Below are 115,343 nucleotides of genomic sequence, written 5' to 3'. Positions count from 1 at the left end.
AATACATAAAAAGATAAATATATGAAAAAGATAACAGTTTTAGGTTTGAGTACTTTACTTGTATTGACAAGTTTTTTTACAAGTTGCGATTCAGTTAAGAATGCAAATAATACTCAAAAAGGTGCAGGAATAGGTGTTGCTGCAGGTGCTCTTATCGGGGGTATTCTTGGAAACAATTTAGGACGTGGTGGAAACGCTGCTTTAGGTGCTGCTATTGGTGCTGCTGTAGGTGGTGGAACTGGTGCTCTTATTGGAAACAAAATGGACAAACAAGCTCGTGAAATTGATCAGGCTTTACCAGGTGCTACTGTAGAAAGAGTAGGAGAGGGTATTCATTTAACTTTAAATGAAAATTCTGTTCGTTTTGATACTAATAAATCAACATTAACAACTCAGGCAAAAGCAAATTTAGATAAATTAGTTCCTGTATTTAATGAGTACGGAGATACTGATATTCAAATTTTTGGTTATACAGATAATACTGGTAAACCAGAATACAACTTAACACTTTCAGGACAAAGAGCTGCTTCTGTGCAAGCATATTTAGTTTCAAAAGGATTAAAATCTACTCGTTTCAAAACTTCAGGTTTAGGAATTGCTGATCCAATTGCTACAAATGATTCTCCAGAAGGAAGAGCGCAAAACCGTCGTGTTGAATTTGCTATTACTGCAAATGACAAAATGGTAAACGATGCAAAAGCTGGTAAATAAGGCATTGCTTCTTAGCGAATAAATTAAAAGCTGTTTCTTTTGAAGCAGCTTTTTTTTGTAGATAATTTAATAACTTTCTCTAAGTTATTTTTATCAAAGCAACTATCTTTGTATCCTCAATTTTTCAATGCCAACTAATGCTTCAAGTTCAAGATATTTCTTTTTCGTATACCGAAAAACCTGTTATAAAAAATGTTTCTTTTACCATAAATAAAGGCGAAAATATAGCTATTATTGGCGAAAGCGGCTGCGGAAAAAGTACATTACTTAAATTAATGTACGGTTTATACGATTTAAATGGAGGTACTATTTCTTATAATGAAAAACCTGTTTTAGGGCCTAAATACAATTTGGTTCCCGGAATGCCTTATATGAAATATCTGGCTCAGGATTTTGATCTGTCTCCTTTTGAAACCGTTGCCGAAAATGTCGGGAAGTTTCTTTCGAATGGTTTTGCTAACATGAAAAAACTTCGTGTTCAGGAATTACTGGAAATGGTCGAAATGGAACAATTCTCGAATGTAAAAGCAAAATTATTAAGTGGTGGACAACAGCAAAGAGTAGCTTTAGTAAGAGTTTTGGCTTTAGAGCCAGAAGTAATTTTGCTAGACGAACCTTTTAGCCAAATAGATGCTTTTCGTAAAAATGCTTTGCGTCGAAATTTATTTAGATATTTAAAACAAAAAGGGATTACTTGCATTATAGCAACACATGATAGCACGGATGCTTTGTCGTTTGCAGATGAAGTAATTGTAATGCGTAATGGAGAAGTTCTTGCTAAAGATAATCCAACAAAAATATACGAAGATCCTGAGACGAAATATGTGGCTTCACTGTTTGGTGAAGTAAATGAAATTGCTACTCATTTATTGCTTCCTTACGAAGATGAAACACATAAGACGCTGGTATATCCACATCAATTTAAAATGGTTCCAGAATCTAACTTATTAGTAAAAATTAGAAGAACCTATTTTAGAGGAAATCATTATTTGATAGAAACGGTTCATAAAAGACAGTTAATCTTTTTTGAAAGTGAAATTGATTTACCTGTTGAACAGGAAATATTTTTAAGTTTAAATTATCTGTAAATTAGATAATTCTTTTTGATACTACAAAATAGCAACCCCTACAGGTTTTTTAAAATCTGTAGGGGTTTGTTTTAATAAATAGTCTAATGAAAAATTTAGTTTTTTAAATATTTCTCTAAAAACTGATCTTGTTCCCAAAGTTAGTGCAAGATGTTTATTGGATTATATAAGTACGTAACTATTTTGATAGTTTGGATTTAATGTGATGATTAAAAGAACTACTATATTGTTTACTTTATCCATTGTGTATTTCTCTTTTGCGTTTTAATTACCATCACACTTGCCTTAAAAATGATTAATAAGATCCCTCATACATCACTGAACCTTTATAAATGCGTACACTATCAACTTCTACAGGTTCATGATTTAAAAAAAGTTCTAGTTTTTGATTGTCTTTACTTATTTTTACTTCAAACTCCTGTTTGTCCTCTGTTTTAAAATTTTTAAATTTTTCGAATATCACTTTTTCATTTAGAAAAATATTCCCCCGAAAACGCTCATCAGGACTAGTTTCCCAGTCGAGTTCAAGGATTTGTGGTAAAGCATGATTGGTATAACTTGTCACGGGTAGTGGAGGCATAAAAATGATATCCTGTTCGCCATTGTAGTTGGTAAAACAATATTGAAACAAACGTAAAGCGGCGTTTTCGTTTTCCATTTTTACCCTAAAGGTGTAACGCTTGCGGTACATATCCCATTTTTCGGAAGAGGTATTGGGTAAAAAATCCCTTTCTTTTACTTCTTCACGGTTCATAGACCATCCCTTAAAAAGTCTTTGTTCGAGTTCTTTATCGTCAGGAATTACCTGAGCCTGATAACGCCCGAGTTCAATTCTCATAACTCGATATTCTTTCCAAACCACCACCATACCTTGTGGCGCAAAACCGAATATCAAACCCGAAAATTTTTCGTTTCTATAATCATTATAGCGATAGGTAGTATCTACTGCTTTTTTCATTTCCTCTACAGAGAAATCAACTTTAAGATGGTAAAACTTATCTTCGTAACCAGCATAATAAATTACATCAGCCCCTATAGGCGTACCATGTTGTGAAGTCCAGCTTTTTCCAGATTCTCCCCAGCGTCCCGACGAACCACCAAAGGGCAAACTGGCAGAGATTCCCTCGAGCGTTAAGATATCACCTTGTACAAATTCTACTCGATATATGTTTCTATTCTCTCCATGTCGTTGTAATGGCTGGCAGGTATAACTCTGCCATTCGTATTTATTTTTCATTTGACAACTTACGTTTAAAGTGAGTATTAATAATAAAATCGAAAGTTTATTAATTTTATCCATTGTGTATTTCTCTTTTGCGTTTTAACTAATTACCTTAAAATGCCAATTAAAAATGATATGAATTTTTATAGCTTACCGAACCTTCATAAATACGAACACTATCGACTTCTATAAGCTTGTGATTTAAAAACAATTCCAATTTCCGATTGTCTTTGCTTATTTTTACCTCAAATTCTTGTTGATCCTCGGTTTTAAATTTTTTAAATTTTTCGAATATTACTTTCTCATTGAGGAAAATATTACCTCTAAAGCTTTCTCCAGCAGCAGTTTCCCAATCAAGTTCCAGTATTTGCGGTAAGGCACGATTATCGTAACTGGTGGCGGGAAGTTGTGGCATAAAAATGATGTCTTTTTCACCATTATAATTAGTAAAGCAGTATCTAAACAAACGCAAAGCCGGGTTTTCGTTCTCCATTTTTACCCTAAAGGTGTAGCGCTTGCGGTACATATCCCATTTTTCGGAAGAGGTATTGGGTAAAAAATCTCTTTCTTTTACTTCTTGTCTGTTCATAGACCATCCCTTAAAAAGTCTTTGTTCGAGCTCTTTATCGTCAGGAATTACCTGAGCCTGATAACGCCCGAGTTCGATTCTCATAACTCCGTATTCTTTCCAGACCACAACCATGCCCTGTGGAGCAAAACCAAATATCAAGCCCGAAAACTTTTCGGTAACATAATCATTATAGCGACGGGTGGTATCTACTGCTTTTTTCATCTCCTCAACAGGGAAATCAACTTTAAGATGATAAAACTTATCTTCGTAACCCGCATAATAAATTACATCAGCCCCTATAGGCGTACCATGTTGTGAAGTCCAGCTTTTTCCAGATTCTCCCCAGCGTCCCGATGAACCACCAAAGGGTAAACTGGCAGAAGCTCCCTCGAGCGTTAAGATATCACCTTGTACAAATTCGACACCGTATGCATTTTCATTTTGGCTAACAGATAATATTGGCTGACACGCATAACTCTGCCATTCGTATTTATTTTTCATTTGACAACTGACGTTTAAAGTGAGTATTAATAATAAAATCGAAAGTTTATTAATTTTATCCATTGTGTATTTCTCTTTTGCGTTTTAATTACCATCACACTTGCCTTAAAAATGATTAATAAGATCCCTCATACATCACTGAACCTTTATAAATGCGTACACTATCAACTTCTACAGGTTCATGATTTAAAAAAAGTTCTAGTTTTTGATTGTCTTTACTTATTTTGATTTCAAATTCTTGTTTATCATCTTCTTTAAAATTTTTGAATGCCTCGAATATCACTTTTTCATTGAGGAAAATATTCCCTCGAAAGCGCTCATATCCGCTAGTTTCCCAATCAAGTTCCAGAATTTGTGGTAAAGCACGATTATCATAACTGGTAGCAGGCAGCGGCGGCATAAAAATGATGTCTTTTTCTCCGTTGTAATTTGTAAAACAGTATCTAAACAAACGTAAAGCTGGGTTTTCGTTCTCCATTTTTACCCTAAAGGTGTAGCGCTGGCGGTACATATCCCATTTAGCACAAGAGGTATTGGGTAAAAAATCTCTTTCTTTTACTTCTTCACGGTTCATAGACCATCCCTTAAAAAGTCTTTGTTCGAGCTCTTTATCGTCAGGAATTACCTGAGCCTGATAACGCCCGAGTTCGATTCTCATAACTCCGTATTCTTTCCAGACCACAACCATGCCCTGTGGGGCAAAACCAAATATTAAGCCCGAAAACTTTTCGGTGACATAATCATTATAGCGACGGGTGGTATCTACGGCTTTTTTCATCTCCTCAACAGGGAAATCAGCTTTAAGGTGGTAAAATTTATCTTCGTAACCGGCATAATAAATAACATCGGCTCCTATAGGCGTACCGTGCTGCGAGGTCCATGACGAACCAGTATATCCCCACTGTCCAGACGATCCGCCGAAGGGCAAACTGGCAGAGATTCCCTCGAGCGTTAAGATATCACCTTGTACAAATTCTACTCGATATATGTTTCTATTCTCTCCATGTCGTTGTAATGGCTGGCAGGTATAACTCTGCCATTCGTATTTATTTTTCATTTGACAACTTACGTTTAAAGTGAGTATTAATAATAAAATCGAAAGTTTATTAATTTTATCCATTGTGTATTTCTCTTTTGCGTTTTTCTATAGGTAAAATTTCTGTAAATCGGGGCTCTAGCCCAAATTTATCTGCTTTTACCGACCAATGTAAGTATTTATGGCGTAATTTTTTTAAGTCCTCAGGGTTTATATAATCGAGATAGCTTATTTGTTTCGACTCTGTAATATATTGATCAACAGTTCCCCCTCCTTTTAGAGCCTTATTTCGGTGTGTCATAACTGCCTTGCTATAATTCGTTAACTGAGTAAATACATCAGCAATAAAAGGATCCGAAATATTGGTTTTTTGTTTTTTGATGGTATCATCATAAATAATCCCAAATTGTTTTTGTTCTGAGACCATAATCATTTTATTAAGGGCTATTTTGTCGTAGGTATTTTCCAGAGTGCGGTTCCCTACCAGGTAGGCTATTTTCTTATCTTTGTTATATTCCAGTTTAAGTTCGTGATCGTTGTACCAGCCTTCGTTTACTAGTATTTTTTTGAAAGCATTAGCTTCTTGGGTGTTGGGAATAAAATTATAATCCTCATCACGGGTTCCAAAATAATAAGATTCTTTATGTACAGCAGAGCGTTCTTTATCATGTGCAAGATAAGAGCCTCCAATGTCTGAATGTACACCGGGAAATGTTAACTCCAACCCTTTAAAACCGGCACTATCGATATTGGTTAAGTCAAAATTTTCCCGATATTCATCGGCTGCTGAAATCTGGAAAATCATTTTGGCTTTTTTTATCGCCTTAAGACCTAAATCTTTTACATCATTATTATGATTGATTCCGTGTGACGAAACAGTATCGTATAAACCTACAAAATTGAAAATGACTTCCCCAATCTCAAAAATCCCCTTATTAATAAGACATCTTCCAAAATAACCTAGCTTAACTTCAAAACTTTCGGGATAAGGAGGCTTTGTTTTATCTTCATTTTTCGGGTATTTTTCTGAAATCATATCTCCAGGAAGAATAAAATTTCCTTCTTTAGAAACTTTTACAGTATAGGAAACATTGGTAATATCCAAAAAATGCCTTGCCGTAGCCGCCCCGCGGCTAAAACCAAAAACATTGATTGTTAGTGAGTCAATAGGTTTTCCGTCAGCTGCTTTTTGAACTTCTATCGCCCCCAATTCGCACCCCTTTTTTACCTTGTCTTTTATGCCTGTATTCCAGAAACCGGCACTTTGCGCAATACCTACAGGCAGCATGTCATCTGATTTCTCATCAGTGGTTCCAACTCCTTCAACATAAACTCTTAGCTGTTTAGAAGCATTAATTGCATCATAACCTCTGGCAACGTTGGTATAATCGTTCTCGTAGCTATCATCTATTTTATTCGAATTTTTCTGGTATTCCTCTTTGTTTTTTTCTCTGGCTGCGGTATTGGTTTTATTATTGGTTGTACCATCAAAGAAAAGATTCAGAGTAAGATCAAGTCTGTTGTTCATAGAGTCGTCAGGGTGTAATGGTTCATAATCATGGTACATAATACCTTCTTCTTCGCCATGCCAGTTATTCTGTTCTGCTGCAATAAAATTCACATCTCCTTTAGTTGCTCGTATATCTATATTGCCCTTAGCCGTTTTGGTTAGTGTGCTGCCTATAATTCTTGTAATTCCCATAATTATGCGTTTTTAGAAGTTTCTGCACTGTGGTTATTCACATTTTTTGCTCCTCGCACATTTATACTTTTCTCGGTGCTGTTTAAAAGTACTTCCTGAGCCATTTCTTTAATATCATCGCTTTCAGTTTCTTTTTTTCCTCCTACCCATTCGAGCATATTCCCTATAACATTTAAGATGTAATCGGTACCTACGGATAGGTTATGGTGTAAATTAATCTGGGTTTCTTTATAGCCTCCGGCACTTTCTTTAATATTCTTTCCTGCGTTCATAATAATATCTTCCCCAGCTTCAATTTCTATATTTTTTGGAGCGAGAAGTTTTATGCTTCCTTTTCCATCCATAAAATATGTGTTCCCGCTTGGGTCTTCTATTAAAATGCTGCCTTCGGCATCGTTATACACGATCATGATTCCGGAACGGGTACGCATTACTTTTAGATCATTATTGGGTGTGGCGTAGCCGCTTTTTTCTTTTGTGCTGGATATTGTTCCTGTTACTATTGGCATTTCGGCATTGCCTCCTTGAAAATATACAAATACTTTATCGCCTATTTCAGGAACCCAATGTGTTCCTCTGCCATCTCCGCCGTGTTGTTGTGTCACTGGGATATATGGAGTGGTTTCGCCTTTGGCTTCTTGCCACGGCATTTGTATGGTTATGGCACTAAGTCCGTCGGGGTCATTATTAGCCATTACTATTGCCGACTGGCTCTCGCAACGTGGTACTAAATCGGGATTAGTTTTTGGCGAGAATACGGCTCCATTAAAATTTACTGCTTTAAAATGGTTTTCGTATCCTCCGCCATCATCACACGTATGGGTAATTTGGGTTACTCTATAGCTGCTTTCTAGTTGCACATCGACGCCTGTTATTCTAACAGTATTCCCTAAGGTAACTCCTGGGACTTCGCTCGTGGCTTTTATATGCATTAGTCCACTTGTTATAGCTCGCATTTTATTCTTGGCATATTCTTCAGAAGCATTTCGTCCATTTCCTCCTACAGGATTTTGGTTAACTTGTATTATTGTTTCTTTATTAAATACGGTATTAGATTTGTTGATGAAGTTTTGATGAAATCCATCAGCTTCTTTTCTGTATGTAGCAGTATTTGTAGCAAAATGGTTGCCTTGGCGATTATCATTCTCGATGGTCTTAAACAAAGTTGGGGCTAATTTTATCTCATAGCTGAAATCTTGCATATTAACTCCATAAACCAGATTAGGTTCTGTTCCTGAACTTCCGGGACTACCAAAAACTATCGTGCGTCCTGTGTCGTAAAACCATTGCCCGTGACGCATTGCTATGCGGTTAAGGAAATTAAAATCGCTCTCGTTGTATTGAACCGTGTAAGCTAGATTGTCTTTATAATAAGGGGATACATTCATATCGATTTCATAACCCGATTTAATCTTGTTTACAATATCGCTTAGTGGCATTCTTGTAAATGAGTTTGAGTCTGGTCCATTATCTAGAATTATTGATGTACTATATCCTTTTATCAATATGGTTTCTTCCATATCTTTACTAGTAGATTTTTGCAATTTTACCTTAGTAACTATCCCATAAAACTGCATGATATAGTCCTTTGGGTTAGTTATAATCATGAGGTCATCGAGATCTGGGATCGGTTTTATCTCTATGCTTATTCTTTCGCCTATTAATTGTTGCGAAACTGGCATAACGCTTTTAAACTCATCTACCAATGTGTCTTGTCTTATTTGTAGGCTAAAAGTATGGTGGTTATGGATTTTCTGCACAATTTTTAAACCGCTGAAATTCCGGATTGTTTTTTCTCCTATTTTTATTGTGGTATGTGTTTGTAATGCCATAGTTGTAGATGGTTAAATTGTTTTATAGCTAGTTTTGGTTATTAAGAATTTTTCCAGTTATTCTCAAATAAAGTATTGCCAATTTTTACTTCGTTGGAACTAATAAGTATCTCGGTTGTCATAGGAACATTACCTTCACTACGAAAGCTTTTGCGGAAAGAAATACAGAACGCTTTCTTGAAAGTCACATTTTTCATAGTGCTCATTGCGTCTCTGCGATAAAAAATAATTTTGCCGTCTTTGTTGCTTGTGTGCGATACCATCCAATCCGAAAATAAATCGGTTTGAGTACTTTCTATAACTAGCCTTATTTGACCTCCTTTGGTTTTATTGGATGGTTTGCCATTGTTGTCGGTGTTTTGATCTAGGTTTATGTCAAATTCTAAAACATTAAATATCTCGTTGTCTAATTCTAATTTTGCTAAAAAACTCATCTGCTTGTTTTTTTTAAATTGGTTTTTACTTAATTAATGCTATACCTTTTTTGTTGTAGGTGTAATTATTATTTATGTTTTACAAAAAGTGCTTTCGTAAAGTAAGCGTGATGAGACTATTTTATTGGGAGAAATAAGTTATATAAGCGCTAGAATAAGACTTTTTTTATAAGATAAAAGCGTGAACCGAATACTTAAAAGGGGATTTAAATACGTGTGAGTTTCTGGTTTTCTAGCCCTGATGGGAACGGCATCCTTTTATGGCGGTCCCGATCCCGAAGCTTCGGGACGGGAGCCATAAAAGATATAGTGTACAGCAGGATTAGCTCCTTAATATATTAGGTATAGTATGAAACGAAAAAATCCCCTAAATGATGAGTTTAGGGGATTCTTGGTGTATTAATTGAGAAGTTTCTCAGTAATTAATTTTTCAAATATTTCTCTAAGAACTGATCTTGTTCCCAAAGCAAATGCAAGATGTTTTCTTTAGCTACATATCCATGAGATTCTTTTGGTAAAATTACCATTCTTGCAGGAGCGCCCAATCCTTTTAAAGCTTGGAAATAGCGTTCTGTTTGCAATGTAAAAGTCCCAGGGTTATTATCGGCTTCACCATGTACTAATAGTAGTGGCGTTTTCATTTTGTCGGCATGCATAAATGGTGACATTGTGTTGTAAACATCTGGAACTTCCCAGTAATTACGTTGTTCTGTTTGGAAACCAAAAGGAGTTAAGGTTCTGTTGTAAGCACCACTTCTGGCAATACCGCAAGCAAAAAGATTAGAATGTGTTAATAAGTTAGCAGTCATAAACGCTCCGTATGAATGTCCTCCTACAGCAACTTTCTTTCTGTTTATATATCCTAGTGCATCTACAGCGTCTATTGCAGCTTCGGCATCATCTACTAATTGTGTAATAAAATTATCATTAGGTTCTGTAGTTCCTTCACCAATAATCGGGAACGAAGCATCATCTAGAACTACATATCCTTTGGTTACCCAATATATAAATGAACCATAGTATGGAAACGTAAATTCATTTGGGTTTTGGCTACTTTGTCCTGCACTATTTTTATCCTTGTATTCTGCTGGATATGCCCAGATTAACAATGGTAATTTTTCTTTTTTGACTTTGTCATATCCTTCAGGTAAGTATAAAGTTCCAGATAATTCTACACCATCTTTTCTTTTGTACTTAATAACCTCTTTGCTTACATTCTTAATACTTTCAAATGGGTTTTTAAAAAAAGTAACCTGAGTTAAGCTATTTTGTTTTTTTATGTTTCTGAAATAATAATTAGGATAGTCATTTTTAGATTGAATTTGTACCAAAACTTTTCCAGTTTTAAAATCTTCAATCTCTACTATATCTTCTTTTTTATCTTTAAATGTAGAAGTATACAGACGTTTTGTTTTTAATGTTTTAAGATTAAGTTCGCTAATAAAAGGGAATTGACCATCTTTGGTAAAACCTTCACCAAGAAGAAAAGCATTGTCGTTTTCTATAGCAAGAACGTATTTATTGTATTGGTTCTTTTTGAACTCAAAAGCACCTGGATCTGCATAGATATCTTGTGAGTTTCTATCGAAGATTACTTTTGGTTTCTGAGTTGCGTCAGATGGATTGATTAAATAGGTTTTAATGTTACGTGTATCATACCATTCGTCCATAAGGATTGCAGTATTGTCATTCCCCCAAATAATTTCATTAAAACGTTGAGGTGTTTTTACCAATGCAGTTGCTTCGGTATTAAATGGAGCATTCCAAAGAAATACTTCGTCTCTAAAATCAACTTTATTTGCAGGATCTCCACCATCTAAAGCTACAACATAAGAAAGCGTTGCTGGTTTATCGTTTCTCCATGACATTTCTCTTTTTCCTTTACGAACAGCCATAAAACCTTTTGGCATAATTTCATAAAGAGGAACTTCGTTTACGGTTTTTACTTCTGTACCGTTTTTATCATAAACTACCGCTTTTGATGGAAATCTTCCTAATGGAACAATATAGGAGAATGGTTTTTGGATTGTAGTTAACATCACATAATTACCATCTGGCGAAATTCTCTCAGAAGAGTACATATCAGCATTTTTAAATAAAGTAGCTGTACCGTTAATGTTTACTTTGTAGATTTCAGATGTGATGATGTTCTCAAAATTAGCTTCATCATTTTTGTTTTTCAACATGTCTGCATAGGTTCTATTTTGCGATTTAGATCCATCGGCAGTAGAAACAATTGGACCTGTTGGTAAATCTTTTTTAGAATCTAATAATGCTGGTCTGTTTTTAGGCAACATCTTTACAAGAATTGTTTCGTTGTCGTTGAACCAGCTAAATGGAGTTCCCAGATTAGCATTTAAGTTTGCTTCGGTAAGTTTTGTAGCTTTTGCAGATGCAACATCTACAATCCAAAGTTCTACTCCGGTTTTTGTAGTATGAGTAAATAAGATTTTCTTATCATTAGGCGACCATACAATATTACTGATTTGAGGAGCTGTTGGTAAACCCGATACTTGAATTTCTTTGGTATCGCTGATTTTTCTTAATTTAAGATTTTTTACATACGTAACTGTACTCGAAATATTTGTTACAGGATTGATTCTTAAACCTGCTAAACGAAGTTCTTCCTGATTTAAATCTTCTAATGTTTTATAGGTATTTCTGTAAGTTAATAACATGAACTCTTTTTTTGTATCCATTGATACTGAAGGAGCTCTTTCGTAATCGGCTAAATCCAAAATAGATTTTGAAGGTTTCTGGTACGTCAGGTTTTCTTGAGCAAAAGCCACTAAGCCAAGATTTAAAAACAGAAATAAGGTAACTTTTAATTTCATAGTTGAAACTTTTATGATTAAAGATTGTTATGATTTGTCTAAAGTAGTCCAATCTTGTTACATTTTAATAATGAAAAGTGATTGTTATAAAAAAAAGCTTTAAATTTAATATGTTTTTCTTACAAATCAGAATATGCTTGTGAAAAGTAATTAATGGGAATAATATATAGAATTGTTAATTACTAAAAAATCACTAAATTGTGTACATGATTTTTAAAAGATGTTTAGATTTGCAGTCCAATTTTTTAACGAATAATAAAAAAATATGTATCATTCAAAAATAGCGGGATTAGGATATTATGTCCCTTCAAATGTGGTAACCAATGACGATTTGTCAAAAATAATGGATACCAACGACGAGTGGATACAAGAACGAACAGGGATTGAGGAACGCAGACACATTATAAGAGGAGAAGATACTACAACTTCGATGGGTGTAAAAGCTGCCGAAATAGCTATCCAACGTTCTGGTGTAGCAAAAGAAGATATCGATTTTGTTGTTTTTGCAACATTAAGCCCAGATTACTATTTTCCAGGTCCAGGAGTTTTGGTACAACGTGATTTAGGATTAAAAACTGTTGGGGCATTAGATGTAAGAAACCAATGTTCTGGTTTTATTTACGCTATTTCTGTAGCAGATCAATATATTAAAACAGGAATGTATAAAAATGTTTTGGTAATTGGTTCTGAGGTGCATTCTACAGGTTTGGATATGACAACCAGAGGAAGAGGGGTCTCGGTAATTTTTGGAGATGGAGCCGGAGCAGCAGTTTTGAGTAGAGAAGAAGATACTACAAAAGGAATTTTATCTACACACTTACACTCAGAAGGACAACATGCTGAAGAATTATCTCTAACAGCACCAGGAATGGGAGCACGTTGGGTAACTGATATCTTAGCAGATAATGACCCGAACGACGAAAGTTATTTCCCTTATATGAACGGACAATTTGTATTTAAAAATGCAGTAGTACGTTTTGCCGAAGTAATTAATGAAGGTTTGGTAGCTAATAATCTACAGGTTTCGGATATCGATATGTTGATACCACACCAAGCAAACTTGAGAATATCACAATTTATCCAAAAGAAATTTGGCTTGAATGATGATCAGGTATATAACAATATTCAAAAATACGGTAATACAACCGCAGCATCTATTCCGATTGCATTGACAGAAGCTTGGGAAAAAGGAAAAATCAAATCTGGAGATACAGTTGTTTTAGCTGCATTTGGTAGTGGATTTACCTGGGGAAGTGCAATTATCAAATGGTAATTTAATCTTTACATTATATTTTAAAACCTGTTCCTTTTGGAGCAGGTTTTTTTGTTTAATTTCGGATCAGGATAATTTTATAAAATTGTATTGCCAGATTAAATGTAATTGAAGTCTGTTGCAATTGTTTAAGTATAATAAGAAATGGAAAAAAGTCAATTAGAGATTGCATGTTTTAATCTTGATTCTGTCGAGATTGCTCAGGCAAATGGAGTAAACAGAATTGAGTTGTGTATAAATATGAAAGAAGGAGGGACAACTCCGGATTTAAATTTAGTTCGGGCAGCGAGAGAAAAAGCTACAATAGATTTAAATGTTATTATCCGACCTCGAGGTGGAGATTTTGTTTATACAGAAGCTGAGTTTGAGGAAATGAAAGAGAATATAATCGAATACAAAAAATGTAATGTAGATGGATTTGTATTTGGAAATCTTAATCCTGACGGAAGCCTAAATATAGATCAAAATAGAGAGTTAATTAATTTAGCAAATCCGCTACCTTGTACTTTTCATCGTGCTTTTGATGTTGTTGCAGATGTGTCTAAATCTCTCGAAGATGTAATTAATTGTGGTTTTAAAACAATCCTGACATCGGGACAAGGAAAAAATGTAGAAGAAGGAATTGATGTACTTATCGATGTTGTCCAAAAAGCAAATAACAGAATAGTAATTATGCCAGGTGGAGGACTTAGATCTACAAATATTGGATTGCTAAACGAAAAACTAGGAAATACTTTTTTCCATTCATCCGCAATTACCGACTCTGGCGAAACTGCGAGCGCAGTAGAGATTAATGCTCTAAAAGCTAAGTTGTAGTTTGCTGTAGTTAAAATAAGTATTATCTAAAAAAAAAAATGGTACGCGGATGATACGGATTTCCTAAAGGAAAGACGCTGATAAAAACAGATTTTTAAATAACATAAATAAAAAATCCGTTTTTATCAGCGTTTTCGCCTTGGCGAATCTGCGTCATCCGCGTTCCATTTTTAGACAATCTATGGAATTTAGATATATCAAAAAAGCCCAGAGTGGCATACTCTGGGCTTTCTTTACTACAAAAAATATTCAAAAAGGTTTCGACTTAAGTTTATCCTAAACGGAGACGAACGACTCAACCTGACAATAAAATTCGAATAAGTGTGATGGATTAAAACATTCCTCCGCCGCCTTTACTCGTGTTATCTTCTCTTTGTTTACGTTGCAAGTTTTTAATTTTTGCTCCACCAAAATTATAGGTTAAACCTAAATAAACTGTTTGACTTTCCCATGTAAATTCTCCTGTATGCGGGTAAGGATAATTAGAATCAAAAGCATATTTCATGGTGTCAAATACGTCATTAAAACGTACACTAATATTCATCTTGTTGTCTAATAATGTATAACGTGTACCTATGTCCATTTTGTACATTTCATGACTATTATTTTGAAGACCGTCTACACCGCCTCTGTAAAAACCGAATAATAAGAAACTGATACGTTTGTTTACTTTAAAGTTTGAGTTCATACGACCATTAAATGCAGCAACAGTAACTTTCCTTTCAATTGGATTACTCATTTTTGTTACAGGATCGTATAAAAACACAACACCTTGTTGGTTGATACTAGAAAAATCAATAGAAGGTTGGATATCCCACCACTTTGTGATTTTGTAATTTAACGAAACTTCAAAACCGTAAGAAGTATTATGATCATAGTTAGTGTAAGTCATAATTTGTTTGTTACCGCTTGGGTCAGTTTCATCAGGATATAAAATTCTGCTAATTTGGTCATTAATACTTCTGTAGAAAACACTAGTTGTAAAACTTCCTTTTTCAAGAGTTTTAGTATAATTTATTTCTACCGAATTAGTAAACTGTGGTGTTAATTCAGGATTTCCTAAAGAGGTTACTAACGGAGTAGAAAACTCACGAATAGGTTTTGTTTGTTCTAAACTCGGACGGTCTACACGACGGCTATAGCTTAATTGCAAAGTATTTTTCTCATCCAGTTTATATGTAAGATAAGCTGATGGATATAAAGTGATATAGTCATCATTAAATTTTTCAAGACCATGATTTAAATTAGCTGCTACTTTATAACTTTCAAAACGAGCTCCTAATTGGTAACTGAATTTTTTGTATTTCTGACCAAATGTTACGTAAGCTGAATAAATATTAGTGTCGTAAGTATAATTAGTAACTGGAAATTCAGCAAGCGGATTTCCGGTAATATAATCATTATTTGTTTTAGTAATCCTAGCTTCGGCACCAGCCTCAAGGGTAGTTTTCTCGTTTAAAGGATTCACATAATCAATATTAAAAGTGCTTAATTTACGAGTAGCTTTAATTTGATCATCGTAAATTACGCTTTCTACAGTATTATCCGTTTTTGTGGATTGAGTATCAAAAGCAGCATATTGTGTTCCTTCATTATCACTATAGTTTCCTTCAAAATCTAAAGTATGGCCTTCTTTTTTAAAGATATGTTTGTAGGCTAAATTATAAGTACCAATTTTGTTTGGACCTGAGTATTTTGATTTCTGAAAAATATTAGAAACATCAGAATCTGTTAGATTATTATAATCAATGTTTGTGTCTACAAATCCTTTTCCGTTTGATTTATTTTGGTTGGTATAGACAGACAATGTGTTATGATCGTCAATTAAATAATCCATTCCAATTTTATACAAGTAAGAATCATTATCGTTTAGGACATTAATATCCTGAATGATTTCCGGATCAATTCTTTTGATGAAACCACTATTGTGATAAGTTCCAAAATTCTGACCTACGTTTCCAAATAAATTTACTTTTCCAGTCTTATAATTCAAATCTAATGATTGATTGTATTTAGCTGTTTCCCCAAAAGTAATACCAGCACTATAACTTCCGTTGAAACCAGTGTTGGAGTTTTTATGCAGAATAATGTTGATGATTCCAGACATTCCTTCTGGATTATATTTAGCACTTGGGTTTGTAATCAACTCAATTTTTTTGATAGAAGTTGATGGAATTTGTTTCAGTAATTGTGCAGGGTCAATATTTGATGGTCTTCCGTCTATTAATACGCGTACATTATCGTTTCCACGAAGAGAAAGTTTTCCGTCCTGATCAACATTTACCGAAGGGATATTATTCATAATGTCTGATGCAGAAGCTCCAGCAGTTGTAAGATCCTTACCAACAGTAATTACTTTTCGGTCAATTTTTTGTTCAATAGTCGAGCGTTCACTAACAATGTTTACACCTTTAAGTTGAGTAGCTTCTTCCTCAAGAGCAACTTTAAATGTGTATTCTTTTTTTGAATCACTAAAGTATAAGTTGGTTTTGTATGGTCTAAATCCGATGTATTGTATTTCTAAGATATAATTTTTTAAAGGGATATTTTTTAAAATAAAGTCTCCTTTATCATCTGTCACACCACTTGCGATTGTTTTTCCTTCTTCTTTTACGGCAACTGTTGCATAAGAAATTGGTGAATTAGTGGCTTTTTCTAGTACTTTTCCAGAAACACTTCCAGAATTTTGAGCTTGTACCGATGTTATCACTCCAATAAGTAATAACATGATAATTTTAAGTTTCATAAGATTTGATTTAGTTAAGGTTGATTAATTGATTATTTGATTGATGATTTTGTCTTTAAAATACAAGTTGATTATTCTTGATGGAAATTTATTTAAAGACTCTATTAAGACTATTATATTAATTTTATGTTACAGGATTTGCGAAAAAAAATAGTTGAATTATTGTTTTTTCTTTGTTTTTCAGACATTTAAGGCTATTATTTGTAATGAGTCTTAATTATTTTTTAAAATATAAGAACTTCTTATCATAGATTTTAAACCTTTCACATTTTCTGTAATTGATGAATAAGCAGTATATTTGCACACTTTAAAACTAAGTTTACATGTCATTATCACAAATTCTTACGCCTTCTATACAAAAAGCAATACAAGCCTTATTTGAAGTAACCGTAGATAAAATCGAATATCAAACTACCCGAAAAGAGTTTGAAGGCGATATTACAATGGTTATTTTTCCTTTACTAAAAGTGATTAAAAGTAATCCTGTTGAGTTAGGGAATAAAATAGGGAATTATCTTGTAGAAAATCTTCCAGAGGTTGCCCGTTTTAATGTGGTTTCTGGTTTCTTAAATATTGTAATTGCCGATACCTATTATGTAAATTTCTTTAATGGTATAAAAGATGGAAAAAAATATGGTTTTGTAGAACCTAATCCTTCTGATAAAGCAATTATTGTAGAATATTCTTCGCCAAATACAAATAAGCCATTGCACTTAGGTCACGTTCGTAACAATTTGTTAGGATACTCAGTTGCCGAGATTATTAAAGCTGCAGGTAAAAAAGTATATAAAACTCAAATTATAAATGATAGAGGAATCCATATTTGTAAATCGATGCTGGCTTGGGAAAAATTTGGAAATGGAGAAACTCCTCAAAGTACAGGTTTAAAAGGTGACAAACTGGTAGGGAATTATTATGTGAAGTTTGATAAGGTTTATAAAGAGCAGATTAAGGAATTAATGCAAGCTGGTAAAACCGAAGATGAAGCTAAAAAGCAAGCGCCGATAATATTAGAAGCACAAGAAATGCTTTTAAAATGGGAAGCAGGAGATAAAGCTGTCAAAGAACTTTGGGCAAAAATGAACCAATGGGTTTATGATGGTTTTGCTATTACATATAAAAACTTAGGTGTTAATTTTGATAGTTACTACTATGAAAGCAATACTTATTTATTAGGAAAAGATGTTGTACAGATCGGTTTGGATAAAGGAATTTTTGAAAAAGATCCAGATGGTTCTGTTTGGATTGATTTAACCGATGAAGGTTTAGATCGTAAAATTGTACTTCGTTCAGATGGGACAGCAGTTTATATGACACAAGATATTGGTACAGCAATCCAGCGAGTAAAAGATCATCCAGATGTTGGAGGAATGGTTTATACTGTAGGGAATGAGCAAGATTACCATTTTAAAGTATTGTTCTTAATTCTTCAAAAATTAGGTTTTGATTGGGCTTCAAGTTTATATCATTTATCATACGGAATGGTAGATTTACCTTCTGGTAAAATGAAAAGCCGTGAAGGAACAGTTGTTGATGCCGATGATTTAATGCAGGAAATGACCGATACAGCTCAGGAAATTTCAGAAGGTTTAGGGAAATTAGATAGTTTCTCTGCCGATGAAAAAGCAAAACTATATAGTACAATAGGACTTGGTGCTCTTAAATATTATATCTTAAAAGTAGATCCTAAAAAACGTATCTTATTTAATCCAGAAGAGTCTGTAGATTTTGCTGGAAACACAGGACCGTTTATTCAGTATACTTATGCAAGGATACAATCGATTATTCGTAAAGCCGATTTTGATTTTTCTGTTACATTAACTGGAATCGAAGAGCTTCATGAAAAAGAAAAAGAATTGGTAAAACAAATCGAACTTTTCCCAGAAGTAATCCAAAATGCAGCTCATAATCATAGTCCGGCATTAATTGCTAATTATACATATGATTTGGTAAAAGAGTACAACTCATTTTATCAATCAGTACATATATTAGGAGAAGAGGATTTGACCAAAAAAATATTCAGAGTTCAATTCTCTCAAAAAGTAGGAGAGATTATAAAATCAAGTTTCAGCTTATTAGGAATAGAAGTTCCTGAAAGAATGTAAAATAAAAAAGAGCCGTTAGTATTAAACTAACGGCTCTTTTTATAACTAACTAAAAATACTTATTTTACAAATTTGTTGATGATTGCATCCGTTTCTGCTTTTGTAGCAGTAGGTTTTAAATCAAACAAAAGAGAGTAAAGTGCTTTTCTATCTACTTTAGCTTCTAGGTTTAAATCTTGATGTCTATCAAAAAGAGTTTGCCATTTATCACGAACATTTTTCCAAAGTGCGTTGTTTTCTTTCCACCATTTTTGACCAGCGATACATTTAATGTCTGCAACTTTAGTGTACACATCCATTCCTTTTTCTTGTGCTAACAAAACATCTTTTCCGCTATCATCGCGAACTAATTTGTCATTGTCTTGTTCATGATTCCATCCAGTAGCAGTAATTTCATGAATGTTTCTTCTTTTTAAAACATTATAATCATTACGTATTGTATGTTCTCTACGAGGTAGTGGAGCATCTGTAACATTTGCCCAGTAATCTTGCCCATCTACATGTACCCATGTTGAAGATCCTTCATATCTTGGACTATCATCTACCTGATATACTTTTTGACTCCATTGACCTTTTACGTCTTTTTTGTCTAATTTTTTATATTTCCAAGAAGTTCCTTTATCAAATAAATACAAGTCAGTATTCTCATACAACCAATCTTGTCTCCAGTGTTTAATAATCATATCATCACTTACTATCAATAAGTGTTGCATTACAATTTTGTTAGGGGTGTCTTCTAATAATTCTACCCATTCTAAAGCAGATTCATGTTTAGTTGGTGAAGGCTTGTAATTAATTGAATCTTTAGAATACTTAAATGTTTCAGTAAAATTAAATTTCACTTCATAACAACCACACATCGATTTTATCGATTTAATATCTTGTTGTTTTTTAGATTCCTGGCTAAATCCAAAATTTACAGATAACACCATAACGGCTGATAAACAGAGGCTTTTTGTAATCATAACTTGTTTTTTTTGATTTAAAATTTTTAGCAAATATATAAATTTTATTTAGATTGAATTAAAATAATTATATATTTGCCAAGATTATTAAGACCAATTAAAAATAATGAAAATTAAAATTATCCTATTTATTGCCCTTGTATTTTGTGAAACACTTTCTGCACAGGAAAAACAGAAAGACAGTATTCGTGCAAATGAATTATCAGAAGTTGTAGTTACTGGACAATTTGAACCACAATCTATAAAGAAGTCAGTGTTTAATGTGCGTGTAATCTCAGAGCAGGATATAAAGCAATTGGCAGCAAATAATCTTGCTGATGTTTTAAATCAGTATTTGAATATTTCTATAAGAACAAGTGGAAGTGATGGTCGTTCTACGGTTTCAATGTTTGGATTAGACTCTCAATATTTTAAAATTTTAGTAGATAATGTCCCCTTAATAAGTGATACAGGAATGGGAAACAATGTTGATTTAACCCAGGTTAATCTTGATGATGTAGAACGTATAGAGATTATCGAAGGGTCGATGGGAGTTACTCATGGAGCAAATGCAGTAACAGGAGTCCTCAATATTATTACAAAAAAGAAAGCAGCTCACAAATGGGAGATTAGTGTTACAGCTCAAGAAGAAACTGTGGCAGATGAATTTGCATTTTTTGATAAAGGACGACATATTCAATCGGCAAAAATAGCGCATAATTTTAATGAGAATTGGTTTGTTTCGATAGGAGGAAATCGAAACGATTTTGCAGGATATTTTGATGATAAAAAAGGAAAAGATTATGCTGTCGGAAACGGTTTAAGAGGTTATAGCTGGCTTCCTAAAGAACAGCTTGTAGGGAATGCTTTGATCGGTTATAAAAAAAATGATTTTAGAATTTTTTACAAATTTGATTATTATAGTGAAAATGTAGATTATTACAATCCTATTTTAATTCCCCAGGTTAATTACCCTTTTCCTGAAACATATTTTGCAAACGATAAACGTTTTATATCTAATAGATATTACAACCATTTAAATTCATATGGTAAACTTTTTTCAAAATTAAATTATAACGTTTCAGTTTCTCATCAAAAGCAAGATCGAGATATTGAAAAATTTAATTATCAGATGGAAACCCATAAAGAATGGGGAAATGATCGAAAAACATATCAATCTAACGAAGTTTTATATTCTACAGGAACTGTAAATAATTTTTTTGATGATAAAAAAGTCGATTTACAGATTGGTTATGAGATTACAAATGAAAATGGATTTTACAATTCAGCTTCTGGAAGTTTTAAGGATGACCAAAAGCAAGCAAAAGATGTTAGAGCACGTTTAGAAAACTACGATATTTTTACTGTTGCCGAAATTAATTTTACAGATAAGTTTTCTATACGTCCAGGAATTAGATATTCTTTTCAATCAAAATTTGATAGCCAATATGCAAGTTCATTAGGGTTAAGATATCTTTTTAAACGCGGGCTGGAAGCTAGGGCTTCGATAGGAAGCTCGTATAGAACTCCGAACTTCGATGAGCTTTATACCTATTTTGTAGATTCGAATCATAATGTTCAAGGTAATCAAAATTTAGTTCCCGAAACAAGTACTTCGTATGAAGTGAGTTTAAAAAGGTCTTGTCGCTTTAATTCTGGAGCACAACTTTCAAGCAATCTTGCTGTAACTTATTTAGATGTTGATGATAGAATTAGTTTAGTATTGTCTCAAGTAGTTCCAACCCAGAATTATAAATATCTGAATATCGATAAATATCAAATGTGGAATATATCTTCGACCCAACAATTTGCTTATAAAAGTTGGAATGCTAAAGTAGGGGTAGCATTGGTTGGGATTTCACAAAAAATAGACCTTGCTGCTCTAGATATTAGTTCAGACGATAATTTTTTGTATTCATTGCAACTAAATTCTAGTATTTCTTATACTCTTCCTAAATGGGGAACAATGTTTTCTGCTTATTATAAATACAATGGAAAAGAGCAACGCTATGTTGCTGCAAGTGATGGAACAAATACACAATTTTTTCTAACCGAATTAATGCCATATAGCTGGATGGATGCATCAATTAGACAATCGTTTTTCAAGAAACAATTAGATGTAACTATAGGAGCAAGAAATATTCTTGATGTTAAAAGTGTCACTTTAACGCAAGGAGGATCTTCTTCGGGAGCTCACTCAAGTGGAGGAACCGATGTATTGCTTGGGTATGGGCGTTCATATTTTCTTAAACTCACGTATAACCTTAATTTTAATTAATATAATCATGAAAAAAAATCTATTTTTAATGCTTTCTTTTGTATTACTTGCTTTCACAGCGTGTAATAGCAATGATGACAATAATAGTGATGAGCAGACACTGTCTGTTGCATTTGCCGAGCCTTCATATAACTTAACAAGCGATTTGACGCCAATTCAGATAAAATTTTCAGCTCCGACTCCTACAGCTGGATCATTGACGCTTACCTACACAACAACGGCAGCAGTTTATACTACAGATTTCACAACAGTTCCTGCAGTTGTAGAAAATAAGATAACAGTACCTTTTGTACAAAGCGCAACCTCTGTTGAGTTTACTTTTAATAGAATTAAAAAAGCAATTGGAACTGAAGTAAAAAATGTAATCTTTACTATTACAGGTTCCTCAATTAATGCTAATGTAGTAGGTAATAAAACAATGCAATTAAATTTTAACGAGACAGCTTCGTTAGGAACGGCTTTAGCTCCAGAATTTGGAGGACCTACTGAAGCGAATCAAGTTTATATTGATTTGAGTAGTGGTGCAATGACAAAAGTGGCAAGAGTTTCTTGGGATTTAGGTTTTTATTCTGGTAAAGATTTTAGAGTTGTATTAAATAATACAGTGAAGATGTCGGTTAAAAAACTTACGACTGTAAACATAGATGAAGTACAGGTTGCTGATGAAACTATGATTATTGCTCAAGGGTCAGGTTCGCCAGATCAAGTAGATGGTCCTGATGGAAATATTTTGAAAACTGCAATTGCTGAAGTTTCGGCTACAGATGGAGAAAATAAAGTGTATTTAATTAATATGGGAAGTAATCCTGGTACAACAGTTCCAGAACTTGGATCAGAAGGAATTGGGTCAGGTGCATCAAGAGGATGGAAAAAGGTTAGAATATTAAGAAGTGGGAATGATTATAAAGTTCAGTATGCAGATATTGCATCTACAACGCATCAAGAAGTAATAATTTCTAAAAATGCAGCCTATAATTTTACATTTTTCAGTTTATTGGATAAGAAAACGGTTAATGTAGAGCCACAAAAAAATCAATGGGATATTAATATCACAACATTTGTTAACGTAATCCCAGGTGGGCCATCAGGTTTAGCACCTTACCATTATCCAGATTATGTGGTTAATAATCTTAGAGGTGATGCAAAAGCATATCAAGTACTTGTTTCAGGAGCTCTAACATACGATAGCTTTACATTGGCGAATGTAGAAAGTGCTAAATTTACAGAAGATCAGAGAAACATTGGTTCAAACTGGCGAGGTACAAGTATAATGGGGCCTAATGGTCTTCCAGTTCCTCAATTTGTTTTAAGAACGGATCGTTTTTACGTTGTTAAAGACCCTGCAGGAAATGTTTATAAATTGAAATTCACTGCTGGAATGAATGAAAAAGGTGAAAGAGGATATCCGAAATTCCAATATGCATTATTAAAATAATCATATAAAAACGATTCCATTTTATGGAAATAAAAAGATTGGTAAGTTATTTCATGTGGTAGGGTTGTAACTTATCAATCTTAATAACAAGACTATGTTTAAATTCAATTTAGATAGTAACTTGGTTTTTTTTATTTTTTTTTTTTGGAAAGAGGCTGGATTTATCTAGCCTCTTTTTTATTTTTATTTAATCGTAAAAAAGGAATAATAGATTTATTGTTTATTCTATCTTTGCAAACGTTTTAATTAAATTAATAGGAAATTTGGATAATGGAGCTCTTATTGATTTTATTCTTCAAAATTTATAATTACAAGTGAATACAAAATCTTATTTTTTTCAGTCTTTTGCAATAGTAGCATTAGCATTTGTAGCTTTCATTGGTTTTAAACAAATATTACCAGATAAAATTTTTCCTGAAAGTAAAGTCGACTCCAAAAACGTACTTGTAGATAGTATGCTTTTAGAATCGTTTGAAAAAGAAGGCGTATCTAAAAAAAATGATAGCACCGATGCTGATGATGAAGCAGGGGAAAATATCGTTTTTAATGCTAATGAAGGAATCGAATTCCCTTCTGAAACTTTCGATAATTATAAAGGATATCAATACCTGATTTCTTTTTACGATAAATTATATCAATTAGAAAAACATCCTGAGGCAAAAGTAAGGATTGCGTATTATGGCGATTCTATGACCGATGGCGATTTAATTGTACAAGATGTTCGAAACAAATATCAAGAAAGATTTGGAGGTACAGGAGTTGGATTTGTTTCTATAACTTCTGAGTCAGCTGCATCAAGAGCTTCAGTAAAAGCGCTATATTCCAAAAACTGGAAAATGCAATCGTATCTTAATGTAAAGAGACCAACAAGTCCTTTTGGTGTAAACGGACACGTGTTTTTTGCAAATGATAAGTCAAATTCTACATGGGTTTCTTATGAGGCAGGTTTAAATAAATTTGCGACTAGTCTAGATAATCCAACCTTATATTACGGAAGATCATCAAAAACTGGAAAAGTGAATTTTATAATCGGAAAAGACACTATATCCAAAAGTCTTGCTCCAAATAATTTGGTCAACACTATAAAAGTAACTTCTAAAAGCATTAAAGCATTTAAAGCTAATTTTGTCCACGCAGATTCTATTCCTATTTATGGCTTCAATTTTGATAATGGTAGCGGAGTTCATGTAGATAACTTTTCGCAAAGAGGAAATTCAGGAATGCCAATTTCTATTTTTGATGCCAATGTAATGCAAAGTTTCAATGCCAATTTAAAATATGATTTAATCATTCTTCATTACGGAACCAACGTTTTAAATTATGGTACAAAAAATTATTCTTGGTATGGAAAAGGAATGACTAAAGCTGTTAATAAAATAAAAGCCTCCTTTCCAGGAGTTTCTATTTTGATTATCTCTACTGCAGATAAATCGACAAAATATGATATGCAAATGAAAACCGATTCGGCAGTTGTTCCTTTAATGAAAGCTCAAAAGCGTTACGCTTTAGAAACTGAATCTGGATTTGTTAATTTATATACGTTGATGGGTGGAGATGGTTCTATGGTAAAATGGGTAGATGAAGCACCAGCAAAAGCAAACAAAGATTATACACATTTTAATCAGCGTGGAGCCAAAGCAATTGGAGGGTTACTTTATGAGCAATTGAATCAAGGTTACGAACAATATAAAGTTTTGCGCGAAAAAAGGGAAGCGAACATAAGAAAAGGCAAAACAGTCAGGAAAACGAATACAGATTCCGTATCTGTAATAAACGATAGTGTAGATGAATAAACTTATTATTTTCTTTTGTTGTCTTCTTTTTGCGTCTAATAATAAAGCGCAAAAAACCGAGCCAATTTTAATAACTAAAAAGATGACTGACAAAATCGATACAACAACTGTTGAGCCTATATCAGGGAGTCAAATTTATAATGCAAAGGTTTTAGAGGATTTCTTTAAGAAATTAAAAAGCAATGAGAATCAAGGGAATCATAAAATAAACATTGTTCATATCGGAGATTCACACATTCAGAGTGATTTGATGACAAACGAGATTCGTAAAGATCTTCAAAAAGAATTAGGAAATGGAGGAAGAGGTTTTATTTTTCCGTATTCATTAGCAAAAACCAACGGTTCTTATAATGAACGCTTTCGTTCTAATAAAAGTTGGGAAAGTTACCGAAACATACTTCCGGAGAAAAAGTGCCCAATGGGGTTAAGCGGAATCGCACTTTGGAGAAATACGGATGGTTTTGTAATTGAGGTTAATGTAAAAGATCCAGCGTACAACTTTAATACTATAAAGATAATTACACCGCAAAACCAGCATATGTTTGATTTGGCAACTCGCATTCAAACCAATATGATTCAATCTTCGGAGAAAAAAGTAATTACACATAAAATAAAAAAAGGAGAGGCAATCTCGGTTATTGCAGATAAATACAATGTTTCAATTGCAGAAATTAAAAGAGCAAATCATTTAAAATCGAATGCAATTAGAGCGGGTAGAACTCTTAAGATTGTAACAAATGAAACACGTCCTAAAACAATCTCACAATCAGAGTATGTTCCTTTGGATATAGAATCAGATTCATTTTCTCATTATTACAATACCGAAAAAGCATTAGATAAGATCTATCTTATTCCAAATAAGGATGCTAAGAAATATGAGCTTAATGGGTTAATTCTTGAGAAGAATTCTCCAGGAGTAATTTATAGCAGTATTGGGGTAAACGGAGCTAAATTTTCGGATTATAATAAATACCCTGTTTTCTTTGAGCAAGTAAAATCGTTACATCCAGATATGATAGTGTTGTCATTAGGAACTAACGAAAGTTATGACCGATTAGAAGCTTCAGGTTACATAAAGCAACTACGCGAGTTTATAAGTAAGTTAAAAGAACAAAATATTCATGTTCCTGTACTGGTTATGACGCCACCGCCATCGCTGTTAAAAGGAAGAAAACCAAATACGTTTGTAGCCGATTATACAAAACATATTTATGAAACGGCTCAAACAGATGGTCTGGCAGTTTGGGATTTGTATAACGAATTTGGAGGAATGAGTGGTATTGGGAAATTAAAAGCTCAAGGATTAATTGGTCCAGATTGGGTACATTATTCTAAAAACGGATATGAAAAACAGGGAAGCTTGTTTTCGAAAGCATTATTAAACGAATACGATAATTTTAAATTAAAAAAATAAGTTGATAACAGTTGATAGCATTAATGATTGGTTCGTTCAAAATTTTGGTGCACTTACATTAGAACAGGTTAAGGGTTGGTTTATATATAACCCAGAAGAAAAATTATTATTCAACACAGGATTATTCTTAGGATTATTTCTGGTTTTTTATTTTGTGTATGCCTTTTTGCGCAAGACATTTTATCTAAGATTAACATATGTTATTCTATTCTCGCTTTTCTTCTATTATAAGTCAAGCGGAATATATTTCTTGTTATTACTACTTTCTTCGGTTGTAGACTATGGCTTGAGTCAGATAATATATAATGAAAGTGTAAAAAGCCGAAAGAAAATATACTTGATAATAAGTGTTATCCTAAACTTAGGATTACTTGGGTATTTTAAGTACATGAACTTTATGATAGTTACCTACAATGATATGTTTCATGGTAATTTTGAGCTTCATGATATTTTCCTTCCAGTTGGGATTTCTTTTTACACGTTTCAATCGATGAGTTATATTATCGAGATATATCGAGAAGAGATTAAACCGACAAAAAATTATATCGAATATTTATTCTTCGTTTCATTCTTCCCACAATTAGTTGCTGGACCGATTGTAAGAGCCAAGGATTTCTTACCGCAGATTTACCAAAAATTAAACCTTACAAAGGCAGACGTAAATAATGCGTTGTTTCTTATCATAGGTGGTTTAATTAAGAAAACAGTAATTTCTAATTATATCTCGGTAAACTTTGTAGATCGTGTTTTCGATTCACCGATGAGTTATACCTCATTTGAGAATTTAATGGCGTCTTATGGATATGCAATCCAAATTTATTGCGATTTCTCAGGATATTCAGATATGGCAATTGGTATTGCATTATTGCTTGGATTTAAATTGCCAGCCAACTTTAGAACACCATATAAATCGGTATCGATTACTGATTTCTGGAGAAGATGGCATATTTCATTATCAACTTGGTTAAAAGACTTTTTGTATATATCTATCGGAGGGAATAGAGAAGGAACATTCGCAGGATTTTTATTCCCGAGTTTATTCTTTTTCGGATTGTTACTTTGGGGAATCACAAATTCTGCCGAAAGTATAATCCCGTTAGTAATTGCTGTTGGAGGAATCGCTGTTTTTTGTTTGTCATTTTTGCTTTCAAACAAATTAAAGCAAACCATGGTAACTAATTTTAACCTGTTTACAACAATGCTTTTAGGAGGATTGTGGCATGGAGCGGGAGCACAGTTTATCATTTGGGGAGCATTACACGGGTTGGCATTAGCAGTTCATAAAATATTTGTAGAACTTTTCCCTTCTAAAAAAGAAAGTAACGGATTTAGTGCAATCTGGAAATTCTTCTCAATTGTACTAACATTCCATTTTGTGGTTTTCTGTTGGATATTCTTCCGTGCAAAAGATTTTGATACAGCAATACAAGTAATCAACAATATCGGACAATTAACATTCGAACCAGACCATTGGCAAACGATTGTATTAGGATATAAGAATGTGTTTTTATTAATGCTTTTTGGTTATGTATGGCACTTTTTACCAGAAGTGGTTACAGCCAAAATGAAATTAGTTTTTGATAAAACACCATTAATCGGTAAAGCAATTGTTTTAGGATTTGTGTATTGGATAGTTTACGCAACAGCAGTTGCAGGTTCACAGCCTTTTATTTACTTCCAGTTTTAGTTTTTAAGGTTCAAAGAAGCAAAGTTAAAAAGGCGCAAAGGTTTATTCTTTTGCGCTTTTTTCTTTCACGCAGATTTTGCAGATAAAGCTGATTTTTCTTCTGCTTAATGTAAAAAATAATCTGCCTAATCTGCGAGAAACAATGAAACCTTACGATTTTGCGACCGTGCAAACAAAAAAATTCGCGGACTTTGCGAAAAACTTTACGCACATTGCGGTTAATATTTATTTCCAGTTTTAAAAGAAAAGGTACAAAGAAGCAAAGTTACAAAGGCGCAAAGGTTTTATTCTTTTGCGCTTTTTTCTTTCACGTACATTTTGTAGATTTTTCTTCTACTTAATGTAAAAAAAAATCTGCCTAATCTGCGGAATCTGCGAGAAACAATGAACCTTACGATTTAGCGACCTTGCAAACAAAAAAATTCGCGGACTTTGCGAAAAACTTTGCGCACATTGCGGTTAATATTTAAAGCAAAAGATTAAAAGTTTTATAAAAATCGGCTTAAATCTTTTTTAATCTGCGTGAAACAAAAAACTTTGCTGTTTGGCTCTTGATAACTATCCGGATTGTGCGAAAAAAAAGCCTTGGGATCTTTGCGTAAAACCTTGCGAACTTTGCGGTTAAATGCAGTTAAATAAAAATTGCCTGAAATGTCTAATTAGATTATCTTTGCACTTCAAATAAAGAAAATAGTATGTTTGATAATTTAAGTGATAAGTTAGATAAAGCCTTCCATATATTAAAAGGACACGGTAAGATTACAGAAGTAAACGTTGCCGAAACCTTAAAAGAAGTTCGTCGTGCCTTACTTGATGCCGATGTTAACTTTAAAATTGCTAAAGATTTTACAACTAAAGTAAAAGAAAAAGCAATTGGACAAGACGTTTTAACTACACTTCAGCCAGGACAATTATTGGTGAAGTTAGTAAAAGACGAACTTACTGAATTAATGGGTGGTGATGTAGCAGGGATAAACTTGTCTGGTACTCCAAGCGTTATTTTAATGTCGGGATTACAAGGTTCAGGGAAAACTACATTCTCTGGTAAACTTGCTAATTATTTAAAAACAAAAAAGAATAAAAAACCACTTTTAGTAGCGTGTGATATTTACCGTCCAGCGGCGATAAACCAATTACATGTTGTAGGAGACCAAATAGGTGTTGAGGTTTACTCAGAACCAGAAAATAAAAATCCTGTAGAGATTGCACAAAATGCAATTAAACATGCTAAAGCTAATGGGTTTAATGTTGTTATTGTCGATACAGCAGGACGTTTAGCCGTAGATCAGGAAATGATGGACGAGATTGCACGTGTTCACAAAGCAATCCAGCCACAAGAAACTTTATTTGTTGTGGATGCCATGACAGGTCAGGATGCTGTAAATACTGCAAAAGCATTTAATGATATATTAAACTTCGACGGAGTTATCCTTACTAAATTAGATGGTGATACACGTGGAGGAGCTGCGATTTCTATTAAATCGGTAGTAAACAAACCAATTAAGTTTGTAGGTACAGGAGAGAAAATGGATGCAATCGATGTGTTCTATCCTATTCGTATGGCAGAGCGTATACTTGGTATGGGTGATGTTGTGTCGTTGGTAGAAAGAGCGCAAGAGCAATTTGACGAAGAAGAAGCAAGAAAAATCCAAAAGAAAATTGCTAAAAACGAGTTTGGTTTTGATGATTTCTTGTCACAAATTCAGCAAGTAAAGAAAATGGGTAATATGAAAGACTTGGTAGGAATGATACCAGGTGCTTCTAAAGCTATGAAAGATGTAGAAATCGAAGATGATGCCTTCAAGCATATTGAAGCAATCATACACTCGATGACTCCACTTGAAAGAAGCAAGCCAGCAGTTATCGATGTGAAAAGGAAAGCCAGAATCGCAAAAGGTTCGGGAACAAAAATCGAGCAAGTAAATCAGCTGATGAAGCAATTTGACCAAATGAGCAAAATGATGAAAATGATGCAAGGCCCAGGCGGAAAGAATTTAATGAAAATGATGGGAGGCATGAAAGGAATGCCAGGCGGAATGCCGAGATAATAAAAAAAATAAGTAAGGTTTAAAGTTTCAAGATAATTGAAATTTTAAACCTTAAACTTTTTAATATAAACACAACTAAATTGATTTAAGGTTTTAGAACCGAAAAAACTTTAAATCTTAAACTTTAAAAACCCTTTAAAAAAAATGCAACTACTAGACGGTAAAAAAACAGCTGAGGATATTAAAAACGAAATTGCAATAGAAGTGCAAGCAATTAAAGATGCTGGAGGAAAAGTACCTCATTTGGCAGCTGTGATTGTGGGTAACGATGGGGCTAGTTTAACTTACGTAGGTAGTAAAGTAAGATCTTGCCAACAAATAGGTTTTGATTCTACTTTGGTAAGTTTATCAGAAACAATTACAGAGGTAGAGTTATTGGCAAAAATTAAAGAACTAAACGAAGATGATAATCTAGACGGATATATTGTTCAGTTACCTTTGCCAAAACATATCAGTGAACAAAAGATTTTAATGGCAATAGATCCAGATAAAGATGTAGATGGTTTTCATCCTACTAACTTCGGAAAAATGGCTTTGGAGATGGATACTTTTATTCCAGCGACACCATTCGGGATTATGCAATTATTAGAGCGTTACAAGGTAGAAACTGCAGGGAAACACACTGTTGTTATTGGGCGTAGCCATATTGTAGGGCGACCAATGAGTATCTTAATGAGTCGTAAAGGAAATCCGGGAGATTCGACAGTGACATTAACACACAGCAGAACAAAGAATATCGAAGAATATACTAAAAATGCTGATATCATTATTACAGCTTTGGGAGTTCCAAATTACCTAAAAGCTCATATGGTAAAAGATGGCGTTGTGGTAATCGACGTAGGAATTACTAGAGTTGAAGATGCTACAAATCCAAAAGGATATGTAATTACAGGAGATGTTGATTTTGCTGAAGTAAGTAAGAAATCATCTTTTATAACACCAGTTCCTGGTGGAGTAGGACCTATGACAATTGCTATGTTGCTTAAAAATACATTATTAGCAAGGAAAATGAGAGCTGGAAAATAATATATTTCACTCATTGATATAAGTAAGCCTTAAACTTTTGTTTAAGGCTTTTTTTATGCTTTGTTTTCGGTTATATAATTTGTAAGAATTAATTTATAGTAGTGTGCCTTTTTTGATTAAAGGTAAATAAATCAGATAAACTGCAGGTTTTTAACTAGTTATTTGTTAATGATTAAAAGTTATTAAGAAAATGTTTGTTATATTTGAAATAGAAATAAAGTGTTGTTCATCCCGCATTTTTAGGCAAATATTTTATTTCTACGAACCTTATTTATTAACCATTCATAGGTCCCAAACCTATAAACTAACTAACTTTAAAAATTATGAGTACAACAAATTTAAACGTTGAAGGTAATGAAGTAATTACCATGCCTCCAGGAACCAAAATTTTTTCTGAAAATAATAATCCTGAGATAGGAAAAGTAACTTTTCCTGAAAGAAAATCTAAAGGGCTTTTGTCTCCACTTGTAGAAGCATATTATAATGCAGAGAATGATACGCTCTCTATAAATATTGTTGCCTATGTTGATTTAGATAGAAGGAATGAGGTTTTTCAATATGATATTTTCCAAAATACTTATATAGATATTGATGGAAATCCTCAATTGCAATTTTTTATAGCCTATAATATGCCTGAACAGGATGCGTGTACATTCTCTGTTCATGAGCTTAAATTTAAGGCAAATCCATATGCATTCATAGGTGATTTTTCAAAAATAAAAACAATTCAGACTTTTCTTTGGGATATAGATCCAATAGCTTCTAGAGGAACAGAAACTACTGTTCTACCTGGATAAAAATTATTGTTAAGTCTATAATAAAAGCGGGATAGATAAATAAATTTCTATAACGCTTTTATATAAATATCAATATGTAAAATATAAAGTATAAGAGTATAATGACTAAAATTAAATTATTTGCTACTTCAATATTGTTTTTTCTTTCCTTCCTTCTTTTTTCACAGGAGCGACAAGATGTTGGTAGTTTAATGGATTTAGCAATTAAAGCAAAAGTCAAAAAGTTTAAAGAGAATGTCAATTTTAATAAAGCTCAAATGTTTTTTAAACAAGGTAATTGGGATTCGACCCTTGTTTATTCTATGAAAGAAATAAGTAATACAACAAATAAGGAGCTTACAGATTATTGTCATTATTTTAGAGGGATTAGTTTTAAGGAAAAAAAATTACTTAATGAATCCAAAAAAGAGTTTAATGAAATTTCTAATGATTTTCAGTTTTTTTATAAAGTAAAAATGAAATTGGGTGAAATTGCATTAGGGCAAAATGAATTTAAAAATGCTTTGCAGTATTTTCAAGAAATAGAGAAATTTCCTAATACTGTTAGTTATGATTATAAAAGGAGCAATGTTTTACATAATATAGGATTGTGTTATTTACATCTTAAAGAATTTGATAAAGCAGAAGAGTATTTGTTTAAAGGTGCGAAATTACATGAGGTTGAAAAAGATACTTTATCCTTAATTGGATCCTATATGGATATTGCTACTTTATATTATGAACAATATAAGGACAATCAGGCAATTCCTTATTTTGAAAAGGGGTATCACCTTTCTAAAAAAGTAAAATCTTTTGCATTTAAAAAAACTGCGACATTAAATATGGCAGTAGTTGAGGAGAATAGAAAAAATTTCCCGCTTGCTCTAGCTTATCGTAAAGAATACGAGACTTGGAAAGATTCTTTAAACGATCAGAATAAAGTTTGGGCAATTGCTGATTTGGAAAAGAAATTTGCAGTAAAGCAAAAGCAAAAAGAAGTAAATATACTTGAAGCGGAGAATAAGATAAAAATAGCAGAGAGAAATAGTTTGTTGTTTTCTTCTGTCCTATTGTTAATCTTGTTTGGAACAGGGGTATATTTTTACAGGCAAAAAATAAAAAATAATAAAATTATCCTGGCTCAAAAAGAAGAGTTAGACAAATTAAATGCTACAAAAGATAAGTTATTCTCTATAGTAAGTCATGATTTACGATCTTCGGTTAATGCTTTAAAAACAAGTAATAGCAAGTTAATTGAGAGTTTAGAAACCAAGAATTACACAGAGTTAGATGTACAACTACATAACAATAGTGCAATTGCTAACGGAGCTTATAATTTGTTAGATAATTTACTCAATTGGGCTTTGTTGCAAACGAAACAAACCTATTTTTTTCAGGAATCGCTGCATTTGGCGACAATTGTACAACATGTAGAATATAATTATAAGCCATTAATGATAAATAGAAACATCAGTTTTGAAAATAGAGTTTCTACTACAGATTATGTATTTGCCGATATGGATTCACTTAAAATAATTATCCGTAATATATTAGATAATGCGATTAAGTTTACGAAAGACAATGGCAATATTTCGATTTACACCCGAGATTCAGATGATGATTTTTGTTATCTAGTTGTCGAAGATACCGGATTAGGGATGAGTGCTTCTACACAAGAAGAGCTATTGAAAAAAACAGCATTACTTTCTAAAAAGAAAAATGATGATACAATAGGAACTGGATTAGGAATGCAATTATGCAAAAGTATGATCTATAAAAATGGTGGTAGATTAGAAATTGAGAGTGAAGAAAATGTTGGAACTAAAATAATTATAGTATTACAAAAGTTTAAAAATCATGGATAATATAAATGTACTTATTATCGAAGATACTCCAGCAGAAAGCGATGCGCTTGTAAAAGTGCTTACCGCTAATAATTATAATATTGTAGGCATTGCGCCTACTTATAACGAAGCATTAACATTGTTTTATAATAATGCGATAGATGTTGTAGTTATAGATGTTTTTTTAGACGGAAAACCAGACGGAGTTACTTTTGCAGAAACAATTAATATTGTTCCTAATGGGTTAAAACCATTTGTTTTCCTGACAAGCTCCAAAGATCGTCAGATTTTTGAAAGAGCTAAACTTACTAAACCATTTAGTTTTTTATTAAAACCATTTAACGAACTAGAAATCTTGTATGCCTTAGAAATGGCAGTCGAGAAGTTTTATGGTCAGACCAATGTTTTTATTGGCGAAGAACAAGATACCGTTATAAGTGACGACTATCTTTTTATCAAAAAAAATAAAGCTTTAAAAAAAGTTAGAATTGAGGATATAGTCTATATAGAAGTTGAAGACAGATATTGCAATATAATAACAGACGTCGAAAAATTTGTAATCTTAATATCTCTTACCAAAATCATTCAGTTTTTGGACCCGGCTAAATTTAGTCAAACACACCGTAACTATATTGTAAATTTAAGCAAGATAGAAGAGATAATTGTCAATGATAATCTCGTTGTTTTAAAAGGAAACCACAAAGTTGTCCTAAGCGAGAAATACAGAGATTTCGTTAAAAAGTTTCGCGTATTGAGATAATCTTACTTTATATAATTCTCTACAACTAAAACCTCATTCATATTATATGAAGGAGTTTTTTTTGCTTATTTACTTTAGGGAAAAATCCCATACTACTTTTTTTACTTTTCATGACAATGATTTCCGTTCTCATGACATTTTCTTATTTAAAGATTTAATTGTGCTATAGTTTTACTATAGGGAATTGATTAAAGCTAGCATAATTTAATTCTCCATGACTTCTTACTTGCCTGATAATTTATCAGGCAAGTAATTCATTAAATAGAGTTTTCGTGCTCTATTTAGAAACGTGGCGTTTCCGAAAAGCCTTATGAGTAGGACCAAGAACAATTAAATTATAACATTATGTCAAGTCAAACCCAAGTCTTAGAAAACCATGAGCCTATATTAGGTGGATGGACAGATTTTCGCAAACCTACAGCTGCAGATTTATTATTATTTAAACAAGCCTTAGAAGGTTATGTTGGAGTAAAATATATCCCTACGGCAGTTGCGACACAGGTGGTAGCAGGAATAAACTATCGTTTTAGATGTACTGCGTCAATTCCGCCTTCAGAGATTGCTTATGAAGCTATAGTGAAGATTTTTAAACCACTAGTTGGTGACCCGCATGTTGTGAAAATAACAAGGATTTAATACTCAAAAAAAGTTCAGTATCAATTTTTAAAAAGAGATTTCTGAAGATTCGAAGAGTAATTAAAGTAATTTAAACTATAGAAATTATGTCAAATAATGCCCTAATAAATAATACGGAGACACTACTGGGAGGATGGACACTTTATCATACTCCAACCCCAGAAGATTTACAAATATTCAGAAAAGCAATGAATGGTTTGCTTGGAGTGAAATATAATCCAACTGCAGTTTCGACGCAGGTTGTGGCAGGAACAAATTATCGTTTTAAATGTAATGCAATAGTTGTTTCGTCTGGACTTCCTTATGAAGCTCTCGTTGAGATTTATGATCCATTGTCTGGAAATCCTGTTCTTACAGGAATAACACCGATTTAATATTTTTTTTAGAAAAGTGAAATTTTGAAATTATTTAAAAAGAAGCGAATCTGAATAGTAAATAAATAATTTTTAAAAATGTATATTAAGGTAATTGGAGTTGAATATTCAGTTATCATAAAATAACATTACTTGTTGGTAAAAAATAAGATTGTAGAAAAAGAAAAGCCTGGAATTTCGGTTCCAGGCTTTCTTTGTTATATAGATTTGTAAGTATAAGAGTTTAATAGTCTCCTCTTTTCTTAAATCGAGGATCGTCTCTTTTTATAAATTCAGTTTTTCTTCTCGGAGTTTCTATCTTAGGTAAGCTTGCTTCCTCAGTCTTACTAGAAGGTTCAATAAGCTCATTCAATTCTTTAATTTCAGCATCTGTTAAATCACGGTAGCGACCTACGGGAACATCAAGAGAAATATTAATAATACGAATACGCTTTAAGGCAGTAACTTCATAGCCTAAATATTCCGCCATTCTTCGAATCTGACGGTTTAAACCCTGAGTTAGGATAATCTTAAAGATATATTTGCTTATTTGCTCTACTTTACATTTTTTAGTTACTGTATCAAGAATAGGGACACCATTTCCCATTCGCTCAATAAAGCGATCAGTTATAGGTTTACTTACAGTTACAGTATATTCCTTTTCGTGATTATTTCTTGCGCGCAGAATTTTGTTTACAATATCACCATCATTGGTCATAAATATTAAACCTTCACTGGCTTTATCCAATCTCCCAATTGGGAAAATACGTTTAGGATAATTAATGTAATCTACAATATTGTTACGAACCTCCAGATTAGTGGTGCATTCGATTCCAGCAGGTTTATTAAAAGCTAAATAAACTGGTTTTTCGTGTTTTTCTACGATTAACTTTCCGTCTATGCGTACTTCGTCATCAGGTGAAACTTTCGTTCCCATTTCAGGTACAATTCCGTTTATGGTTACACGTCCTTCTTCGATTAGTTTATCAGCTTCACGACGAGAACAATATCCAGTTTCTCCAATGAATTTGTTGAGGCGTTTTAGATTTTCTTCCATAGTGCAAAAGTAGTCAAAAAATAGACATCTTTAATTTTAGACATCTTAGATTGTTAGACCTTTTAGACTTCTTAGATTTTAGATTTTAGATTTTAGATTTTAGATTTTTCGAAATCTTTAAAAAAAGCATTTTGCTTTTTTTTTAACCTCAGAACCTCAGAACCTCAGAACCTCAGAACCTCAGAACCTCAGAACCTCAGAACCTCAGAACCTCAGAACCTCAGAACCTCAGAACCTCAGAACCTCAGTCCCGAAGCCTCGGGATCAGAACCTTTGTTCCTTTGCAACTTTGTCCCTTTGAACCTCTTAAAAAGGACTATCCTTTGGCGTTTCTTTCCTGTCGAACATTCCGTAATCCCTTTTTACATCGGCAATTCTTAAATGATAATCTTTAAAAATTTCTTGTCGCCCTTTAGACTGTGCATTACGGTGCATTTCGAGATTTCTCCATTGTTGGATGCTTTCTTCATCTTTCCAAAATGATAAAGACAAAACTTTTCCAGGGTCATTAAAACTCTGAAATCGTTCTATAGATATAAAACCAGAGATTTTATCTAGCTCAGGGCGTAAACTTGCAGCGATGTCAAGATATTCTTGTTTTTTTTCTTCGTTAGGAATTACTTCAAAAATTACTGCTATCATGTTGTTTAATTTAAATTATTGAATCGAAATCCAGATGTTTTTAGGTAATCTGGCATTTATCATAGGTTCGTACAGAATGTTATTTTCTAGAATTGCAATTGTATTATAATTATTAAATAAATGAAATAAAGTCTCAGTTGTAAGATGAATCGAAAAGTATTTAGCCAGGCACATATGCCCTCCAATCCCAAAGGTAAGATTCTCATCATTATTGATTCTTTCGATATCAAAACTCAAAGGATTATCAAATTTTTTTTGGTCACGATTTGCAGCTGCAAGAACCAATAATAGAGTTTCATTTTTTTTAATTATAGTTTTATCTAATACAATATCCGTAATTGCAAGTCTTCTTGTATTATGAATTGGAGGGTCAAAGCGCAGGGTTTCAATAACTAATTTTTGTATCTGTGTTTTATTAATATTGTTTTTAGGTATTAGATTATGAGTATTAATAATTTGTAATAGAGAGTTACTCAAAAGACCTCTGCAAGCATCGTAACTTTGAATCAACAATCCAATTAAATTGCTTACAGATATTGTTATCGTTTCCTCCAAAGAAATAGTATGCGATTCGGATATTTTATCTAGTAAAGGCTTATAAAAACTAAGACTTGATAAGTGCTTTTTTACTATTGAATAACTGCTTTCTGAAATTTCATTAATTGCCTGAACCTGTTCTGCAGATTTATTTAGCAGCATCATTTTTACAAGAAGTTCTATTTTTTCAGAAATGAATTTGCAATCATCTTGCTCAAAGCCAAAGCTTTTTAAAATAACCAAAACAGGAAGCTTTTTGCAAACAGAATCAACCCAATCTATTTTGTTTTCGATTAAATCATTATCTAATAATTCGACAATGATTTGATTAATGTCAATTGATTTGATGTTGGCAAATAAAATCATTGCAGTTTCTTTTGCAATTGCATGTTGGGTTCCGTTTGATAATCGGGATAAATGATTGATGATTTTTAAAGCGTGCTCATTAAGTTTCTGTTCGTTATTAGGATTAATAGTTGGGATATTTACGTTGAGACTATTTAGAATTTCTGTGCAGTATTCATGAGAATAAATTGCCCAAATTTGGTTTGCCTCATCCCAAAAGACAGGATGATCATCAAGCATTGTTTTATATATAGCATACGGGTCTTTAATATCTGATTGAAAGAATAAAGTAGGTGACATAGATTATGATTTTTAACAAAGTTATTTAACTTTACACGTAGATACTTCAGTTTAGATTTAACTATGATTGCATAAAATGGAAGAACAGTTTATAAAAATCGCAACATTAATCGGTGATCCAACCCGAGCATCAATTATGTGGGCGTTGCTCGACGGAAAAGCGTTTACAGCTACAGAACTGGCAATTGTGGGGAATACATCGCCGCAAAATATAAGCATGCATTTAGGAAAGTTATTAGATGCCGATTTGCTTTGTGTAGAAAAACAAGGACGCCATAAATATTATCGATTTTCAAGTAAAGAAATTGCTTATGCTATCGAAGGGATGGCAAGTCTTATTCCGCCACAAGAAGTTTCGAGAAAAAAGAATACAGAAAAGCTTCCGCCAATAAAACATTGCAGAACATGTTATGATCATTTAGCAGGGAAAATAGGTGTGGCTTTTACGAATAGTTTATTAGAGCAAAATATAATTATTGATACTAATAATGATTTTGAAATTAGTCCCGAAGGGATAAAATGGTTTTCAGATTTTGGTATAAATGTAGATGAGGTTAGGAAACAAAGGCGTTTATTCTTGAAACCATGTCTTGATTGGAGCGAAAGAAAAAATCACATGGCAGGATCTCTAGCTACGTCATTATTGAATAAAATGATATCCAATGATTGGTTGCGAAAAACTGAAAATTCAAGAGCAATAATTATTACTGGGAAAGGGGAGAAAGAATTATACAAACAATTTAAAATAGTAGTTTAGACTTCTTAGATTGTTAGACCTTTTAGACTTCTTAGATTTTTAGTGAATTAAAAAAAAGCAGAATGCTTTTTTTAGAACCTTAGAACCTTAGAACCTTAGAACCTTAGAACCTTAGAACCTTAGAACCTTAGAACCTTAGAACCTTAGAACCTTAGAACCTTAGAACCTTAGAACCTTAGAACCTTAGAACCTTAGAAAACCTCTTTTAAGGAAACAAAAAAGCAACTACTTTTTGGTACAGCTCATCATCATGCATACCGTGGCCTAAACCATTTGTAGCTATAAATTGGCTATTTTTCCAAGTGCTGGCTATTTTTTCCCCTTCTTCAAAAGCGACTACGTTATCTTCGACATCGTGTGCAATTAATCCTTTGACTGTGAAATTTGAAGCGAATTTTTTTCCAGAGAAGTCTTCCAGTTTTAAGTTGAAACGATTTACAAAACGATTCTCTAAGAGAGGGACCATTTTTTCGTTTAGGCTTAACATGGAAATGTAATTATTGATAAGAGTTTGTAAATCTGATGGAGCACCTAGAATGACCATTTTTTGAATACTGGTTTCTGGATATAAATGCTGGTGATATACACAAGCGGCTCCGCCTATAGAATGACCAATTATAATTGTAGGCTGGTATTTTTGTACGGCTTTGTTAATGAATTCTGCGTAAAGAGGCACGTTGAATTCTTTACCGCTACTTTGTCCGTGAGCAGGTGCATCTATGGCAATAATGGTGCTTCCTGATTGTTGTAAGTGAGGGAGTGTTTTTTGCCAACGCGAAGCGTTACTTTCCCATCCGTGAACGAGTAATATTTTGGTGTCATTTCCTTCCCAAGTATAAGTCTGGAAATGATGCTCGTTATGATGGAACGTTTCAGTTTTGGTATCTTGTAATATTTCTGGTAAGTTTTCTTTGCTTAATCTTCCTTCTCTTGGTTGGCTAAAAAGGGCGTATGAAATCTGCGCAGCTTTTTCTGGACGTACATAACTTAAAAAGTTAATATATTGCCCAACGGATTTTAATGTTATGAAACGAATACCTTCTTTAAGTCCCAAAATTGTAATTTTTAATATAAAAAAAGCCCCGAACTTCGAGGCTTTATATTCTTTAGAATTTAGAAAATAATAAATCCATTTTCTCTTTTTCTTCTTCTGCTAATGCACTGTCAACTAGGATTCTTCCAGAATGCTCATCAGTGATGATTTTTTTTCTAGAGGCAATCTCTACTTGTGTTTGTGGTGGAATAGTAAAGAAAGAACCTGCAGATGCACCTCTTTCAATAGATACTACAGCCAAACCATTGCGAACACTAGTTCTGATTCTTTTGTAAGCCGCTAATAAACGGTCTTCGATTAAAACTTCGTACTCAGCTGATTTCTCAGATAAGAAGATTTCTTCTTTTTGAGTTTCGGCCATAATCGCATCCAATTCAGATTTTTTGTGTTTTAGATGAGAAGATTTAGACTCTAGCCTTTCTTTTAAACCAGAGATTACTTCTTTTTTATGCTCAATAGAAACTTTCATTTCTTTGATTTGCTTTTCAGCTAATTGAATTTCTAATTCTTGAAATTCAACTTCTTTAGTCAAAGAGTTAAATTCTCTATTGTTACGAACTGATTCTTGTTGTTTTGTGTACTTTTTGATGGCTTCTTTGTGATCATCAATAGCATTTTTTCTAGTCTTGATTTGCTCTTCAACTATTTCTAGTTCGCTTTTCAATTTTTCTGAACGTGTGCCTAAACCTGCAACTTCATCTTCTAAATCTTCCACTTCTAATGGAAGTTCTCCTCTTACGTTTCTGATTTCGTCAATTCTAGAGTCAATTAGCTGTAAATCGTAAATTGCTCTTAACTTGTCCTCAACACTTAATTCTTTCGTATTCGCCATATTCTATAAGTACTTAACTGGATTTGTATTTTCTTCTGATAAAATGATTGCAAAATTAAGGATTTTTTTCCGAAGATAATCAACAATATAATTTTTTGTATAGCGTTCGCTTTCAAAATGTCCAATATCGGCTAATAGTAATTGATTTTCGGCTTCGTAAAACTGATGGTATTTTAAATCGGCTGTCAAAAAAGCATCGGCTCCAGCCTGAATTGCATTTTTTATAGCAAAACTTCCAGATCCGCCAAGAACAGCAACTTTATGGATTTTTTTGCCTGTATAGGCAGAATGTCTAATACCATCTGCTAACATTTTTTCTTTTACAAATGGTAAAAAGTCTGTTTCGTTCATCGGAGTTTCAAATTCTCCAATCATGCCTAAACCTATGTTTTGATGTGCATTTTGTAAATCATAAATTTCATAAGCAACCTCCTCATAAATATGATTGGCAAACAATGCTTTTAGAATTTTTGATTGCAAGTGTTTTTCAAAAACAACTTCGATCTTTATTTCATTCCCAGTATGTAATTTCTCTTTTTCTCCAATAACAGGATTACTATTCTCATTTCCTTTAAAAGTAAAAAAACCTTCGGTGTTAAAACTGCAATTGTCATAATTGCCAATTTTTCCTGCTCCAGCTTCAAACAAAGCATTACGGACTTTCTCGGAATTATCAGGAACAGTATAAGTTACTAATTTCTGAATGTAATTTTGTTTCGGAATCAAAACCGTAGTATTTATCAAACCTAAAGCATCACAAAATATTTTGTTTACACCTTGTGAGTGATTGTCTAATGCGGTATGAACGGCATAAATAGCAATATCATTTTTTATGGCTTTAAGGATAGCACGTTCTACATAATTCTTCCCAGTTATCTTTTTTATCCCAGAAAATAGAATTGGATGAAAACAAACAACCAGGTTACAATTTTTGGCAATAGCTTCGTCAATTACATTTTCAAGCGCATCGTGACAAACCAAAACTCCTGTAGCTTCTGTAGATGAATCACCAACTAAAAGCCCGACATTGTCAAAATCTTCGGCGTAAGCCAAAGGAGCCATCTCTTCGAGAACTGCTAATATTTCTTTGATTTTCATTGTTACTTTTTGTTTCAAGTTTCAGGTTTCAAGTTTTGCATAGGAACTTGAAACCTGAAACAAATTAACGAAAAATATTATACTTTATTTAATTTAAAGGAGTAGGTATCTAATTTAAATTATCTAAACGATGATATGTATTTCGTATATTTGTAATTCTAAATCATAGGTCATGACTACAATAAAAATTAACGAGCAAACGAAGACAGGAAAAGCATTTATGGCGATGTTTGAAGCTTTTTTTAAAGGTGTTGAAGGTATTGAGATCGTTGAGCCAACTTATGGACAGGTTAATGAAGAACCGAGTATTTATAGTTCTGAATTTGTTGAAAAGGTTAAAAAAGCAGAAGAGAATATTAAAAAAGGCGAAACTACAACGCTGAATCCAGATGATATATGGGGAAGTTTAGGGTTGAAGTAACGAAGGTTGCAAATCAAGATATTGAAAAACATAAAAAATCAGGGAATAAGACTTCTACTAAAAACATTGCTAAAATTTTAATCGATCTTACGGAAAATCCATACGAGGGTTTTGGAAATCCTGAACAACTAAAATATGAATATACAGGATATTGGTCTAGACGCATTAATCAGAAAGATCGATTAGTTTATCGGGTTGAAGACGATATTGTAACTGTTTATGTAGTTTCAGCCATGGGACATTATTCTGATAAATAAATTATGAATTTACTTCGAAAATTACTTTTTCCATTTTCCATTTTATATGGAATCATCACTAGCATTCGGAATTTTCTTTTTGATAAAGGAGTTTTAAAATCAACATCATTTGATATTCCGATTATTGCAGTTGGTAATCTTAGCGTTGGAGGAACAGGTAAAACACCTCAAATAGAATATTTAATCCGATTATTATCAAATACATATCAGGTTGCTACGCTTAGTCGTGGGTATAAACGACAATCAGAAGGTTTTGTACTTGCTGATGAAACCTCTAATGCTGTTATATTAGGAGATGAGCCTTTTCAGTTTTTTCAAAAATTTAAAAATATTCAAGTTGCAGTAGATGCAAACCGAACAAACGGAATCCAGAAATTACTTTCGCAGCCTAAAAAGCCTCAGGTAATTTTGCTTGATGATGCATTCCAACACCGAAAAGTAAAAGCAGGGTTTTATATTTTGCTTACTTCGTATGGCGATTTATATGCTGATGATTGGATGTTGCCAACTGGAAATTTACGAGAGAGCAGGAGTGGAGCTAAAAGAGCAAATATTGTTATTGTAACCAAATGTCCTTCTGGTCTTCAGGAATCGGAGCAGCAAAATATTCGTAGAAAGCTAAAATTAGAACCATCACAAGAATTATACTTTACTTATATTGATTATGATGATTGCATTTATTCTCAAACTGGGAAATTAGCAATCGAAGAAATTAAAAACGAACCAAAATTACTTTTGGCAGGAATTGCAAAGCCAGCACCATTTTTTAAGTTTTTAAAATCTAACGGCGATGAATGTCTTACATTCCCTGATCATCATCACTTTACAGAAACGGATATTACAACGATTGCGAATAAAGCAAAAAAACATAAAATTATTACAACCGAAAAGGATTATGTTCGCTTAAAAGACACTAATATTGCGCCGCAATTATTTTATTTGCCGATAAAAAGTACTTTTATTAATTATCAAAATGATTTTGATACAACAATTTTAAATTATGTGGGAAAAAGTTCAGGAAACAGTTAGTTATATAAAATCAAAAACACAGTTCACGCCAGAATATGGAGTGATTTTAGGTTCAGGTTTAGGAGGTTTTACAAATGATATAGAAATAGAATTTACATTACCTTATAATGAAATCCCTAATTTTCCGGTATCTACAGTTCAAGGTCATAAAGGAGCTCTGGTTTTTGGAACTATTGGAGATAAAAAAGTGGTTGCGATGCAAGGTCGTTTTCACTTTTATGAGGGATATACTATGGAAGAGGTTACTTTTCCGGTTCGAGTAATGAAGTTTTTGGGAGTTACCAAGTTAATGGTTTCTAATGCTTCAGGAGGAGTAAATGCTGCTTACAAAGTGGGTTCAATCGTAATTATTAAAGATCATATTAATTTTGCACCAGAGCATCCTTTGCGTGGTAAAAATGATGACCGTTTTGGACCTCGATTTGTAAATATGAGCGAGCCTTATTCTAGAAAAATGATTATTAAAACCAAAGAAATTGCATCAAGATTGAATATTGAAATTCATGATGGTATTTATTTTGGTTTACAAGGACCAACTTTTGAAACTTTGGCTGAATATAAAATGGTTAAAATTCTTGGAGCAGATTGCGTAGGAATGTCAACTGTGCCAGAAGTTATCGTTGCACGTCATATGGATGTAGAAACTTTTGGAATCTCTGTAATTACCGATATGGGTAACGAAGAAAGTATAGATACAATCTCGCATGATGAAGTTCTTGAGGCGGCAAAAATGGCCGAGCCTAAAGTAAGAGCTTTAATAAAAAACTTGATTTTAGAGTATTAAGCGCTTACGTTAAAACATTTAGCGATAATGCTGTAAAATTCATCAGGAACAAAGGGTTTTGTTATTACGTCGTTCATCCCGAATGATAATAACATTTCCCTGTTCTCATCTAGAGAAATAGCCGTTAAAGCTATAATTGGTGTTATTTTATCAAATTCTCTAATATATTTAGTGGCAGTAGTACCATTTATTCCAGGTAAATGCACATCCATTAAAATCATATCAAATCGTTTGATTTTTAATAACTCAATAGCATCTTCTCCATTGTCGATTACCTCGCAGGTTATACCTTTATTCTCGAGCATTTTACGAGTAATCATTTGATTAATCCTGTTGTCTTCTATCAACAGAATATTTTTGTCTTTTAATTCGTAGTCGTTGTACAATTTGGTTTCTTCTTTAATAGCTAATGGTTCACTATCTATTTGGAATTTTAGTTTAAAAGTAAAGGTAGAACCTTTACCAACTTCACTTTTAAGATTGATTTCCCCACCTAGCATTTCGGTTAATTTTTTTACAATCGTGAGTCCCAAACCAGTTCCTCCATATTTTCGGTTAACTTCTATAGAGCCTTGCGAAAAACTTTCGAAAACGGTTTGTAATTTGTCTTCAGGAATTCCTATTCCAGTATCAACTATTTCAAAATAAACAGTTGCTGCTTCATCTTCTAATGAATGTAATTTTACAATCACATTAACACGTCCGTTTGCTGTAAACTTTAAGGCATTATTAATCAGGTTCATTATAATCTGAGACAATTTTGTTGGATCACCAATTAAATTGTCAGGAATACTTTTATCGATGTCTAGATTAAAATAATTTTTATTGGCAGTAGCCAATTCCTTCAAAGAGCTTTGTATGTTTATTAATAATTCTTTTAGATTAAAACTTATATTTTCGGTTTCAAGCTTATTAGAATCTATTTTATTGATTTCTAGGATTTCATTAATAAATGTAGTCAAATAATTCCCCGAAAACTTTAATGATTCTAAGTATTTTTTCTGTGATTTTTTAGGGTTATCTTCTATTAATAAATGTGTAATTCCGTTAATTGCATTAAGAGGAGTTCGTAATTCATGACTTACCGTCGATAAAAATTCAGATCTGGCTTTAGATGCTTTTTCGGCCTTATTTTTTGCAATAATTAACTCATTATTTTTTTCTCTCAAAAGCATATTATTCTGATTTCGAATAATGTTGTTTTTGTAAAGTGATAAACTCAAAAGAGATAAAATAGAGATTAAAGCAATAGCAAGAATACTTATTAATTTAGAATACTTGTATGTTTTTTTATCTTCAAGGTCTTTCTTCTCTTTCTGGATAGCTGAGTTTATTACCTCTTTAGTTTTAAATTTTTTAAAATCATCAAAATCAGATTTTGAGTTTTTTAATTTATAAATATAGTTTTTTAATTGATAATGTTCATCTAGATAAGTGTAAGCTCTGTCATAATCCTGATGGTTTTTATAATATTTGCTTATGGCTAATAAAATAGTTGCCTTCTGGTTAAGGTCATTGCTTTTTGTGGTTAAGGCTAATGCTTTTTCCAGATAATGTATAGCAGAATCATTTCTTTTTAAATGACTCTCGATAAGTCCGAGTTGATAGTAAGCGTCAGTTTTTGTTTTTAAAGTATTTTTACTATCTGGTAATTCGGTTATTTTTTTGAATGTAGAGATTGCTAAATCATATTCATGATTAGTCTTTAAAGCTATTCCTTTTTGAAGGGTTAATGCTTGGCTTGAGTCAACGATATTTAGCTGTTTGAATACCGATTTTGACTTGTCAAAATACGTTTGAGCAAGATTATGCTTTCCTCTTTCGGTATTGGTTATACCAATATAATGAAGAGCAAGCGCTTTGGTAATAGATAAAGGTTTGTCTTTTAATAAATCAACACTTTTGTTGAAGTTGATTAAAGCCTCATCATATTTTTTTTGATTGTAGTAAATTTTACCAAGCTTAAAAGTTTGGTCAGCCTGGTTTTCTATTTTGTGGTTTGTTTGGCAAAATAGAATTGATTTTTCGGTAAAAAGCTGCGCCTGACTGTATTTGTTTTCTTTAAGACTAGAGTTTGCCTGTTGGTCATAATAGACAACACTATCTGTATTCCGATTGAATTGGGAATACAAAAATGAACTGAAAAAACTGATTAGGATAAAAAGATATTTCATGTATTGTAATACTTTTTATTAGTAGTTTATACTTCCTTCGTTAGCAATATCAAATCAATTAATCTTGATGAATATCCAACTTCATTATCGTACCAACCTACAACCTTTACCATTTTATCGATTACAGATGTAAGTTGTGCATCAAATAAACACGAATTCGGATTTCCAATAATATCAACAGATACAATAGGGTCTTCGGTATAATCTAAAATTCCTTTTAAACTAGTTTTTGCTGCATTTTGAAATGCTTCATTAATCTCTTCAATAGTAACGGCACGTTTTACATTAAATGTAATATCTGTTAATGATCCATCAGGAACAGGAACGCGTATACCGCAACCACCAATTTTGTTTTGTAATTTGGGGAAAATTTTAGTTAATGCCTTTGCTGCGCCCGTTGTTGTAGGAACAATAGATTGGCTCGCACCTCTGGCTCTGCGCAAATCTTTATGGGGTTGATCGTGCAGACTTTGATCTGTTGTGAATGAATGTATTGTAGTAATGTAGGCTTGCTCAATACCACAAAGATCATCGATTATTTTAATCATAGGAGCTGCATTGTTTGTAGTGCAACTCGCATTAGAAATTATTGTTTCAGTTCCGTCCAATATTCCTTCATTTACACCCAAAACTACAGTTTTGATTGTGTCAACTTCAGAAGGTGCAGATAGAATGACTTTTTTTGCTCCGGCAATAATATGTGCATTTATTTCTTCGTGCGTTTTATATTTACCGGTAGATTCTATAACATAATCTATGTCACAGTCTTTCCAATTTAGGTTTGAAATGTTTTTCTCATGGAAAAATAAATAATGTTTTCCATCAACGATTATTCCACTTTCGTCACTGCTTACCACAAACGGTAACACACCATGAATACTGTCGTATTTAATAAGGTGAGCCATAGTTTTTGTGTCGGCAATATCATTTATGGCAACAACTTCAATTTCGGGATGATTTAAAAGTAATCGAAACAAGTTTCGACCAATTCTTCCGAAACCATTAATAGCAATTCGTATTTTTTTATTCATTTAAGATAAAATATTCAACATTTAAAACTAAAGAATATGTTTTTGCGCTTTGTAGGAAGAACGCACTAACGGACCGCTTTCGACGTGGCGAAAACCTAGTTCTAGTCCGAATTTTTCATATCTGGCAAATTGATCTGGAGTGATAAATTCTTTTACAGGTAAATGTTTTTTACTTGGTTGTAAATATTGACCAATTGTTACTACATCTACATTTGCATTGCGCAAATCGGTCATAGTTTGAAATACTTCCTCTTCGGTTTCTCCTAGTCCAAGCATGATTCCTGACTTGGTTCTGTTGATTCCTTTTTCTTTTAGATAGCGTAAAACTTCTAAGCTACGATCGTATTTGGCTTGTATACGTACTTCACGAGTTAATCGACGAACAGTTTCTACGTTATGAGAAACAACCTCGGGATTAGCTTCTACAATTCTGTCAATGTTTCTTTCGATTCCTTGAAAATCAGGAATTAATGTCTCTAAAGTCGTATTTGGATTCATACGTCGAATTGCTTTCACGGTTTCATTCCAAATAATCGAACCACCATCTTTTAAATCATCTCTATCTACACTTGTTATAACAGCGTGTTTGATATTCATGATTTTAATAGAACGTGCTACTTTTTCTGGTTCGTCCCAATCTACAGTCTCAGGTCTCCCGGTTTTTACACCACAAAAACCACAAGAACGTGTACAAACGTTACCTAAGATCATAAAAGTAGCTGTTCCTTCTCCCCAGCATTCACCCATATTTGGGCAGCTTCCAGAAGTACAAATTGTATTTAAACTATATTTATCTACTAAACCACGTAGTTCAGTATATTTTTGTCCGATTGGTAGTTTTACCTTCAACCATTTTGGTTTCCCAATTGGTAAATTATTATCTATAACGCTTTCCATATTCAGTATTCAAAGTACAAAGATAAGCATTGTTGTTTATTTGTAGATTTGTTTATGCTTTAATTTATAAAACGATAACAAAATGACTGTTAAATTCTTTTTTGCGGATTATTAATAAATTAAGATGAATGAAAGGATTTTTGATGAAAACCGCAATAAATGGTCGGGATTTCTGAAATTATAAGATATTTTTTTCTTCTAAAATTAATTGGTTTCCGAGATACGTGTATTTTAAAGATGTAGTATATTTGCTACAGTTAATTTAATAATTAAAAAGATGAAAAGAAAATCGATAGCGTTAGTTGTTTTGCTTGCAACTTTTGGTTTTACACAAGCCAATGCACAAATAAATTTGGGAGAAAAAGCTTTAGGAGCTGTTCAAAAAGGAGTTGCAGGATTTACGTTTAGCGATGCCGATGCAGCAGCTTTATCAAAAGAAGCAGTTGCAGAAATGGATGCTAAAAATCAAATTGCACCAGCTACAGATGGTTATGCAATTAGACTAAACAGATTGTTTGGAAAACATACTGCTGGAGATGGATATACATTAAATTACAAAGTGTATATGCTAAAAGAAGTAAATGCTTTTGCAACTGCAGATGGTAGCGTTCGTGTATATTCTGGCTTAATGGATATTATGGATGATAACGAATTGCTTGCAGTTATTGGGCATGAAATTGGTCACGTTGCCAATCACGATTCAAGAGATGCGATGAAAGCTGCTTACAAAAAAGAAGCTTTAATTGATGCTGCGGCTTCACAATCAGCAAAAATTTCTGCACTTACAGATACGCAATTGGTAAAAATTGGAAATGCAATGATAGATAGTAAACACAGCAGAACTCAGGAATCTGAAGCTGATTTGTTTTCTTATAACTTCATGAAAAAGAATGGCTATAATGTAAATGCCGAAGAATCTGCATTTAGAATCCTTGCTAAAATGAGCGAAGGTGCCGAAGGATCTTTCTTGGATAAAATGATGAGTTCACATCCTGATTCTAAGGAAAGAGCAGATAATGCTAAAAAAAGAGCTGAAAAAGACGGAGTATACAAACCATATGTTCAGCAAAAAATTGTTAACACTGTGCCAGTAGCAGCAAAGAAAGCGACAACTAAAAAAACAGTTAAAAAAACGACTAAAAAATAATTAAGTCTATTTTTAGAATTGAACATAAAAAAAGCAGAACCTAGGTTCTGCTTTTTTTTATTTTAATACGTGGTGTGCTAATACTTTTTGAACTTCGTATACATTTACCGATTTATTAAATTGTTTAATAATACTCGGATGCAATTCGCTCGAAACCCAAATTTTTAATTCGGCGTCAAGGTCAAAAGTTCCTGCAGTTTCAACACTAAATCTTGTGATGCTCTTGTATGAAATTGATTTGTATTCGGTTTTACTACCAGTTAATCCTTGTTTATCAACCAGAATTAATCGTTTTGTAGTAAAAATAAAAGTATCGCGAATAAGTTTAAAGCCTAATTCTATTTCTTCATTATCGGTTAAAAGTAAACCGTATTTTTTAATTAATTCATCCTGACTTACTGTACCAGCATTACCAAGCATTGCCGAGAATATTCCCATAATTTGTTATTTGTTTTGATGATTTTAAAAAAGCAATTTTCATCAGTAAAGATACATTTTTTTATAAAAACCTACTTTAGATAATTAGATAAGAATTGCTTTTTTAAAACAAAAAGGCATAAAAAAAGCAGAACCTAAATTCTGCTTTTTAATTTTATATTTATTCTGTTTTATTCAGTTTTTATTGTAATAGGTAGGTTGTATGCAGTACGAACTGGTTTAGAATCAACCATTCCTGGACTCCATTTAGTTCTTAAAGATTTTAAAACTCTAATAGCTTCTTTGCCTAAGCCGTATCCTGGATCATTTCTTACAAGGATATCGGTCATGCTTCCGTCTCTCTCAATTACAAATGATACATAAATACGAATCGTTCTTTCGCTATCTAATTCCGGACGATTAAAATTGTTACCTACATAAGTATAAAACTTATTCATCCCTCCAGGGAATTCTGGCAATTTGTCTAGAGAACCAATAGGTGTAGGTTCGTTAATAGTTGGTGCTGTTACAACTTCTGGTCCGCCACCTCCACTTTGTATGGCATTTGTTAGTATTCCGTTACTTTCGCCACCTGTTGCTTTTACCGCCACAACGTTCTCGGTAGCCTTTGCTACTTCTTGTGTAGCTTGGCTTGCTTCTACAATTGTAGGGTTTACAAGTTGGCTTTTTTCAATAGCAGTTTCAACAGGTTGAGATTTTACAGCAGGCATTTCTGCCGATTTCTCATTAATGTGAACTTCACTCACTTGTACAATTGTCGGTAAACTATCGGGGATAGTGGTTATTACATCGACTTTGCTCAGTTTAGTAATAAACATTGAAGCGCACACAATGGCTGTGGTAAAAAATAATCCCATGAAAAGTGCCTTAATTGAGTTTTTTGAACTTTCTTGGCGTAACTGGTACGCGCCATACTCTTTGTTTCTGTTTTCGAATACAAGGTCAATCCATTTGTTTTCGTAGATGCTTGATGTTGACATAATTCACGGTTTTTTAAGGTTAAGTAGTGGTTAAATCATAAGCAAAAATTGTTTTACCTAATAACGTTAATAATAAGAACTTGGTATGCGGGATTTTTATTTATTTAAGAATAAAGGTGTAGATGTTTTATCCTTTGCTTAAAGATAATAAATTATCTTTTGTTTTTAATCACTTCTGCTAATAATTTTTTAGCACGAAGTAATTTTATTTTTACATTGCTTAAAGGCTCATTTATTTTGAGTGCAATTTCTTGGTAACTCATTTCCTGAAAATAGCGTAGCTGAATTACTTCCTGATAATGTGGCTTTAATTCTTTAATGCAATGTAATAATCGGGATAAATTTTGTTCAGTGATTAATTCATCCTCTACCGACGGAGTAGTGTCGGCAATATTATAAGCTTGTTGGTTTTCCTGATCGGTGATTTCTATAAAAAGATTAGTTCTCTTTTTACGTAATAAATCTATATGTACATTCTTTGCAATAGCAATAAGCCATGTGTTGAATTGAAATTCAGAATTGTACGTTTTTATTTTATCAAAAGCTTTAGAGAAAGTTTCGATGGTAATATCTTCAGCAATGGTTTCGTTTTCGGTGCGTTTAAGCATGAAGCCATAAACTTCGTTCCAATAATGGTCCAACAAAAAAGTGAAGGCAATTTGATCTCCATTTTTTGCTTTCTCTATTTTAGAATTTATTTCCAATGTACCGGTTTTGAAAAGATATTAGTTATAAAGATATTAATTTGAGTGAATATAAGCACAATTTCTACAATAGGAAACCAAAATTTTAAATCATTTTCTTTTAATTTTCCCGCTGAGAAACCTACAACAAGCCACGCAGCAATATAACGTACCAAGAATAAGCTTAATACAATTATCCATTGAAATTGAAATGCAAGTAAAATAATGGCAAGTATAAAGAATAATAATTGTGAGCTATAAAAAACACCCAATTGAATTTTATCAAAAAACTTATAATAATTAGCTGTAGCTATATGTCTTCTTTTTTGAATAAACCAGTCTCTGTAAGTTTCCTTAGGTTTGGAATAAGTAAAACTCTCAGGAGAGTATGATAGAGTTGTGTTGTTGCTATTTGCAGCTTCATTAATAAATAAATCATCATCGCCAGAACGAACCTGAATATGTCCGATGAATCCGTTTACGTTAAAAAACTCTTCTTTTTTATAGGCTAAATTACGACCAACTCCCATATATGGGTGACCTGCTTTTGCCCAAGAAAAATATTGTAGGGCAGTAAGTAAGGTTTCGTAACGAATGATTTTATTTAGGAATGATTTTTCTATTCTTTCGTAAGCGCCATATCCTAAAACGATTGTTTTGTTCATTGTAAACTGCGAACTCATTGCAGTAATCCAATTTTTAGAAGTAGGATAACAATCAGCATCAGTAAATAATAGGTACTCTTTTTTGGCAGCTTTAATCCCTAAAGTTAGAGCATACTTTTTATTTCCCCAAAAGGCTTCGTTATTTTTTACTTTAACTAAACGTACTAAATTTGGGTATTGGCTTTCGAAAAGTTCAAAAATTTCTAAAGTTTCATCACTTGAAGCATCGTCTATTAAAACAATTTCAAAATCAGGATAATCTTGCTCTATTAAAAGCGGAATATACTTAACTGCATTTTCGGCTTCGTTTTTTGCACAGACAATAACTGAAATTGGAATTCTTTTTGGAGTGATATTCTGTGTTTTAGCAAAAGAAAATTTACTAAATATACCCAGATAGTAAGAAAGTTGTACAACAACGATAGCAATAAAAAAGTATAAAATAATTGTAAGCATCTGATTTTAATGTCTTTTAATTTTAAATCTTGCGAGTGCAAATGTAATTATGAATTCCCGATTTTCAACCCTTAATTTGTAATTACTTTCTGCATTTTTCCATTTCTTTTGCAACCGCAATAGACTGAGGGTTTTCTGTTTTTTCTAAGGCTGTGATTATGTTTTTGTAATTAACATCGTCTCTGTTTTGAGACATTTTTTTAGTAGCCTGAATTTCATCTATTTCAATCTCGAAAGCGATTATTCCGTGTGCTTGTCGCATTGTTTTTGCAGATAAATCTTCTACTCGAACAGGTTTTTCTGAACTAGCTTCATATTTGTCTACTAATTTTTTTAGCGATTCGACAGCAGCTTCGTGATTTACAATTTTTATTCTACCATAGATATGTACTGCAATATAGTTCCAGGTAGGTACATTTTCATGATCATACCATGAAGACGAAATGTAACTATGCGGACCAGAAAAAACAGCTAGAATTTGATCATTTTGTGTAAAGCCTTCTCCTTGCGGATTTAGTTTAGAGATGTGACCACATAATATTTCTTTGCCATCGGCATTGGTTTCTATTTCTAGCGGAATATGTGTTGCCCACAATTTTCCATTCGTCTGATTGATTAATATACCGAAGCTGTTTTCTTTAAGAAAAGCTCTAATTGCTTCAGGATCTTCATTTTTGAATATACTAGGTGTGTGCATATTATATTAAGTTTTTTCCAAAACAAATTGCTTCGGAGTTATTTACATATTTGCCGTAGTTTGGAATGATTTTATAACCTGATTTTTGATAGAATTGTGTTGCTTCCAGATTTTTAACCCGAGTTTCCAGGATTAATTCATCGTAACCAATCTCTTTAGCTTTCGTTTCTAAGAAAGATAAAATAGATTGACCGATTCTCTTTCGCGGATATTTAGCATACATCCGTTTTACTTCGCCTGTAGTTTCTGTAATAGGTCGTATTGCGCCACAACCTACGATTTCGTTATCGAGCTCGGCGGCAATAAATAAATATTTGGGGTTGTTATTGTTCCAATCTGTAAATGAGTTTTTCCCGTCGCTGCCAAAACGTTCCTGAAGGTTCATGCATAACTCATTAATAATAGGAGCTACATTTTTGTTATCAGGGTTTATTGTTTTGATAGATAGAGTTATACTCATATTTTTAGATTTAGATTACATTTACTTCGGCTTCTATATGTATTCCGAATTTTTCGAAAACTGTTTTTTGGATGTCTTTAGAGATTGCCAGAATTTCTTGTCCAGTAGCATTTCCGTAATTAACCAGAACCAAAGCTTGATTCTTGTGAATTCCGGCATCGCCAAAACGTTTTCCTTTAAATCCAGCTTGTTCTATAAGCCAGCCAGCAGGAACTTTAACTTCAGTTTCGGAAACATCATAATATTTCATTTCTGGGAATTTCTGATGTATCTTTTCGAAGTCTGATTTTAATAGAATAGGATTTTTAAAGAAGCTTCCGCTATTTCCTAGTTCTTTTGGGTCTGGTAATTTACTTTGTCTAATCGCAATTACGGCATTACTAACGTCTTTTAAATTAGGGTTTGTAATGTTGTTTTTGGCTAGTTCGGCAGTAATATCTCCGTACGAAGTGTTGATTTTATGATTGCGCTTCGTTAGTTTGTAAGTTACAGAAGTAATAATATATTGGTCTTTTACTTCGTGTTTAAAAATGCTTTCGCGATATCCGAAATTACATTCGGCATGAGTAAAAGTTTTTATTTCCTGAGTTTCGATATTCATTGCCTGGCAAGAAACAAACGTATCTTTTATTTCGGTTCCGTAAGCGCCAATGTTTTGTACAGGAGTAGTTCCTACATTACCAGGAATAAGCGACATGTTTTCTAATCCGCCAAAATCTTGCTCGATTGTCCAGAGCACAAAATCATGCCATGTTTCTCCAGCTTGACTTTCAACCCAAACAAAATCATCATTTTCGTCAACTATCTTTTTTCCTTTTAAATCAATATGAATTACCAAGGCATCAATATCTTTAGTTAAAAGCATATTACTTCCGCCACCTAAAATAAATTTTGCTTGGTTTTTATTTTCTTCTAAAACCTTTCTCAATTCATCAATTGAATGTACGGCAATAAATTGTTTTGCTTTGGCTTCAATGCCAAAAGTATTATGATTTTTTAAAGAAAATTGAGATAGAATTTCCATAAATGCGAAACTTTTTTGTAGAATTAATCGAGAGCTCAAAAGTAAGGATTTTAATCTATTTTGAGTTGAGTTTCTATAAAATAACAGACGATTAAATTCGTTAAAAAATAAATTGATGTTATAATATCTTGCAAAAGCTTTAGATAGCTTTTTTTGATAAAGATTTATTTTAAAGCTTCAATAAATTGTTGCATCTCTTTCATGGTGCCTATCGTGATTCTCGTCCATTTTCCATTTTCTTCATAAATTTTCGTTCCTAATATATTATGATCTTCTAATTGCTTGAAATAATCTTTTTTATAATTGGCTAAAGAGAAATAAATAAAATTTGAATAGGACGGAATACAAGTTATATTTAATTGAGTAAGCTGATCAATAGTATATTTTTTTGCTTCTTCGTTTGAGGAATATACTTGTTTAGTGAAATTCTCATCATTTAGAGATGCTATGGCAGCAGAAGCTGAGATAACGCTAACGGACATATTTGTTGATGATTTTAAATTGCCTAATTGCTCAATAGTAACAGAATGTGCAATTGCATAGCCGATACGAGCACCAGCTAATCCGTAAAGTTTTGAAAAAGTCTTGGTTATTATCAGGCTTTTGTTTTCAGTAACAAGGCTGCTTAATGATTGTTCTGTAGTAAAATTGATATAAGCCTCGTCTACAAAAACCATTGTTTTTTTGGTTGCTTCGTTAATAAAGGATACCAGTTTTTCTCTGTCACAAATTGTCCCCGTCGGATTGTTAGGATTGCAGATGTAGACCATTTTTGTGTCTGAATCAATAGCTTTTAACATCGCTGTTAAATCATGTTTTTTGTCATCAGTTAATGGAATGGTGATTTTTTTTAAGCCTAATTTATCAGAAGGAGCTATCCAGTAATCGAATGTAGTTCCAGCAATTATAAAATTACCTTTGTTTAAAGCTGCGTATTGAAGGACTAAATCTAAAATTTCGGTCGAACCTGCACCTAATAAAATATTGTTATCTGAAACGTTATTCTTTTTTGCAATAAGAGAAATTAATTCTGACCAAAGCTTCCAGTTATATCTATTACTGCTGTTTACACTTTTTGTCATTGCAGCACGAGCAAGCGGAGACGGACCGTAAGGATTTTCATTTGATCTTAATAGTATAGGAGAGTTATCTAAATTGGGTAAGATGTAATCTGATGAAGTATTTGCAAATCCATCAAATTGGCAAAAGCCTAATCCTATTGTGCCTAATCCTATTTGTTTCAGCCAGTTTCTTCTGTTATTCATCTCTTTTTAGATTAAATTAAACTATTCCATAAAACAGTATGACGTTAGGATTGAAGAAATGTTACGCGTTGAATAAAATAAGATTTTTTACCGCAAAGTGCGCAAAGATTTTTATCTCACTATATAGAAAACACAAAGTTCGCAAAGCTTGGTGTTGATCCAGCTTTGCGAACTTTGTGTTTTTGTAGAGCCATCCATATAAAAACCTTGCGTGCTTTGCGGTTACTTTTTACGCAAATCCAGTAAGTCATGATATTTATCTGCAATAAGTTTCATGTTGATTTTATAGTTTGCATTTTTTTCTACAAACTTCCTGTTTTGTATAATCGCTTTGTTTCGTGAATCAGGATTTTTATATGACCAGATTAGTTCTTCGGCAAGATTTGTATAATCATCAATCGGGATTAATTGTCCGTTTTCACGATGGTTTATCCAGCTTTGATTTCCAGGAATATCAGATACAACAGGGTAACAATTACACGCCATAGCTTCAAATAATGAGGCAGAAACCCCTTCGGTACTTGGCATGCTAATATAAAAAATGGCTTGTTGTAATAGTTTAGGAAGTTCGGTATTTGGAATTCTTCCAGTAAAGATTACTTTGTTTTTAATGTCCAATTCTATAGCTAGGTTTTTAAGATATTCTAATCTGGTTCCGTCGCCAACAATTGTCAAACGGAAATCAATGTTTTGTTTGTCTAAAATTGCAAAAGCTTTCAGGATACAATCGTGTCTGTATTCGGGTTGCAAGGAACGGGTAACAATTGCCTCAATTCTATTTGATTTGTTTTCGGATGCTTCAAAAAGTGATAAATCTATTCCTTTTGGTATGACCAAAACTTTATTCATATCCACACCAATATCTTTCATAGAGATTGTCATAACAGGTCCCCAAGCATGTATTAAATGCGCTTTTTTGAATGCGTGTTTCTGGATGATTTTTTTAAGGGGTAATAATACAGAGCCTTCAGGCCATAAATCGGTTCGGCCTTGTTGCGCAATTGCAATTGTATTTGCGCCCGATATTGCAGCAAGAAAACCATAGCTGGTCGTTCTTTCGGCAATAACCATATCTGGTTTTTCTAATCGAATGATTTTTTTTATCGTGAAAGGAGCAAAGAGATATTCGGCTATTCGTTTGAAACGATTAAGTTTAGTGTTGTTTGGAGTTTTGAGTTCCCAAGTGCAAATGTCAAAATCACCAAATTCCTGTAAGCCTTTAATCCATGTAATAGCATCGGCTCGGTAGGATTCGCCAAGAAAAAGTATTTTTCTTTTTTTCATTCAGTGATTTGTCTTTTGTTTTTTTTGCCACAGAAAAGGGAGGCTTTTAATCTGTGGCAAAAAATATCTGATTTTTTAAAATTCGTCAGTCGTTAAAGCACGATTAATGAATTCATTTAATGGTTTTAACGTAATAAGTTTCTGACTCATTTTAGCAACAAAATCTTTCTGAGTAACTTCTTTGATATCGTATTTTTGCGTAGCAGTAAAACTTTTTAATTTTAAAAACTCAATTGCAGGATGGTCTTTCTCGTATCCGCGTGGTGGGTTTTTAAGCGAATTAGTTTCGGTTACGTCAAGACTTCCGAATTCTTTCTTGAAATTTTTATCGGCAATGATAGCTTCTAAATCATCATGGAAGAATGCAATTTCTTTACGTACCTTTTTTAAATCTTCGGCTTCTGGCGAATAAAAACCTCCAGCTATAAAACTAGCGCCTTTCTCGATGTGTACATAATATCCAGCACGGTTTTGTCCTTTTACACCAGTAGAAAGCCAAACGCCAAGATGTGCTTTATAAGGAGATTTATCTTTAGAGAAACGGATATCACGATTAATTCGGAATGTACAATTCTTAACTTCCAATAACTCTAATGAAGGATCCATAGGTTTCATGGCGTCCAGGAAATCGGCAACTAGTTGGTGATAATCTTTTTTGAAGATTTCATAACGTTTTTTATTTTCCAAAAACCAATCTCTATTATTGTTGGTTTTTAAATCATCTAAAAATTGTAAACTTTCTTTGGTAAGCATATTTTTAGTTTTATTATAGTTGTTTTTTTAAATCGGCTTCACTGATAAATCCTGTATTTTTCCATTTTACTTCTTTGTTCTCATATAATAATAGAGTAGGAAGTTGGTCGATTTTCATGTCTTTTACCAAGGTTTTATTTTGGTCAACGTCGATACGAATAATAACCACTTTATCGGCTAATTCTTTTTGCATCTTCGTAAGGTACGGAGTCATTTGTTTGCAAGGACCACACCATTCAGCATAAAAATCAATCAGGACTTTTTTATCAGTATTTAATAAAGCAGCATATTCGTCGCTTGTCATTCCTGTAGCTTTGGTACTTGGTTTAGAATGTCCTTCGGCGTTCCATTTCATGATTCCGCCATCAAGCTCATATATAGTTGTAAAACCTAATTCTTGTAATTTTTGAGATGCTTTTTTGCTTCTTCCACCGCTTAAACAATAAACAAAAACAGGTTTAGATTTGTCGTAGGTTGCCGCTTTTGTAGCAAAATCATCGCCATTCCAGTTTACGTTTACTGCATTATCAATATGTTCAGATGCAAATTCATCAGGAGTTCTTACGTCTAAAATCTGTGGGTTTTCAGTGGCTTTTATTTTTTCTGCGAAAGCGGCTGGCTCAATAACTGATACATTTTTGCTAGATTGTCCGTTGCAAGATGCTAGTACGAATGTAATTATAATAAGGAATGTTTGTGGGAATTTCATAATCTTGAATTTAAATGTGTAGGCTAATTTAAGGGTTTTTTTAATTTTGGAAACAGCACAAAATCATAAATTAAATATTTTATAAGTCTGATGTGTCGATTTTACGATAGTTTCAGTTCGTTCAGGATGCGTGTCTGAAATAAAAAGTTGCCCGAAAGTATCTTTATTTACCATTTCGATAATTTTGGCAACCCGACTTTCGTCTAATTTATCAAAGATATCATCAAAAAGGAGCAGGGGTTTTACACCGCTTTGTTTTTTTAAGAATTCAAATTGAGCCAGTTTTAGTGCGATCAAGAAAGATTTTTGCTGTCCTTGTGATCCGAATTTTTTAATAGGATGATGGTCGATTTCAAATGACAAATCATCCTTATGTATTCCGACGCTTGTATAATGCAAGGCGCGGTCTTTATTAATGTTTTCTCGTAAAAGAGTTAATAGGTCTTTTTCGAACAAATGACTTTCGTAGACTAACTGAACAGTTTCTTCGGAGCCAGTTATCGCCTGATGATGTGTATTGAAAATTGGAATAAAAGCTTCGATGAATTGTTTTCTTTTATCGAAAATGGTTTTTCCGTAGCTATCCAATTGTTCATTATATATAGATAAGGTGTCGTTATCAAAAACATGATTCAATGCAAAATATTTAAGTAGGGCGTTACGCTGGCTAATTACTTTTTGGTATTGAATAAGTTGTTGCAGATAATGGGAGTCTAGTTGCGAAATCACGGTGTCCATAAATTTACGACGAGTTTCACTTCCTTCTACAATTAAGTCCCTGTCGGCAGGAGAAATTATTACTAAAGGAATAAAACCAATATGGTCTGAGAATTTATCGTAGGCTTTGCCGTTTCTTTTTAGGATTTTTTTCTGTCCTTTTTTTAAACTACAAACTATTTGTTCGTTTCGTTCATTTTTTTCTATCTCGGCATCTATTACAAAAAACTCTTCTCCGTGCTTGATGTTTTGCACTGCCAAAGGATTAAAATAGCTTTTTCCGTAGGCTAAATGATAAATAGCATCGAGTACATTGGTTTTTCCAATACCGTTTTTTCCAACAAAACAATTTATTTTTTTGTCAAATTCGAAATTGGCTTCGGAAAAGTTTTTATAGTTGAATAAAGAAATCTTTTTTAGATACATTTGTAAGTTGCTGAAATAAAGCTTTTTATTGTTTTTAGATGACAATTTTTAAGCGTGTGCAAATTATTGAAAAATATCGATATAAACCGTTTTTTGGGACGTTGAGTGTGTTTTTTTTTTGATTTTACGGCGTATAAAAGTCCATTTTTGAAGGATTTTTTTTAAAAATAAATATAAAATTGATTTTTTTCATGTAAGTTTCAATAAAAATTTTATTTTTGCCGTTCACTAAATTAATTTTAAATGGCTACTTACAATAAAAGAGGATATAAAGCACCTAAAGAAAAGGAAGTTAAAGATGAAGTTGTCAATGAAGAACAACAAGTAATTCTTGATGGAAAAAACAGTACTACTGCTGGAGTTTTTTCTAAATTAGATGAAACTGCTTCTAAGACAGAGGATTGGGTTGCTAGAAACCAGAAAATCATTATTGGATTAGTTGCTGCAATTGCTCTGGGAACTGTAGGTTATTTGGCTTACCAAAAATTTATTACTGCTCCTAAACAAGATGAAGCTGCTAATGAAATGTTTGTTGCTCAACAAAACTTTGAAAAAGCAACTAATGGTGTAGCTAGTGATTCTTTGTATAAACTATCATTAAATGGTTCTGAAGGTAAATTTGGATTTGTAAAAATCGCTGATGAGTATTCAGGAACAGATGCTGGAAATTTAGCAAACTATTATGCTGGTGTTGCATACTTAAACATTGGTAAATATGACGAGGCAATTTCTTACTTAGGTAAATTTAGCTCTAAAGATTTAATTTTAGGAGCTTTAGCTAAAGGAGCAATTGGTGATGCTTATTCTCAAAAAAATCAACAAAAAGAAGCTTTAGACTATTATGTAAAAGCTGCTGAATTAAATAAAAATGATTTTACTACGCCACGTTTCTTACTAAAAGCTGGTAAAACTGCTTTGGCTTTAGGTCAAAAAGCAGATGCTCTTAAGTATTTTACAAATGTTAAAGAGAACTTCGAGGCAACTCCAGAAGCAGCTTCTGTTGATGTTTTGATAGGTTTAGCACAATAATTAATAGTTAGATTTCCTTTTTTTAATTTTAGATTCGTAACTTACAATCTCAAATTTTAAAATCTTAAATATAAAGATGGCTACCGAAAATAAAAATTTATCCGATTACGATAAAAACACAGTCCCAAATGCGAAAGATTTTCGATTTGGGATTGTTGTTTCTGAGTGGAATGACACTATAACTGAAGGGCTTTATAATGGCGCTTTTGAAACACTTATTGAAAATCAAGTTCCTGCACAACAAATTATCCGATGGAATGTTCCTGGGAGTTTTGAGTTGATATATGGAGCAAAAAAAATGTTACAAACTCAAAATGTTGATGCTGTAATTGTAATTGGATGCGTAATCCAGGGACAAACAAAGCATTTTGATTTTGTATGCGAAGGTGTAACTCAAGGAATTAAAGATTTGAATGTTCAAACTGATATTCCAGTTATTTTTTGTGTGTTAACAGATAATAATATGCAACAATCTATTGACAGAAGTGGTGGTATTCACGGTAACAAAGGTACCGAGGCTGCTATTGCTGCAATAAAAATGGCATACATCCGTCAGCAAGCTTCTTTAAATCAGTTTCAAAATCAACAGTTGTTATCAGCTGGTGCGCTTCAAATAGAAGACAAACCATTGGAACTAGAAAAATAAAAACACATTTGTAAGAATACTTAAACCTATACTGTGTAAAAATAGTATAGGTTTTTTGTTTTTTTTATGAGTCCTCAAGTCAAAAAAACCAGCTAAAATTCATTAAATTTGTGCTTCTTGGTTTTGAAACTTTAAACCTTAACCTTTAATCTATTTTTTCTTAATGTCGAGTATTATACAATTACTTCCTGATCACGTTGCCAATCAAATTGCTGCTGGAGAAGTCGTTCAAAGACCTGCTTCGGTGGTGAAAGAGCTTTTAGAAAATGCAGTTGATGCTAAAGCAACGGATATTAAATTAATCATCAAAGATGCAGGAAAGTCATTGGTACAAGTAATCGATAATGGTTCTGGAATGAGTGTTACCGATTCGCGTTTGTGTTTTGAGCGTCATGCGACTTCTAAAATTCGTCAGGCCGAAGATTTGTTTTCATTGCATACTAAAGGATTTCGTGGAGAAGCACTAGCTTCTATCGCTGCGATTGCTCATATGGAAATGAAGACTAAACAGGATCAGGAAGAGTTAGGAACACACATTATTATTGAAGGAAGTAAATTTGTTTCGCAAGAAGTAGCCGTTTTGCCTAAAGGGACTTCATTTGCGGTTAAAAACTTATTTTTTAATATTCCTGCCCGTAGAAACTTTTTAAAGTCGGATATAGTTGAATTTCGCCATGTTATGGATGAGTTTCAGCGTGTAGCTTTGGCGCATGCCAATATTCATTTTACTTTTTATCATAACGGAAGTGAGATGTATAATTTACCTCCTTCTAGTTTTAGACAACGTATCGTTGGAATTTTTGCTGGTAAAACAAATGAAAAGTTGGTTCCGGTAAATGAAGAGACCGAAATCGTTGCTATAAAAGGATTTGTTAGTAAACCTGAGTTTGCTAAAAAGAGTAGAGGAGAACAGTTTTTCTTTGTTAATGATCGTTTTATTAAAAGTAGCTATTTGCATCATGCTGTTATGGCTGCTTATGATGGAATTTTAAAAGATGGTGCGCAACCAAGTTATTTCTTGTATTTATCTGTGCCGCCAAATACAATCGATATCAATATTCATCCGACAAAAACAGAAATTAAGTTTGATGATGAACAGGCTTTATATGCAATTTTAAGAGCGTCTATAAAACATAGTTTAGGACAATTTAATGTGGCGCCTGTTTTAGATTTTGATCGTGATGCTAATTTAGATACACCTTACCATTATAAAGATTTAGAAGGAGAAACTCCAACGATTCAGGTTAATAGTAACTTTAATCCATTTGCTAATGATACACCAAATAAACATTATGCAAATACAAATTCTGGGTCTAGTTATAGTTCAGGATCTAGTTATAGTTCTGGCGCCAGTTCATCAGGTTCTAACTCTTATTCTAGTTACAAAAAACCTGAGGCAACAGCTAGTTGGGAAAGTTTGTATGTAGGTTTAAAGCAGGATACGGAAGAAGTAGGGATGATGTCTTTTGAGAATGAAGAAGTAACTTCGTCTTTATTTAATGATGATGAGGTTGAACAAACTGTTCATAAAACATATCAAATACATAAAAAATATATTGTTTCGCCTATAAAATCCGGAATGGTGATTGTTGATCAGCAACGAGCTCACCAGCGTATTTTATACGAGCAATTTTTACATAATATGACGGTTAATCAGGCTTCAAGCCAGCAATTGTTATTTCCTTTAAATTTGTTTTATTCCTCTACGGATATGGAAATTATAAGAGAATTGCAATTATCGCTTGTAAATACTGGTTTTGTTTTTGAATCTACAACCGAAGAACATATTGTTATTTCGGGAATACCTATAAACAGTACCGAAAGTGAAGTTTCGCTGGTTATAGAACAATTGTTAAGTGATTTGCAGGATGGAATTCCAGAAAGCAGCTTTTCGCAAAATGATACGATTGCCAAATCGATGGCAAAGAGTATGGCTGTAAAAACAGGAACATACTTAACAGAAAAAGAACAAGATAATTTGGTAAATGGACTCTTTGCTTGTAAAGACCCAAATATTTCTCCATTTCAAAAACCAACTTTCATCACCATGCGTGTGGAAGATATAGATAAAAAATTTGCATTATGATGAACATGACTCCTGTTGTAAAACAATTATTGATAATTAATATTATCTTTTTCCTTGGCTCACAATTAGTGCCGGTTTCTTATGAATACTTTTCATTATACTTTCCAGAGAACTACCATTTTAAACTTTGGCAGCCTATCACGCATATGTTTATGCATGGAGGATTTATGCATATTGCATTTAATATGTTTGCATTAGTTTCTTTTGGTTCGGCATTAGAACATTTTTGGGGAGGTAAAAAGTTTATATTCTTTTATATTTCATGCGGATTAGGTGCTGCTTTACTACAATTAGGTTTTAATTATTATGAAATACAGAGTGCTTTAGAAGGAGCGTCTAGTTTAGGTTTATCAGATGCTTCATTGCACCATATAATGAATGTTAATTTTACTGATGGAACAAGTTACCGAGGAGATTTGTTTATGGATGGTATTAAGCCAATTTTAGCTGAAGCTGGAAAAATTAATCTATTAAACGAGGTCAGTTTTAAAAGTTTGTTTGATGCATCTATAATTAATCAGACCCCTATGGTTGGAGCTTCTGGAGCAATTTACGGACTTTTGGTAGCTTTTGCTTTCATGTTTCCTAATGCTGAGTTGGCTCTTATGTTTATTCCGGTGCCTATAAAAGCTAAGTATTTTGTACCAGGAATTATTGCTGTCGATTTGTTTTTAGGTTTCCAAGGAAATTCATTGTTTGGTGGTGGTGGTACAGGAATTGCTCATTTTGCTCACGTTGGTGGAGCGCTCGTAGGATATTTAATGATGTGGTATTGGAAAAAGACGCAGTTTAATAATAATCGTTGGAATTAATTTTTTAGCTTTATTATCTAAATTTTAAACACAAAAAACACATATGAATATTTTAGACGATTTAAAGTTGCAATATAAAATGGGCGGAATTGCTCAGCGAGTAATCTATTGGAATATTGCTTGTTTTTTAATTTCATTGGTGTTTTTTTATCAATTTTCAACAGGACAATTTGCTTTACCAAGTTGGTTAGCATTATCATCAGAACCATCTGATTTCTTGTTTAAACCGTGGACATTTTTAACCTATGCTTTTTTTCATGATGGATTTCTGCATTTGTTATTTAATATGTTGGTTTTAAATTTTGCAAGTTCTTTATTCTTGACTTTTTTTACCGAAAAGCAGTATTTGGGTTTATATATATTAAGTGCAATTTTTGCTGGAGTAGCATTTGCGCTTAGCTTTTATTTTTTAAATCTTAGTGCTTCAGTAGTTGGAGCTTCGGCTGCAATTATGGCGATTTTGGTTGCTACGACTACATATCAGCCATTAATGCCAGTTCGTTTGTTGCTTATCGGTAGTGTTAAGTTATGGCATATTACCCTTGTTATTTTGGTTTTGGATCTTATGCAGTTTAAATCTGGTAATATGGGAGGGCATATCTCTCATCTTGCAGGTGCTGTTTTCGGATTTCTGTTTATAAAACTATTGCAAAGTGGAGTAGATTTGAGTAAGATTGTTACTCGTGTTTTGGATTTCTTTACTAATTTATTTAAGAAATCACCATCTACGCCTTTTAAGAAAGTGCATAAAAATTACAACAATAAACCAACGCAAAGAACTACAACTTCTAAAATTGTTACCAAAGACAAAACGCAACAACAAATTGATGAAATCTTAGATAAAATTAGTCAGTCGGGTTACGATTGTTTGACAAAAGAAGAAAAAGAATTTTTGTTTAAAGCGGGAAAGTAAAATCATTAATTAAAAGAAAATGAAAAACCTTTCATGGTTTAATAAGATAATGTTTTTTCTGAATATAGTGCTCACTGTATTGACATTTAGCGCTTATGTTTTGCCATTTTTAGCACCCAAAATTTTCCCTCTTTTGTCGGTGTTTACTTTGTTTATGCCGTTGTTTTTTGTGTTCAATGGATTGTTCTTTTTCTATTGGGCAATTCAGTTTAAAAAACGAATGATTTTATCAGGATTAGTGCTCTTGATGGGGATTACTTTTATAAATAAATTCTATAAATTTTCGACTAAAGAATATGTTGAGAGTAGTAAGGATTTTACTGTAATGAGTTATAATGTACGTTTGTTTAATGTATTTAAATGGATAGATAGGGAAGATGTTCCGCTTGATATAGAAACGTTTATAAACGAAAAAAATCCGGATATTTTATGTATTCAGGAGTTCTCAAATTCTGCTAATATCGATTTAAAGGTTTATCCGCATCGGTATATATTTATGGAAGGAAATAAGATTAAAACAGGTCAGGCAATTTTTTCGAAGTTTCCTATATTGTATCAGGGTAATATTGTTTTTCCTAATTCTAATAATAATGTAATTTATGCTGATATAAAGCGTGGTAAAGATATTATTAGAGTTTATAATATGCACTTGCAGTCAATTAAGATTTCGCCTGATGTAAATGAGATTTCTGATAATATCGATGTGATGAATCAGGAAAAGTCGCAACTTATTCTTTCCAGAATTAGTAAAGCATTTAAGCAGCAGCAAGAACAAGCTGAGATATTTAGAGAAAATAAAAAAGAATGCACATATCCACTTATAATCTGTGGGGATATGAATAATAGCCCTTTTTCATACGTATATCGTAATATAAAAGGAAAACTAAAAGATAGTTTTGAAGAAGCTGGAGTAGGATTTGGAGCTACTTATAAGTTCCGCTACTATCCTGCAAGAATCGATTATATTTTTGCTGATAGTAAGATGAAAGTAAAGAAATTTGAAAGCTTTTCAGATTTTGAAAACTCAGACCATTTCCCTATTTTGGCTACTCTTTCGATGGAATAATAAATGAATTATAGCAGCTTTTGATTCTTTAAATAGTCCATAGCATATTTCCCTTCATTAAAAAGCAAATCCAATACACTTAGGTTATTTATAAAGCCATGTTTGTCATCAAAGACTTGCGTGTAGGTTTCGAATGCATTAGTATCTTTTTTCCCGTTTGCTAAGACTCTAAAATCCGAAATACTAGCATCAACCTCATGAAAGTATTCTGAGGTCTTAGTGTACTCTAATTTCATTCGTAGGCATTTAGAAACGATATCTAAAGCTTCAAAATTCAAATCCATTAAGAATTGATGTTTCTTATCGAAAAATGGACGTATATCATCTTCAAAAAACTCGAAAAAAGGAGAACTTCTATACGCAGCTTCCAGCGATTTAAAATGTTGTTTTTGCCAGTCAAATTCGTTTTCTACCTGAATCTCTTTGGTTTTCTGATGTGCATTTTTAGAGTGCTTAACAGGGATGTTTAATAATTGTAGTCCATTTGGGCTATAAATATACGTACGGTTCCTGTTGGTTTGTTTCTGGAAATTATCTTCTATCTCAAACGTAATACTTTCAGATTGTGCCATTACAGCACAATGGCTAATTGAAGGAAAGTAGGTTGGGAGTAATAATGAATTCATGTGCTATTTTTGTTTGATTGTTTAATCGTTTACTTGTTGAAAGCACAAGTAAACGATTAAACAGTTCAACGAATAAACGTGTTATGCTTTTTTCTCTTTTCTTTTTCTCCAGAAATATTCGCCAATAAAGTAGGCTGCCAAGAGAAATAAGAAATGTTTAAAGTATGATTGTGGTTGCCCTTCTCCATCTACAGTTGAGAAAACTCTGTCCCAGCGAACTTTATTTAGTCCTTTGCCGTGAGTATCCCAGCTCATCCATATAAATACAGGTTTTCCGATAACGTGATCAAAAGGTACAAATCCCCAATATCTGGCATCGATAGAGTTGTCTCTATTATCACCCATCATCCAGTAGTAATCTTGTTTAAATGTGTAAGTACTAGCAACTTTACCGTTAATTAAAATTTGATTTCCTTTTACTTCTAAATCATTACGTTCGTATTCTGATATTAGACGTTTGTAAATAGGAAGAACTTTTAGGTTAATGTTGATTGTCTTTCCTTTTTGAGGAATATAAATTGGACCAAAAAAATCATTGTTCCAGTTGTAATCTTTGTTATGAGGGAATATTTTAGGGTCTCTATCTCCTTTGTTTGCTTTTCTTAGTTCAAGACTCTCTACATAAGGATTGCTCTTGGCTTTGCTTACTGCTTCTGGAGTGGCTTGTACGTAATAAGTTTCCGTTTTAGGATCGTAACCTAAATCATCGGTTATATCATATTGTCTTAAAAGATTTGAAACTTCTTCATAAGAAGAGAACTTAACCTTAAATTTAATGTTATAAGAAAACTGAAGTCTTACTCTTTCCGTTTGCTTCATTTCTTTTCTGTTAATAAATACGAGTCCGTTTCTTATCTCTAGAGAATCTCCAGGAACTCCAACACATCTTTTAACTAAGTTGGTTTTTTTGTCAATTGGTTTGTAATAATTTCTATCTGGCGAAAAATTATTCATGTCCAAAAGCGTATCAGCAGGCTGATTAAAAACAACAATATCATTGCGTTTTATTTCTTCAAAACCAGGTAATCTTAAATAAGGTAATTGTAGCTTGTTTAAAAGTGAAGTCTTTTTTTGATTTACATCATCATTAAATAAGTAGGATTTCTTTTTTAGCCCAGGAATAGTGTCATGTACCATAGGCAAGGCTACTGTTGTCATTGGTATTCTTGCGCCATAATTTACCTTGCTTACAAATAGAAAATCACCAACTAGTAATGTTTTTTCTAGTGATGAACTTGGTATTGTAAATGGCTGGATAAAATAGGTATGAACTATAGTTGCAACAATTATTGCAAAAAGAAGCGAGCTAAGTGTATCTGCGGTTTTGTTTTCGGGTCTTAAACTTCTGTTTGCATTGTACTCTAATTTTTGAGTATAGTTTACATAATAGATGTAGAATCCAAAAGTAACAAGTCCGAGAACGGTATCTAATGTAGATTTTTTTCCAAAAGTGCGTAGGGTTTCAACCCAAACTATTGGAAACATAATCAAGTTGATAATCGGAATAAAAAGTAATAATGTCCACCAAGTTGGTCGACTGATAATTTTCATTAATACAATGGCATTGTAAATAGGGATTGCAGCTTCCCATTTTTTTCTTCCAGCTGCCTCATATAATTTCCATGTTCCTATAAAATGAACTACTTGAATTACTAAGAAGAATACAAACCATGAATAAAATGACATATCAGTTTTTTTAAGTTAAGATTATTAAACTAAGAATTTGTGATTAGATATTCTTTTTCTCTTTTCTTTTTTTCCAGAAATATTCACCGATAAAAAACGCTGCAAGAGCAAATAAGAAATATTTAAAGTACGATTGTGGCTGACCTTCACCATTTACAGTAGTGAAAACTCTGTCCCAACGAACTTTGCTCATTCCTTTACCATTTGTATCCCAGCTCATCCAGATGAACACTGGTTTTCCAACAATATGATTTTCTGGAACGTATCCCCAATAACGACTATCTTCGGAGTTGTGACGGTTGTCTCCCATCATCCAATAATAATCTTGCTTGAAAGTATATGTTGTAGCGACTTTACCGTTAATACGAATTTCTGAACCATTTACTTGTAAATCATTCCCTTCGTATTCTTTTATAATTGCTTTGTAAAATGGTAAAGATTCGGTTGTTAATGCAACTGTTTTTCCTTTTTTAGGAATATAAATTGGACCAAAATTATCGGCATTCCATTTGTCTAACTGTGGGAAAATACCTGGGTCTGATCCTTTTGCAATTTCTCTTCTTACATTAGTTATTCCAGGAACATTTCTTAATCTTGCAGCACTAGCTTCTGTTAGAGCTCTAAAATATAAAGTGTCTTTTTTTACATCATCTTTAAATCCAGCACCGTCTGTAATGTCTAATTCTCTTAGTAATACTTCAAAATCAATAGGAGTTTTCCCGTCTAAAGCTACTGCATAAGAGTATTGAGGTTTAGCTCTTTCTGGTAAAACTAAAACTTTGTTGTTAATGTAAACGATTCCGTCTTTTATCGCTAAACTATCACCTGGAACACCAACACATCTTTTTACGTAATTTGATTTTTTATCAATTGGCTTGTCGGCTCTTCTTTTAGAAGTGTCAAAAAACTTATATACGGTATCCATTGGCCAGTTAAAAACGACAATATCTGTTCGTTTTATTTGTTCATAAGCAGGAAGTCTAAAATAAGGTAATTGAGGCCATTTTAGATATGATTTTTGTTTAGTCATCGGGATAGAGTCATGTACCATTGGCAAGGCAATAGTTGTCATAGGAACTCTAGGACCATAGTTAACTTTACTTACAAATAAAAAGTCACCAATAAGTAATGATTTTTCTAATGATGAAGTAGGAATTGTGTATGGCTGAACGATGTAAGTATGAACCAAAGTAGCTACAATTATAGCAAAAAGAAGGGAGCTAACAGTATCGGCAGTTTTGCTTTCTGGAGTTAGACTTCTATTAGCATTGTAAACTAATTTTTGAGTGTAATTAACGTAATAGATGTAAAAACCTAAAGTTACAAGACCAAGAATAGTATCTAATGTAGATTTTTTTCCGAAAGTTCTTAAAGTTTCAATCCAGATTACTGGAAACATAATCAAGTTAATGATTGGAATAAAAAGCAATATTGTCCACCAAGTTGGTCGACCAATAATTTTCATTAGTACAATAGCATTATATACAGGAATTGCTGCTTCCCAACTTTTTCTTCCTGCAGCTTCATATAATTTCCAAGTTCCTATAAAGTGAATAACTTGCACTGCTAAAAAGAATACAAACCATAAATATAGTGTCATACTAATTTGTTTTAAAGTTTAAAATATAGTCTTTCGGTAAACGAATTTTTATATTTTTAAATTGTTTTTTATTTAAAATTCCAGAACATCTTTCATTGTAAAGATACCTTGCTTTCCTGCAAGCCACTCAGCAGCTATTACAGCTCCAAGAGCAAAACCTTCACGATTATGTGCTGTATGTTTTATTTCGATACTATCAATTCCAGAATTGTACGTTACAGTATGTGTACCTGGAACATCTCCAATTCTTTTGGCTTCGATATGAATTTCTGTAGGTTTGGCTTCGTCAAGAGTCCAGTTTTTGTAAGCGCTATTTTCGATTACGCCTTTGGCCAATGAAATAGCTGTACCACTTGGAGCATCTAGTTTTTGAGTATGGTGAATCTCTTCCATGTCAACTTTGTAACTATCAAATTTAGCCATTATTCTAGCTAAGTGTTCGTTAAGCTCAAAGAAGATATTTACACCCAAACTAAAATTTGAGCTAGAGATAAAACCTCCCTTTTTTTCATTGCAAAGAGCAACCATTTCGTCATAATGTTCTAACCAGCCTGTTGTTCCAGAAACTACAGGAACATTAGCGTTAAAAGCATTAGAAATGTTTGCAACTGCAGCAGATGGAACGCTAAAATCGATGGCTACATTAGCAGTCTCAAGTCCTTCATAAGTATTGAATTCGTCTTTTTTTAAGACAATTTCATGACCTCTTTCTAAAGCAATTCTTTCGATTACTTGCCCCATTTTTCCGTATCCTAAAAGCGCAATTTTCATTTGTATGTTTATTTTAAATTCAAAAATTGCAGTTTATCACTGCAATTTAAAAGTGGTAATTAAATGTTAGTCCAACGTTGGGTCTTAATGTTACATCGTCGGGGTATATTTCTGGACGTAAAGATAATCTTTCATTTACGTTAAACTGAATCAATGCAGCATCAACATTTGCATCTATTATATTTAAAACATAAAAGCCCAAGGTTACTAGGGCAGATAAATCTCGATTACGTTGATAAAATTTTTGACCTGCAATAAGTCTGCTATCGTCCAGATATTGAAGTTCGTCATTGTTGTAGCCTTCAAGTCTACGTTTGTATGCATCTCTATATTGATGGTATTTTTTATTATTATCAATATAGAAATACAAACTTGTACCTATGGCTCCGTAAACTAGAGGGATTTTCCAATATTTTTTATTGTATGCCTGTCCTAATCCTGGTAAAATAGCAGAGTAAAAAGCTGCTTTTGCAGGAGTAAGTGGGTCTATCTCAGTCGATTTTAGGGTGTCTTTTGCTACCAAGGCAGCATCTCCTTTTTTTGACTGAGCAAAAACAGCAGTACTTCCTAATAGAAAAAAGAATAGACCTATGGGAACTATTTTATTCACTACCCGTTTATTAATTTGATAATTCTGGCAAAGTCTTCTTCAGAATGGAACGGAATTGTAATTTTTCCTTTTCCGTTTCCAGCTACTTTTATGTCAACTTTTGCGCCAAAATAATTTGTAAATGTGCTTTTTTGATCTTCTTCGATGTCAAATGAAGAGGCTTTTGGTTTTCCAGCAGGTTTAGGTTTTAAACTTTCGTGGTAGTTTTTTACCAAAGCTTCTGTTTCACGTACAGATAAATTACGGCTAACAATTTTTTGGTAAATATCGGTTTGAACATCTAAATCGTCAACGTTTATAATTGCACGACCATGTCCCATACTTATAAAACCATCACGGATACCAGTTTGGATAATTGGATCTAGTTTTAAAAGACGTAAGTAGTTTGCAATTGTAGAACGTTTTTTACCAACACGGTCACTCATTTGTTCTTGAGTTAACTGGATTTCATCAATCAAACGTTGGTAAGAAAGTGCAATCTCTATCGGATCTAAATCATGACGTTGAATATTTTCAACCAATGCCATAACCAATGATTCGTTATCATTTGCAATTCTGATGTATGCAGGAACATGTGTTAAGCCGATTAATGTTGAAGCACGTAAACGACGCTCTCCAGAAATTAATTGGTATTTATTGAAGTCTAATTTTCGAACAGTTATAGGTTGAATCACACCAAGCTCCTTGATAGAAGTGGCTAGTTCACGTAATGATTCTTCGTTAAAATTGCTTCGGGGTTGAAACGGATTTATTTCGATAGCACTAATTTCAAGCTCTATAATACTTCCTACAACCTTATCAGCATTTTTATCGTCAACGGATTTTATATCATTTTCCGGATCTTTTAATAATGCAGATAATCCTCTTCCTAAGGCTTGTTTTTTAATCGCTTTTGTCATAAAAACTATTTACTGTTTTTCTTTATAATTTCTTGAGCCAAGTTTATGTAATTAACAGCTCCTTTACTTGTAGCGTCATAGTTTATAATGCTTTCGCCAAAACTAGGAGCTTCACTTAATTTTACATTTCGTTGGATAACGGTATCAAAAACCATATCGTTAAAGTGTTTTTGAACTTCTTCAACAACTTGATTTGATAAACGTAATCTAGAATCGTACATGGTTAGTAACAATCCTTCAATATCCAAGTCTGGGTTATGAATTTTTTGGATGCTTTTAATCGTGTTTAGTAATTTTCCTAAACCTTCAAGTGCAAAATATTCGCATTGAATAGGAATAACTACAGAGTCGGCCGCTGTTAAAGCATTCAAAGTTAAAAGTCCTAATGAAGGCGCACAATCGATAATGATATAATCGTACTCATCTTTAACACTTTCTAATGCTTTTTTTAGCATGTATTCTCTGTTTTCTTTATCGACCAATTCGATTTCGATAGCAACAAGGTCAATGTGAGCCGGAATCACATCTACGTTTGGAGCTGTACATTGAATAATAGCTTCTTTTGGCGTATGACTGTGTTCTAGTATTTGATAGGTACCAATTTCAACAACTTCTACATCAATACCAAGTCCTGAAGTAGCATTTGCTTGAGGGTCAGCATCTATTAGTAATACTTTTTTTTCTAAAACACCTAATGAGGCCGCAAGATTTACAGATGTTGTAGTCTTTCCAACGCCTCCTTTTTGATTAGCAATCGCAATGATTTTGCCCATTTATTTTCTGAATTTTGAACCGTAAAAATACGATTATTTATGGTTTTTGAAAATCTATTTTGTTAACATTTGTTAAAGCTTGATTAATCGTCGTTTGACAGCCTGCTGTTTTTAAAATAGGTATTATTTCTAAAGACGATTTCAATTTGTTTGTATCAGGCTTAGCTTTTTCTATTTATGTGCGATTTAAAATAATAACTTTCTTCGAGACTATTGAATATCAATTGATTGTTGGCTAATAGTCTGAAAATTAGTATTTCGGGTACAAACTAAATAATGTTGTTTAAATAAAGATTCGGATTAATTAATTACTCTTTTTTCATGTCTTTTACTAAACTCGCAGTAAAATATAAAATTGCAATTCCGCCAATTATTATACACATCCACATAAACCATGATTGTTGCCAAAAAGATTTGTTTTGAATTGTAGTATCTGTAGAAGCAATTTGTTTTATTTCGGAAATAGAAGCCTCTGGTAAATTAGCCGAAATGCTATTCTTGAAATTGGAAAGGTCATATTGAGGTTCGTTCAAATTATTGTTTCCTGTTTTGATAGTATAGTTTTCATTTGCATTTAAACTGGCAACTATTGAAACGGGGATTTGGTAAAATTTTATTTCAGCAATATTTAATGCAGGATTATCCTGATTGTCGATAGAGATATAAATTTCTTTCTCGAATATTTGTGGAACATTGAACGTGTTTTTTGTATCCGAATTTAATTCGAAATAGGTAATGTTTTCTTCATACGTTTCTGTTTTGCGTTTTACTTTTCGAGTAGCATTTTTATAAATAGTTGCATCTCGTTTGTAGAATGCTGGTTTCGAAATATCGAATGCAATTTGATCTATAATCTGTGGTGCATCAAAAACTATATGAATTTTTGTTTTCTTCTCAGATGTAAGTTGAGTTACCGAACTACTCTTTGGAACTATTTCTTGTAGCGAATTGGTTTTTACCTGATGGTTGTAATTTCCTGCCTTTAGTATATTTATTGGTAATGTTTTTTTATCATCAAAATCTATTTTCAAAAATTGATAAGAAGATAGAGGAAATGATATAGTCTTGATAACATTTGTTTTATCAGTGCTATTTAGGTCGTATAGTTTTTGTGCATTAGATAAACCAAACCATTCTTTTTGGTCGTTACTTCCTGAAATGCTATATGCTTTTACCACATCGGAGTTGGCAATAAAAAGCGAAATCTGATTGATGCTTTGCGTTGATGGATTGGCAATAATAATAGAACTGCTCTTGTTTGGAACAACAGTTTTGGACACAATGCTATATTCTTCAAAAGAATTTGAAAGTGTCTCTTTTTCATTTCGCACAACAAAGTAAGGAACTTCAATTCCTTTTGAATCAAATATCCTGAAATCACTTAAATCTTCTTTAGACGCGGAACGAATTGCTGGTGGCAAAACGATCTTGTTCAATCCAGTTGATGTTACTGCTTTTATTTTTGCAGTAGTATTATATTGTGCAAACGAAAAGTTTACGAAGAATAATAGAAATAAAAATTTATTTGGTTTCATCAGTTTCATTGGGTTTGTTTTCATCTATTACTAGTACTTTAATTTTTTGATAGACAAATGAGATTATCAAAATTAAGATACCTAATAGTATAAACGATATAATTTTTCCTGTTTCGGAAATGTTGCTAATATCGTATAAAAATAATTTTACGATTGTTAATCCTAATAATGCCAAAGCAATAATACGAATGGTTTTGGTTTGTTTTTTTATTCCTACGATAAGGAAAACAAAAGCTAAAATTCCCCAAAGGATAGGAAAACCAGTTTTGATTATTTTGGTTCTGGCCAAATCTATTGCTTCTTCGGTCAGCATCTCTCTTATATATCCTAAATCAGTTTTGTAAGTTGCATACAAGTTGCTTGCCTGAATTTGGTCTGTTGTTATTGGAGAATTCATAAATATTAATCCATGAAGCATTAGCTCAGTGCTTGCAATGTAGATTAAAATAAATGCAGCTGCCCAGATATAAATTTTATTACTCAATATTGAGAAAACAAGTTTCTTAGAATTGATTTGATATAATAGATAACCGAAATAGATAATTATTAATAAAGAAATGTAATGCAGGTAAAATGCATAAGGACTTCCAGTTCCTGAACTTATGATTTCTTCGTGTTCTCCAAAGGCGTAATTTGAGAACCAAAAAGTAAACAAGATAATATTGATAAGCGCAATTAACGTTGCACCTTGATAACCAGAATCTGTTTTCTTTCGAGTTAAATAACCAGCTACAATTGCAAAGAATAATAAATGATATACTACAGTAAATGCAGCAGCAGAATATGTGTTTTCGAAATAATAATTAGATTGATAAATCACTTCGAGTAATCCAACAAAATAACTGATGACAAGTCCTAATCCAAAAATGAATTTTCCATATTTTTCTGGATTAAAACTAAAGCCAAGCATTTCGGTATTGTTGGTTTCAGGTTTTAATAGATAAGAAACTGTAAATAAAGATGCTATTGCAACCAATCCTGTAATGAATATAGGATTGATAATTATGTTTAAAACGGCTGTGTATTCGTAGAACTTAGCCCAATCCATTATCAAACTTATTATCATTAAGGCATGAACAATTACTGAACCAAATCGATAACTGACAATTTTTGATTTTTGCGAAAGCCATAATAATAAAACTGCCTCAGCTGCCCAGAATAAAGTAATGTAGTTGCCTTTAAACTGAATTGGGATTGCTAGTGTAACAAAGGTTAATGTTAAGCCGATGAGTAAATAAACAGCTTTTTTATCCAGTCCGAATTTTTTGTATAAAAACCAAGCGTAAACTAAATTAAGTAATGCAATTATGGTTGTAAATAATCCTCTTAATTCAGGATGATAATCTGTTAGGATTGCCATTCCTGCAGCATAGAATAAGAAAGTGTTACTGGCTAAAATGACTAATTGTGGGGTAGAGAATTCTCCTTTTGTTCTTATGTTGTTAATGATATTCATTAAAATAAAAATAGAATAGAAAGCAAACCCAAATGCGAATGCACCTAGATAATGAGGTTTCTCGCTAGTTAAGTCATTAACCAACCAGCCACCGTATAATATAATGGTGAATACATAGGCAAGAATATTTACCAGATTCCACTTTTTATGATAAGCCAAAGCTAAAATTCCGATATTCAGGATAATGATATAAGTAAATAATACAACATAATTTCCTTCGCCAGTACTTACCATAAAAGGAACGGCAAATCCACCTATTAAGGAGAGCACGGCAAGTTCAATCCTATTATAAGATAAGGATATAAGTGCACTAAAAGTTGTAATTACGACCATTATACCAAATGCAACGCTCTGGCTAAATAAATGATAGCTATGAAAAGCGATTCCAATCGTAAAATAGAATATTGCAATTGCACCAGCTACGATAACCGAACTAAAAGCGGCGTAGTTTTTACGCAATTTATGAGCAACTCCCATTACCAATGCGCCAGCAAGGATTCCAATTCCTACTCGAGCAGGTTCATTTATCCAATCTTTATCAATGGCATATTTTACAAAATAGCTAATTCCTAAAACAAGAATCAGAATTCCGATTTTGTTGATTAAGTTTTCACCAATGAATTTTTCTAAATCAGGATTTTGTTCTTTAAAGTTCTCCCAGAAAGATTTCTTTGGCGGAAGCGGAACATAAGGTTTAGGAGCTTCTTTAGGCTCTACTGGCTTAGGTGTATTTTCGGAATTGTATGAAAGAGCAATTTTTTCCAACTCTTTTTCTGGAATCTTTTCTTCGACGATTTCTTCCTTGGCTATTTCAAGAGTAGGAGGTTTTATTTCCTCAGGAGTTATATTGATTTCTTCTTTCTTTATAACAGGAATTGGAGCAACAGAAATAGTTTCTGCTGGTTTCTCTATCGTTTTTTGCTGATCTAATTTTTTATTAAGAGATGAAATATTATTCTCAATTTGGTCAAATCGCTTATTAAGAGTGTTGAGTATATAGATCAGAAAAACAAATATTAGTAAAAACAGAAATGTCTCCATAAACAAATAAATAAAATATTGTAAGCGGTAAATATAATAACATTTTAATAGTGTTAAAGTATTTTGGTAGTTTTTATCTGTATAAAGTGTTTTGTGATATAAATATAAAATCTAGAATTAATTTTAAAATAAATGGCTTTCATCATTTTTTGGGTTTAGAGATTCTTTATTCACTTTTGAATGAATTACTGCTTTTGATTTTTATTACAATTGTATATATTGTAAAATAAAACCTACTTTATGATAATAATCAGCTTTATCGCTATAATGTTTTTTTAAATTCGAGGATTAATTTAATGCAACAGTTTAATGAAAATAGAATTTAAAATTTAGTAAAGACTACTTTATTAATTAAGAGGAGAAACATAAAAAGGATTAGTAATTATTTCACCTTGAGTTCTACATTGACTTTTGCAAAACTAAATCAATACTCAAATGAAAAAAGTTGTCTTAATTATGGCGGGACTTGCTTTTGTAGCCTGCAAGAAAGAATCAAGTGAACATGATTTCTCAAAAGCTCCAGTAGTCGAGAAATCTGAATTATTAACCAAAGCATCTAATTTCTTTAAATCTGTTTCAACAATAACAGGAGAAGATATTCCGCAAGAGAAAATCGATCTAGGTAAGAAATTATTCTATGATAAAGCATTGTCTAAAAACGGAACCATTAGTTGTAATTCCTGTCATAATCTTGCCACTTTTGGTGTAGATAATAAATCCCTTTCAGTAGGAGATACGAAGGAATTAGGAGGGCGTAACTCTCCTACGGTAATTTATTCATCACTTCATTCTATGCAGTTTTGGGATGGTCGAGCTAAAGATGTAGAAGAGCAAGCCAAAGGACCTTTGCTAAATCCTGTTGAACACGGAATTCCGAACGCGGAATTTTTGGAGAAAAAACTAAGAGGGATTCCAGAGTATCAAGGTCTTTTTAAGAAAGTATTCCCAAATGATAAAGAATCAATTACTTTTGATAATCTTGCTAATGCAATAGGTGCTTTTGAGCGTAAATTGATTCCTAAAAGTAAATTTGATGATTATTTAGACGGAAATGAATCAGCATTAAATGATCAGGAAAAAAAAGGACTAAATTCTTTTATAGACAATGGTTGTATAGCGTGTCATGGTGGTGTAGCTCTTGGTGGACAGATGTTCCAGAAATTCGGAGTTTATGGAGATTACGCTAAAATGACTCGTAGTAAAAAAATGGATAAAGGACTTTATGATTTAACTAAAAAAGAAGGTGATCAGTTCTTGTTTAAAGTTCCGAGTTTGAGAAACGTAGAAAAAACAGGACCTTACTTTCATGATGGTTCAGTTGCTTCGCTGAAAGAAGCTGTAAAGATGATGGGGAAATTGCAGCTGGATAAAGATATTACGGATAAAGAAGCCGATGATATGGTTGCCTTCCTGAAAACGTTGACAGCCGATGTTGATGCAAAGTATAAAGAATAAATAATTGATTTTAAACTGAACGAGGGTTCTTCAAATTTTTTGAGGAGCCCTTGTTTCATTTGAGCTAATATGACCTGCCAAGTTCCTGCTTTTCCTTCGGGACGCGATAACGGTTCTTCTTTTCTCTGTTTGTCTATATTTTATTTTAAAGTAGCAATAGTTTTTACTTTAGTTTATTCCAAAAAAAAAGTCTTTTCAAATAAATGAAAAGACTTTTGTCGGGGTGGCAGGACGACCTACCTATTCCTTAATTCGTTGATTTTATTGGTGTTCTCAAGTACTCTTCCAAAAAGGGTAGCCGAATAGGTCTCATTTATAATGACTTACCTTGTAGTCCTTTGTTTCCTTGATCAATTTAATTGCAGTCAGTCAATGTACTTTAATATATGTAAAGGTATTAAAAATGTCATTATGATACAACATTTAATAATCGTTGTCTTGAGTTATTAAGGCTGTAAATTGGATAAATTGATGCCTTGAACAGAAGTCATTAGGGAAGTATTTTAGATATGTTCGAGTCCTGTTCCCAGCTACTAAGAATGACCCATCAAAATTTTGATGGGTCATTCTTAGTAGCCCTAACGGGACAATTCTCGAACCATTTTATAGATGATTTGAAAGACTTAACTATCATTTAATGAGAAAGGGATTAATTTGCTTTATAATGAAACGAATACAGACAATTTTATTTTTTGTCAATTTTTGAGATCAGGTCCAATTTATGATGTTGATTAAAATATCTTATACCTTTTGCTGATAATTTATTATGAATTATTATCAATTTGTATTGTTATGTTGTCACATGTTAAATAACTCTTTACTCCATTACTGGTACAAACAAAATATCTTCCATTTTCCTGATAATATACTGAATCATAAATCATTGGTATTATAATTTTATTATTAAAATCAATTACTCCTGTTTTAAAAGGATCTGAAACTATTATATATTTTTTAGCTTCAATTTGTTTTATTTGAGCATATGAAACCGGAATTTTAATTGGTAAAATTTTATTTTCCGCAGCATTTAAATCAGTAATCCCGAATCTCCCATCTAAATAAACTAGCAAATAATTATTGCTTAAAATTTGAATACTGTCATATATTTCAGGGATAACTAGTGTACCTTTTTGGTTTAGTAGTCCAAATTTATTATTGATTCTAACCACTGCATAATTATAAATAATTGAAGTATTTATTTCATCGTATGCGCTTGAAATTATTGCTCCTTCTGAATTGACAAGATGTTTGCTGGAATTTTTTTCGATTATGAATAAATTTTCAATGTTTGTTTTTTCGACTTTTGGAAATAGTCCCGAAAAAATCAGCTTTCCTTTATAGTCTAAAAATCCCTGTTTTCCGTTTTTGTAAATTTTGTAAAATATCGGATTGTTGTTTTTGTCCTGAAGTAAGGAATCACACTGGACTTCAAACAAAAAATTACTCTGATCATCATATACCATCGAGCTATTGCCTTTTCTACCAATTATAGGGCCGAAAAGTGTTCGATCTTTTCTAAAACTATCAAACTCCAAAGGCATAATCGTTTTTAAAGTTGGCCCAAGAATTCCTATTTTTTGATCTTTTGAAACTATGAAATTATACGATGATCTGTATGGAGTTCTTTTTCCGTAATCTTCAATAAACCTTACATCTTTACTCGTAATTCTGTTTTCTGGTAAATATTGCGTTTCAATTTTATCATACTCAAAATTTAGCAATACATTGTTATAGCTGTCAATAATTCCATATTTATTATTGTTTTTTGCTATGTAAACAGAATCAACAGACAACATTATACTATCATAAACAAAGGGAACATGGATTTTTTCATTAACATCAATAATTCCATATTTATTTCCTTTTTTCTGAATTAAATAATAATTCCAATTTGGTAAATATTGGGTGTTCAGATTTCTGTCAATAATTTGTTCCGAGATTAAATTTCCTTTTGTACTGTATTTTTGTGCCACTACTTTTGAATCTAAAGCGGAAGTATAATTTTTCAAAATAGTATAGGCACGATCATAATCATTGTTGAATGAAAAACCGTTCACTTGTGAAATAATTTTGTTTTCATGTAAATCAAAAAATATAGTTTTTTCGTCACGAAGTATTAGAATTATAATTCCATTTCTAAAATAAAACGAATAATCTTTTTTGGCAACCTTTGTACTGGCTATTTTATTTCCTTCAATTGTTACAAAATCAATTTTATCAGTGGTTTTATCTGAATTGTCAATGCAAACCAAGATCTGTCTTAGTTCTCCCTTAGCAAACTTTTTGTTGAATATTGGTAGTTCGTCTATACTTGAAACGCTATGGATTTTATCGTAAAGATTGGCTTTAATGATAATTTTTCCATCCTCACTAACAATACCCGCTTTTTTACCATTATTATAAAATTTATAAAACTTTTCCTTGGTTGCGTAAATAGGATCATTTACATCGATCCTTTCAAAAGTATTTTTTGTTTTCTTATTGTTTTTATCAAAAAAACCGTATTTGCCGTCCTTTTCATAAAATATCACATTATTGATAATATAAGAAATATTATCTTTTGAAACGGTTGCATTTAAATTTTCATCCACAATCGTGTCAAAATAGTTATCTGTTTTACAATAAATAAGCTTACTTGTTTTGGAGTAAATTATTTTAATTTCACTGAATTTCGGCTCAATCAATTTTTGATTGTTCAAGTCATAAAATCCAATCAGGTTAATTGATTTTATTGCAACAATCTTATTATCATAAATTTCCTCAATCTTATATTTTTCTAAAAATCTTGTCGCCAGATTATTTTCAATTTTTATTAAAAAGTGATCATCCCAGTATTCATATCCTGCTTTTAATCTGAATTTTAAATTATATAGAACCACTTTTTTATCTGTTACGATTTTCTCGATAGTGAAAACTTTCTCGGTATACTTAGGAAAAACATAAATGGTTTTGTTTTGATTATCAACAATTTTAAACCAATCATCCTTATCTTTAATTAGGTAAAAACCATCTAAAAACACTTTGATTTCTTTATAAATAAGCGGAAAAACTTCTTTGCCGTCTTTGTCAAAAAGGCCAAAATATTGATTGTCTTTTACGATGTAGTATTTCGAATCAAAAGGTTCTATTGCTTTGTAATCTAGCGGAATAATCACTTTGCCGTTTTCGTCAATAGCACCCACTGCGCGATCATCATACACAACAAGAAATTGATTTGCTAATCCCTTATCAATTTCTGTATAGAATGGCTTTATAATTTCGTTGCCATTTGTGTCATCAAGGCCAAATAATTTTTGATCGTCAGGTATTTTTTCAGCATAATTAGCTAGTTTTGTTTGGGTTGTTAAAACTCTATAGGTTTTTGGGCTGCTATAACTCCAATCCGTCTGTGGATATTCTTTTTCCGTAAATCCTTTATCCGTTTTTGATTCAAAATTTACCTGAACCTTACCATCCAAAGAGAATTTTTTAATTTTATTTTTGAAACAGGTTTCAAGGTAAGGCTGCTCTTGAGTAACTGCATATTCTTTATCAAAACTTTGGCGCGTATAATCATATTTGTAATTATACTTTTGATAAACATGATCAAATTGAGGTTTTATGTTTGAGATTTTATTTTTTTCTACATAAATCCATCCCCAAAATTTTTTCTTTTTGATTAGAAATAAACGGGTTGTTATTTGGTCAATTTCATCATATTGAGCTGCAGCAATAATTTTATTAGAGATTGATTTTAACCCATATAAATTATTTTTTCTAAAAACTACGGCCTCTGAGAGATAATCGAAATCTTCTTTTATGGGATAATCATATTTTAAATTCTTCAAAACCTTGTTCTTCAGGAAATTGTAAAAATGGTTTATAGAGTCATAAACCGGTTCTGTGTCATATTTTTCTTGTGTCAGATTGTAAACACCATATTTTGAATTTTTCTTTACGATAATACATTTATCTATTTCTATGGTATTCTCTTTATCTGCTTTGTTTTGATATTGAAGAAATGAATTTATTCCTTTGCTTTTAGTAATGATTTCATCAAAATCATTCTGCGCACTAAAACGATTGGTAGTAAAACTGTAAAGCTCGGTTTTGTTATCTCTTTTTATAAAAACTCCTTTGGTATCCGATCCAAAATTTCCGTCAATGCTTTCAATTTTATCGCAGTTTTCAATTATAAACTGAGCCTTTTCAGTGTCGAATAATCCAAATTTATTTAACTCGTTCTGCGTCATGAAATATTTCTCACTTACCAGATAAACCGATTTTAAATTATTTATAAGCAGTTTTCCGTCCAAATTATATAAACTTAGGATCGAATTTCCATCATTTGAAGTCAACAATGCAAATTTATCGTACCTCGTGATTTTATAATCCCCAAAAGGAATAATTGTTTTTCCCGATAAATCAATTAGCACATTTTGATTATTTAAATTGATAATGCTGTAATTAGAATTTTTACTGGCCGTAATATCGTCATAAACCGGAGTGATTATGTATTTTTTAGCGTTACTGTTATAAATACCAAAATGTTTTAGCAGCCCGGTTTTTACCGTAATTATTTTAACAGAATCATTTATCTTAATCCCTTCTGAAAATTTGCATTCGAGGATTTCTTTGCAATGCTTTTTCCAGATGTTTACATTTGTATTTTCAAGGGTTTGTTGATCTTTAATCTGTTCTAAAGTCTGTAAGGCTTCTTGTATTTTTCCGTTATTAAAAAACAGCATCGCTTTCTCCTTTATCAAATCATGGTTTTGTGCAGGACAAAGCTGCATTATGAATACGAAGATAAATAGTATTGGGGTTTTCATTTGTAGGGTTGATTCTTTATAGGATCTTTTAAACTATCACAGGAGATTTCAAAACTGGCTATTGCATCTTTTTTCCAGTAACTAGGGACTTTTTCGCCATCAGTTTGGATACATTTTAAATTAGCATTACTTAGAGCATTAAATGATGTAATTCTTCGATTGTTTGCATTTGAGATAATTAACGAGTATAAATCGTTAAAAGAGCAATCTAAACTAGTTAAAACAGCGTTTTCTGTTAGATATAAAGTTTTTAATTTGTTATGACTGCAGGAAAACTGAGTTATAAGCGGATTTTGGGATAAGTTTAAATTTGTCAGTAGATTACTGTCGCAACGAAATTCAGTTAATTGATAATTTTGAGATATATCTAAGGCAGTTAATTGATTTAAATAACAGTCAAAGATTTTCAAAGCAATATTCTTACTTGTATCTAAAGCTAATATTTTATTTGTATTGCATTTCAAAATTTGCAAATCGATATTTTTGTTTACCTCAAAATTAGTTAATTGGTTTTCAAAACAATACAATTCGGTTAATGCTTTATTGTTGTCAACATTTAAAGAAGACAATTGGTTTGAACGACAACTCAACCAGGTCAAAGCTGTATTTTTACTCACATCCAAATTACTCAACTGATTGGAATGACAATTTAATGAAATCAGAGCGATATTTTTATTCACATCCAAAATTGGTAAACGATTTGAAGAACAATTCAAATCAATCAAAGCTATATTTTTACTTAAATCTAAAGCTGTTAATTGATTTTCTTGGCAATATATTTTTTCTAAAGCAATATTTTTACTTACATCCAATGTATTGAGTTGATTAGAATAACAACTAAACTCTCTCAAAGCTCTATTTTTACTCACATTTAACACTTTAAATTGATTTAAACCGCAATGCAAATCCTCCAGATCTTTATTTTTAGTTACATCCAAAGACGTCAATTGATTGGTATGACAAACCAGCTCCTTTAAAATCTTATTATTGTTTACATTCAAAGCTGCTAATTGATTTGAATAACACCAAAGCTTAGTCAGAGCAATATTCTGACTTACATCCAAAGTTGTCAATTTATTTTCATAACAATGTAATTCTTCCAAAGCCTTGTTTTTCCTTACGTCTAAAAAAGACAATTGATTTGAAAAACACCACAATGTAGTCAAAGCATTATTTTTACTTATATCCAGCGTTTTTAAATCATTAGATATGCAAATAAGAGTTTTTAAAGCTACGAAGTCTTGTATTCCAGTTAAATCAGATATTTTTTTATTAGAAACTTCTAAATCAGTTACATTGGCGATATTCGCAGTAGGCACTTTTCTATCTATTGTTCCTGAGTCGTACCCTTTTTCTATTAAGGCTTTCTCAAAATTAGGATCGGGTATCGCAGTGTATGGACCATCTATATTAATTGGTTTCACCTTTCCGATTGTAGTATTAAAATATATTATTTTTGATGCTTTAGAAAAATTTCCTGAAGCATCAACAGCTCTTAATTTTGCGGAATACGATTTATTGTTTTCGAATGTGAAATTGCCATTACAAATTCCATTAAAGAGTCTAGGCGTTGTATGATCTCCTGAACTGATAAAACGTTCGTTCATAAACTCAATACGAAAATAATAGGGAACCCATTCATAATCTTTTACCTTTTCAAGTTCAGAATACAAATTATCTGAAAAACTAAAACCAACTAACTCTACAGCTAGTCCAGTTCCATAATTAAAAAGCTGGTACTCTTCTCCAGATTGTTTCCAAATAGGTTTTTCTATATCTTTCTTATATTTTACGACCCATTTTTTCCATTTTATATAGCTTTCTAATTTTTTAATACCCCCCTCTAATTCTGATTTATTTTTTATTGATATACTAATGGAAATCGTATCGCCAATTATTATTCCGGATTTCGGCTTTAGAAAAAACTGCCCCATACTTCCTGAAAAATTAGTTTCAAGAATAATCAGTTTATATTTTTTACCATTTGTTGAGATAGCTGTAAATTCCAAATCTTTCAGTTGATCTTTTATTTTAAATTCCTTCTCACTAAAATCAATTAGAAAAGCAGAGTTTGAGCTAATAGCATTTCTGAGTGGATATACCTGAACTCCATTATAATTCTCACATTCAAAACAAAATGACTTTTGTATTCCAAATAAAAAAAATAATATAAAAATGAGATTCAGTTTTTTCATAATTGTTTTCTTTTCTTTATAGATGCTTTAAAAAGCAAAAAGGTTGGGAATGAATGTCTTTTTATTCTAAAAAAGCCATAAATTGATAGAAAGGCGACTCTATTTAATTCTTTTTTTTAGCTAAAAATTCACTTTACCAAATTAACAATAAAAAAAGTATTTTGATGACTTGATTTTCCTTCGTACTATAGATATTTTAAAATCGAAAAAAGTAGGGAAGATTAATTTTTTTTCTATTCTATTTTCAGGGTAATTAGAATAACTTAATAGCAGTTTAACTTAACGGGACTCGAACCAAATTCTCTTGAAAATACAGGAGTTTAAAATTTCAAGAAACTGAAACAAAATTTATCGAACCACAAAAAAAGCCAAGAAATCTAGATTTCTCAGCTTTTAATTTATACTTGTAGCCCTAACGGGACAATTTCCGAACCACTTTATTGAAGATTTGAAAAAAATAAACATCAATTGCCCGTACTTTATTGTTCAATATACACGATAACACCATTTGAAAATTGCTCCTGTTTTGCCATCGATTTGATTGTTCTGCTCACTGCCATTGTAGCTGTTTTTCTTTAATTTGTTCTGATGCAATTAATTATTTTATTTGTGGAGTTATGTGATAAATTATTTTATTTTTTGTACAATAAAATACTCCTCGATTAAAATAAATCTTGTCATACTCAAACGGAATCAATGTTTGATTTTTGGAATTTATCGCACCGTATCTTCCAGCTTTTTTAACTATATAAAAATCTTCATTTATTACGATATTAATTTCCTCATATAAAAAAGGCAGAATTTGTTTTAAGTCTTTTGTAAATAAGCCGTAAAAATTATTTTCGTCTTGAATTAATAAGTGGTCAAAATGTTCCCCTATAAAATCTCTGGATTGCTCCAGTTCTGCAAAACTTACAACAGGTGTTTTATAAAGTAAATTGTTATTTTTTACCAGATAATACTTTCCTTCTATTTCTTTAGAATAAGTAGTTTTAAGTTGATCTTCCCAGAGTCTGTAAGGATTTTTGTCTGTAATATTTCCATTATAATCTCTATAAAACAATTTACCGTTTTTGTACAAATGATACATATTATTGTTATCCAAATCAATACTATCGGCTATAGCCGAAAAGTTCTCTTCGAATGTATAGTCGTAAACACTTATAAGTGAATCTTTTTTAGCAGTTATTATAGTTCGCGAAAGTTTAAGTTCATCAAATACAGTTGGCAAAGTCGTTCTTGAATTAGCGTCAAGAAGTCCAAATTTATCTTTTTCTTTCACTTTATAGCCAGAAAATGCTGTTCTATAATCTGAATTTCTGTCCTTTATTTCAACCCAGTTTATTTCCTGATATTTTTTATCTACAATGGTTTGATTGTCTCCGTCAATTATTCCGAATAAATTATCGCTTTTACTAATAAATAATTTTCCATTATTAGACTCTAAATAATCGTATACAAACGGAATTCCGGGTTTTCCTTTTGAGTTGACTGTTCCGTATTTATCATTTCTTTTTACGATGTAATTTTCATTTGGTTTTGCATAATATTGTTTTTTTACATCTACAATAGTATCTGAAATGGGTTTACCATTATAGTCGTATTTCTCATACTTAACTTTAGCTGTTTTTTGATCGATATAGGAAATAGTATATCCAGAATCTTTATCTTCCTCAAAACGATTTGTTTTTATTTTTAACTGGTATTTTTTATTTTTTAGATCATAAACCTTCACCGAATCGGCACTTTTGATTATGATAGCATTATTGTAGTTGCTAAAGTTCCAATAGCCGTTTCGCTCAATGTCAAACTCAGCCGTTATTTCTTTTTTACTGGTAATAAGTTGTATTGTTTTGTATTCTTTTTTATCGATTGTACATACAAAAAGGTCGTTTTCGTATTTTTTTAGAAACTCATTTTCTCCAAAACTGCTGTAGTAATTCATTTTGCCAAAATGCAGTAATTGAATATCATCATAAATTCCAGACTGAAAAATTACTGTTCCATCAAAATTTATTAAGCCATTTTTTATTGTACTGCTCTTTGGATTAAATTTAAAATAACAAGAAGCTTTTTCACGATACTCTTTTGAAGGATACGGTGACATTTGCTGAAAATCACTTTCGTTTATATTTTTTAAAACAGGATATCTGAAAGGAGCTGCTTCTAGATTTATATTCATTACGCCGGTATTATTCCCTTCTCTAAAAAAGTAATTACCGTTGCTTATTACATCAAAAGGATGCTCGAGAGTTGATTCATTACCTAAACTATCAATTACAGTATCATAGTAATAATCTTTTTTAGCAAAAATCCTGTGGTTTGAATAATCATTAATAAAATAGTAATTAAAAGGGTGTTCAATAATTTTTCCATTCTTTAAATTATAGAAATATATTTTACCTGTACGTTCGTCCTTGCCAATTATATGATTAGGATTTACAAATTCAAAAGAATCACCTTCTATATTTAGTCTTTCAGCTTTATCATCTTTAATTTTTATTATACCATTTTTATAAATTTCTTCTTTTTTGCCTTGTTTATTTTTTACGTTTACCGCTGTTGAAATTTCTGTAACATACACAAAACAAGTTTTTGTTTTGGGATTATAATAATAATCAGTAACTTCTTTGATCTTAGACGGATACAGCATTTCGCCTTTAGAATTAAAAATGCTTGCCAACCCATTATTTAAGGTTGCAAAAAGCAAACCCGAATTATAATCGCCGCGCTCAATACGATCATACTTTACGGGAATAATCTCCTTGCCATTATGATCTATTAACCCAGATAATTTACCTATAGAAACTATGTAGGTGTTTTTTCTCCCATAAGCAATATTACTATATTTAGCTTCCAAAATTTCTTTATTAGAAAAATCATCCAGACCGTATTTTCCTTTCTTTTCAAAAATAACTCTGTCAAATTCATCTAACCTTTCTAAATCACTTACATTGTTGCTAAAATTGGGTTCCTCAAGATATTTATATTTTTTAAATTTTTGATTTTCAATAGTTACCAGATCTATTTTTTCGCCGTTTCTAAAATACTTGATCGTTCTTTTATTTTTATGGCAGGCAATATTGCCAAAATCACTACTCACGTATTCAATATAATCATACTCCGGCAATACCAGTTTATCTTGTTTTTCAACACCTATAAAACCCCATTTTTGGCCTTTTCTTAAAATAAAAACTCCATTAGATAGAAACCTAATTTCATCATAATCAGCTTCAGCGATAATTGTACCGCTTAAATTCATAAGCCCAAACAGATTGTTTTTCTTAAAAACGATACCTTCAGGTCTATCACTTTCAGGCGCGCAGATTTCCTCGCCATAAATAAGGTTTATCCATTTTCCATTATAAAATGTATTGCCTAATTTATTGATTGAATCATAAATGGGTTCTTTATAATAATTATTTTTTGAAACATTATAAATTCCGTACTTATCGTTCTTTTTTACAAGGGTATAATAATTAAAAAAAGAGGCTCTTTTTTCATCTAAAATAAACGGCGCATTGGCTTTACTATTTATAAGTGTTGTAATCGCATTATCAAAGTAGTTGAAATTTGAATATAAATGAATATAAGTATCAAATTTATGCGTGTCTATAATTCCTTCCGGAGTAATTTTATAGAGATAATATTGATTGTTTTTATGAAATGGCAGCCATATATTGTCATAAACAATTTCATTTTCTACTATAGCTCCGTTTGGATTAAAAAAATAATCAACATCGTCTATGATTATCTTTTTGGTTTTTATTTCAAATATCTGATATTTATTGTTTTTGTTTTTGGTGCGTATATAATTGGGATGATACATATAATTATAACCATTCAGATCTTTAAAAAGTAAATTTCCATCTAAATCAAAAACGCTTACAAGGCCGTCAAATGAAAAGCCGCTGTACTTCGTCATTGTGCCTGACAAGATATATTCTCCGTAAAATATACTGGATTGATTTCCTAGGGGGATAATAACTTTTCCCGTTTCAATATTTACAAATGCAGTCTGTTTGTTTTTATAAACATTTAAATATTTAAAATACCGTTCATTAAAAGGAATAGAATCATAAATAGGCGGAATCGTGTACGTATTCGATTTTTCATTATAAATTCCCTGCGATTTTAAAACCTTTGTTTTAACATAAACCTTGTATAAGGAATCGTTTAATTTTACTTTTTTAAAGAAACGGTGATTGATAATATCTTCCAGATTCGCTTTTTGCAGGTTGACAGTTGTATTCTCTAAAACACTTTTATCCTTAATACTATTTAAGGTTTGATATGATTTTAAAAAATCACCTTTTTTATAGTAAGCTTCGGCTTGTTCGCGCAATGCTTGTGCATTCTGCGAAAAGCCAGCTAACGGAAGCAAAATAAACAAGAAGCGTAATTTTTTTATCATATACTTTTTGAAAGAATGAATACTATATTTTTGAAACATAAAGCTTCTTAATTATTTAGAGGCTTTTAAATTAAAAAAGGTTGGGAAGATGTGATTTTTTTTAAAAAATTCTTTCAAAAATCATTTACATTGAACGGTATATTAGTCAAACAGCGTACTGGTTTCCTATTCACTGTAGCCGGTTTCCAACTGGGTATTAATTTTAAAACCCGTACGAATTCTTTTCCTGTTCCATATCCCGGATCACGACGAATTTTTATATCAGACAAACTTCCGTCTTTTTCAATTACAAAACTTGCATACACTTTTACTTTAATGTCATTTTCAATTAGATATTTGGGTACAGCATAATTTTTCTTTACAAAATCGGTAAAACCATTAATTCCTCCCGGATATTCAGGAGAATGATCAACAGCTGTAGTGCTGTAAACTTGATTTTCTGCTTGTTTTAATGCCAACTCACCAGGTGTTAGCGGCAAATTAATTCTAGTATTTCCATACTTTTTATGAAGGTCTACTACATCAAAAGCGGGATCCCAATTGCGATCAAATATTTTTCCGAGAAACCGTTTTGAAACTGTATTTGAAAACTTTACAAGCCAGAATCCATCGATATTTTTAAACAAATAAAAATTAGAACCTGGAGTTTCATCAAAACCACAACCGCTTCTATAACCTGGAAAGATAGCTAACAATTCTATTGCGTTGCTTTTGATGATTTTTATATTTTCACTATATAAGTAATTTTTATCTATTAAAAAATTATTGAAAATTCTAACAGAATTTACGTCAACTTCATTCAGTTTCTGGATTCCTCCTTTATCATCATCAATATAAAACACAACATCTTTATCTTTATAATATAAATGGCTTTTATCAATTGATGTAAATGTCCCAACATCAAAACCCGTGCGTTTGTTTCGAAAATAAATATGATTCTCCTCCTTATAAAAATTATAATCTATTTTAATTTTATTAGCATCTTTATTATTCAACACCATTTTTTGCTTTTTGCCATGATTTCGTGGAAACGTGTCGGCATCTGCACCTTTTAATTCTGTTGTATTTTTAAAAACCTTTGTTTTGGCTTCCCACCAAAGATCTAATTTTTCATTATTTCCTAAAAAAGCAAATCCTGTGGTATCGATTTTTAAAAATTCACCTTTCACAAAAATTCCGTTTTTATCAAATGCAAAACCTTCTCTGCTCAGTTCTTTTGTTCCGAAAGAAGCTGCATCAGCAATAATAATTTTATGCGTATAACAGTCCTGATAAATCACATAATCTTTATTAACAATGTAAACTGGAGTTTCAAGAAAACTACAATTTCCGTAAGATCCGTTTTCAACTTTTAAAAGAGGGTCAACGGTTGCAGGTTCAATAGTATTTTTTTGACAGCTTGTAATTAAGATAAAAGTAAAAAGCAAAATAAGTTTTTCTCTCATGGTTTTTTGTAATTTTAAATATCCAGATATTCTTTTCCTTCTAAATCCAGCCAGCCTTTTTTGCCATTAGGAAATTCAAAACGAGCAAATCCTTTTTCGAAATTCAGCAATTTTGTATATTTAGGTTTCTTATGAAAAGGATAAAGACCAAACAATCCTCTCAATTCAAATTTTAAGATATCATTGTAAATGTATTCAAAACTGTATTTATCAGGGTTTAAAAGATATTCAATCTTACCATTATTAAATTTTGCTATACTTTTATTATGATCTAAAGTTTCTACGATGTAACTATTTGCTGCCAGCAGCGTCTTAACTAAAAAATCATGATTTGAATCCGTTTCAATTTTTGTCTGTTGATCTAAAAAAGCAATATCTTTCAGACTATTGCTCGAACAAAGTATATTTTCGTAACCATAAGGAGTATATCCAGAACCCCCACTAAAATAATAAAACTTAAAATTATCTTTTTCTTTTACGATCGAAACAACAATTTGAGGAACTGTACCGCAAACATACATCGGACGTTCTTTTGGCAGCGAATCAAGTAATTTTCCGCTGCTTTCCAGCCAATAGGTTTGATTGTTTACTAAGGCGCCATATCCGTTATTGGTATGTATTATACCTCTGATTTTTGGTATATTAAGCAATTCACCATTTTTATAATGAGCTTTAAACAATTTTTCTTTTTTGCTTAAAATGAAATTTTCATAATAATAAATTGTGTCGTAAATCGGCTGCATCAGAATTTGATTTCCACTCTCCGATTTCAATCCATATTTATCATTTTTCTTGTAAAGATTTCCCTTTTTATAATTTAATCCTATTGCATTGTATGTATCAGAGATATCAGTTTTACTGATTATTTCAGGCAAAAAATATTGGCTTTCGAATTTAAAAATATATTTATTTTTAATTGGTAAAATATATCCATATGAATATCTTAATTTATTATTTTCTATAATAAAAGCGGTATATTTTTTATTGATCGTAATTGGATGTAAGCTAAAAAATGTTGCATCACCAAGTACAATATCGCCTAGTTCGCTTTTTATATAGCTCCTGATTACAACATTTTCTCTATCTATAACATTCATTTTTTTATTTCCCTCAGGAAAAGAAAACTGTTTTTTTCTCAAATCATCAATAATAGTACTGCTTTTTTCTTCTTTTAAATCAGATAATGCAATCAAATCTTCTTTTGACTTTTTATAATACGTTAAAAGGTCTTCGATAGTATTGAAAGGAGTATCTGCATTTTTTATAACCATTTTCGCTTTACCGGTCTCCGGATCATATTTAAAATTATAAAAAGTCATATATATTCTCCCATCTTCTTCTGTTATAAGTTTATCAGAATCAAATATATATTTTGCCTTTGTATCTATATTATCGATTTGCGCATTTGCCAACCAATTGAAAACTAAAAAAAATATCAAAATTAACCTGTTGTATTTCATCTCTTACCTTTAATTATCAGAATTTGTTTTCGTATTTAATTTTCTTTAAACTGGAAAAGAAAGAAAACTTAACTCATCAAATTAACAATAAAAAAAAGTATTTTGATAAGTTAATTTCCCTTTATAATTATAGATGCTTTAAAATCGAAAAAGGTTGGGAAGGAATGTTTTTTTTTTCGAACTATTTGCTCTAAGACAAAACCAAGTATAATAGATTAGATATTATAGGTGTATCGAAGACAAACTTTCAATTAGAATTTGTTCAGTTAAACTTAACGGGACTCGAACCAAATTCTCTTGAAAATACAGGAGTTTAAAATTTTAAGAAATTAAAACAAGATTTTTCGAACCATAAAAAAAGCCGAGAAATCTACATTTCTCGGCTTTTAATTTTTACTTGTAGCGGGAACGGGACTCGAACCTGTGACCTTCGGGTTATGAGCCCGAGGAGCTGCCTACTGCTCTATCCCGCGATGTGCGTTTTGTAATCTACATAAGGCTACCCTTAGTAGAGGGAAGAGGAATCGAACCATTTTAGCAATTATTTTTTTAGAAAAGTAAGCTAATATGTTGTATTTTAAGTAGAATAATAAAATCCTACGGATGCTTTATTTTAAATTTGAGACTTTATTCATTTCACTTTTTAATTTTAAATTTAACAAATTGAATCATAATTTCAAGCTGTCAAGAAAAGCTAAAATTGGTATAAGGTGTTCGATTTTACTCTCTGCGACTCCAAAAAATGAAATTAAAATTGTATCAAAAGCCTGTAAATCGTATTATTTACAGGCTTTTTTGTTTTGATACTTTTTCAAATTAATCATACAATCCTAAATCAAAGGTGTTAAATTCGGTTACCTCAAAAAAAATCAAATCTAGGGTAACCGAATTTCACGTCATATTGGTAATAACGGCTATTCAAGAGATTAGCATCTTCGCTGTACAGCACAAATAAAACATTTCGGTAACGATTGCAATGCAATGGCTGAAATTCTAATCACCCATATGAAGAATTCATCAGCAACCGTTCTGTCAATACATCACGACAAATTTATCTACCATTGAAATCGAAAAAACCTATGGAAATCGAGCAAGTTCAAGATTAAGACAGATGTTTAATTTGATATCTTTTGGTAGTGAGACCAAGGACAAAAGAACTTAGATGCAACATTGATAATTTTTCAAATAGAATGAAATAATTCCGATTTATAATCTATTTAATTTGCATTGATTTGTTATATATTAAAAAATCACAAAATATTTTGAATCAAGTTTCGTCATGGTTGAAAACAAAAATCAAAATCCTGAACAAAGGTTAAAGATATAATAGATTACCAATTAATTTATTCTAGATGAATGATTCAGGGCAAGAAAAAATTGAATCTTCAGAACCGAACGTAGCAAAAAAACATAATAATATGGCGTTACAAATTTTCTAAAAACATATTTAAAAAAAACAACTAAGTTAAACTTAAATGAAGCTTATTTTTGTACTCCTATTCAAATTTCAACTTTATCAAATGTCTCTGTCACATTATTGACGTACTATTTTCGTATGTTGATAGGTTCCATTACTTTTTATTTTTGCGATGTATATCCCCGTTGCTAAAGAAGCAATATTTAAAGTAATTTCCTGTGTTTTATCTTTAGGATTAACTGTCATCAATATTGTCCCATTTATGTCAAGAACTGTTATTTCATCTATAGGTTCGGTGTGACTAAAATGGATAAAACCATCAGATGGCGTAGGGAATACCTTTATGCCAGATTTTTGTTTAAAATCCTCAGTATCCAAAGTCTGACCACTAAACTGTACATTGCTTACCATTGTGAGATCCATTGGCGCATTATTATAGTAATTATTCATATACCTGCCACAATGTTCTAAAGTAACATCTAAAACTGTACCAGCATATGCTGTTAAATCATAGTTTAATGTTACATAAGCATCATTATAAGAGGTAGTTGGGTTTCGGCTGGAGCCTTGTTGGACTCTGTTTACCAATACTCTGAACCAAGAAGTATTTTTGCTATAGTAATATTTTTGCTTCATTGTGATTGCCAATTTCAAACTACTTACGTTTGTCGCATCAACTCTAAAAGAAATTCCTGATGTGAAAGCCTTGTTGTCATTCCATGCCTGCTTTTCTGTAGTAGTTGATCCACCAACCCAAGCTGAGCCATTTCCTTGTAGTTTTTGATAGAAGTTTAATGCATTCGAATACAAAAATTGTCTCGAAAAATCTTGTAATTCTGGAGCATAATTAGTTGTAGCGGTTGTGAAAAGCTGTTGATATGGTACTTTTACTGTAGTAGGATTAGTCGATTCTATTATTTTCTTCCATTCACAATAACTGTTTTTATACTTGTTTCTAATATATATATCATAGGATTTGGCAACTGTCAGTCCTGTAATGGTAAAAAACTTGTCTTTTGTGACCGTACCAGAGTTTGGAGCAGTCATATCGTGATCGACCCATGCCACTTCCCATTCGTCGGCAGCAGAAGTCCAATTGAGTGTTATGCTATTTTCTGTCCTTGCGACTATGATCTTTTGCGGAGGATTACAAACTGGCATTTCAATTAGTTTTACATTATCTACAAAGGCAGTATTATACGGAGAAGCTTCGGTGGTATATCTACCAAGATGTTCCATAATCAAATCAAATTTGGTTCCATTTGATTTAGATAAATCAATCGTTATGGTTTTAAATTCGTCGGAATTGTCGGTAGTTGATGTATAAACTCCAGAAATTAGTGCGTAATCTGAGTTCGTTATTGTCGCGATTCTGAATTTGGAATCTTTTGTCTGCCTCAGATCAAATTGAAGTATCGGATTTCCAGTATAATTGGTTAAATCAATGATAAAATAAGCTCTTGAAATGAACGACGGATTGTCATTCCAAGAATCGTTGGTAGTTGTTTTCCATTCCCCGGACTTTATCACATCATCTGTTCCTCTGAAAAGTATGCCGTTTTCAGAATTTGAAGCCGCAATTGGTGAAATGTAAACTCCGACAGTTTTACTTGCCGTCAGAAAATAGTCGAATGTATTATTACCGTCAAAGGTAATGGTTGTAGGAACCTTAAGATTATAGGGGTCAGTAGTAAACTGCTGAGAGTAATAATTATTAGGTGTAATGTCACAATCCGTTTTGCGGTAGAAAGTATAGCCAGTAGCGGGTTGCAGATTTTCCAACAGCACATTTTTTCCATTAACAACTTTATAGGTAGTTGGCATAGGATCTCCCAACTTTTGAATCATATAGCGGAAGGCAGGCGATATAACATTACTGGGCCAATTTGCCAATACAGATGTAGCAGTGACGATACTAAACGTACCATTATAGAATGGTTCGCATCGTTCCAAAGATCCTCCAAATTCGGTACACGCATAAGCGTTTTCATATATAGCTGCTTCACCAGACATTGTCATTCGGGTTCTTGTAGGTGGTTTGTTGTAGTTTTTAACCCCTTTGAAAGTTGTAAATTGACTGGCAGTTTTTCCAGGTTCTATTTCCTGTACATCGATCACTAGATTTTGTCGACCATCATAGTAAAAAGGTTTATCGAATGTTAAAATGACAGTATTTCCAGACCCGCTGATTCTACCATTAAAAACTTCGGTAAGTTCACTATCTGGGATATTGGGATCACCTTGAGCAAATTCTGTTTTATTGGTATAACCTATTGCTACACGCCATATAGTGGAGTTTTCAAAAGTAGAAGATGAAAATTCTAGAAAATATTTAAGTGAAGTGATAGTACCTCTAAAACGCATCTCATCAGGGTAATATATTGTTTGTGATCTTGAATATTCGGCCTGCACTGTGATAGGCTCGTAAACCATGTCAAACTTAGTTCCTACAATTACATTCGACAGTTGTTCTGCTTGAGAAAAAGTATTTGTTGAAATCAATAAGCTTATTAGAAGATAAAATGTAGTTTTCATTGTCTTATTTTTAAAGATGCTCGAATTTACAAAATAAAGTAACTGCGAGGTACTTTGAGGCCTGTTAATAACAAGGATTCTCTATTTAACGCCAATATAAGCTTTGGAAGATATTCTGACCTTATTGGTTCAATAAAGGATTTATTAAAAATTTGTCTGCATACGCTTTATAACAGTGGAACTCAAAACTCAGGGCAGATTATAGATCCCACAATGCATATGATAAGTGTTTTAGAAATGGCAGTACAGTTACTACCCTGTACCGAAGGAGAAGCGCTCGACGCTATGCATAAATATGTATGGGAATTTGATAAAAATAAAGAAACGGATAACATGTCCGGCGATAATAAAATATCAACTTAAAGTAAAAGATTATGGAAAATGATAAAATCAAATTAAATGAGTTTATAGAAAACCCAAAGCAGTATTTTGTACTTCTCAAACCAACAGTAGAAACCAGAAATGATTTGCACAATATTGAAATAAATGTAGAAGGATATAGAGACCTCTTTTGTATGATAATGGATCTGCTTAAAACAGCAAAATTTGCTCTGGACGGAATTGAAGTGAGTATGGATAGTAATATCAATACGGAAAGATATGTAGAAAGTCTGCTTAGAATAATTGAAATGCTGGTCCCATTGTAAGAAGCGGAACTACTAGACAGGCTTTACCAAATACATCTAGATGAAAGTAAAAACAACGTTTTAAATTAACTTGTTTCCATCTATAATTTTAACAAAACGGCGACTTTGGAGACGTTTTCCAGCCCCCGGCAGGGCAAGTGGTTTTGAGATGCGGAAAGTATTTCAAGCATCTCAGAACACAACTTGCTATTTTCTCTCGAAAATATTATTATCAATAGTTTTTAATTGAAAGGGCTTGATGCCCTTTTATTGTTTTGTCCGTATTTTTTAATTTCATGATTGTGTTTAGGTTAAAATCAGTTGTGGCAGGGTCATATTAGATATTGTTTTTGAAAGTCCCTGTCTATATAATTTTGCTTCCCTAAATTCCAGCGGTCTTAATGATAATTTTTTCATCGAACTCAAAATATATAAATATGTACAGTATAATTTACGTATTTATGCGCATCTGCTGATACGTATTTGTGCGCAGATGAATTTCTGTAGGGATGGTCAGATATAAAGCTGTAAATAATATTATAAGTAAGTGTACTTGTAAAACTGTAAAGGAGTATGTGTGTACATACGTTTTTATGTTTTTATAGTTTTACATAAATACTTCTCTGTATAAATAAGTAAATACAGTGCTATTTAGATATGTACAACCATAACTATTTTCAAAAGAAAACAGAAAAACCCGAAAAAAGAAAAAGAAAGCAATTTCGCAGGACGGGATGTAGGCAGGCCAAAAGGAATCGGAATAAGTCCCGAAGGGTGACTTGTGAGCATGCGAGCAAGGCATTATGCCGAAGTCTTTTTGCCAGACTAAGACAGCCCGTCATACCTTCGTTTTCTTTTTATTTCTTCGGAAAAATATAAAGTAAAAAGAATCTCGTGTTTAATAATTTAAGGAACAGGATTAAATCCAGTGATAGGGATTGTCCTTGCGGTTAAGATAGCAGTACATTTCTTCCTTTTTAAGTTCGGGAAAGAATCTTATAGCACGGTCAATGGCATAATTGGGAAGGAAATAGATTTCGTCACGAATAGTTTTGATAACTTTTTCATGTCCATAAAAATGCACGATTTTATCTATCTCATCCTGTTTTCTATGTTCTATGATACGGACAATAATAGTTTTATAGGCTTTCTCAAAGTCCATAGCATCTATATCGAAATCCCAAAAAAAAGAGAGGAACCAAATTAGGAACTCTGTTATTTTTTTTAACTACTGCCAAAATATGAAATCAATTAAAAAAAGATATTTAACCTAAACGCCCACTTTATCATATAAAGTAATGTTCTTTTTAATCAAATGTGTTTTCAATTCTTTCCATGTGCTATCTCTTAAACTGCATGCTGGTATAACTTTTTTTGAATCAAAAGTTTCTATTTTTAAAGAGATAGCAGATTTAGGAGGCTGTACAATTGATATGCTGGAAATAGAGTCAAACTCTATTTCATTTGTTTTCCAAAACCAAATAGGATTTTTTGATATTAGTTTTTTATCCGTTAAGATAAAATAATTCATTGGTAATGTGAAAATTGAAAATAAAACAAAAAAAATGGGAAAACCGACCCAGCCTGCAGCACTTCCTGCTAAAATGCCTTTTATAAAATATACGCAGACGAAAATAAAAAATAGGATAAGTATTATTGCGCTAAATGTTGAAATGAAATTTCCGGTATAAATTTTATGTTCATTATTGTTTTTCATAGACAATCGAATAGACTGATAAATTATAGTGAAAGGTAGGGTTTGAATATTTATTTCCGATGGTTTAACACTGAAACTAAATCCAGTGGTATGGCTTGTCCTTGCGGTTGAGGTAGCAGTACATTTCTTCCTTTTCGAGTTCGGGAAAAAATTTAAGGGCATCTTCAATGGCATAGTTGGGCAGAAAGGAAATCTCTTCACGGACTGCCTTAATTACTTTTTCACGACCATAAAAACGCACGATTTCGTCAATTTGATCCTGACCTCCACGCTCAACAATACGGGCAATAACCATTTTATATCCTCCATCCCAATCAATGCTGTCGAATCTAAAATCCCAGAAGAATTTAGGGTGAAGATTGGGTATTTTTCTAGTTAATTTCTCCATTGTTTTTTGAATAATGGTTAGTATCAAATATAAGCATTTTTTGCTGAATTACCTGCGAAAACCTCTCTTTTTATTGGGGTTAATTGGTAAATCCTGGCTTTCTGATTTAAATTTATATAAAGGATTTTTTACTGCCAGTTCCAGACGTTTTTTAATGTTTTTCCAGTTCTGCTCTTTTTCTTTGAGCATGTCTACACCGTCAAATGTGGTAATCTTGTCATAAGTATTCAGGCCTCTGCAAGCCCAGTATGGATTTTTATCATATTTTCTCTGATAGGCTTGCAGATAAAACTTTAGAGGTTCTTGCTCAAGCATAAAGTACATGTCGACAAAATCCTTGTATCTGGTACCGCTCTGATGGATTGCATGGAGTTTCATTGCCCCAATATCTTCATTAGAAATCATGCGGACTCCTTCTGCTGTTTCCACAGAATTCAGGAGAGGGTAATTGTGTGTAACAATATCGACTTTTATATTATCGATGAAGGTAAGAACTGTGTTATTGTAGAGTCTGCTTATCTCTTTATTTGCGTTGTAAGTGGTATGCAAATATTTGAGCATCGCCTGCGGATCAAAATCTTTTGTTGTAAAAAGATCTATGTCTACCGATAAACGGTGTCCTAATCGTAAGGCCAGCGCCGTACCGCCAACTAATATGTGGTTTTTTAAATTTTCATCTTTCATAAGCCTTTGGAGAAGTTCCCACATTTCCGAAGTAACAGTTTCTTTGCAGAGCATAATTTTATATTTTCAGAAAAATTAATTCTGAAAAAGCCCTACTCTCTTGAAGTGTCCTCTATCGGCTTTATTTGACAGAGGATGTCCAATCCTAAAGATATAAGACTGTATTTGGAATAGCTAAGACAAATACTTCCAAATACTCCCAAGTACTTCCACAGTAGGTTACCACTACTGATTATAAAATATATTGGTTTTTTAGTAACACTATTAATTAAAGTCATGAAAAATGAAGAAAAAAAGAACCCGCATAAAGGGGGCAGACCTTCCAAAATAGATCCCGCAGTCCACCGCTATTCCATCAGTCTTACTGCAGAAGAAAACGCACGTTTCCTGACTCTTTTCGAAACATCAGGGATGCATGTAATGGCACACTTTATTACAGCGTGTATTTTTCAAAAAGGGATCAAAACAATTAAAATTGATAAAGCGACTATGGATTATTATATGCGCCTTACCTCCTTTTACAGCCAGTTTAGGGCTGTCGGGGTAAATTATAATCAGGTTGTCAAGATTTTATATCAAAAATTTTCCGAAAAGAAAGCTTCGGCATATCTGTACAAACTCGAAAAGCAGACAATAGAATTAGCTGTTTTATCTAAAAAGATAATACAGCTCACAGAGGAATTTGAAGAAAAGCATATGAAAAAAGAGTCTTGATATGATAGCGAAATTCTAAGAATAGTAGATTTATACTAGTGTCGATTCATGTACAATGTATGAAACATGATTTTTTAGTGTACCCTATATAAAGAATTGATAAGATACATCCGTAAGATTTTATTAATTGCTGTTTATCAAACGAATGGCTATATACTGCCACAGCTTTAGTTTATACCATCATAAAGTGTCAGTGTGCATTTTTTGTTTTAAAGATTACGATCTTAAAAGATAAAGAGTACCAGCGAAACTATTAGTGAAATGACTTTAAGCATGCATTTTTATAGTCATTAAAATAAGTAATGATGTGTAAGTAGTAAAGATCGTGAAAATGGTCTTTTGCCGTTTGCAGCAGAAGGTGAAAGATAGCAAATAAATAAATTAATAAAAGAAGAATTATGGGAGGTAGAAATTTCGTAAAGCAACAGGCTGAAAGTCGGGATATAAGACTCGAACAAAAAGAAAACAATTTTTGCGATCAGAAACAAAAAGCTGAAAAATTAACTATTGAAGAATTAAGAAGGTTTAAAGGTTTTGAAACAGTATCAGAATCGGAGGGACAAGATATAATTGAACACCTGTTTCGGTTAGCAGTAATAGTTTATAATTTTTAAACTAAAATTATGAGTATTGAATGTATTTATTAAGTGGCTCGAAAGGTTCATAAGAAAAGATTTTGTAAAATTATTGGAAGAATGTGAATCAGAATCTCAATTTACTTAGTATTGCTTACACCGTCCATCAGTTTTTGGATATCGTCATAGCGGTAATACATAAGTCCGCCAATTTTATTGTAGGGAAGAGTGCCGTTTACTCTAAGATTTTGAAGCGTTCCAGCCGAAATACTTAGAAGTTTACGCACCTCATAACTTTTAAGCCATACGCGGGTTTCCTCGCCTTTCTTGCGAGGGTATTGTTGATATCGCTTGATTTCTTCTAGCAATTCTTTTTTAAACTTTTCAAGGTCATCTCTTGTAATAAGATCTACATTCATAATACTCAGTTTTACATTACTATGTCATCACCATAATAGTATTGGCTTCAGATCGAAACAAAATAAAAGTATAGTAGCATTAGAAAGCACAAATGTGTTCTGTTTGGCAGGCATTTGCTCTTTTTTTCTGCTAAGAAAAATCATGATCAAATCAAATTAGATTAAAGCAATAGAAAGGCAGTCTTTAATTTAGACTACCTCTATCAAAGTTCCTAAGCTTTCAATCGTCTAATAAATGAGTAGACATCCGCTGTTTAAGTTTGTGCATATCCTCGCTGAGTTTTTGTTCAACCACCTTAGCATAGATTTGAGTGGTACGGATGCTTGTGTGCCCGAGCATTTTTGATACGCTTTCAATAGGTACTCCATTGCTAAGGGTAACAGTAGTTGCAAAAGTATGCCGTGCGATATGAAAGGTGAGAATTTTTGATATTCCGCAGAGGTCAGCTATCTCTTTCAGATAGCCGTTCATACGCTGATTTGAAATTACGGGAAAAACTGTACCGTTATTAAGTGCCCTTGGATCATCTATATATTTTTCCATTAATTCTATCGCCTGTGGCAGAAGCGGTACACGTACGCCAGTATCTGTCTTTGCCCTGCTCGTAGATATCCAAAGCCCGCCGTCTATACCTGTAATAATCTTGCTTGGGGTTAGTTCAGCTAGTTCAATATACGAAAGACCAGTGTAGCAGCTATACAGAAACATATCCCGAACATTTCTCAGCCTTTCGATTGTAAATTCTTTATCTACCAGCGATGCAAGTTCTTTACCGTTCAATGATTGCCGTTCTACTTTGTCAAAATGTTTTTTGAAGCTGGCAAAAGGATCTTTAACAAGCCAATCCAGCTTGATAGCCATATTTATCATTTTTCGCAGCCTTTCGATATGCTTCATGATGCCGTTGTTATTTAGTGGCTTTTGGTGATCCTTGGGAACATAATTAAATAGATAGCGTTCAAAATCCAGAATAAATTTGTACTTAAGCTGCGAAAGGGCAATATCATTTCTGTAGAGTTTCTCCCTTAGGAATGTTTTTAAGTACCGTTGCGTGGTATGGTAATTCTTCATGGTTCCCTGAGCAAGTTTATGCATCTGCTGTTCATTATGATATTCCATCAGAACCATTAGAGTTGGAGTTGTGTTGTCCGTGCCCATTACACGGTCGCGTATAGTAGGGCCGTCTATAGCAGCATCATTCAGTAGCATCTGCTGATAGGTATTTATGATTTTTGCCTTGAACTGGTTAAGAAAAATGTTGAGTTCAGTAATTTCTTTGCGGTTTCCCTTAGCCATGCCTTTTCTTTCATCCCATTCAGCAGCCTTAACGGAACGCTTGACTGAAATCTCAGTCCGTTTTCCATTTACCGTTACTCGGGCACAGATAGGAGCCGAACCTTGCATCGTAGTTTTTTGGGTCTTTAGGTAAAAGAGGACCCCGAATGTAATTCCTGCTGTTTTCATATCTCAAAAATTTAATGTTTCAGATCAATTGCACATTAAAGGGGTCCCAAGAAAGCTGGATTTTCTTTTGAAAAACTGCATAATTTGAGAAGCACCAAATGTTAAAATTTTAGTACAACTGATTGATTTTCAAAATATTAAAATGAATTTTGGAACCTAAAGATAAAAAAAGAAAAGGGGGTAGCCGAATAGGTCCCATTTTCTTTGATATAACTTGAATATTTTGGAGTTGAATAAAAAGAAAAACCCCTTAAATCATACGATTTAAGGGGTTTTGACTGCCTTTGAAAGGCTCTTTAGTCGGGGTGGCAGGATTCGAACCTGCTGTCTTCCCGATTTTAAATCGGGACGCGATAACCATTCTCTTCTCTGTTTGTTTATATTTTAGCTTAAAGTAGAAATAGCTTTTACTTTAGTTTATTGCAAAAAAAAAAAAGTCTTTTCAAATAAATGAAAAGACTTTTGTCGGGGTAGCAGGATTCGAACCTGCTGTCTTCCCGATTTTAAATCGGGACGCGATAACGGTTCTTTTCTCTGTTTGTCGATGTTTTATTTTAAAGTAGTAATAGTTTTTACTGTAGTTTATTGCAAAAAAAAAAGTCTTTTCAAATAAATGAAAAGACTTTTGTCGGGGTGGCAGGATTCGAACCTGCGGCCTCCTGCTCCCAAAGCAGGCGCGATAACCGAGCTACGCTACACCCCGAAAGCGGCTGCAAAGATAGACATTTATTTCAGTTGTCAAAACATTTTTTGAAAATAAATTTTATTTATTTCTATATAGTTATTTAGGATTTATTTAAGGCTCTAATTTTTATAATATAGATTACATTTGCATCTCAGTAAAATTAAAATTATGTCAGATACAATCGAAAAAATTAAATGCCTAATTATAGGTTCTGGACCAGCAGGTTATACTGCGGCTATTTATGCTGCCAGAGCTAATATGAATCCAGTTTTATATCAAGGAATGCAACCTGGAGGACAATTAACAACTACAAACGAAGTTGAAAATTTCCCTGGTTATGTTGATGGAGTTACTGGACCAGAAATGATGATACAATTACAAAGCCAAGCACAACGTTTTGGTGCTGATATAAGAGATGGTTGGGCTACCAAAGTTGACTTTTCTGGAGATATCCATAAAGTTTGGATCAACGATACTATCGAATTACATTGCGAAACGGTAATTATTTCTACCGGAGCATCTGCTAAATACCTTGGATTGCCATCTGAGCAACATTATTTAAAAATGGGTGGTGGAGTTTCAGCTTGTGCTGTTTGCGACGGATTCTTTTACAGAAACCAAGAAGTTGTAATCGTAGGAGCAGGAGATTCAGCTTGCGAAGAAGCACATTACTTATCTAAACTTTGTAAAAAAGTAACGATGTTGGTAAGAAGCGAAAAATTCAGAGCTTCAAAAATTATGGAAGATCGTGTTCGTAAAACCGAAAATATCGAGATATTAATGAACCACGATACTGTAGAGGTAGTTGGAGACGAACAAGTAGTTACTGCTGTAAAAGCAAAAAATAAAACTACTGGTGAAATTTTTGACATTCCAGCAACAGGATTCTTCGTTGCAATTGGTCATAAACCAAACACAGATATCTTTAAAGATTTCTTGACTCTAGACGAGACAGGTTATATCATTAATACTCCAGGAACATCATTAACAAATGTACCAGGTGTTTTTGTAGCTGGAGATGCTGCTGATCATGTATATCGTCAGGCAATTACTGCTGCAGGTACAGGATGTATGGCCGCATTAGATGCTGAAAGATATTTGGCTTCAAAAGACTAATTAGTTCTTTACAATCTATAAAAAAAGTCCCATTCGCCGCGGCGAATGAGACTTTTTTGTTTTTATACTTATAGATAAGGTTTCGACTCCGCTCAATCTGACAATGCTATGTTATCATATATTGTCAAATTAACTTAAGACGAGATTTATTTATTTCAATCTTTTTATCAGTTTTGCTTCCTCAGAAAAACGGGTAAGTTCAATTTTAGGTGTTCCCAAAAGCTGAACTTCGGCTTTATCTCCAGCTGCAATAGTAATGGTAGTTTCTGCAAGTAAGCTACAAGTAGAATAACTCTCGGCAGTAAGATTAGCATTTTTTACAGTAAATTTATTTCCTGTTAGTACAGAGTTGTTATCCAGTCTAAAAGTTCCATTAGTAGCAGAACCTTCAATAGCTGCATTGGCTTTTTGATATAAATCACATTTAAAATCTGTTGCAACAACCAATGCTTTTAAACCAGCATTTTTACTTAATTGCACACTTCCATTTTCTGATTTTAAATTTAGTTCCGTTTTCGATTTATCATCAGCAATCAAAGCAAATTTCTTAGAATTTACATTCAAAAATAACTTCGAGTAATCTACAGAGTTAAAAGTAATATCATCAAGCTGAACTTCCTGAATGGCATTTACTACAGTCGCATTTTTTGCAATAACTTTAATTAAATCTTTAGTATAAGTTACTCTTACAATTAGCTTTTTAAAGATACTAGCATCTTTAGATGTGTAAAGACGAAGCAATTGTCCGTTTAAATCCATGCCAATAATTTCATGAAGATTATCGTCGGCTTCAATCTTTATTTCGTTTTTTTCTCCACGTTCTAAGTAAACTTCAAGATTGTCATTAACTTCAAGACTATTAAATTCGCCTACTTCTTTGGTTGCTATAGTTACTGTTTTTGAACCTTTTATCTTTTCTCTTTTTTGTGCAAAAGTTGCTGTAGTAACAACTAAAAGCAGGAGTGCTAGTGTGTAATTTTTCATTAAATTTTGTTTTTTACAAATATAAAAAAATCATCCACTTGCGGTGGATGATTAATATAATTTTAAGTACTATTTAAGTATTAGTCCTGATCGATGCTTCCGCCAGAACTAGATTTTTTTTCTATAGATTTTGGGACAGAGTTGTAATTAATATTTCCTCCGCTGCTAGCATCAGCTTTTAAACTTACTATTGGGTGTACATATACAGTAGCTCCACTAGAAGCTTGTGCTTCAATTTCGTTTGCTAGCAATCTTTTTGCACTAATATCACTTCCGCTAGATGCAGACACATTTAGTTTTAATGCTTTTCCCTCAATAACTATTGAGCTACCGCTACTTGTCTCGCAAGTAATAGCATCCGATTCTATGTTTAGACTCATGTTTCCAGAGCTTGAGGCATCCAGACTAATATCTTCGCCTCTTAAAACATTCTGACTTTTTACAGATGATCCACTCGAAGCTTTAATCTTATCAATGAAAGGCATTTTTACGATAACCCTTTTAGATTTTATATTTTTAAAAGAGTTGTAGTCAGATTTAATAACCAAAGTATTTCCTTCCACTCTTGTGGTAATTCCGTTTATCAAATTATCATCAGCTTCTACAGTAATTTCAGTTTTGTCTGATTGTTCAATTACAAGATCTATAGCATTGCTAACAGATACATTTCTAAAATCTCCCTGAACCGTTCTTTTTTCAGTAATAACTTTTCCGCTTCCTACTATCGATTTAAAATTATTCGAGTAGTTACAAGAAGCAAACAACAAAGCTGTTAAGGCAACAACTATAAACTTGGTAATCCACATAATTATCTTGATCATGACTAATTAATTTTAATTATAACTCCGTTTTTGTCTGTTGTTAAGCGTCCTGAAGTTTTCTTTCCGTTCAAGACTTCTTTTCCGTTTATTTTAACCGATACTTCATTTATAGTATCATTTGAATCGATATCTTCAATATCTTCAACATCATCAAATTCATTTTCAGAGATAGGGCAGTTCAAACATTTAACTTTAGAACTTTCTACTTTATAAATGTAATTATCAGAACTGAAATGCAAATTAAAGAAATTGTCATCAGACTCATCATAATCTTCTACCGAAGCATCTGGTTTTAGTAATTGACCTTCTGGTAAGTATAAATATATTTTTACTTCTTGGTCTCTAAATTTATTTTTAATATCAGTAAGAAGGTAATTGTCTAGTATAAGCTGGTTTCCTTTTATTTCAAATTTATAGTTTATTTTTTCAGCTCTTTCCTTAGCATCAATGTATGATTTTCCTCTTGCAGTCTTTTCTATCTGAATGTAAGCTGTTTTTTCATCAGTGTGCAATACTCGCAGGTTAACATTAGTTGAATAGATTAATTGATGGTTTGCCGAATCCTGTACAAATTCAAAATCTCTGTGATGATCAAGATCTTTAGAGAAATAATCATTGTATTTAAACTTTACAAAAAGAGTATCAGTAGTTTTAATGTTTATTGGTTGCTTTTGTACCGTTTTGTTGTCATATGAAATTTCTGTAGCTTGTTTTATTCCAATACTTATTGCTAATGCCATTGCGATAATCCATACAGCAAGAAGCGTATATTTTGCTATGTTTCCTATAGATTTCATGTTTGGCGCTAATAATTTAAATCCTAAAAGCGTCAAGAAAAAGAACGGAATTCCAACAGCAAAGAACATTAATAAACCAAACATCCAGATAGGATAATCAGTAAAGTTTCCAGCATCTACAAAGTTTTGCCAAGGGAACTCAACAAAAAGATTAGTTCCTAGAGTAAAAACCCCAATAAGTAATAAGATTAAGGTAGAGATACCCGACATGATTAAAATAATTCCTAAAAACTTAGCAAAGATTTTAAAAACAGTCATGATAAAATCACTAAAACCACTTCCTAGTCTTTCAGCACCCGATTTTACCTGGTTTCCCATTTTATCATAATCGGCATTTTTAAATTTATCCGAAAAAGACTCAATTTCCTCACGTACCTTTTTTTCGATATTCGAAATCGTAACCGGTTCACCAGTCATTTCTAGTTTTTCCGAAGTTGTTACAGCTTCGGGAGTTACAATCCATAATACGATATAAGCAAGTATTCCAGTTCCAAATCCAGCAAAAACAAATATCAAGAACATGATTTTTAACCAAACAGAATCTATTCCAAAATAGTGACCCAAACCAGTTGCTACACCACCAATCATACCTTTTTCTTTATCACGGTATAATTTTTTAGATTTACGAGTTCCAGAATTGCTAAATGATTGATGAGATGCATTAGATTCTTCCTCGATAATGTAGTCCTCAGGTTGTCCCATTACTGCAATAACCTCATCCACATCTTTTAATCCCACAACATGTTTTTCACTTTTTTGTTTCTCGGTTAATAATTCCGATACACGCATTTCAATGTCTTTAATGATTTCATCTTTACCAGAAGAGTTACCTAAAGAACGTTTTATAGCGTCAAAATAGCGCGTCAGTTTCAAGTATGCATCTTCATCTATATGAAAGAACATGCCTCCTAAGTTAATATTTACAGTTTTGTTCATGACTATTGTTTTTGATTGGTGATTAGTGTTACAGCATCCGAAAGTTCATTCCAGGTGCCATTTAGTTCGTTTAAAAATGTCTGACCTATTTCAGTTAATCCATAATATTTTCGTGGTGGTCCAGAAGTCGATTCTTCCCAGCGATAATTAAGTAAACCGTCGTTTTTTAATCTGGTTAATAATGGATAAATAGTTCCCTCTACAACCAGTAATTTTGCGTTTTTCAAAGTGTCTAATATTTCCGATGTATAAGCATCTTTTTCTTTCAGTACAGATAAGATACAAAACTCAAGAACACCTTTGCGCATCTGTGCTTTTGTGTTTTCAATGTTCATAATTTCATTTTGTTTTGTTTAGATTGACGTTTCGTTTTTTGATCGATGATTGGTGATTGATTGATGATTTTTTTTGAAGCTTTTTCCTGCTCTCCGCTATATCTTTTTCTGGCAAAAGAGCCAGAAAAAGGATGCCGCTTCTATCAGGGCTAGGCTCATATATTGTATATAACTTTTAATTTTTACAATTACTTAATAAAAGGAATCGTAAGTGGGTATTTGTATAATTCTCCGTTCGAAGCTTTTATCGAAGCATAAATAACCAAGAAGAACTCAACTACTTTAAGCATTCCAAAAATTAAGATTGCTAAAACTCCAATACTTAAGATTCCGATATTGTCCCCAAGATTAAAATTATTCATTGTAAAATCGTTGTCATTAATAATTACATCCATCGGAATGTTCTTGAAGATTACAAAAACAAAAATTGGAATAGCAATTAATGCAAGAATCAAAGTGTATAATAATAAGCTCAACTGAAAATTTAAAGCTTGTTTACCATGATGATTCACAAATTCTGACTTGTCTTTTTTACTCGACCATAATAATATCGGGAAGATATAATTCCCAAAAGGGATAAAATATTGAGTTAATGTACTCAAATGAGTAAACGTTGCCATGTTTCTTTCTGATGATGTTTCCATGATTAGTGGTGTTGATGTTTCCATGATTAAAAGTATATAGTAATTTCTTATACAAATATATGGCTAAAAGACAGTATCTTGTTTTGCATAGTACTAATTATTAACAAAATTTTAACAAAGTTGAAATTTATTTTCTATAAAAAAGGTATTGAAAACCAGTGTTAAGTATTGCTTTTATTGAGGTTTTAGGAAAAAAATAGCAATTTATTGTGCGTGCATAGTTTTTTTGTATTTTTACATAAAAATCAAAACGGTATGGCAGTTTCAGTTTCTAAACTCAATAAATTTGTATTATTCAAATTACCATCGGCCTTCATTTGTGGAGTACGAGTAAAAGAAATCAACGATAATAAATGTGTTGTAACGGTAAAACACCGTTGGATAAACCAGAATCCTTTCAATTCTATGTACTTTGCAGTACAAGCCATGGCAGCCGAACTTACAACAGGAGCATTGGTAATATCCGAAATCCAAAAAAGCGGACGCAAGATTTCAATGCTAGTGGCAAATAACAAAGGAAACTTTACCAAGAAAGCAACTGGGCGTATTACATTCGTATGTAACGACGGTCATTTAATAGCCGAAGCTATCCAAAGAACAATCGAAACAGGAGAGGGGCAAACCTTCTGGATGAAATCTATAGGAACCGATGAAAAAGGAATTCAAGTATCCGAAATGGATTTTGAGTGGAGCGTACGTGTAAAATAACGATTTAGCCATAGATAAAGAGTTACAATTGTCTATATAAGGAAAGGAAGGGAAAGGAACGCAGATGAAACGGATCTTTTAAAAGAATCATCAAACAGATTTAAAGTTTGTGAAAGAAAATCTGTTTTCATCTGCGTTTTCGCGATAGCGAATCCGTTTCATCCGCGTACTAAGCACATAAACTTATAAAAAAATGCCTCAATTACTTGAGGCATTTTTTATGGAATACAAAGAAGTATTATTTCTTAGCGCAACATTTTTTGGCATCTTTGCCAGCCATATCTTTATCACATTTTTTTCCTTCAGCTTTGCATTTAGCTTTACATTTTTCGATATCAGCTTTGCTCATTGTTTTCGAACAAGTTTCTTTTTTAGCAGTTGGTTTACCTTCTTGAGCGCTAACACCCATAGAGAATAAGGCAATAGTTAGAACAGTGATTACTTTTGTCATTTTGTTAGGTTTTTTTGAATGTTGATGATTTCATTTTTAGATAGTTCTAAAAATATAAATCAAATATAATATGATTTACTCTTTGTAAGAATAAGAGTAACGTTAATGTTTTTATAAAATCTTTTTAAGGTTCTTAGTAAAGGTTTAAAAGGTTCAGAGGAACAAAGGTTCAAAGGTTCAAAGGTTTTTTGTAGAGACGCACAGCAGTGCGTCTACATAATATAGGTTTAGACATAAACTAACCACAAACTTGTCTTTCTGAGGAACGAAAATATGAGCGATAGCGAACTGGTGAAGCAATCACCGCAAGAAACTCCAGAATCTTTGTCTAGCTACTAGTAAAGATTCTTTATTTTTCGGAATAGCAATACCCGCATATCTTTGTCAAAGTTCAAAACCAAGAGTGTAAGGAACTTTGAAAAAGCTCAAGTTTAAAGTTGGTCTGCACAATTTTGTCATTTCGAGGTACGAGAAATCTTCGCGAGAAGCTCGACAAAGATTGAACTTTCGTTACGGAGTTACTTGCTAAGATTTCTCGTGCCTCGAAATGACAAGTTTGGGGATTGTTTTGTGTAAAACTAAAGTTTCTTACACTCTTGGTTCAAAATTTTGACAAAGATTATGGAGTCTCTCATAGAATTATTTTACCATAAACTGCAATACCCTATTATGATTCAACAAATCCTCTTCAGAGTCATTATAAACTTTCTGCCAATCAAAATTTGGAATCTCTATTTTGGTTAGAGCAGTTCCGTCCCAAATTATTTCGAAGCCATTATCTTTTAGTTTTTCGGCTACTTTTTTACCCACTTCTATTGTAACCGTATCATCCGAATTATCTATTTTCTGAAAAGCAATCATCAAGTTTCTAGTATCAGGGTCAATAGCTCTTTCTAAATCCTGTCCGTGATAAAAACAATACCCATCCGATTGTACTTGTTGTTTTCTTAATTCTATTTCTACCTCAACAACTTCGTATTCGCCTTCGCTGGTGGTGTAACCTGCATTATGAAGCGCAATAATATTTGATTGGCTCAGTTCATTAAAAGCTTTTACAAGTCTTTCGGTATCAGTTGGTGATTTCCACGTTTTACTCGCTTCTAGATGTTTTTTAAATTCGGCATCAATAGTTGTATTAACCCATTTTTCTGAGACGTCATCTTCCATTTCTTCATCTTCAACTTGTTCCCAAGTCATTTCTTTAATCTCATCAATAGGAAAAAATCCCATTTTTATTTGGTTCACTAATGAATCGTATATGTATTCTTGATCTTCGGTCATGATTTTTAATTTAGAGTTTGGGATAATTTATTTTATGATGGAGCAAATTATAATTTTACTTTAAATTCTTTAGAGGCATTATATTCAGGCTCGTAAATAACAAATTCATTATCTAAGTTTGAAACTGCTGTAATTATAATGTATTCTGGATTTTTGGACATTATATTTTCAAGTTTGATATGTTTCTTAAATTCATCAAAAGTAGCATTTGGGTTTTTTGATATAAAATTATAATAAGTACTATCTATCTTTCCTGTCCAAAGAAGTGAATTTTGAGCTCTGTTTCCATCATCAGATACTATTAGGTTTTTATTTTTGTCAAATAATAGTATTTTAATATTTCCATCATATTTAAAATCATAAAGTTTTTTTAGAATAACCTTGTTGCCAATTATTTCTACGACTTCATATTTTAGATGGTTTAAGACGATAGTTTTTCCAGTATCTTGTTTCGTTAATTTCTGAGTAGAATAATCAGTAAGAATTGATAACTCATAAGTAATAGTACCTTTTAGATTTACATTATTAGTAAAAGCAACAGTTTGGTTTTCGATACTTCTATATTCAAATTCAGAATTAGAATTTTCTTTTATTTTTCCTCCCATGCTATTAGCATTGGAATTTCCCATTTTAATTTCTTTGTTTTTGGAGTCTTTTAGTTCACTATTCGTGCTCTTTAAGCTAACGATGCCAAACAATTCTTCCTGATAATAGGTTGGGAAATCAGAATTTAATAAAACATTGAGATGGTTTTTATCTTTTTGTTCTAATGCGATTTTTGCGTTTGTAATAAAAAAATCGATATAAGTAACCAAGTTATCTTTACTATATTTTGATTTAATGAAAGTTATGTCAGGATTATAGGTAACTGATTTTACTTTTTCGAGACTAGGTTTTTTATAGTCTTTGTACATTTCATAGCTAAATTTTAATAAGTCTTCGTTTGATTGTGAAAATACATTTGAGCTTAGAAATAATAAAAAGAAAAGAGTAATATGTTTCATTTAGGTCTTTAGGATTAATTGTAGGATTGGATTAACTAGTTTTATTTCTTGTAAATAGTCTATGTGTTATAGAGCTAATATTAAAGCTCAGTCTTTGGCACTTTCAATCCACACCAAGTAGTTACATCTTCAGGATTAAATCCCGAGCAGTTACTGATATTGGCTTTTGGGAAAACAAGCACATTATTATTAGTATCACTTAAGTTAAAGTAATAATTATTAGAATCTTCTCCATATCTCCACACGTCACTAGAACCATCATTATGCACAGTTTCATTAAAAGTGAAAATAGAAGATTGTTTAGGAATGAAGTATTCTTTCTCGATAACAAGAGAAAATATGTTTCCTAAAATAGGAGTGAAGAATAAAACAATAAGGAACGCAAACAGAATGATAAGAAATATATTCTTTTTACTTAGAGTCCTTTTTTTGTTAGTGTTCATATAAGGGAGTTAATATATTTGGTGCAATTAATATTCTTTGATTTTATTTCTCGTAAATAGTTTTAGGATAAAAAGCTTTAAAAGCATTGTAAACACCTTGATGAATTACAGTCGAGTGAATTTCGTTTTGAATATAATCATAATACACTTTAGTATTCTTTTCGTTATTTTGCTTTAGCATTTCGCTTAAAGAAACGGCATCATCATACATTGTTTTATCTTCTTCTTTATTGCAAGCAGCAATATATACTAGTACAGGTTTGTTATCTTTTTCTTTAAGCAATTTAGGAGCTTCTGCTAATAATGATTGATCTCCCCACCATAAACTTGGGGCGATGATTATATAGTTGTCAAATAAATTTCGGTGTTTTAATAAAATTTCTGTTGCCAGAAGTCCAGCCAACGATTCACCGATAATAGTTTTGTGATTACTTGTGTTGAACTTTTTATCGATATAAGGTTGGAGTTCTTTTTCTAGAAAAGCA

97 protein-coding genes and 2 tRNA genes (1 of these 99 only partly in view) are annotated in these 115,343 nt (G+C 32.3%); 36 read left to right on the top strand and 63 right to left on the bottom strand.

The window, feature by feature from the left end:
* Positions 1–21 precede the first annotated feature (21 nt).
* Together SHI72_RS08910 and SHI72_RS08905 are read left to right on the top strand one after the other, a co-directional pair.
* On the top strand, positions 22–711 hold the full coding sequence (locus SHI72_RS08910) for an OmpA family protein (protein WP_039111638.1): 690 nt from the start codon (positions 22–24) through the stop codon (positions 709–711).
* A 137-nt stretch (positions 712–848) separates the two neighbouring features.
* Positions 849–1,799 (top strand): ABC transporter ATP-binding protein, encoded by a 951-nt coding sequence (locus SHI72_RS08905; protein WP_039111637.1) that lies wholly within the window; start codon positions 849–851, stop codon positions 1,797–1,799.
* 295 nt (positions 1,800–2,094) lie between these two features.
* On the opposite strand, the gene SHI72_RS08900 is transcribed toward SHI72_RS08905, so the two are convergent.
* The 7 genes from SHI72_RS08900 to SHI72_RS08870 all read right to left on the bottom strand — a co-directional run bounded on the left by SHI72_RS08900 (position 2,095) and on the right by SHI72_RS08870 (position 11,931).
* Positions 2,095–3,036 (bottom strand): DUF2931 family protein, encoded by a 942-nt coding sequence (locus tag SHI72_RS08900; protein WP_323489749.1) that lies wholly within the window; start codon positions 3,034–3,036, stop codon positions 2,095–2,097.
* A gap of 109 nt (positions 3,037–3,145) precedes the next feature.
* Complete coding sequence (locus SHI72_RS08895; RefSeq protein WP_323489748.1) at positions 3,146–4,093, bottom strand: DUF2931 family protein; 948 nt, start codon at positions 4,091–4,093, stop codon at positions 3,146–3,148.
* A gap of 115 nt (positions 4,094–4,208) precedes the next feature.
* Positions 4,209–5,213: a DUF2931 family protein gene (locus SHI72_RS08890; RefSeq protein ID WP_323489747.1), complete on the bottom strand. Its 1,005-nt coding sequence runs from the start codon at positions 5,211–5,213 to the stop codon at positions 4,209–4,211.
* A complete protein-coding gene (locus tag SHI72_RS08885; protein WP_323489746.1) occupies positions 5,206–6,831 on the bottom strand; it encodes a DUF2235 domain-containing protein in 1,626 nt (541 codons plus the stop codon). The genes SHI72_RS08890 and SHI72_RS08885 overlap by 8 nt, the downstream gene beginning before the upstream one ends.
* Before the next feature lie 2 nt (positions 6,832–6,833).
* Positions 6,834–8,663: a phage baseplate assembly protein V gene (locus SHI72_RS08880; RefSeq protein WP_323489745.1), complete on the bottom strand. Its 1,830-nt coding sequence runs from the start codon at positions 8,661–8,663 to the stop codon at positions 6,834–6,836.
* A 41-nt stretch (positions 8,664–8,704) separates the two neighbouring features.
* Positions 8,705–9,097 (bottom strand): type VI secretion system tube protein TssD, encoded by a 393-nt coding sequence (tssD, locus tag SHI72_RS08875; RefSeq protein ID WP_039111630.1) that lies wholly within the window; start codon positions 9,095–9,097, stop codon positions 8,705–8,707.
* 422 nt (positions 9,098–9,519) lie between these two features.
* Positions 9,520–11,931, bottom strand: coding sequence for an alpha/beta hydrolase family protein (locus tag SHI72_RS08870; RefSeq protein ID WP_039111629.1), 2,412 nt, complete (start codon positions 11,929–11,931; stop codon positions 9,520–9,522).
* A gap of 265 nt (positions 11,932–12,196) precedes the next feature.
* Between SHI72_RS08870 and SHI72_RS08865 the strand changes: the two genes are divergently transcribed.
* Entirely contained in the window at positions 12,197–13,204 is a 1,008-nt protein-coding gene (locus SHI72_RS08865) for a 3-oxoacyl-ACP synthase III family protein (protein WP_039111628.1), read from the top strand.
* Positions 13,205–13,348: 144 nt separating this feature from the next.
* The gene (locus tag SHI72_RS08860) at positions 13,349–14,020 is read left to right on the top strand and encodes a copper homeostasis protein CutC (protein ID WP_323489744.1); all 672 of its coding nucleotides are present in this window, start codon (positions 13,349–13,351) and stop codon (positions 14,018–14,020) included.
* A gap of 331 nt (positions 14,021–14,351) precedes the next feature.
* Here SHI72_RS08860 and SHI72_RS08855 read toward each other — a convergent pair whose 3' ends face one another.
* Positions 14,352–16,766 carry a TonB-dependent receptor family protein gene (locus tag SHI72_RS08855; protein ID WP_323489743.1) on the bottom strand — a complete coding sequence of 805 codons (2,415 nt, stop codon included), beginning with the start codon at positions 16,764–16,766 and terminating at the stop codon, positions 14,352–14,354.
* A 323-nt stretch (positions 16,767–17,089) separates the two neighbouring features.
* Between SHI72_RS08855 and argS the strand changes: the two genes are divergently transcribed.
* Positions 17,090–18,871, top strand: coding sequence for an arginine--tRNA ligase (gene argS, locus SHI72_RS08850; protein ID WP_323489742.1), 1,782 nt, complete (start codon positions 17,090–17,092; stop codon positions 18,869–18,871).
* A gap of 59 nt (positions 18,872–18,930) precedes the next feature.
* Here the strand turns inward: argS and SHI72_RS08845 are convergent, their stop codons facing one another.
* The gene (locus tag SHI72_RS08845; protein WP_039111623.1) at positions 18,931–19,836 is read right to left on the bottom strand and encodes a DUF6607 family protein; all 906 of its coding nucleotides are present in this window, start codon (positions 19,834–19,836) and stop codon (positions 18,931–18,933) included.
* A 106-nt stretch (positions 19,837–19,942) separates the two neighbouring features.
* Here SHI72_RS08845 and SHI72_RS08840 point away from each other — a divergent pair, with 106 nt between their 5' ends.
* From SHI72_RS08840 to SHI72_RS08785, 12 genes are all read left to right on the top strand, one after another.
* Positions 19,943–22,093, top strand: coding sequence for a TonB-dependent receptor plug domain-containing protein (locus SHI72_RS08840; protein WP_323489741.1), 2,151 nt, complete (start codon positions 19,943–19,945; stop codon positions 22,091–22,093).
* Positions 22,094–22,100: 7 nt separating this feature from the next.
* On the top strand, positions 22,101–23,528 hold the full coding sequence (locus SHI72_RS08835) for an HmuY family protein (protein ID WP_323489740.1): 1,428 nt from the start codon (positions 22,101–22,103) through the stop codon (positions 23,526–23,528).
* Between the two features lie 314 nt (positions 23,529–23,842).
* Entirely contained in the window at positions 23,843–25,321 is a 1,479-nt protein-coding gene (locus tag SHI72_RS08830; protein WP_052250158.1) for an SGNH/GDSL hydrolase family protein, read from the top strand.
* 82 nt (positions 25,322–25,403) lie between these two features.
* Positions 25,404–26,735, top strand: a complete 1,332-nt coding sequence (locus tag SHI72_RS08825) for a GDSL-type esterase/lipase family protein (RefSeq protein ID WP_323489739.1) — start codon at positions 25,404–25,406, stop codon at positions 26,733–26,735.
* Between the two features lies 1 nt (position 26,736).
* A complete protein-coding gene (locus SHI72_RS08820) occupies positions 26,737–28,422 on the top strand; it encodes an MBOAT family O-acyltransferase (protein ID WP_323489738.1) in 1,686 nt (561 codons plus the stop codon).
* Positions 28,423–29,117: 695 nt separating this feature from the next.
* Positions 29,118–30,470, top strand: a complete 1,353-nt coding sequence (gene ffh, locus SHI72_RS08815; protein ID WP_039112390.1) for a signal recognition particle protein — start codon at positions 29,118–29,120, stop codon at positions 30,468–30,470.
* A gap of 144 nt (positions 30,471–30,614) precedes the next feature.
* The gene (locus SHI72_RS08810) at positions 30,615–31,496 is read left to right on the top strand and encodes a bifunctional 5,10-methylenetetrahydrofolate dehydrogenase/5,10-methenyltetrahydrofolate cyclohydrolase (protein ID WP_323489737.1); all 882 of its coding nucleotides are present in this window, start codon (positions 30,615–30,617) and stop codon (positions 31,494–31,496) included.
* Positions 31,497–31,819: 323 nt separating this feature from the next.
* Positions 31,820–32,293: a hypothetical protein gene (locus tag SHI72_RS08805; RefSeq protein WP_323489736.1), complete on the top strand. Its 474-nt coding sequence runs from the start codon at positions 31,820–31,822 to the stop codon at positions 32,291–32,293.
* Between the two features lie 101 nt (positions 32,294–32,394).
* A complete protein-coding gene (locus SHI72_RS08800) occupies positions 32,395–34,137 on the top strand; it encodes an ATP-binding protein (RefSeq protein ID WP_323489735.1) in 1,743 nt (580 codons plus the stop codon).
* Entirely contained in the window at positions 34,130–34,876 is a 747-nt protein-coding gene (locus SHI72_RS08795) for a response regulator transcription factor (RefSeq protein ID WP_323489734.1), read from the top strand. The genes SHI72_RS08800 and SHI72_RS08795 overlap by 8 nt, the downstream gene beginning before the upstream one ends.
* 345 nt (positions 34,877–35,221) lie before the next feature.
* Positions 35,222–35,512: a hypothetical protein gene (locus tag SHI72_RS08790; protein WP_052250156.1), complete on the top strand. Its 291-nt coding sequence runs from the start codon at positions 35,222–35,224 to the stop codon at positions 35,510–35,512.
* Positions 35,513–35,598: 86 nt separating this feature from the next.
* Positions 35,599–35,886, top strand: a complete 288-nt coding sequence (locus SHI72_RS08785) for a hypothetical protein (protein WP_323489733.1) — start codon at positions 35,599–35,601, stop codon at positions 35,884–35,886.
* A 223-nt stretch (positions 35,887–36,109) separates the two neighbouring features.
* On the opposite strand, the gene rluF is transcribed toward SHI72_RS08785, so the two are convergent.
* The 3 genes from rluF to SHI72_RS08770 form a co-directional block, all read right to left on the bottom strand.
* Entirely contained in the window at positions 36,110–36,922 is an 813-nt protein-coding gene (rluF, locus tag SHI72_RS08780) for a 23S rRNA pseudouridine(2604) synthase RluF (RefSeq protein ID WP_039119850.1), read from the bottom strand.
* Positions 36,923–37,228: 306 nt separating this feature from the next.
* Positions 37,229–37,564 (bottom strand): antibiotic biosynthesis monooxygenase family protein, encoded by a 336-nt coding sequence (locus SHI72_RS08775; RefSeq protein WP_039112384.1) that lies wholly within the window; start codon positions 37,562–37,564, stop codon positions 37,229–37,231.
* Positions 37,565–37,579: 15 nt separating this feature from the next.
* On the bottom strand, positions 37,580–38,746 hold the full coding sequence (locus tag SHI72_RS08770; RefSeq protein ID WP_323489732.1) for a cytochrome P450: 1,167 nt from the start codon (positions 38,744–38,746) through the stop codon (positions 37,580–37,582).
* 76 nt (positions 38,747–38,822) lie between these two features.
* Here SHI72_RS08770 and SHI72_RS08765 point away from each other — a divergent pair, with 76 nt between their 5' ends.
* Positions 38,823–39,503: a winged helix-turn-helix domain-containing protein gene (locus SHI72_RS08765; protein ID WP_323489731.1), complete on the top strand. Its 681-nt coding sequence runs from the start codon at positions 38,823–38,825 to the stop codon at positions 39,501–39,503.
* Positions 39,504–39,708: 205 nt separating this feature from the next.
* Here the strand turns inward: SHI72_RS08765 and SHI72_RS08760 are convergent, their stop codons facing one another.
* Genes SHI72_RS08760 through SHI72_RS08750 form a run of 3 tightly spaced genes read right to left on the bottom strand, consistent with a single transcriptional unit; the run spans position 39,709 to position 42,487 of the window.
* Complete coding sequence (locus tag SHI72_RS08760; protein WP_086895465.1) at positions 39,709–40,557, bottom strand: alpha/beta fold hydrolase; 849 nt, start codon at positions 40,555–40,557, stop codon at positions 39,709–39,711.
* 52 nt (positions 40,558–40,609) lie between these two features.
* Positions 40,610–41,389 (bottom strand): zinc ribbon domain-containing protein, encoded by a 780-nt coding sequence (locus SHI72_RS08755; RefSeq protein WP_039112380.1) that lies wholly within the window; start codon positions 41,387–41,389, stop codon positions 40,610–40,612.
* Between the two features lie 3 nt (positions 41,390–41,392).
* Positions 41,393–42,487 (bottom strand): Nif3-like dinuclear metal center hexameric protein, encoded by a 1,095-nt coding sequence (locus SHI72_RS08750; RefSeq protein WP_323489730.1) that lies wholly within the window; start codon positions 42,485–42,487, stop codon positions 41,393–41,395.
* Positions 42,488–42,659: 172 nt separating this feature from the next.
* Between SHI72_RS08750 and SHI72_RS08745 the strand changes: the two genes are divergently transcribed.
* From SHI72_RS08745 to SHI72_RS08730, 4 genes are read left to right on the top strand one after another with little or no spacing between them, the layout of a single operon-like run.
* Positions 42,660–42,908, top strand: coding sequence for a DUF2683 family protein (locus SHI72_RS08745; RefSeq protein WP_039112378.1), 249 nt, complete (start codon positions 42,660–42,662; stop codon positions 42,906–42,908).
* Positions 42,884–43,165: a Txe/YoeB family addiction module toxin gene (locus SHI72_RS08740; RefSeq protein WP_323489729.1), complete on the top strand. Its 282-nt coding sequence runs from the start codon at positions 42,884–42,886 to the stop codon at positions 43,163–43,165. The genes SHI72_RS08745 and SHI72_RS08740 overlap by 25 nt, the downstream gene beginning before the upstream one ends.
* 3 nt (positions 43,166–43,168) lie before the next feature.
* Positions 43,169–44,194: a tetraacyldisaccharide 4'-kinase gene (gene lpxK, locus SHI72_RS08735; protein WP_323489728.1), complete on the top strand. Its 1,026-nt coding sequence runs from the start codon at positions 43,169–43,171 to the stop codon at positions 44,192–44,194.
* Complete coding sequence (locus SHI72_RS08730) at positions 44,166–44,978, top strand: purine-nucleoside phosphorylase (RefSeq protein WP_039112375.1); 813 nt, start codon at positions 44,166–44,168, stop codon at positions 44,976–44,978. Before lpxK ends, SHI72_RS08730 begins: the two co-directional genes overlap by 29 nt.
* On the opposite strand, the gene SHI72_RS08725 is transcribed toward SHI72_RS08730, so the two are convergent.
* Genes SHI72_RS08725 through lipA form a run of 3 tightly spaced genes read right to left on the bottom strand, consistent with a single transcriptional unit; the run spans position 44,975 to position 49,080 of the window.
* A complete protein-coding gene (locus SHI72_RS08725; protein ID WP_086895470.1) occupies positions 44,975–47,152 on the bottom strand; it encodes an ATP-binding protein in 2,178 nt (725 codons plus the stop codon). The genes SHI72_RS08730 and SHI72_RS08725 overlap by 4 nt on opposite strands.
* A gap of 26 nt (positions 47,153–47,178) precedes the next feature.
* Positions 47,179–48,183, bottom strand: a complete 1,005-nt coding sequence (gap, locus tag SHI72_RS08720) for a type I glyceraldehyde-3-phosphate dehydrogenase (RefSeq protein ID WP_039118098.1) — start codon at positions 48,181–48,183, stop codon at positions 47,179–47,181.
* 27 nt (positions 48,184–48,210) lie between these two features.
* Positions 48,211–49,080, bottom strand: coding sequence for a lipoyl synthase (gene lipA, locus SHI72_RS08715; protein WP_039112372.1), 870 nt, complete (start codon positions 49,078–49,080; stop codon positions 48,211–48,213).
* Positions 49,081–49,357: 277 nt separating this feature from the next.
* On the opposite strand from lipA, the gene SHI72_RS08710 reads away from it, so the two are divergent.
* The gene (locus tag SHI72_RS08710) at positions 49,358–50,227 is read left to right on the top strand and encodes a M48 family metalloprotease (protein WP_323489727.1); all 870 of its coding nucleotides are present in this window, start codon (positions 49,358–49,360) and stop codon (positions 50,225–50,227) included.
* A gap of 57 nt (positions 50,228–50,284) precedes the next feature.
* Here SHI72_RS08710 and SHI72_RS08705 read toward each other — a convergent pair whose 3' ends face one another.
* The 12 genes from SHI72_RS08705 to recF form a co-directional block, all read right to left on the bottom strand.
* The gene (locus SHI72_RS08705; protein ID WP_035627768.1) at positions 50,285–50,665 is read right to left on the bottom strand and encodes a PH domain-containing protein; all 381 of its coding nucleotides are present in this window, start codon (positions 50,663–50,665) and stop codon (positions 50,285–50,287) included.
* A gap of 170 nt (positions 50,666–50,835) precedes the next feature.
* Positions 50,836–51,645, bottom strand: a complete 810-nt coding sequence (locus SHI72_RS08700) for an energy transducer TonB (protein ID WP_323489726.1) — start codon at positions 51,643–51,645, stop codon at positions 50,836–50,838.
* 152 nt (positions 51,646–51,797) lie between these two features.
* Entirely contained in the window at positions 51,798–52,349 is a 552-nt protein-coding gene (locus tag SHI72_RS08695) for an RNA polymerase sigma factor (RefSeq protein ID WP_039112368.1), read from the bottom strand.
* A complete protein-coding gene (locus tag SHI72_RS08690; RefSeq protein ID WP_039112367.1) occupies positions 52,340–53,449 on the bottom strand; it encodes a glycosyltransferase in 1,110 nt (369 codons plus the stop codon). The genes SHI72_RS08695 and SHI72_RS08690 overlap by 10 nt, the downstream gene beginning before the upstream one ends.
* A gap of 82 nt (positions 53,450–53,531) precedes the next feature.
* A complete protein-coding gene (locus tag SHI72_RS08685) occupies positions 53,532–54,146 on the bottom strand; it encodes an FMN-binding negative transcriptional regulator (RefSeq protein ID WP_323489725.1) in 615 nt (204 codons plus the stop codon).
* Position 54,147: 1 nt separating this feature from the next.
* A complete protein-coding gene (locus tag SHI72_RS08680; protein WP_323489724.1) occupies positions 54,148–54,606 on the bottom strand; it encodes a GNAT family N-acetyltransferase in 459 nt (152 codons plus the stop codon).
* 10 nt (positions 54,607–54,616) lie between these two features.
* Positions 54,617–55,630, bottom strand: coding sequence for a UDP-N-acetylmuramate dehydrogenase (gene murB / locus SHI72_RS08675; RefSeq protein WP_039112365.1), 1,014 nt, complete (start codon positions 55,628–55,630; stop codon positions 54,617–54,619).
* Between the two features lie 164 nt (positions 55,631–55,794).
* On the bottom strand, positions 55,795–56,895 hold the full coding sequence (locus SHI72_RS08670; protein ID WP_323489723.1) for a pyridoxal phosphate-dependent aminotransferase: 1,101 nt from the start codon (positions 56,893–56,895) through the stop codon (positions 55,795–55,797).
* A 222-nt stretch (positions 56,896–57,117) separates the two neighbouring features.
* The gene (locus SHI72_RS08665; RefSeq protein ID WP_323489722.1) at positions 57,118–58,179 is read right to left on the bottom strand and encodes a glycosyltransferase; all 1,062 of its coding nucleotides are present in this window, start codon (positions 58,177–58,179) and stop codon (positions 57,118–57,120) included.
* A 75-nt stretch (positions 58,180–58,254) separates the two neighbouring features.
* Positions 58,255–58,932, bottom strand: coding sequence for a DUF2461 domain-containing protein (locus SHI72_RS08660; protein ID WP_323489721.1), 678 nt, complete (start codon positions 58,930–58,932; stop codon positions 58,255–58,257).
* A 13-nt stretch (positions 58,933–58,945) separates the two neighbouring features.
* A complete protein-coding gene (locus SHI72_RS08655) occupies positions 58,946–59,641 on the bottom strand; it encodes a thioredoxin domain-containing protein (protein WP_323489720.1) in 696 nt (231 codons plus the stop codon).
* Between the two features lie 63 nt (positions 59,642–59,704).
* A complete protein-coding gene (gene recF, locus SHI72_RS08650) occupies positions 59,705–60,784 on the bottom strand; it encodes a DNA replication/repair protein RecF (protein WP_035627786.1) in 1,080 nt (359 codons plus the stop codon).
* A gap of 243 nt (positions 60,785–61,027) precedes the next feature.
* Between recF and SHI72_RS08645 the strand changes: the two genes are divergently transcribed.
* The 6 genes from SHI72_RS08645 (at position 61,028) to SHI72_RS08620 (ending at position 67,336) form a co-directional block, all read left to right on the top strand.
* The gene (locus SHI72_RS08645) at positions 61,028–61,813 is read left to right on the top strand and encodes a tetratricopeptide repeat protein (protein ID WP_039112360.1); all 786 of its coding nucleotides are present in this window, start codon (positions 61,028–61,030) and stop codon (positions 61,811–61,813) included.
* A gap of 76 nt (positions 61,814–61,889) precedes the next feature.
* The gene (ribH, locus tag SHI72_RS08640; RefSeq protein ID WP_039112359.1) at positions 61,890–62,459 is read left to right on the top strand and encodes a 6,7-dimethyl-8-ribityllumazine synthase; all 570 of its coding nucleotides are present in this window, start codon (positions 61,890–61,892) and stop codon (positions 62,457–62,459) included.
* A gap of 163 nt (positions 62,460–62,622) precedes the next feature.
* On the top strand, positions 62,623–64,545 hold the full coding sequence (gene mutL / locus SHI72_RS08635; RefSeq protein ID WP_323489719.1) for a DNA mismatch repair endonuclease MutL: 1,923 nt from the start codon (positions 62,623–62,625) through the stop codon (positions 64,543–64,545).
* A complete protein-coding gene (locus SHI72_RS08630; protein WP_082001785.1) occupies positions 64,542–65,357 on the top strand; it encodes a rhomboid family intramembrane serine protease in 816 nt (271 codons plus the stop codon). Before mutL ends, SHI72_RS08630 begins: the two co-directional genes overlap by 4 nt.
* A gap of 43 nt (positions 65,358–65,400) precedes the next feature.
* Positions 65,401–66,270 carry a rhomboid family protein gene (locus SHI72_RS08625; RefSeq protein ID WP_039112357.1) on the top strand — a complete coding sequence of 290 codons (870 nt, stop codon included), beginning with the start codon at positions 65,401–65,403 and terminating at the stop codon, positions 66,268–66,270.
* A gap of 19 nt (positions 66,271–66,289) precedes the next feature.
* Positions 66,290–67,336, top strand: coding sequence for an endonuclease/exonuclease/phosphatase family protein (locus SHI72_RS08620; RefSeq protein ID WP_039112356.1), 1,047 nt, complete (start codon positions 66,290–66,292; stop codon positions 67,334–67,336).
* An 8-nt stretch (positions 67,337–67,344) separates the two neighbouring features.
* Here SHI72_RS08620 and SHI72_RS08615 read toward each other — a convergent pair whose 3' ends face one another.
* The 9 genes from SHI72_RS08615 to SHI72_RS08575 all read right to left on the bottom strand — a co-directional run bounded on the left by SHI72_RS08615 (position 67,345) and on the right by SHI72_RS08575 (position 78,333).
* The gene (locus SHI72_RS08615; RefSeq protein WP_039118088.1) at positions 67,345–67,962 is read right to left on the bottom strand and encodes a WbqC family protein; all 618 of its coding nucleotides are present in this window, start codon (positions 67,960–67,962) and stop codon (positions 67,345–67,347) included.
* Between the two features lie 81 nt (positions 67,963–68,043).
* Positions 68,044–69,648 (bottom strand): signal peptidase I, encoded by a 1,605-nt coding sequence (gene lepB, locus SHI72_RS08610; protein ID WP_323489718.1) that lies wholly within the window; start codon positions 69,646–69,648, stop codon positions 68,044–68,046.
* Positions 69,649–69,691: 43 nt separating this feature from the next.
* Positions 69,692–71,248 (bottom strand): signal peptidase I, encoded by a 1,557-nt coding sequence (gene lepB / locus SHI72_RS08605; protein ID WP_323489717.1) that lies wholly within the window; start codon positions 71,246–71,248, stop codon positions 69,692–69,694.
* A gap of 72 nt (positions 71,249–71,320) precedes the next feature.
* Positions 71,321–72,019 carry a 4-hydroxy-tetrahydrodipicolinate reductase gene (gene dapB, locus SHI72_RS08600; protein ID WP_323489716.1) on the bottom strand — a complete coding sequence of 233 codons (699 nt, stop codon included), beginning with the start codon at positions 72,017–72,019 and terminating at the stop codon, positions 71,321–71,323.
* A 46-nt stretch (positions 72,020–72,065) separates the two neighbouring features.
* Positions 72,066–72,629 carry a DUF5683 domain-containing protein gene (locus SHI72_RS08595; protein WP_039112351.1) on the bottom strand — a complete coding sequence of 188 codons (564 nt, stop codon included), beginning with the start codon at positions 72,627–72,629 and terminating at the stop codon, positions 72,066–72,068.
* Complete coding sequence (locus SHI72_RS08590; protein ID WP_039112350.1) at positions 72,629–73,528, bottom strand: ParB/RepB/Spo0J family partition protein; 900 nt, start codon at positions 73,526–73,528, stop codon at positions 72,629–72,631. The genes SHI72_RS08595 and SHI72_RS08590 overlap by 1 nt, the downstream gene beginning before the upstream one ends.
* A 5-nt stretch (positions 73,529–73,533) precedes the next feature.
* Complete coding sequence (locus SHI72_RS08585; RefSeq protein ID WP_035627818.1) at positions 73,534–74,301, bottom strand: ParA family protein; 768 nt, start codon at positions 74,299–74,301, stop codon at positions 73,534–73,536.
* 308 nt (positions 74,302–74,609) lie between these two features.
* Positions 74,610–75,860 (bottom strand): hypothetical protein, encoded by a 1,251-nt coding sequence (locus tag SHI72_RS08580; protein ID WP_323489715.1) that lies wholly within the window; start codon positions 75,858–75,860, stop codon positions 74,610–74,612.
* Entirely contained in the window at positions 75,823–78,333 is a 2,511-nt protein-coding gene (locus SHI72_RS08575; protein WP_323489714.1) for a DUF2339 domain-containing protein, read from the bottom strand. The genes SHI72_RS08580 and SHI72_RS08575 overlap by 38 nt, the downstream gene beginning before the upstream one ends.
* A gap of 435 nt (positions 78,334–78,768) precedes the next feature.
* Between SHI72_RS08575 and SHI72_RS08570 the strand changes: the two genes are divergently transcribed.
* A complete protein-coding gene (locus SHI72_RS08570) occupies positions 78,769–79,788 on the top strand; it encodes a cytochrome-c peroxidase (protein WP_323489713.1) in 1,020 nt (339 codons plus the stop codon).
* A gap of 764 nt (positions 79,789–80,552) precedes the next feature.
* Here SHI72_RS08570 and SHI72_RS08565 read toward each other — a convergent pair.
* From SHI72_RS08565 to SHI72_RS08535, 7 genes are all read right to left on the bottom strand, one after another.
* Positions 80,553–84,599, bottom strand: coding sequence for a WG repeat-containing protein (locus SHI72_RS08565; protein ID WP_323489712.1), 4,047 nt, complete (start codon positions 84,597–84,599; stop codon positions 80,553–80,555).
* Positions 84,596–86,794, bottom strand: a complete 2,199-nt coding sequence (locus SHI72_RS08560) for a hypothetical protein (protein ID WP_323489711.1) — start codon at positions 86,792–86,794, stop codon at positions 84,596–84,598. Before SHI72_RS08560 ends, SHI72_RS08565 begins: the two co-directional genes overlap by 4 nt.
* 598 nt (positions 86,795–87,392) lie before the next feature.
* Complete coding sequence (locus SHI72_RS08555; RefSeq protein WP_323489710.1) at positions 87,393–91,208, bottom strand: WG repeat-containing protein; 3,816 nt, start codon at positions 91,206–91,208, stop codon at positions 87,393–87,395.
* Between the two features lie 113 nt (positions 91,209–91,321).
* The gene (locus SHI72_RS08550) at positions 91,322–92,653 is read right to left on the bottom strand and encodes a DKNYY domain-containing protein (protein ID WP_323489709.1); all 1,332 of its coding nucleotides are present in this window, start codon (positions 92,651–92,653) and stop codon (positions 91,322–91,324) included.
* A 14-nt stretch (positions 92,654–92,667) separates the two neighbouring features.
* Entirely contained in the window at positions 92,668–94,113 is a 1,446-nt protein-coding gene (locus SHI72_RS08545; RefSeq protein WP_323489708.1) for a hypothetical protein, read from the bottom strand.
* Between the two features lie 400 nt (positions 94,114–94,513).
* Positions 94,514–94,586 (bottom strand) — tRNA-Met (locus tag SHI72_RS08540).
* Positions 94,587–95,647: 1,061 nt separating this feature from the next.
* Positions 95,648–98,065: a T9SS type A sorting domain-containing protein gene (locus tag SHI72_RS08535; protein ID WP_323489707.1), complete on the bottom strand. Its 2,418-nt coding sequence runs from the start codon at positions 98,063–98,065 to the stop codon at positions 95,648–95,650.
* A gap of 213 nt (positions 98,066–98,278) precedes the next feature.
* On the opposite strand from SHI72_RS08535, the gene SHI72_RS08530 reads away from it, so the two are divergent.
* Both SHI72_RS08530 and SHI72_RS08525 read left to right on the top strand, forming a co-directional pair.
* Complete coding sequence (locus SHI72_RS08530) at positions 98,279–98,428, top strand: hypothetical protein (protein ID WP_323489706.1); 150 nt, start codon at positions 98,279–98,281, stop codon at positions 98,426–98,428.
* A gap of 11 nt (positions 98,429–98,439) precedes the next feature.
* Positions 98,440–98,712 carry a hypothetical protein gene (locus tag SHI72_RS08525; RefSeq protein ID WP_323489705.1) on the top strand — a complete coding sequence of 91 codons (273 nt, stop codon included), beginning with the start codon at positions 98,440–98,442 and terminating at the stop codon, positions 98,710–98,712.
* An 898-nt stretch (positions 98,713–99,610) separates the two neighbouring features.
* On the opposite strand, the gene SHI72_RS08520 is transcribed toward SHI72_RS08525, so the two are convergent.
* From SHI72_RS08520 to SHI72_RS08505, 4 genes are all read right to left on the bottom strand, one after another.
* The gene (locus SHI72_RS08520; protein WP_323489704.1) at positions 99,611–99,853 is read right to left on the bottom strand and encodes a DUF6922 domain-containing protein; all 243 of its coding nucleotides are present in this window, start codon (positions 99,851–99,853) and stop codon (positions 99,611–99,613) included.
* Between the two features lie 108 nt (positions 99,854–99,961).
* Positions 99,962–100,408, bottom strand: a complete 447-nt coding sequence (locus SHI72_RS08515; protein WP_323489703.1) for a hypothetical protein — start codon at positions 100,406–100,408, stop codon at positions 99,962–99,964.
* A 76-nt stretch (positions 100,409–100,484) separates the two neighbouring features.
* A complete protein-coding gene (locus SHI72_RS08510) occupies positions 100,485–100,796 on the bottom strand; it encodes a DUF6922 domain-containing protein (protein ID WP_323489702.1) in 312 nt (103 codons plus the stop codon).
* Between the two features lie 48 nt (positions 100,797–100,844).
* Positions 100,845–101,534, bottom strand: a complete 690-nt coding sequence (locus SHI72_RS08505) for a nucleotidyl transferase AbiEii/AbiGii toxin family protein (protein ID WP_323489701.1) — start codon at positions 101,532–101,534, stop codon at positions 100,845–100,847.
* Between the two features lie 222 nt (positions 101,535–101,756).
* Here SHI72_RS08505 and mobA point away from each other — a divergent pair, with 222 nt between their 5' ends.
* Both mobA and SHI72_RS08495 read left to right on the top strand, forming a co-directional pair.
* Positions 101,757–102,194 carry a conjugal transfer protein MobA gene (gene mobA / locus SHI72_RS08500; protein ID WP_323489700.1) on the top strand — a complete coding sequence of 146 codons (438 nt, stop codon included), beginning with the start codon at positions 101,757–101,759 and terminating at the stop codon, positions 102,192–102,194.
* 398 nt (positions 102,195–102,592) lie between these two features.
* Positions 102,593–102,808: a hypothetical protein gene (locus SHI72_RS08495; protein ID WP_323489699.1), complete on the top strand. Its 216-nt coding sequence runs from the start codon at positions 102,593–102,595 to the stop codon at positions 102,806–102,808.
* 101 nt (positions 102,809–102,909) lie between these two features.
* Here SHI72_RS08495 and SHI72_RS08490 read toward each other — a convergent pair whose 3' ends face one another.
* From SHI72_RS08490 to SHI72_RS08480, 3 genes are all read right to left on the bottom strand, one after another.
* On the bottom strand, positions 102,910–103,188 hold the full coding sequence (locus tag SHI72_RS08490) for a helix-turn-helix domain-containing protein (protein ID WP_059114417.1): 279 nt from the start codon (positions 103,186–103,188) through the stop codon (positions 102,910–102,912).
* Between the two features lie 220 nt (positions 103,189–103,408).
* Positions 103,409–104,653 carry a site-specific integrase gene (locus SHI72_RS08485; protein WP_323489698.1) on the bottom strand — a complete coding sequence of 415 codons (1,245 nt, stop codon included), beginning with the start codon at positions 104,651–104,653 and terminating at the stop codon, positions 103,409–103,411.
* Positions 104,654–105,281: 628 nt separating this feature from the next.
* A tRNA-Pro gene (locus tag SHI72_RS08480) sits at positions 105,282–105,356 on the bottom strand.
* 150 nt (positions 105,357–105,506) lie between these two features.
* Between SHI72_RS08480 and trxB the strand changes: the two genes are divergently transcribed.
* The gene (gene trxB, locus SHI72_RS08475) at positions 105,507–106,454 is read left to right on the top strand and encodes a thioredoxin-disulfide reductase (RefSeq protein WP_039112347.1); all 948 of its coding nucleotides are present in this window, start codon (positions 105,507–105,509) and stop codon (positions 106,452–106,454) included.
* Positions 106,455–106,604: 150 nt separating this feature from the next.
* On the opposite strand, the gene SHI72_RS08470 is transcribed toward trxB, so the two are convergent.
* From SHI72_RS08470 to SHI72_RS08450, 5 genes are all read right to left on the bottom strand, one after another.
* On the bottom strand, positions 106,605–107,438 hold the full coding sequence (locus tag SHI72_RS08470) for a GIN domain-containing protein (protein WP_039118082.1): 834 nt from the start codon (positions 107,436–107,438) through the stop codon (positions 106,605–106,607).
* Between the two features lie 80 nt (positions 107,439–107,518).
* Positions 107,519–108,259 (bottom strand): head GIN domain-containing protein, encoded by a 741-nt coding sequence (locus SHI72_RS08465; protein ID WP_039118081.1) that lies wholly within the window; start codon positions 108,257–108,259, stop codon positions 107,519–107,521.
* Positions 108,260–108,261: 2 nt separating this feature from the next.
* A complete protein-coding gene (locus SHI72_RS08460) occupies positions 108,262–109,992 on the bottom strand; it encodes a PspC domain-containing protein (protein WP_039118080.1) in 1,731 nt (576 codons plus the stop codon).
* Between the two features lie 2 nt (positions 109,993–109,994).
* Complete coding sequence (locus tag SHI72_RS08455; protein WP_039112343.1) at positions 109,995–110,327, bottom strand: PadR family transcriptional regulator; 333 nt, start codon at positions 110,325–110,327, stop codon at positions 109,995–109,997.
* Positions 110,328–110,515: 188 nt separating this feature from the next.
* Entirely contained in the window at positions 110,516–110,995 is a 480-nt protein-coding gene (locus tag SHI72_RS08450; RefSeq protein WP_240474690.1) for a DUF4870 domain-containing protein, read from the bottom strand.
* A 231-nt stretch (positions 110,996–111,226) separates the two neighbouring features.
* Between SHI72_RS08450 and SHI72_RS08445 the strand changes: the two genes are divergently transcribed.
* Positions 111,227–111,679: a DUF4442 domain-containing protein gene (locus SHI72_RS08445; protein ID WP_039112342.1), complete on the top strand. Its 453-nt coding sequence runs from the start codon at positions 111,227–111,229 to the stop codon at positions 111,677–111,679.
* 238 nt (positions 111,680–111,917) lie between these two features.
* Here SHI72_RS08445 and SHI72_RS08440 read toward each other — a convergent pair whose 3' ends face one another.
* The 5 genes from SHI72_RS08440 to SHI72_RS08420 form a co-directional block, all read right to left on the bottom strand.
* Complete coding sequence (locus SHI72_RS08440; protein ID WP_323489697.1) at positions 111,918–112,130, bottom strand: hypothetical protein; 213 nt, start codon at positions 112,128–112,130, stop codon at positions 111,918–111,920.
* Positions 112,131–112,769: 639 nt separating this feature from the next.
* Positions 112,770–113,411, bottom strand: coding sequence for a DUF6891 domain-containing protein (locus tag SHI72_RS08435; RefSeq protein ID WP_039118077.1), 642 nt, complete (start codon positions 113,409–113,411; stop codon positions 112,770–112,772).
* A gap of 47 nt (positions 113,412–113,458) precedes the next feature.
* Positions 113,459–114,415, bottom strand: a complete 957-nt coding sequence (locus SHI72_RS08430) for a hypothetical protein (RefSeq protein ID WP_323489696.1) — start codon at positions 114,413–114,415, stop codon at positions 113,459–113,461.
* Between the two features lie 80 nt (positions 114,416–114,495).
* The gene (locus tag SHI72_RS08425; RefSeq protein WP_052259398.1) at positions 114,496–114,858 is read right to left on the bottom strand and encodes a hypothetical protein; all 363 of its coding nucleotides are present in this window, start codon (positions 114,856–114,858) and stop codon (positions 114,496–114,498) included.
* A 43-nt stretch (positions 114,859–114,901) separates the two neighbouring features.
* Positions 114,902–115,343 carry the 3' portion of an alpha/beta hydrolase gene (locus tag SHI72_RS08420; protein WP_323489695.1) on the bottom strand. Its footprint extends 440 nt past the window's final position, so only the last 442 of its 882 coding nucleotides appear in the window; its start codon lies off the right edge, out of view; it ends in the stop codon at positions 114,902–114,904.

The sequence above is a fragment of the Flavobacterium sp. PL02 genome, assembly GCF_035013205.1.
Classification (GTDB): Bacteria; Bacteroidota; Bacteroidia; order Flavobacteriales; family Flavobacteriaceae; genus Flavobacterium.
This window is presented reverse-complemented; position numbering and strand designations above follow the sequence as displayed.

Coding starts and splice junctions, on each gene's coding strand:
- SHI72_RS08910 (WP_039111638.1), top strand. CDS start 22: ATGAAAAAGATAACAGTTTTAGGTTTGAGTACTTTACTTGTATTGACA.
- SHI72_RS08905 (WP_039111637.1), top strand. CDS start 849: ATGCTTCAAGTTCAAGATATTTCTTTTTCGTATACCGAAAAACCTGTT.
- SHI72_RS08900 (WP_323489749.1), bottom strand. CDS start 3,036: ATGAAAAATAAATACGAATGGCAGAGTTATACCTGCCAGCCATTACAA.
- SHI72_RS08895 (WP_323489748.1), bottom strand. CDS start 4,093: ATGAAAAATAAATACGAATGGCAGAGTTATGCGTGTCAGCCAATATTA.
- SHI72_RS08890 (WP_323489747.1), bottom strand. CDS start 5,213: ATGGATAAAATTAATAAACTTTCGATTTTATTATTAATACTCACTTTA.
- SHI72_RS08885 (WP_323489746.1), bottom strand. CDS start 6,831: ATGGGAATTACAAGAATTATAGGCAGCACACTAACCAAAACGGCTAAG.
- SHI72_RS08880 (WP_323489745.1), bottom strand. CDS start 8,663: ATGGCATTACAAACACATACCACAATAAAAATAGGAGAAAAAACAATC.
- tssD (WP_039111630.1), bottom strand. CDS start 9,097: ATGAGTTTTTTAGCAAAATTAGAATTAGACAACGAGATATTTAATGTT.
- SHI72_RS08870 (WP_039111629.1), bottom strand. CDS start 11,931: ATGAAATTAAAAGTTACCTTATTTCTGTTTTTAAATCTTGGCTTAGTG.
- SHI72_RS08865 (WP_039111628.1), top strand. CDS start 12,197: ATGTATCATTCAAAAATAGCGGGATTAGGATATTATGTCCCTTCAAAT.
- SHI72_RS08860 (WP_323489744.1), top strand. CDS start 13,349: ATGGAAAAAAGTCAATTAGAGATTGCATGTTTTAATCTTGATTCTGTC.
- SHI72_RS08855 (WP_323489743.1), bottom strand. CDS start 16,766: ATGAAACTTAAAATTATCATGTTATTACTTATTGGAGTGATAACATCG.
- argS (WP_323489742.1), top strand. CDS start 17,090: ATGTCATTATCACAAATTCTTACGCCTTCTATACAAAAAGCAATACAA.
- SHI72_RS08845 (WP_039111623.1), bottom strand. CDS start 19,836: ATGATTACAAAAAGCCTCTGTTTATCAGCCGTTATGGTGTTATCTGTA.
- SHI72_RS08840 (WP_323489741.1), top strand. CDS start 19,943: ATGAAAATTAAAATTATCCTATTTATTGCCCTTGTATTTTGTGAAACA.
- SHI72_RS08835 (WP_323489740.1), top strand. CDS start 22,101: ATGAAAAAAAATCTATTTTTAATGCTTTCTTTTGTATTACTTGCTTTC.
- SHI72_RS08825 (WP_323489739.1), top strand. CDS start 25,404: ATGACTGACAAAATCGATACAACAACTGTTGAGCCTATATCAGGGAGT.
- ffh (WP_039112390.1), top strand. CDS start 29,118: ATGTTTGATAATTTAAGTGATAAGTTAGATAAAGCCTTCCATATATTA.
- SHI72_RS08810 (WP_323489737.1), top strand. CDS start 30,615: ATGCAACTACTAGACGGTAAAAAAACAGCTGAGGATATTAAAAACGAA.
- SHI72_RS08805 (WP_323489736.1), top strand. CDS start 31,820: ATGAGTACAACAAATTTAAACGTTGAAGGTAATGAAGTAATTACCATG.
- SHI72_RS08800 (WP_323489735.1), top strand. CDS start 32,395: ATGACTAAAATTAAATTATTTGCTACTTCAATATTGTTTTTTCTTTCC.
- SHI72_RS08795 (WP_323489734.1), top strand. CDS start 34,130: ATGGATAATATAAATGTACTTATTATCGAAGATACTCCAGCAGAAAGC.
- SHI72_RS08790 (WP_052250156.1), top strand. CDS start 35,222: ATGTCAAGTCAAACCCAAGTCTTAGAAAACCATGAGCCTATATTAGGT.
- SHI72_RS08785 (WP_323489733.1), top strand. CDS start 35,599: ATGTCAAATAATGCCCTAATAAATAATACGGAGACACTACTGGGAGGA.
- rluF (WP_039119850.1), bottom strand. CDS start 36,922: ATGGAAGAAAATCTAAAACGCCTCAACAAATTCATTGGAGAAACTGGA.
- SHI72_RS08775 (WP_039112384.1), bottom strand. CDS start 37,564: ATGATAGCAGTAATTTTTGAAGTAATTCCTAACGAAGAAAAAAAACAA.
- SHI72_RS08770 (WP_323489732.1), bottom strand. CDS start 38,746: ATGTCACCTACTTTATTCTTTCAATCAGATATTAAAGACCCGTATGCT.
- SHI72_RS08765 (WP_323489731.1), top strand. CDS start 38,823: ATGGAAGAACAGTTTATAAAAATCGCAACATTAATCGGTGATCCAACC.
- SHI72_RS08755 (WP_039112380.1), bottom strand. CDS start 41,389: ATGGCGAATACGAAAGAATTAAGTGTTGAGGACAAGTTAAGAGCAATT.
- SHI72_RS08750 (WP_323489730.1), bottom strand. CDS start 42,487: ATGAAAATCAAAGAAATATTAGCAGTTCTCGAAGAGATGGCTCCTTTG.
- SHI72_RS08745 (WP_039112378.1), top strand. CDS start 42,660: ATGACTACAATAAAAATTAACGAGCAAACGAAGACAGGAAAAGCATTT.
- SHI72_RS08740 (WP_323489729.1), top strand. CDS start 42,884: ATGGGGAAGTTTAGGGTTGAAGTAACGAAGGTTGCAAATCAAGATATT.
- lpxK (WP_323489728.1), top strand. CDS start 43,169: ATGAATTTACTTCGAAAATTACTTTTTCCATTTTCCATTTTATATGGA.
- SHI72_RS08730 (WP_039112375.1), top strand. CDS start 44,166: ATGTGGGAAAAAGTTCAGGAAACAGTTAGTTATATAAAATCAAAAACA.
- SHI72_RS08725 (WP_086895470.1), bottom strand. CDS start 47,152: ATGAAATATCTTTTTATCCTAATCAGTTTTTTCAGTTCATTTTTGTAT.
- gap (WP_039118098.1), bottom strand. CDS start 48,183: ATGAATAAAAAAATACGAATTGCTATTAATGGTTTCGGAAGAATTGGT.
- lipA (WP_039112372.1), bottom strand. CDS start 49,080: ATGGAAAGCGTTATAGATAATAATTTACCAATTGGGAAACCAAAATGG.
- SHI72_RS08710 (WP_323489727.1), top strand. CDS start 49,358: ATGAAAAGAAAATCGATAGCGTTAGTTGTTTTGCTTGCAACTTTTGGT.
- SHI72_RS08705 (WP_035627768.1), bottom strand. CDS start 50,665: ATGGGAATATTCTCGGCAATGCTTGGTAATGCTGGTACAGTAAGTCAG.
- SHI72_RS08700 (WP_323489726.1), bottom strand. CDS start 51,645: ATGTCAACATCAAGCATCTACGAAAACAAATGGATTGACCTTGTATTC.
- SHI72_RS08690 (WP_039112367.1), bottom strand. CDS start 53,449: ATGCTTACAATTATTTTATACTTTTTTATTGCTATCGTTGTTGTACAA.
- SHI72_RS08685 (WP_323489725.1), bottom strand. CDS start 54,146: ATGCACACACCTAGTATATTCAAAAATGAAGATCCTGAAGCAATTAGA.
- SHI72_RS08680 (WP_323489724.1), bottom strand. CDS start 54,606: ATGAGTATAACTCTATCTATCAAAACAATAAACCCTGATAACAAAAAT.
- murB (WP_039112365.1), bottom strand. CDS start 55,630: ATGGAAATTCTATCTCAATTTTCTTTAAAAAATCATAATACTTTTGGC.
- SHI72_RS08670 (WP_323489723.1), bottom strand. CDS start 56,895: ATGAATAACAGAAGAAACTGGCTGAAACAAATAGGATTAGGCACAATA.
- SHI72_RS08665 (WP_323489722.1), bottom strand. CDS start 58,179: ATGAAAAAAAGAAAAATACTTTTTCTTGGCGAATCCTACCGAGCCGAT.
- SHI72_RS08660 (WP_323489721.1), bottom strand. CDS start 58,932: ATGCTTACCAAAGAAAGTTTACAATTTTTAGATGATTTAAAAACCAAC.
- SHI72_RS08655 (WP_323489720.1), bottom strand. CDS start 59,641: ATGAAATTCCCACAAACATTCCTTATTATAATTACATTCGTACTAGCA.
- recF (WP_035627786.1), bottom strand. CDS start 60,784: ATGTATCTAAAAAAGATTTCTTTATTCAACTATAAAAACTTTTCCGAA.
- SHI72_RS08645 (WP_039112360.1), top strand. CDS start 61,028: ATGGCTACTTACAATAAAAGAGGATATAAAGCACCTAAAGAAAAGGAA.
- ribH (WP_039112359.1), top strand. CDS start 61,890: ATGGCTACCGAAAATAAAAATTTATCCGATTACGATAAAAACACAGTC.
- mutL (WP_323489719.1), top strand. CDS start 62,623: ATGTCGAGTATTATACAATTACTTCCTGATCACGTTGCCAATCAAATT.
- SHI72_RS08630 (WP_082001785.1), top strand. CDS start 64,542: ATGATGAACATGACTCCTGTTGTAAAACAATTATTGATAATTAATATT.
- SHI72_RS08625 (WP_039112357.1), top strand. CDS start 65,401: ATGAATATTTTAGACGATTTAAAGTTGCAATATAAAATGGGCGGAATT.
- SHI72_RS08620 (WP_039112356.1), top strand. CDS start 66,290: ATGAAAAACCTTTCATGGTTTAATAAGATAATGTTTTTTCTGAATATA.
- SHI72_RS08615 (WP_039118088.1), bottom strand. CDS start 67,962: ATGAATTCATTATTACTCCCAACCTACTTTCCTTCAATTAGCCATTGT.
- lepB (WP_323489718.1), bottom strand. CDS start 69,648: ATGTCATTTTATTCATGGTTTGTATTCTTCTTAGTAATTCAAGTAGTT.
- lepB (WP_323489717.1), bottom strand. CDS start 71,248: ATGACACTATATTTATGGTTTGTATTCTTTTTAGCAGTGCAAGTTATT.
- dapB (WP_323489716.1), bottom strand. CDS start 72,019: ATGAAAATTGCGCTTTTAGGATACGGAAAAATGGGGCAAGTAATCGAA.
- SHI72_RS08590 (WP_039112350.1), bottom strand. CDS start 73,528: ATGACAAAAGCGATTAAAAAACAAGCCTTAGGAAGAGGATTATCTGCA.
- SHI72_RS08585 (WP_035627818.1), bottom strand. CDS start 74,301: ATGGGCAAAATCATTGCGATTGCTAATCAAAAAGGAGGCGTTGGAAAG.
- SHI72_RS08580 (WP_323489715.1), bottom strand. CDS start 75,860: ATGAAAACAAACCCAATGAAACTGATGAAACCAAATAAATTTTTATTT.
- SHI72_RS08575 (WP_323489714.1), bottom strand. CDS start 78,333: ATGGAGACATTTCTGTTTTTACTAATATTTGTTTTTCTGATCTATATA.
- SHI72_RS08570 (WP_323489713.1), top strand. CDS start 78,769: ATGAAAAAAGTTGTCTTAATTATGGCGGGACTTGCTTTTGTAGCCTGC.
- SHI72_RS08565 (WP_323489712.1), bottom strand. CDS start 84,599: ATGAAAACCCCAATACTATTTATCTTCGTATTCATAATGCAGCTTTGT.
- SHI72_RS08560 (WP_323489711.1), bottom strand. CDS start 86,794: ATGAAAAAACTGAATCTCATTTTTATATTATTTTTTTTATTTGGAATA.
- SHI72_RS08555 (WP_323489710.1), bottom strand. CDS start 91,208: ATGATAAAAAAATTACGCTTCTTGTTTATTTTGCTTCCGTTAGCTGGC.
- SHI72_RS08550 (WP_323489709.1), bottom strand. CDS start 92,653: ATGAGAGAAAAACTTATTTTGCTTTTTACTTTTATCTTAATTACAAGC.
- SHI72_RS08545 (WP_323489708.1), bottom strand. CDS start 94,113: ATGAAATACAACAGGTTAATTTTGATATTTTTTTTAGTTTTCAATTGG.
- SHI72_RS08535 (WP_323489707.1), bottom strand. CDS start 98,065: ATGAAAACTACATTTTATCTTCTAATAAGCTTATTGATTTCAACAAAT.
- SHI72_RS08530 (WP_323489706.1), top strand. CDS start 98,279: ATGCATATGATAAGTGTTTTAGAAATGGCAGTACAGTTACTACCCTGT.
- SHI72_RS08525 (WP_323489705.1), top strand. CDS start 98,440: ATGGAAAATGATAAAATCAAATTAAATGAGTTTATAGAAAACCCAAAG.
- SHI72_RS08520 (WP_323489704.1), bottom strand. CDS start 99,853: ATGGACTTTGAGAAAGCCTATAAAACTATTATTGTCCGTATCATAGAA.
- SHI72_RS08515 (WP_323489703.1), bottom strand. CDS start 100,408: ATGAAAAACAATAATGAACATAAAATTTATACCGGAAATTTCATTTCA.
- SHI72_RS08510 (WP_323489702.1), bottom strand. CDS start 100,796: ATGGAGAAATTAACTAGAAAAATACCCAATCTTCACCCTAAATTCTTC.
- SHI72_RS08505 (WP_323489701.1), bottom strand. CDS start 101,534: ATGCTCTGCAAAGAAACTGTTACTTCGGAAATGTGGGAACTTCTCCAA.
- mobA (WP_323489700.1), top strand. CDS start 101,757: ATGAAAAATGAAGAAAAAAAGAACCCGCATAAAGGGGGCAGACCTTCC.
- SHI72_RS08495 (WP_323489699.1), top strand. CDS start 102,593: ATGGGAGGTAGAAATTTCGTAAAGCAACAGGCTGAAAGTCGGGATATA.
- SHI72_RS08490 (WP_059114417.1), bottom strand. CDS start 103,188: ATGAATGTAGATCTTATTACAAGAGATGACCTTGAAAAGTTTAAAAAA.
- SHI72_RS08485 (WP_323489698.1), bottom strand. CDS start 104,653: ATGAAAACAGCAGGAATTACATTCGGGGTCCTCTTTTACCTAAAGACC.
- trxB (WP_039112347.1), top strand. CDS start 105,507: ATGTCAGATACAATCGAAAAAATTAAATGCCTAATTATAGGTTCTGGA.
- SHI72_RS08470 (WP_039118082.1), bottom strand. CDS start 107,438: ATGAAAAATTACACACTAGCACTCCTGCTTTTAGTTGTTACTACAGCA.
- SHI72_RS08465 (WP_039118081.1), bottom strand. CDS start 108,259: ATGATCAAGATAATTATGTGGATTACCAAGTTTATAGTTGTTGCCTTA.
- SHI72_RS08460 (WP_039118080.1), bottom strand. CDS start 109,992: ATGAACAAAACTGTAAATATTAACTTAGGAGGCATGTTCTTTCATATA.
- SHI72_RS08455 (WP_039112343.1), bottom strand. CDS start 110,327: ATGAACATTGAAAACACAAAAGCACAGATGCGCAAAGGTGTTCTTGAG.
- SHI72_RS08450 (WP_240474690.1), bottom strand. CDS start 110,995: ATGGAAACATCAACACCACTAATCATGGAAACATCATCAGAAAGAAAC.
- SHI72_RS08445 (WP_039112342.1), top strand. CDS start 111,227: ATGGCAGTTTCAGTTTCTAAACTCAATAAATTTGTATTATTCAAATTA.
- SHI72_RS08440 (WP_323489697.1), bottom strand. CDS start 112,130: ATGACAAAAGTAATCACTGTTCTAACTATTGCCTTATTCTCTATGGGT.
- SHI72_RS08435 (WP_039118077.1), bottom strand. CDS start 113,411: ATGACCGAAGATCAAGAATACATATACGATTCATTAGTGAACCAAATA.
- SHI72_RS08430 (WP_323489696.1), bottom strand. CDS start 114,415: ATGAAACATATTACTCTTTTCTTTTTATTATTTCTAAGCTCAAATGTA.
- SHI72_RS08425 (WP_052259398.1), bottom strand. CDS start 114,858: ATGAACACTAACAAAAAAAGGACTCTAAGTAAAAAGAATATATTTCTT.